This window comes from Curtobacterium sp. 9128, assembly GCF_900086645.1.
Classification (GTDB): Bacteria; Actinomycetota; Actinomycetes; order Actinomycetales; family Microbacteriaceae; genus Curtobacterium.
In genome coordinates, this window is the sequence record NZ_LT576451.1 from 3,533,408 (window position 1) to 3,647,030 (window position 113,623).

The 113,623-nt window shown below is 69.9% G+C and carries 116 protein-coding genes and 4 tRNA genes (2 of these 120 cut by a window edge); 75 read left to right on the top strand and 45 right to left on the bottom strand.

Annotated features, from left to right (window positions below):
• The 5 genes from QK288_RS16805 to QK288_RS16825 form a co-directional block, all read left to right on the top strand.
• Positions 1-634, top strand: the 3' portion of a protein-coding gene (locus QK288_RS16805; RefSeq protein WP_281265412.1) for a TetR/AcrR family transcriptional regulator. 5 nt of this gene lie to the left of the window's left edge; 634 of the gene's 639 nt are visible here — the last part of the coding sequence; its start codon lies off the left edge, out of view; the stop codon is at positions 632-634.
• Between the two features lie 74 nt (positions 635-708).
• A complete protein-coding gene (locus QK288_RS16810) occupies positions 709-3,345 on the top strand; it encodes an MMPL family transporter (protein WP_281265413.1) in 2,637 nt (878 codons plus the stop codon).
• A 515-nt stretch (positions 3,346-3,860) separates the two neighbouring features.
• Entirely contained in the window at positions 3,861-4,304 is a 444-nt protein-coding gene (locus QK288_RS16815; protein WP_281265414.1) for a MarR family transcriptional regulator, read from the top strand.
• A gap of 50 nt (positions 4,305-4,354) precedes the next feature.
• Positions 4,355-4,567 (top strand): hypothetical protein, encoded by a 213-nt coding sequence (locus QK288_RS16820; protein WP_281265415.1) that lies wholly within the window; start codon positions 4,355-4,357, stop codon positions 4,565-4,567.
• Between the two features lie 98 nt (positions 4,568-4,665).
• Positions 4,666-5,763 (top strand): alkene reductase, encoded by a 1,098-nt coding sequence (locus QK288_RS16825; RefSeq protein WP_281265416.1) that lies wholly within the window; start codon positions 4,666-4,668, stop codon positions 5,761-5,763.
• Positions 5,764-5,823: 60 nt separating this feature from the next.
• Here the strand turns inward: QK288_RS16825 and QK288_RS16830 are convergent, their stop codons facing one another.
• Positions 5,824-6,399: an NTP transferase domain-containing protein gene (locus QK288_RS16830; RefSeq protein ID WP_281265417.1), complete on the bottom strand. Its 576-nt coding sequence runs from the start codon at positions 6,397-6,399 to the stop codon at positions 5,824-5,826.
• A 250-nt stretch (positions 6,400-6,649) separates the two neighbouring features.
• On the opposite strand from QK288_RS16830, the gene QK288_RS16835 reads away from it, so the two are divergent.
• From QK288_RS16835 to QK288_RS16850, 4 genes are read left to right on the top strand one after another with little or no spacing between them, the layout of a single operon-like run.
• The gene (locus QK288_RS16835; RefSeq protein WP_281265418.1) at positions 6,650-7,465 is read left to right on the top strand and encodes an FAD binding domain-containing protein; all 816 of its coding nucleotides are present in this window, start codon (positions 6,650-6,652) and stop codon (positions 7,463-7,465) included.
• Positions 7,462-10,248, top strand: coding sequence for a molybdopterin cofactor-binding domain-containing protein (locus QK288_RS16840; RefSeq protein WP_281265419.1), 2,787 nt, complete (start codon positions 7,462-7,464; stop codon positions 10,246-10,248). Before QK288_RS16835 ends, QK288_RS16840 begins: the two co-directional genes overlap by 4 nt.
• Positions 10,248-11,258: an XdhC/CoxI family protein gene (locus QK288_RS16845; protein WP_281265420.1), complete on the top strand. Its 1,011-nt coding sequence runs from the start codon at positions 10,248-10,250 to the stop codon at positions 11,256-11,258. Before QK288_RS16840 ends, QK288_RS16845 begins: the two co-directional genes overlap by 1 nt.
• A gap of 23 nt (positions 11,259-11,281) precedes the next feature.
• Positions 11,282-12,679 (top strand): amidohydrolase family protein, encoded by a 1,398-nt coding sequence (locus QK288_RS16850; protein ID WP_281265421.1) that lies wholly within the window; start codon positions 11,282-11,284, stop codon positions 12,677-12,679.
• A gap of 80 nt (positions 12,680-12,759) precedes the next feature.
• On the opposite strand, the gene QK288_RS16855 is transcribed toward QK288_RS16850, so the two are convergent.
• Positions 12,760-12,825, bottom strand: a tRNA-Arg gene (locus QK288_RS16855).
• 297 nt (positions 12,826-13,122) lie between these two features.
• On the opposite strand from QK288_RS16855, the gene QK288_RS16860 reads away from it, so the two are divergent.
• On the top strand, positions 13,123-14,451 hold the full coding sequence (locus QK288_RS16860; RefSeq protein ID WP_281265422.1) for a site-specific integrase: 1,329 nt from the start codon (positions 13,123-13,125) through the stop codon (positions 14,449-14,451).
• 323 nt (positions 14,452-14,774) lie between these two features.
• Here the strand turns inward: QK288_RS16860 and QK288_RS16865 are convergent, their stop codons facing one another.
• Positions 14,775-15,167: a helix-turn-helix transcriptional regulator gene (locus tag QK288_RS16865; protein ID WP_281265423.1), complete on the bottom strand. Its 393-nt coding sequence runs from the start codon at positions 15,165-15,167 to the stop codon at positions 14,775-14,777.
• A 131-nt stretch (positions 15,168-15,298) separates the two neighbouring features.
• Between QK288_RS16865 and QK288_RS16870 the strand changes: the two genes are divergently transcribed.
• From QK288_RS16870 to QK288_RS16930, 13 genes are all read left to right on the top strand, one after another.
• Entirely contained in the window at positions 15,299-15,490 is a 192-nt protein-coding gene (locus tag QK288_RS16870) for a hypothetical protein (protein WP_281265424.1), read from the top strand.
• Positions 15,487-15,708, top strand: a complete 222-nt coding sequence (locus tag QK288_RS16875) for a hypothetical protein (protein ID WP_281265425.1) — start codon at positions 15,487-15,489, stop codon at positions 15,706-15,708. The genes QK288_RS16870 and QK288_RS16875 overlap by 4 nt, the downstream gene beginning before the upstream one ends.
• Positions 15,705-16,466, top strand: a complete 762-nt coding sequence (locus QK288_RS16880) for a phage regulatory protein/antirepressor Ant (RefSeq protein WP_281265426.1) — start codon at positions 15,705-15,707, stop codon at positions 16,464-16,466. Before QK288_RS16875 ends, QK288_RS16880 begins: the two co-directional genes overlap by 4 nt.
• Before the next feature lie 103 nt (positions 16,467-16,569).
• Positions 16,570-16,737: a hypothetical protein gene (locus QK288_RS16885; RefSeq protein WP_281265427.1), complete on the top strand. Its 168-nt coding sequence runs from the start codon at positions 16,570-16,572 to the stop codon at positions 16,735-16,737.
• Positions 16,737-17,165 carry a hypothetical protein gene (locus QK288_RS16890; protein ID WP_281265428.1) on the top strand — a complete coding sequence of 143 codons (429 nt, stop codon included), beginning with the start codon at positions 16,737-16,739 and terminating at the stop codon, positions 17,163-17,165. The genes QK288_RS16885 and QK288_RS16890 overlap by 1 nt, the downstream gene beginning before the upstream one ends.
• Entirely contained in the window at positions 17,162-17,284 is a 123-nt protein-coding gene (locus QK288_RS16895; protein WP_281265429.1) for a hypothetical protein, read from the top strand. Before QK288_RS16890 ends, QK288_RS16895 begins: the two co-directional genes overlap by 4 nt.
• A 67-nt stretch (positions 17,285-17,351) precedes the next feature.
• The gene (locus QK288_RS16900; protein ID WP_281265430.1) at positions 17,352-17,684 is read left to right on the top strand and encodes a hypothetical protein; all 333 of its coding nucleotides are present in this window, start codon (positions 17,352-17,354) and stop codon (positions 17,682-17,684) included.
• Positions 17,685-17,796: 112 nt separating this feature from the next.
• Complete coding sequence (locus tag QK288_RS16905; protein ID WP_281265431.1) at positions 17,797-18,654, top strand: YqaJ viral recombinase family protein; 858 nt, start codon at positions 17,797-17,799, stop codon at positions 18,652-18,654.
• Positions 18,651-19,304 carry a hypothetical protein gene (locus QK288_RS16910; protein ID WP_281265432.1) on the top strand — a complete coding sequence of 218 codons (654 nt, stop codon included), beginning with the start codon at positions 18,651-18,653 and terminating at the stop codon, positions 19,302-19,304. The genes QK288_RS16905 and QK288_RS16910 overlap by 4 nt, the downstream gene beginning before the upstream one ends.
• The gene (locus QK288_RS16915; protein ID WP_281265433.1) at positions 19,301-19,696 is read left to right on the top strand and encodes a hypothetical protein; all 396 of its coding nucleotides are present in this window, start codon (positions 19,301-19,303) and stop codon (positions 19,694-19,696) included. The genes QK288_RS16910 and QK288_RS16915 overlap by 4 nt, the downstream gene beginning before the upstream one ends.
• A gap of 51 nt (positions 19,697-19,747) precedes the next feature.
• Entirely contained in the window at positions 19,748-20,125 is a 378-nt protein-coding gene (locus QK288_RS16920) for a hypothetical protein (protein WP_281265434.1), read from the top strand.
• Between the two features lie 2 nt (positions 20,126-20,127).
• Entirely contained in the window at positions 20,128-20,994 is an 867-nt protein-coding gene (locus tag QK288_RS16925) for a DUF2303 family protein (protein WP_281265435.1), read from the top strand.
• Positions 20,995-21,067: 73 nt separating this feature from the next.
• The gene (locus QK288_RS16930) at positions 21,068-21,457 is read left to right on the top strand and encodes a hypothetical protein (RefSeq protein ID WP_281265436.1); all 390 of its coding nucleotides are present in this window, start codon (positions 21,068-21,070) and stop codon (positions 21,455-21,457) included.
• Between the two features lie 22 nt (positions 21,458-21,479).
• Here the strand turns inward: QK288_RS16930 and QK288_RS16935 are convergent, their stop codons facing one another.
• Positions 21,480-21,968, bottom strand: a complete 489-nt coding sequence (locus QK288_RS16935) for a hypothetical protein (RefSeq protein WP_281265437.1) — start codon at positions 21,966-21,968, stop codon at positions 21,480-21,482.
• A gap of 27 nt (positions 21,969-21,995) precedes the next feature.
• Here QK288_RS16935 and QK288_RS16940 point away from each other — a divergent pair, with 27 nt between their 5' ends.
• Positions 21,996-23,654 carry a DNA cytosine methyltransferase gene (locus QK288_RS16940; RefSeq protein ID WP_281265438.1) on the top strand — a complete coding sequence of 553 codons (1,659 nt, stop codon included), beginning with the start codon at positions 21,996-21,998 and terminating at the stop codon, positions 23,652-23,654.
• 4 nt (positions 23,655-23,658) lie between these two features.
• On the opposite strand, the gene QK288_RS16945 is transcribed toward QK288_RS16940, so the two are convergent.
• Positions 23,659-24,075, bottom strand: a complete 417-nt coding sequence (locus QK288_RS16945) for a hypothetical protein (protein ID WP_281265439.1) — start codon at positions 24,073-24,075, stop codon at positions 23,659-23,661.
• Between the two features lie 30 nt (positions 24,076-24,105).
• On the opposite strand from QK288_RS16945, the gene QK288_RS16950 reads away from it, so the two are divergent.
• Genes QK288_RS16950 through QK288_RS16990 form a run of 9 tightly spaced genes read left to right on the top strand, consistent with a single transcriptional unit; the run spans position 24,106 to position 27,896 of the window.
• Positions 24,106-24,519 (top strand): HNH endonuclease, encoded by a 414-nt coding sequence (locus tag QK288_RS16950; protein WP_281265440.1) that lies wholly within the window; start codon positions 24,106-24,108, stop codon positions 24,517-24,519.
• Positions 24,519-25,283 (top strand): hypothetical protein, encoded by a 765-nt coding sequence (locus QK288_RS16955; protein WP_281265441.1) that lies wholly within the window; start codon positions 24,519-24,521, stop codon positions 25,281-25,283. Before QK288_RS16950 ends, QK288_RS16955 begins: the two co-directional genes overlap by 1 nt.
• Positions 25,280-25,579, top strand: coding sequence for a hypothetical protein (locus QK288_RS16960; RefSeq protein WP_281265442.1), 300 nt, complete (start codon positions 25,280-25,282; stop codon positions 25,577-25,579). The genes QK288_RS16955 and QK288_RS16960 overlap by 4 nt, the downstream gene beginning before the upstream one ends.
• On the top strand, positions 25,576-25,950 hold the full coding sequence (locus QK288_RS16965; protein ID WP_281265443.1) for a hypothetical protein: 375 nt from the start codon (positions 25,576-25,578) through the stop codon (positions 25,948-25,950). Before QK288_RS16960 ends, QK288_RS16965 begins: the two co-directional genes overlap by 4 nt.
• The gene (locus QK288_RS16970) at positions 25,950-26,483 is read left to right on the top strand and encodes a single-stranded DNA-binding protein (protein WP_281265444.1); all 534 of its coding nucleotides are present in this window, start codon (positions 25,950-25,952) and stop codon (positions 26,481-26,483) included. Before QK288_RS16965 ends, QK288_RS16970 begins: the two co-directional genes overlap by 1 nt.
• Entirely contained in the window at positions 26,483-26,797 is a 315-nt protein-coding gene (locus QK288_RS16975; protein ID WP_281265445.1) for a hypothetical protein, read from the top strand. Before QK288_RS16970 ends, QK288_RS16975 begins: the two co-directional genes overlap by 1 nt.
• The gene (locus QK288_RS16980) at positions 26,791-26,940 is read left to right on the top strand and encodes a hypothetical protein (RefSeq protein ID WP_281265446.1); all 150 of its coding nucleotides are present in this window, start codon (positions 26,791-26,793) and stop codon (positions 26,938-26,940) included. The genes QK288_RS16975 and QK288_RS16980 overlap by 7 nt, the downstream gene beginning before the upstream one ends.
• Positions 26,937-27,725, top strand: a complete 789-nt coding sequence (locus QK288_RS16985) for a hypothetical protein (RefSeq protein WP_281265447.1) — start codon at positions 26,937-26,939, stop codon at positions 27,723-27,725. Before QK288_RS16980 ends, QK288_RS16985 begins: the two co-directional genes overlap by 4 nt.
• 9 nt (positions 27,726-27,734) lie before the next feature.
• Positions 27,735-27,896 carry a hypothetical protein gene (locus tag QK288_RS16990; protein WP_281265448.1) on the top strand — a complete coding sequence of 54 codons (162 nt, stop codon included), beginning with the start codon at positions 27,735-27,737 and terminating at the stop codon, positions 27,894-27,896.
• Between the two features lie 11 nt (positions 27,897-27,907).
• Here the strand turns inward: QK288_RS16990 and QK288_RS16995 are convergent, their stop codons facing one another.
• Together QK288_RS16995 and QK288_RS17000 are read right to left on the bottom strand one after the other, a co-directional pair.
• A complete protein-coding gene (locus QK288_RS16995) occupies positions 27,908-28,462 on the bottom strand; it encodes a hypothetical protein (RefSeq protein ID WP_281265449.1) in 555 nt (184 codons plus the stop codon).
• Positions 28,463-29,227: 765 nt separating this feature from the next.
• Entirely contained in the window at positions 29,228-29,431 is a 204-nt protein-coding gene (locus QK288_RS17000; protein ID WP_281265450.1) for a hypothetical protein, read from the bottom strand.
• Between the two features lie 29 nt (positions 29,432-29,460).
• On the opposite strand from QK288_RS17000, the gene QK288_RS17005 reads away from it, so the two are divergent.
• From QK288_RS17005 to QK288_RS17020, 4 genes are all read left to right on the top strand, one after another.
• Positions 29,461-29,706 carry a hypothetical protein gene (locus QK288_RS17005; protein ID WP_281265451.1) on the top strand — a complete coding sequence of 82 codons (246 nt, stop codon included), beginning with the start codon at positions 29,461-29,463 and terminating at the stop codon, positions 29,704-29,706.
• Positions 29,703-29,837 (top strand): hypothetical protein, encoded by a 135-nt coding sequence (locus QK288_RS17010; RefSeq protein ID WP_281265452.1) that lies wholly within the window; start codon positions 29,703-29,705, stop codon positions 29,835-29,837. The genes QK288_RS17005 and QK288_RS17010 overlap by 4 nt, the downstream gene beginning before the upstream one ends.
• Positions 29,834-30,211, top strand: a complete 378-nt coding sequence (locus QK288_RS17015) for a hypothetical protein (protein ID WP_281265453.1) — start codon at positions 29,834-29,836, stop codon at positions 30,209-30,211. The genes QK288_RS17010 and QK288_RS17015 overlap by 4 nt, the downstream gene beginning before the upstream one ends.
• A gap of 125 nt (positions 30,212-30,336) precedes the next feature.
• Positions 30,337-30,786 (top strand): hypothetical protein, encoded by a 450-nt coding sequence (locus QK288_RS17020; protein WP_281265454.1) that lies wholly within the window; start codon positions 30,337-30,339, stop codon positions 30,784-30,786.
• A gap of 48 nt (positions 30,787-30,834) precedes the next feature.
• On the opposite strand, the gene QK288_RS17025 is transcribed toward QK288_RS17020, so the two are convergent.
• Positions 30,835-31,437 carry a hypothetical protein gene (locus QK288_RS17025; RefSeq protein ID WP_281265455.1) on the bottom strand — a complete coding sequence of 201 codons (603 nt, stop codon included), beginning with the start codon at positions 31,435-31,437 and terminating at the stop codon, positions 30,835-30,837.
• A gap of 46 nt (positions 31,438-31,483) precedes the next feature.
• Between QK288_RS17025 and QK288_RS17030 the strand changes: the two genes are divergently transcribed.
• The 23 genes from QK288_RS17030 to QK288_RS17140 all read left to right on the top strand — a co-directional run bounded on the left by QK288_RS17030 (position 31,484) and on the right by QK288_RS17140 (position 51,378).
• The gene (locus tag QK288_RS17030; RefSeq protein WP_281265456.1) at positions 31,484-32,767 is read left to right on the top strand and encodes a PBSX family phage terminase large subunit; all 1,284 of its coding nucleotides are present in this window, start codon (positions 31,484-31,486) and stop codon (positions 32,765-32,767) included.
• Between the two features lie 11 nt (positions 32,768-32,778).
• On the top strand, positions 32,779-34,506 hold the full coding sequence (locus QK288_RS17035) for a phage portal protein (RefSeq protein WP_281265457.1): 1,728 nt from the start codon (positions 32,779-32,781) through the stop codon (positions 34,504-34,506).
• A complete protein-coding gene (locus QK288_RS17040) occupies positions 34,460-35,722 on the top strand; it encodes a phage minor capsid protein (RefSeq protein WP_281265458.1) in 1,263 nt (420 codons plus the stop codon). The genes QK288_RS17035 and QK288_RS17040 overlap by 47 nt, the downstream gene beginning before the upstream one ends.
• A 16-nt stretch (positions 35,723-35,738) precedes the next feature.
• Complete coding sequence (locus tag QK288_RS17045) at positions 35,739-36,071, top strand: hypothetical protein (RefSeq protein ID WP_281265459.1); 333 nt, start codon at positions 35,739-35,741, stop codon at positions 36,069-36,071.
• On the top strand, positions 36,068-36,322 hold the full coding sequence (locus QK288_RS17050; protein ID WP_281265460.1) for a hypothetical protein: 255 nt from the start codon (positions 36,068-36,070) through the stop codon (positions 36,320-36,322). Before QK288_RS17045 ends, QK288_RS17050 begins: the two co-directional genes overlap by 4 nt.
• 97 nt (positions 36,323-36,419) lie before the next feature.
• The gene (locus tag QK288_RS17055) at positions 36,420-37,247 is read left to right on the top strand and encodes a hypothetical protein (protein ID WP_281265461.1); all 828 of its coding nucleotides are present in this window, start codon (positions 36,420-36,422) and stop codon (positions 37,245-37,247) included.
• A gap of 30 nt (positions 37,248-37,277) precedes the next feature.
• On the top strand, positions 37,278-38,462 hold the full coding sequence (locus tag QK288_RS17060; RefSeq protein WP_281265462.1) for a DUF5309 family protein: 1,185 nt from the start codon (positions 37,278-37,280) through the stop codon (positions 38,460-38,462).
• Between the two features lie 26 nt (positions 38,463-38,488).
• Entirely contained in the window at positions 38,489-38,929 is a 441-nt protein-coding gene (locus QK288_RS17065) for a hypothetical protein (protein WP_281265463.1), read from the top strand.
• A complete protein-coding gene (locus QK288_RS17070) occupies positions 38,929-39,246 on the top strand; it encodes a hypothetical protein (RefSeq protein ID WP_281265464.1) in 318 nt (105 codons plus the stop codon). Before QK288_RS17065 ends, QK288_RS17070 begins: the two co-directional genes overlap by 1 nt.
• Positions 39,247-39,259: 13 nt before the next feature.
• On the top strand, positions 39,260-39,625 hold the full coding sequence (locus QK288_RS17075; protein WP_281265465.1) for a hypothetical protein: 366 nt from the start codon (positions 39,260-39,262) through the stop codon (positions 39,623-39,625).
• Positions 39,622-40,062, top strand: coding sequence for a hypothetical protein (locus QK288_RS17080; protein WP_281265466.1), 441 nt, complete (start codon positions 39,622-39,624; stop codon positions 40,060-40,062). Before QK288_RS17075 ends, QK288_RS17080 begins: the two co-directional genes overlap by 4 nt.
• A 76-nt stretch (positions 40,063-40,138) precedes the next feature.
• On the top strand, positions 40,139-40,852 hold the full coding sequence (locus QK288_RS17085; RefSeq protein ID WP_281265467.1) for an IPT/TIG domain-containing protein: 714 nt from the start codon (positions 40,139-40,141) through the stop codon (positions 40,850-40,852).
• An 86-nt stretch (positions 40,853-40,938) separates the two neighbouring features.
• A complete protein-coding gene (locus QK288_RS17090; protein ID WP_281265468.1) occupies positions 40,939-41,460 on the top strand; it encodes a hypothetical protein in 522 nt (173 codons plus the stop codon).
• 83 nt (positions 41,461-41,543) lie between these two features.
• Positions 41,544-41,669, top strand: coding sequence for a hypothetical protein (locus tag QK288_RS17095; protein ID WP_281265469.1), 126 nt, complete (start codon positions 41,544-41,546; stop codon positions 41,667-41,669).
• Positions 41,662-44,898, top strand: a complete 3,237-nt coding sequence (locus tag QK288_RS17100; protein WP_281265470.1) for a hypothetical protein — start codon at positions 41,662-41,664, stop codon at positions 44,896-44,898. The genes QK288_RS17095 and QK288_RS17100 overlap by 8 nt, the downstream gene beginning before the upstream one ends.
• 9 nt (positions 44,899-44,907) lie before the next feature.
• Positions 44,908-46,281 (top strand): hypothetical protein, encoded by a 1,374-nt coding sequence (locus QK288_RS17105; RefSeq protein ID WP_281265471.1) that lies wholly within the window; start codon positions 44,908-44,910, stop codon positions 46,279-46,281.
• A 19-nt stretch (positions 46,282-46,300) separates the two neighbouring features.
• Entirely contained in the window at positions 46,301-47,422 is a 1,122-nt protein-coding gene (locus QK288_RS17110; protein WP_281265472.1) for a hypothetical protein, read from the top strand.
• Positions 47,419-48,291 (top strand): hypothetical protein, encoded by an 873-nt coding sequence (locus QK288_RS17115; RefSeq protein WP_281265473.1) that lies wholly within the window; start codon positions 47,419-47,421, stop codon positions 48,289-48,291. Before QK288_RS17110 ends, QK288_RS17115 begins: the two co-directional genes overlap by 4 nt.
• Positions 48,292-48,303: 12 nt before the next feature.
• Positions 48,304-48,819, top strand: coding sequence for a hypothetical protein (locus QK288_RS17120; protein WP_281265474.1), 516 nt, complete (start codon positions 48,304-48,306; stop codon positions 48,817-48,819).
• Between the two features lie 65 nt (positions 48,820-48,884).
• Positions 48,885-49,667 carry a hypothetical protein gene (locus QK288_RS17125; protein ID WP_281265475.1) on the top strand — a complete coding sequence of 261 codons (783 nt, stop codon included), beginning with the start codon at positions 48,885-48,887 and terminating at the stop codon, positions 49,665-49,667.
• Positions 49,664-50,248 carry a hypothetical protein gene (locus QK288_RS17130; protein WP_281265476.1) on the top strand — a complete coding sequence of 195 codons (585 nt, stop codon included), beginning with the start codon at positions 49,664-49,666 and terminating at the stop codon, positions 50,246-50,248. Before QK288_RS17125 ends, QK288_RS17130 begins: the two co-directional genes overlap by 4 nt.
• Before the next feature lie 51 nt (positions 50,249-50,299).
• The gene (locus QK288_RS17135; protein WP_281265477.1) at positions 50,300-50,641 is read left to right on the top strand and encodes a hypothetical protein; all 342 of its coding nucleotides are present in this window, start codon (positions 50,300-50,302) and stop codon (positions 50,639-50,641) included.
• On the top strand, positions 50,641-51,378 hold the full coding sequence (locus tag QK288_RS17140) for a hypothetical protein (protein ID WP_281265478.1): 738 nt from the start codon (positions 50,641-50,643) through the stop codon (positions 51,376-51,378). Before QK288_RS17135 ends, QK288_RS17140 begins: the two co-directional genes overlap by 1 nt.
• A gap of 54 nt (positions 51,379-51,432) precedes the next feature.
• Here QK288_RS17140 and QK288_RS17145 read toward each other — a convergent pair whose 3' ends face one another.
• From QK288_RS17145 to QK288_RS17180, 8 genes are all read right to left on the bottom strand, one after another.
• Positions 51,433-51,600, bottom strand: coding sequence for a hypothetical protein (locus QK288_RS17145; RefSeq protein WP_281265479.1), 168 nt, complete (start codon positions 51,598-51,600; stop codon positions 51,433-51,435).
• The gene (locus QK288_RS17150; protein ID WP_281265480.1) at positions 51,600-52,193 is read right to left on the bottom strand and encodes a hypothetical protein; all 594 of its coding nucleotides are present in this window, start codon (positions 52,191-52,193) and stop codon (positions 51,600-51,602) included. Before QK288_RS17150 ends, QK288_RS17145 begins: the two co-directional genes overlap by 1 nt.
• Positions 52,194-52,744: 551 nt before the next feature.
• On the bottom strand, positions 52,745-53,149 hold the full coding sequence (locus tag QK288_RS17155; RefSeq protein ID WP_281265481.1) for a helix-turn-helix transcriptional regulator: 405 nt from the start codon (positions 53,147-53,149) through the stop codon (positions 52,745-52,747).
• A gap of 431 nt (positions 53,150-53,580) precedes the next feature.
• A complete protein-coding gene (locus tag QK288_RS17160) occupies positions 53,581-53,874 on the bottom strand; it encodes a hypothetical protein (protein ID WP_281265482.1) in 294 nt (97 codons plus the stop codon).
• 31 nt (positions 53,875-53,905) lie between these two features.
• Entirely contained in the window at positions 53,906-54,118 is a 213-nt protein-coding gene (locus QK288_RS17165; protein ID WP_281265483.1) for a hypothetical protein, read from the bottom strand.
• A 124-nt stretch (positions 54,119-54,242) separates the two neighbouring features.
• Positions 54,243-54,315: transfer RNA gene (locus QK288_RS17170), tRNA-Arg, on the bottom strand.
• A gap of 94 nt (positions 54,316-54,409) precedes the next feature.
• The gene (locus tag QK288_RS17175) at positions 54,410-55,195 is read right to left on the bottom strand and encodes a dienelactone hydrolase family protein (protein ID WP_281265484.1); all 786 of its coding nucleotides are present in this window, start codon (positions 55,193-55,195) and stop codon (positions 54,410-54,412) included.
• Positions 55,196-55,206: 11 nt separating this feature from the next.
• Positions 55,207-56,625, bottom strand: coding sequence for a glucose-6-phosphate dehydrogenase (locus tag QK288_RS17180; protein ID WP_281265485.1), 1,419 nt, complete (start codon positions 56,623-56,625; stop codon positions 55,207-55,209).
• A 79-nt stretch (positions 56,626-56,704) separates the two neighbouring features.
• On the opposite strand from QK288_RS17180, the gene QK288_RS17185 reads away from it, so the two are divergent.
• The 3 genes from QK288_RS17185 (at position 56,705) to QK288_RS17195 (ending at position 61,214) form a co-directional block, all read left to right on the top strand.
• Positions 56,705-57,862, top strand: coding sequence for a Gfo/Idh/MocA family oxidoreductase (locus QK288_RS17185; protein ID WP_281265486.1), 1,158 nt, complete (start codon positions 56,705-56,707; stop codon positions 57,860-57,862).
• Entirely contained in the window at positions 57,859-58,785 is a 927-nt protein-coding gene (locus QK288_RS17190) for a sugar phosphate isomerase/epimerase (RefSeq protein WP_281265487.1), read from the top strand. The genes QK288_RS17185 and QK288_RS17190 overlap by 4 nt, the downstream gene beginning before the upstream one ends.
• A 92-nt stretch (positions 58,786-58,877) precedes the next feature.
• The gene (locus QK288_RS17195) at positions 58,878-61,214 is read left to right on the top strand and encodes a bifunctional UDP-sugar hydrolase/5'-nucleotidase (RefSeq protein WP_281265488.1); all 2,337 of its coding nucleotides are present in this window, start codon (positions 58,878-58,880) and stop codon (positions 61,212-61,214) included.
• 250 nt (positions 61,215-61,464) lie between these two features.
• Here the strand turns inward: QK288_RS17195 and QK288_RS17200 are convergent, their stop codons facing one another.
• From QK288_RS17200 to efeU, 3 genes are read right to left on the bottom strand one after another with little or no spacing between them, the layout of a single operon-like run.
• Positions 61,465-62,772, bottom strand: a complete 1,308-nt coding sequence (locus QK288_RS17200; protein ID WP_281265489.1) for a Dyp-type peroxidase — start codon at positions 62,770-62,772, stop codon at positions 61,465-61,467.
• Positions 62,769-63,995 carry an iron uptake system protein EfeO gene (gene efeO, locus QK288_RS17205; protein WP_281265490.1) on the bottom strand — a complete coding sequence of 409 codons (1,227 nt, stop codon included), beginning with the start codon at positions 63,993-63,995 and terminating at the stop codon, positions 62,769-62,771. The genes QK288_RS17200 and efeO overlap by 4 nt, the downstream gene beginning before the upstream one ends.
• Positions 63,982-65,583 carry an iron uptake transporter permease EfeU gene (efeU, locus tag QK288_RS17210; RefSeq protein WP_281265491.1) on the bottom strand — a complete coding sequence of 534 codons (1,602 nt, stop codon included), beginning with the start codon at positions 65,581-65,583 and terminating at the stop codon, positions 63,982-63,984. Before efeU ends, efeO begins: the two co-directional genes overlap by 14 nt.
• Before the next feature lie 69 nt (positions 65,584-65,652).
• Here efeU and QK288_RS17215 point away from each other — a divergent pair, with 69 nt between their 5' ends.
• Both QK288_RS17215 and QK288_RS17220 read left to right on the top strand, forming a co-directional pair.
• Positions 65,653-66,420 (top strand): trimeric intracellular cation channel family protein, encoded by a 768-nt coding sequence (locus QK288_RS17215; protein WP_281265492.1) that lies wholly within the window; start codon positions 65,653-65,655, stop codon positions 66,418-66,420.
• A gap of 264 nt (positions 66,421-66,684) precedes the next feature.
• On the top strand, positions 66,685-67,302 hold the full coding sequence (locus tag QK288_RS17220) for a TetR/AcrR family transcriptional regulator (protein WP_281265493.1): 618 nt from the start codon (positions 66,685-66,687) through the stop codon (positions 67,300-67,302).
• A gap of 63 nt (positions 67,303-67,365) precedes the next feature.
• On the opposite strand, the gene QK288_RS17225 is transcribed toward QK288_RS17220, so the two are convergent.
• The 5 genes from QK288_RS17225 to QK288_RS17245 form a co-directional block, all read right to left on the bottom strand.
• The gene (locus tag QK288_RS17225; RefSeq protein WP_281265494.1) at positions 67,366-69,711 is read right to left on the bottom strand and encodes a DUF3488 and transglutaminase-like domain-containing protein; all 2,346 of its coding nucleotides are present in this window, start codon (positions 69,709-69,711) and stop codon (positions 67,366-67,368) included.
• Positions 69,708-71,030, bottom strand: coding sequence for a DUF58 domain-containing protein (locus QK288_RS17230; protein ID WP_281265495.1), 1,323 nt, complete (start codon positions 71,028-71,030; stop codon positions 69,708-69,710). Before QK288_RS17230 ends, QK288_RS17225 begins: the two co-directional genes overlap by 4 nt.
• Positions 71,030-71,959 carry a MoxR family ATPase gene (locus QK288_RS17235; RefSeq protein WP_281267621.1) on the bottom strand — a complete coding sequence of 310 codons (930 nt, stop codon included), beginning with the start codon at positions 71,957-71,959 and terminating at the stop codon, positions 71,030-71,032. Before QK288_RS17235 ends, QK288_RS17230 begins: the two co-directional genes overlap by 1 nt.
• A gap of 228 nt (positions 71,960-72,187) precedes the next feature.
• Positions 72,188-73,195, bottom strand: a complete 1,008-nt coding sequence (locus QK288_RS17240) for a sugar phosphate isomerase/epimerase (RefSeq protein ID WP_281265496.1) — start codon at positions 73,193-73,195, stop codon at positions 72,188-72,190.
• Positions 73,192-74,397 carry a Gfo/Idh/MocA family oxidoreductase gene (locus tag QK288_RS17245; RefSeq protein WP_281265497.1) on the bottom strand — a complete coding sequence of 402 codons (1,206 nt, stop codon included), beginning with the start codon at positions 74,395-74,397 and terminating at the stop codon, positions 73,192-73,194. Before QK288_RS17245 ends, QK288_RS17240 begins: the two co-directional genes overlap by 4 nt.
• A gap of 141 nt (positions 74,398-74,538) precedes the next feature.
• On the opposite strand from QK288_RS17245, the gene QK288_RS17250 reads away from it, so the two are divergent.
• Positions 74,539-75,540 (top strand): LacI family DNA-binding transcriptional regulator, encoded by a 1,002-nt coding sequence (locus QK288_RS17250; protein WP_281265498.1) that lies wholly within the window; start codon positions 74,539-74,541, stop codon positions 75,538-75,540.
• Positions 75,541-75,646: 106 nt separating this feature from the next.
• Here the strand turns inward: QK288_RS17250 and QK288_RS17255 are convergent, their stop codons facing one another.
• Together QK288_RS17255 and QK288_RS17260 are read right to left on the bottom strand one after the other, a co-directional pair.
• Positions 75,647-76,627 carry a glycosyl hydrolase family 18 protein gene (locus QK288_RS17255; RefSeq protein WP_281265499.1) on the bottom strand — a complete coding sequence of 327 codons (981 nt, stop codon included), beginning with the start codon at positions 76,625-76,627 and terminating at the stop codon, positions 75,647-75,649.
• A gap of 17 nt (positions 76,628-76,644) precedes the next feature.
• Positions 76,645-77,094: a MarR family transcriptional regulator gene (locus QK288_RS17260; RefSeq protein ID WP_281265500.1), complete on the bottom strand. Its 450-nt coding sequence runs from the start codon at positions 77,092-77,094 to the stop codon at positions 76,645-76,647.
• 133 nt (positions 77,095-77,227) lie between these two features.
• Between QK288_RS17260 and QK288_RS17265 the strand changes: the two genes are divergently transcribed.
• Positions 77,228-78,418: an MFS transporter gene (locus QK288_RS17265; RefSeq protein ID WP_281265501.1), complete on the top strand. Its 1,191-nt coding sequence runs from the start codon at positions 77,228-77,230 to the stop codon at positions 78,416-78,418.
• A gap of 237 nt (positions 78,419-78,655) precedes the next feature.
• Positions 78,656-78,871 carry a hypothetical protein gene (locus QK288_RS17270; RefSeq protein ID WP_281265502.1) on the top strand — a complete coding sequence of 72 codons (216 nt, stop codon included), beginning with the start codon at positions 78,656-78,658 and terminating at the stop codon, positions 78,869-78,871.
• 55 nt (positions 78,872-78,926) lie between these two features.
• Here QK288_RS17270 and QK288_RS17275 read toward each other — a convergent pair.
• The 5 genes from QK288_RS17275 to QK288_RS17295 all read right to left on the bottom strand — a co-directional run bounded on the left by QK288_RS17275 (position 78,927) and on the right by QK288_RS17295 (position 84,892).
• Positions 78,927-79,016, bottom strand: a tRNA-Ser gene (locus tag QK288_RS17275).
• A 443-nt stretch (positions 79,017-79,459) separates the two neighbouring features.
• Positions 79,460-80,779 (bottom strand): LCP family protein, encoded by a 1,320-nt coding sequence (locus QK288_RS17280; RefSeq protein WP_281265503.1) that lies wholly within the window; start codon positions 80,777-80,779, stop codon positions 79,460-79,462.
• A gap of 187 nt (positions 80,780-80,966) precedes the next feature.
• On the bottom strand, positions 80,967-82,313 hold the full coding sequence (locus QK288_RS17285; protein ID WP_281265504.1) for an LCP family protein: 1,347 nt from the start codon (positions 82,311-82,313) through the stop codon (positions 80,967-80,969).
• A gap of 216 nt (positions 82,314-82,529) precedes the next feature.
• On the bottom strand, positions 82,530-83,219 hold the full coding sequence (locus QK288_RS17290) for a GntR family transcriptional regulator (RefSeq protein WP_281265505.1): 690 nt from the start codon (positions 83,217-83,219) through the stop codon (positions 82,530-82,532).
• Positions 83,220-83,431: 212 nt separating this feature from the next.
• A complete protein-coding gene (locus QK288_RS17295; RefSeq protein WP_348639025.1) occupies positions 83,432-84,892 on the bottom strand; it encodes an MFS transporter in 1,461 nt (486 codons plus the stop codon).
• Between the two features lie 226 nt (positions 84,893-85,118).
• Here QK288_RS17295 and QK288_RS17300 point away from each other — a divergent pair, with 226 nt between their 5' ends.
• Together QK288_RS17300 and QK288_RS17305 are read left to right on the top strand one after the other, a co-directional pair.
• Positions 85,119-86,507, top strand: coding sequence for an ATP-binding protein (locus tag QK288_RS17300; RefSeq protein ID WP_281265506.1), 1,389 nt, complete (start codon positions 85,119-85,121; stop codon positions 86,505-86,507).
• A 5-nt stretch (positions 86,508-86,512) separates the two neighbouring features.
• A complete protein-coding gene (locus QK288_RS17305; protein WP_281265507.1) occupies positions 86,513-88,546 on the top strand; it encodes a VWA domain-containing protein in 2,034 nt (677 codons plus the stop codon).
• A gap of 70 nt (positions 88,547-88,616) precedes the next feature.
• On the opposite strand, the gene QK288_RS17310 is transcribed toward QK288_RS17305, so the two are convergent.
• Genes QK288_RS17310 through QK288_RS17320 form a run of 3 tightly spaced genes read right to left on the bottom strand, consistent with a single transcriptional unit; the run spans position 88,617 to position 90,659 of the window.
• Positions 88,617-89,384, bottom strand: a complete 768-nt coding sequence (locus QK288_RS17310) for an SCO1664 family protein (RefSeq protein ID WP_281265508.1) — start codon at positions 89,382-89,384, stop codon at positions 88,617-88,619.
• Positions 89,381-89,908: a DUF3090 domain-containing protein gene (locus tag QK288_RS17315; RefSeq protein WP_281265509.1), complete on the bottom strand. Its 528-nt coding sequence runs from the start codon at positions 89,906-89,908 to the stop codon at positions 89,381-89,383. Before QK288_RS17315 ends, QK288_RS17310 begins: the two co-directional genes overlap by 4 nt.
• A 43-nt stretch (positions 89,909-89,951) precedes the next feature.
• Positions 89,952-90,659 (bottom strand): histidine phosphatase family protein, encoded by a 708-nt coding sequence (locus QK288_RS17320; RefSeq protein ID WP_281265510.1) that lies wholly within the window; start codon positions 90,657-90,659, stop codon positions 89,952-89,954.
• 23 nt (positions 90,660-90,682) lie between these two features.
• On the opposite strand from QK288_RS17320, the gene QK288_RS17325 reads away from it, so the two are divergent.
• Both QK288_RS17325 and QK288_RS17330 read left to right on the top strand, forming a co-directional pair.
• Positions 90,683-91,114, top strand: a complete 432-nt coding sequence (locus tag QK288_RS17325; RefSeq protein ID WP_281265511.1) for a VOC family protein — start codon at positions 90,683-90,685, stop codon at positions 91,112-91,114.
• 17 nt (positions 91,115-91,131) lie between these two features.
• Positions 91,132-91,560, top strand: coding sequence for a BLUF domain-containing protein (locus QK288_RS17330; RefSeq protein ID WP_281265512.1), 429 nt, complete (start codon positions 91,132-91,134; stop codon positions 91,558-91,560).
• 4 nt (positions 91,561-91,564) lie between these two features.
• Here the strand turns inward: QK288_RS17330 and QK288_RS17335 are convergent, their stop codons facing one another.
• The 5 genes from QK288_RS17335 to QK288_RS17355 all read right to left on the bottom strand — a co-directional run bounded on the left by QK288_RS17335 (position 91,565) and on the right by QK288_RS17355 (position 100,608).
• Positions 91,565-92,185 (bottom strand): TetR/AcrR family transcriptional regulator, encoded by a 621-nt coding sequence (locus QK288_RS17335; RefSeq protein ID WP_281265513.1) that lies wholly within the window; start codon positions 92,183-92,185, stop codon positions 91,565-91,567.
• 38 nt (positions 92,186-92,223) lie between these two features.
• On the bottom strand, positions 92,224-92,874 hold the full coding sequence (locus QK288_RS17340) for an SDR family oxidoreductase (RefSeq protein ID WP_281265514.1): 651 nt from the start codon (positions 92,872-92,874) through the stop codon (positions 92,224-92,226).
• Between the two features lie 61 nt (positions 92,875-92,935).
• Positions 92,936-93,020 (bottom strand) — tRNA-Ser (locus QK288_RS17345).
• A 137-nt stretch (positions 93,021-93,157) separates the two neighbouring features.
• A complete protein-coding gene (locus QK288_RS17350; RefSeq protein ID WP_281265515.1) occupies positions 93,158-97,606 on the bottom strand; it encodes a hypothetical protein in 4,449 nt (1,482 codons plus the stop codon).
• A 308-nt stretch (positions 97,607-97,914) separates the two neighbouring features.
• Positions 97,915-100,608 (bottom strand): hypothetical protein, encoded by a 2,694-nt coding sequence (locus QK288_RS17355; protein ID WP_281265516.1) that lies wholly within the window; start codon positions 100,606-100,608, stop codon positions 97,915-97,917.
• Between the two features lie 103 nt (positions 100,609-100,711).
• Between QK288_RS17355 and QK288_RS17360 the strand changes: the two genes are divergently transcribed.
• On the top strand, positions 100,712-101,464 hold the full coding sequence (locus QK288_RS17360) for a hypothetical protein (protein WP_281265517.1): 753 nt from the start codon (positions 100,712-100,714) through the stop codon (positions 101,462-101,464).
• 1,130 nt (positions 101,465-102,594) lie between these two features.
• Here QK288_RS17360 and QK288_RS17365 read toward each other — a convergent pair.
• The gene (locus QK288_RS17365; RefSeq protein WP_281265518.1) at positions 102,595-105,462 is read right to left on the bottom strand and encodes a hypothetical protein; all 2,868 of its coding nucleotides are present in this window, start codon (positions 105,460-105,462) and stop codon (positions 102,595-102,597) included.
• A 118-nt stretch (positions 105,463-105,580) separates the two neighbouring features.
• Between QK288_RS17365 and QK288_RS17370 the strand changes: the two genes are divergently transcribed.
• Positions 105,581-106,315 carry a hypothetical protein gene (locus QK288_RS17370; RefSeq protein WP_281265519.1) on the top strand — a complete coding sequence of 245 codons (735 nt, stop codon included), beginning with the start codon at positions 105,581-105,583 and terminating at the stop codon, positions 106,313-106,315.
• A 706-nt stretch (positions 106,316-107,021) separates the two neighbouring features.
• Here the strand turns inward: QK288_RS17370 and QK288_RS17375 are convergent.
• From QK288_RS17375 to serS, 5 genes are all read right to left on the bottom strand, one after another.
• On the bottom strand, positions 107,022-108,428 hold the full coding sequence (locus QK288_RS17375; protein WP_281265520.1) for an NAD(P)/FAD-dependent oxidoreductase: 1,407 nt from the start codon (positions 108,426-108,428) through the stop codon (positions 107,022-107,024).
• A 2-nt stretch (positions 108,429-108,430) separates the two neighbouring features.
• The gene (locus QK288_RS17380) at positions 108,431-109,780 is read right to left on the bottom strand and encodes an HTTM domain-containing protein (RefSeq protein WP_281265521.1); all 1,350 of its coding nucleotides are present in this window, start codon (positions 109,778-109,780) and stop codon (positions 108,431-108,433) included.
• 2 nt (positions 109,781-109,782) lie between these two features.
• Positions 109,783-110,541 carry a DUF5819 family protein gene (locus tag QK288_RS17385; protein WP_281265522.1) on the bottom strand — a complete coding sequence of 253 codons (759 nt, stop codon included), beginning with the start codon at positions 110,539-110,541 and terminating at the stop codon, positions 109,783-109,785.
• A gap of 239 nt (positions 110,542-110,780) precedes the next feature.
• Positions 110,781-111,623 (bottom strand): HAD hydrolase family protein, encoded by an 843-nt coding sequence (locus tag QK288_RS17390; RefSeq protein WP_281265523.1) that lies wholly within the window; start codon positions 111,621-111,623, stop codon positions 110,781-110,783.
• Positions 111,620-112,888: a serine--tRNA ligase gene (gene serS / locus QK288_RS17395; RefSeq protein WP_281265524.1), complete on the bottom strand. Its 1,269-nt coding sequence runs from the start codon at positions 112,886-112,888 to the stop codon at positions 111,620-111,622. The genes QK288_RS17390 and serS overlap by 4 nt, the downstream gene beginning before the upstream one ends.
• A gap of 117 nt (positions 112,889-113,005) precedes the next feature.
• On the opposite strand from serS, the gene QK288_RS17400 reads away from it, so the two are divergent.
• On the top strand, positions 113,006-113,623 hold the 5' portion of the coding sequence (locus QK288_RS17400) for a diacylglycerol kinase family protein (protein ID WP_281265525.1). Its footprint extends 456 nt past the window's final position; the window shows 618 of its 1,074 coding nt (coding positions 1-618); the start codon lies at positions 113,006-113,008; its stop codon lies beyond the right edge, outside the window.

Consider the following 113,623-nt stretch of genomic DNA (forward strand, 5'->3'; position numbering starts at 1 on the left):
CCTCTCGATCGACCGTCGTGCCGCCCTCAAGGCGAAGCACCGCGCGGCGATCCTCCAGGCCGCTCGCGACCTCGTCGAGGAACGTGGCGATCGCGACTTCAGCGTCGACGACCTCGCCACCCGTGCGGACATCGCCCGCCGCACGGTCTTCAACCACTTCGGGTCCCTCGACGAGGTCCTGTTGGCGGTCTGCGAGCAGGAACTCTCGGTGATCATCGACCGGTTCCTGAGCGACGTCGCGAACACCCCGGTCGGCGACGGCAGCCGGGCGTCGATGTTCGACGAGCTCGAGTCAGCCGCACGCGGGGCGGACATCGCACCGGCGATCGCGAGCATGTACCGGATCCTCGGCGATCCCGAGAAGGAGAACCAGAAGGCCGCCGTGCTCATCCAGACGGCGTTCACCAGGGTCACCGAGCGCCTCCGGATCGAGGTCGCCCGCCGCTACCCCGGCGCCGACGAGCTCGACGCGTGGCTGCTCGTCGAGTCCCTGATGAGCGGGATCGTCGTCATCGCCGAACACTGGCTGCGAACGACCGGCCCGCGCCTCGACCAGGAAGCGCTCGACGACTGGGACGCCCTGCTCGGCAGGCTCGTGCACAGCGTCCGCAGCGGGTACATGCCCGCGCACTGAGACTGCACATCCAGGGGTCCACCGGCGTGCCCCGCCCAACCAGCACCACCACAACGAAAGGAACGGGGCACCGCATGGCCGGTCTGCTCTACCGCCTCGGACGATTCTCCGCTCGGCGGCATTGGCTCGTGATCGTCTCCTGGATCGTGATCATAGGGATAGCGGGCGGCACGTACGCACTGTTCGCCGGGTCCATCTCGTCGTCGATCACCATCCCCGGCACCAAGACGTCCCAGGTGCAGGACGAACTCGCGGACAAGTTCCCGAGCGCGAACGGCGGCAACGGCACGCTGGTCTTCGAGACGAAGAGCGGCGACGCGTTCACCGACGCGCAGAAGACCGACATCGCGGACTTCATGAAGGACCTCGAGGACCTGAAGGGCGTCAAGGGTGCGACCAGCGGCTTCGACACCCAGCAGCAGCTCGACGACCAGCGCCAGAAGCTCGTCGACGGGCAGCAGCAGATCGACGACGGTCGCACGAAGATCACCGACGGGCAGCAGCAGCTCGACGCGCAGAAGCAGCAGCTCGAGGACGGCAAGACGAAGATCGCCGCCGCCCAGGCGCAGCTCGACACGCAGAAGCAGCAGGCTGCGGCAGCCGGTGGCGCCGCAGCAGCCGCTGCCGAGGCCCAGCTCGCGCAGGCACAGGCGCAGATCGACGCCCAGCAGCAGCAGATCACCGCCGGTGAGCAGCAGATCGCCGACGCACAGAAGACGATCGACACGAACACGCAGAAGCTCGACGACAGCGAGCAGGAGCTGCAGCAGGGCACGAAGCTCCTCGACCTGTCGAAGGACATCCGCTTCGTCTCGAAGGACGGCAGCGCCGCGATCGGCACCGTCCAGTTCACGAAGTCCACGTACGAGGTCCCGCAGACCACGAAGACGGCCATCTCCGACAAGGCCGACTCCGCCGGCATCAGCGGTGTGAACGTCTACGTGTCGAACGACATCGCCCAGGGCGTGCCGTCCATCCTCGGCCCGGGTGAGATCGCCGGTGTCATCATCGCCGCGCTCGTGCTGTTCTTCATGCTCCGCACGGTCATCGGCGCCGCGGTCCCGCTCGTCAGCGCGCTGCTCGGCGTCGGCGTGGCGTCGCTCGCCGCACTGTCCTTCTCGAGTCTCGTCGAGTTCATCTCGGTGACGCCGGTGCTGGGGGTGATGCTGGGCCTGGCGGTCGGCATCGACTACTCGCTGTTCATCCTGAACCGACACCGGACCCAGCTGAAGCAGGGCATGCAGGTGCACGAGTCCATCGGGCTCGCCAACGGCACCTCCGGGAACGCCGTGGTGTTCGCGGGCGCGACCGTCATCGTCGCCCTGCTCGCGCTCAACATCACCGGCATCCCGTTCCTCGGCCTGATGGGCACGGTCGGCGCGGTCGCGGTCTTCTTCGCGATCTGCATCGCGACGTCGTTCACACCGGCACTGCTCTCGCTCATCGGCATGCGGATCCTCCGGAAGAAGGAACGCGCACGCATCGGCAACACGGGCTCGACGCGGGTCCCGAACAAGCCGATGTCGACCTGGCGCGCGATCGTCACCCTGGTGGCAGGGGTCGCCGTGCTCGGCACCATCGCCCTGCCGGCGGCGCAGATGCGTCTCGGCCTGCCGAGCGGATCGTCCGAGGCCGTCGACTCCAGCCAGTACAAGGCCTACAAGACCCTCGACAAGGAGTTCGGCGCCGGTCAGAACGGACCGCTCCTCGTCGTCGCGACCCTGCCGAAGGCCATCGACGAGGACGACGTCACTGCGACCGAGGTCACCATCGGCGAGGCGATCGCGAAGAACGACGACGTCGACGCCGTCCTGCCGATCGGCGCGTCGAAGGACCGCTCGATCATCGCCTTCCAGGTGAAGCCGAACGGCGGCCCGGACAGCGTGTCCACGGAGAACCTCGTCAAGGACCTCCGCGCGCAGAACGTGACCGTCGACGACGGCAAGGCATCGCTCGGCGTCGCCGGCAACGCGTCGGCCAACATCGACGTGTCCGAGAAGCTCGCGAACGTCCTGCCGCTCTACCTCGTGGTGGTCGTCGGCCTGTCGCTCATCATCCTGATCATCGTGTTCCGGTCCTTCCTGGTCCCGATCACGGCGACGGCGGGCTTCATCCTGTCGGTCCTGGCGTCCTTCGGTGGCCTGACCGCGATCTACCAGTTCGGCTGGCTCGGCAGCGTGTTCGGGGTGCACGACCCCGCACCGATCCTGAGCTTCCTGCCCATCATCGAGATCGGCATCCTGTTCGGGCTCGCGATGGACTACCAGCTGTTCCTGGTGTCCGGCATGCGGGAGGCGTACGCCCACGGCGCATCGGCGAAGGTCGCCGTCCAGCGTGGTCTGCACGCCGGCCGCGCGGTGGTCACGGCGGCGGCGATCATCATGATCTCGGTGTTCGCCGGGTTCATCTTCTCGGACTCCTCCACGATCAAGCCCATCGGCTTCGGCCTGGCGTTCGGCGTGCTGGTCGACGCGTTCGTCGTCCGCATGCTGCTCATCCCGGCGGCGATGCACCTGCTCGGCCAGAGCGCGTGGTGGTTCCCGAAGTGGCTCGACCGCATCGTGCCGGACGTCGACGTGGAGGGAGCGAAGCTCGAGCGCTCCCACCCGGTCGCCGGGCACGAGGACACCCACACCGGTTCGCACGCGCTCCCCGTCGAGCCCGACGCGAACGCGCACGAGTCCGGTCACCCGCCGGCGCACCGCGCGTAGCGACGCACCAGCCTGGAGGCCCGGTGCCGGTCCGTCGGACCGGCACCGGGCCTCCCGTCCGTGCGCCCACCTCTGCCGCCGCGCCCGCTCGCGCTGCCCAGCCCACGCTGCCCAGCCCACGCTGCCGACTCGGAACGACACCGTCGCTGTCGTACGACAGCGGTCCTGTCGCCCCTTGCGCGCGCAACTGTTGCGCCCGCGTGAGAACGACACCGTCGCTGTCGTACGACAGCGGTCCTGTCGCCCCTTGCGCGCGCAACTGTTGCGCCCGCGCTGCCGACTCGGAACGACGCCGTCGCTGTCGTACGACAGCGGTCTTGTCGCCCCTTGCGCGCGCAACTGTTGCGCCCGCGTGAGAACGACACCGTCGCTGTCGTACGACAGCGGTCTTGTCGCCCCTTGCGCGCGCAACCACCCGAGCAACCACCCGAGCGAGCACCCGTCCGCGCACCCAACCACCCGCCCGAGCCCCGACGCGCGCGCAATCGTTCGTGCGCGAACGGTACGCTGGGCGCATGGCGCAGACCGAGATCGACCCCCTCGCCCTCGACCGACAGCTCTGCTTCGCGCTCGCGGCCACGAGCCGCAGCGTCATCGGGCTGTACCGCGACCTGCTCGAACCGATGGGCCTCACGCACCCGCAGTACCTCGTGATGCTCGCCCTGTGGGAGCACGACCCCCGCTCGGTGCGCGAGATCGCCGGCGAACTCCGCCTCGAGTCCGCGACGCTCAGCCCGCTGCTCAAGCGGCTCGAGACCTCCGGCTACGTCAAGCGCACCAGGAGCAGCAGCGACGAACGACAGCTCGAGGTCTCCCTGACGACAGCAGGACGAGCACTCCGCGAGCGCGCCCGCTCGGTGCCGATCACCGTCGCGGACCGGCTCGGGTGGCCGCTCGACCGACTCGAACGACTCAAGGACGAGCTGACGGAACTCCTCGAACTCGTCGACACCGTGTGATCCGCATTCGTTCGTGCCATAATGATGAGTGCACGAACGAAAGGACCATCGTGGGACGCTTCGGCAGCTGGTACGAACGCTGGAACAGCACGCTCATCCGCAAGATGGGTCCGTCGCAGATCGGTGCAGGGCACCCGGAAGGCGTCGACGACCGCAGCGTCGACCGCCCGTGCCCGATGTGCGGCGCGGCGCTCTCGCGACACCAGGTGATCCGGCCGGAGGGGCAGGTCCGGTCCTCCACGCTGGTCTGCCCACGCGACTGAGCCCACCAAGACCGGGCCAGCCGGGACTGCGTCGCCCTGGAACTGGGAATCGACCCCGTGCCGGAATTGCACCGAGCAACACGACGTTCCACCTCGTCGTGAAGCTCTTCGAACCCGCCACCTTCGGCGCACTCCCCCTGTCGAACCGCATCGTCATGGCCCCGCTGACCCGCACGCGCGCCGGCCAGCACGGCGTCCCGAACGACTTGCTCGTCGAGCACTACGCGCAGCGTGCGAGCCTCGGTCTCATCGTCACCGAGGGCACCTGGCCCGTCCAGGAAGGCCGCTCGTACCCCGGCCAGCCCGGCATCGAGACCGACGAGCAGATCGCCGGGTGGCGTCGCGTTGCCGACGCCGTGCACGCGGCCGGCGGCACCATCGTCATGCAGCTCATGCACGGCGGGCGGGTCTCGCACCCGTCGATCGCCGGCACGCCCCACATCGTCGGGCCGTCCGCCGTCGCAGCACCGGGACAGACCCACCTGGCCGACGGCTCGAAGGCCGACATGCCGGTCCCGCACGAGCTGACCACCGCCGAGGTGCAGGACGCCGTGCAGGGCTTCGTGCAGGCCGCCCGCAACGCGATCGCCGCCGGGCTCGACGGCGTCGAGGTGCACGGAGCGAACGGGTACCTCGTGCACGAGTTCATGTCGAGCACGTCGAACACCCGCACCGACCAGTACGGCGGCTCCCCGGAGAACCGTGCCCGCTTCGCGATCGAGGTCACCACCGCGGTCGCCGAGGCGATCGGCGCGGACCGCACCGGCATCCGCCTGTCGCCGGAGCACGGCATCCAGGGCGTCATCGAGAACGACCCGGCGGACGTGCTGGCGACCTACACCGCCCTCGCCGAGGGTCTCGCACCGCTCGGCCTGGCGTTCGTCGATGTCCTGCACGCCGAGCCGACCGGCGGGCTCGTGCAGCACATCCGTCGCACGGTGGGCGCCCCGTTCATCGTGAACTCGGGCTTCAGCGCGCTGACCACCCGCGACGAGGCGATCGCCCTGGTCGACGGCGACCACGCAGACGCCGTCGCTGCCGGACGCGCCGCGATCGCGAACCCGGACCTCGCGCACCGCTGGGAGCACGACGCCGAGCTCAACGAGCCCCGCCCCGAACTGTTCTACGGCCAGGGCGCCGAGGGCTACACCGACTACCCGACGCTCGCCGAGTCGCGCGCGACGGCCACCGCGTAGCAACCGGGCAGCAGGACCGACGGGAGGCCCGTGGCGGGATCGCCACGGGCCTCCCGGCCGTCACGGCGCCGGTCGGTCCTGGTCAGCGCCGTCCCACAGGTCGGCGCACTCGACGCGATCGGCGCCGTTCCGGCGCAGGTACGCGCCGGCACCCCGGTCCCCGTCGAGTTCGGCGCGGACCGCGGGCCAGTGCGCGCGACCGAGGAGGACGGGGTGCCCCGGACGGCCGTCGTGGACGGCCTGGCGGAGCGTGTCCACGCGGGGTCTCGGGCCCAGTACCCGGCGGACCGCCTCGGCCGGGAGCCCGGGCAGGTCGACCAGGGTGACCAGGGCGGCATCGACCGCCTGGTCCTCGTCGAGCGCCGTGAGGCCGGCGTCGAGGGAGGCACCGAGCCCGTCCCGCCACCGCTCTGCGACGGTCACGCTGACCGCTGTTCGTGCGGGGACGAGCGCGCGGGCCTCGTCGGCGGCGGCACCGACGACGACCACGACGCCGTCACAGCCGCCGTCGAGCAGTGCCCCGACGGCCAGTTCCAGCCACGGTCGGCCGGCGTCGTCACGGACGAGCGCCTTCGGCCGGCCCATGCGCGTGCCGGTGCCGGCGGCGAGGACGAGTCCGACGGTCCGGGTCTGCATACCCCGAGCATGCCAGCCATCACGAGGCGACCCGTCGTCACGAGGCGAGCCCGTCGTCACGAGGCGAGCCCGTCGTCACGAGACGTTCCGCGCCGGAAACGGGGCCGAAACACTCGTTTCCTAGTGTGGCGCCCACGACACCACCGATCGAGGAGATCAGCGATGGCCTGGAACCGGGGCATGATCGCGCACGGCCGACAGCCGATCAGCGCAGACGCCCTGTTCCTCCACGCCCAGATCGGACCCGTCCATGGACCTCGTCACCGTCCGCACCGTGCGGACGCCGTCGCACCGCGACGAACTCGCACTCGAACCAGGTGAGCGGCCGCTCGCCGGCGGCACCTGGCTCTTCTCCGAGGAGCAACCGGGGCTGACCGGCCTCGTCGACCTCACGACGCTCGGCTGGCCCGACGTCGAGCGGTCCCCCTGCACGCTCACGATCGCGGCGACGTGCACGATCGCGGCGCTCCTGCGGCTCGCACCAGATGACGACTGGCGCGCCTGGCCGCTCGTCGAGCAGTGCGCGAACGCCCTCCTCGCCTCGTTCAAGGTCTGGAACGCCGCGACGGTCGGGGGGAACGTCGCCGTCGGGCTCCCCGCCGGGGCGATGACCGCGCTGCTCTGCACCCTCGACGCGGTCGCCGTGGTCTGGACGCCGTCCGGTGGCTCGCGGCGACTGCCGGTCGCGGAGCTCGTGCGAGGGGTCAGGACGCTCGACCTCGGACCCGGCGAGGTGATCCGGGCGTTCGAGGTACCGACCGCTGCGCTCCGTGCCACGACCGGGTACCGCCGGGTCGCCCTCAGCCCGCACGGCAGGTCCGGGGCGCTCGTGACCGCCCGGTGGGACGCGAGCGGGTTCGTGCTCGTCGTCACCGCCGCCACGCCCCGTCCGCTCGTGTTCCGTTCGACGACGGTCCCGTCCGCGGCCGAGCTCGACGCCGCGATGGCCGCGCACGACGACTGGTACGACGACCCGCACGGCTCCCCCGACTGGCGTCGAGCGGTCAGCACCCGGTTCGCACACGAGCTCCGGGACGACGCGGCGAGCGCGGGAGGTGCGTCGTGAGGTTCGAGGTCGACGGCACCCGGCTCGACGTCACGCCCGAACCGGGGCAGGTGCTGCGGACGCTCCTCCGCGAGCACGGGGTCACCTCGGTGAAGAAGGGCTGCGACTCCGGCGACTGCGGCGCGTGCTCGGTGCTCGTCGACGGGACCCCGGTGCACTCGTGCATCACCCCTGCGCACCGGCTCGAGGGCCGCACCGTCACCACGGCCGCCGGACTCGGCACCCCGGAGCGGCCGCACCCCGTGCAGCGCGCGTTCGCCGACGCCGCGGCGTTCCAGTGCGGGTTCTGCACCGCGGGCTACGTCGTGACCGCGTCGACGCTCGACGCCGACGACCTCGACGACCGCCACCGGAAGCTCAAGGGGAACCTCTGCCGGTGCACCGGGTACCGCGCGATCTCCGACGCCCTGGACGGCGTCCGCAACACGGTGTGCGCCGGCGCCGGAGCAGCGGTCGGGCAGTCCGTCGCCGCCCCTGCCGCGATGCGCATCGTCACCGGGAACGAGGAGTACACGCTCGACGTCAGGAAGACCGAGGCGCTGCTCCACCTGGCCGTCCTCGGCAGCCCGCACCCGCACGCCCGCATCGTGTCGATCGACACCACCGAGGCCGAGGCGCTCGACGGCGTCCACACGGTGCTCACCCACCACGACGACCCCGGCGTGCTGTTCTCCACCGGCCGGCACGAGTCCCGCCTCGACGACCCCGACGACACGCTGGTGTTCGACAGGGTGCTGCGCTTCCGTGGCCAGCGCGTCGCAGCCGTCGTCGCGGACAGCGTCCGGATCGCCGAGCAGGCGTGCGCGCTCGTCCGCGTCGAGTACGAGGTCCTGCCGAGCGTGCACGACCCCGACGCCGCGCGCGCTCCTGGTGCGCCGCTCCTGCACGCAGACAAGACGACGGTCGAGCACCGCATCGCAGAACCCGCTCGCAACGTCGTCGCCGCGCTGCACGGCGAGACCGGGGACGTCGAGCGCGCGCTGGCGGGCTCCGCCGCGACCGTCGACGGCACGTGGACGACGGGTCGCGTCTCGCACGCCGCGCTCGAGACGCACGCGACGCGCGGTTCCGTCGACACGGACGGGAGGCTCGTGCTGCGGACCGCCACGCAGGTCCCGTTCCTGGTCAGGGACGAAGTGGCGCGGGTCTTCGGTCTGGACCCGGACCGTGTCCGCGTGGTCGCGAAGCGCGTCGGCGGCGGGTTCGGCGGCAAGCAGGAGATGCTCACCGAGGACCTCGTCACCCTCGCGGTGCTCCGCACCGGTCGCAGCGTGCAGTACGAGTTCAGCCGACGTGACGAGTTCACGATCGCCCCGACCCGGCACCCGATGCGCGTCCGGGTCCGGCTCGGTGCGACCACGGACGGCACGCTGACGGCGATGCACGTCGACCAGACGATGGACACGGGCGCGTACGGCAACCACGGCGTCGGCGTGATGTTCCACTCCGTGAGCGAGTCCGTCGCGGTCTACCGATGCCCGGTGAAGCGCGTCGACGCCGAGTCGGTGTACACGAACAACCTGCCGTCCGGGGCGTTCCGCGGCTACGGGCTCGGGCAGGTCGTGTTCGCGATCGAGTCGGCGATGGACGACCTGGCGCACGAGCTCGGCATCGACCCGATCGAGCTCCGCCGGCGCAACGTGATCGTGCCGGGCGACCCGCTCGTCGTGACCGACCCGCACGAGGAGTCCGACCTGCGGTGGGAGGGCAGCTACGGGCTCGACCAGTGCCTGGACCTCGTCGAGGACGCGCTCGCCGCCGGCCCCGTGACCGAGGCACCCGCGATGGACGGGCCACCGCTCGACGACTCCCCGGACTGGGCGACCGGCACTGGCATCGCGCTCGCCGCCATCGCGACGATGCCGCCACGGGGCCACCACGCCCACACCTCCGTCGAACTCACCGCCGGTGGACGCTACCGGATCGGCGTCGGGACGGCCGAGTTCGGCAACGGGACGACGACGGTGCACACGCAGCTCGTCGCCACCGCGCTCGGGACCACCCCGGACCGGGTCGACGTGCACCAGTCCGACACCGATGCAGCGCGCTACGACACCGGGGCGTTCGGGTCGGCGGGCGTCGTCGTCGCCGGCCGAGCCCTGTACGCGGCCGCGCAGGCGCTCCGGGAGGACATGACCGCGCGGGCGCTCGAGCTCGTCGCCGCGCGGACGCCCAGGACCGCCAGCGGGGTGCTCGGTCCGGCCGTGGTGATCGAGCCCGACGGGGTCCGCGTGGGTGACGAGCTCGTCGGTGTCGACGAGCTGCTGGCGCACGGTCCGCTCCTCGCGCACGGCACGCACGACGGGACCCCGCGGTCGCTGGCGTTCACGGTGCACGGCGCCCGGGTCGCGGTGCACCGTCCCACCGGTGAGGTCCGGGTGTTGCAGAGCGTGCAGGCCGTCGACGCGGGCACCGTGCTGAACCCCGAGCAGCTCCGCGGCCAGGTCGAGGGCGGTTCGGCGCAGGCGATCGGGTCCACGCTCTACGAAGAGGTGGTCCTCGACGACACCGGGCGGGTGACGACCGACAGCTTCCGGGCGTACCGCGTCCCGAAGATCTCCGACGTGCCGCGGACCGAGGTGCGTTTCGCCGCGACCCACGACCCGCTCGGACCACTCGGGGCGAAGTCGATGAGCGAGGCGCCGTACAACCCCGTGGCGCCGGCGATCGCGAACGCCGTGCGGGACGCCATCGGCGTCCGCCCGTACCGGCTGCCCATGACCCGCGACCGGATCTGGGCGCTCGCCACGGGCGTCGGACGGCCCACCGACGGAGGTGCGTGATGTTCGAACTCGCACCGCGCCTCCTGGCCGTGCTCGACGGCGGCGACCCCGTCGTCGTCGCGACCGCCGTCGACGTCACGGGCAGTGCGCCCAGCGGGGCAGGCACCTCGATGGCGCTGCTCCCCGACGGACAGGTCGTCGGGACGATCTCCGGCGGGTGCATCGAGGGGTCGCTGTTCCTGACCGCCGAGGAGGTCCGGTCGACCGGGGAGCCGGTGCTCGAACGGTTCGGGTTCGAGGACCCCGCCGACGCGGTCTGGGCCCCGGGGCTGCGGTGCGGCGGACGGGTCGAGGTACTCGTGCACCGCATCGATCCGTCGGACCGGGTCGTCGTCCGAGCACTCCGCGCGGCTGCTGCCGGGGACCCCGTGTCCATGGGACTGTCGCTCGAACCCGGCACGCTCGCTGCCACCGACCGCTGCGACGGACGCGTCTTCACCGAGCACGCCGACGTGCGCGCACGGTGCATCGTCGTCGGTGCCGTCGAGTTCGCGGTCGCCGTCACCAACACGGCGGCGATGCTCGGCCACGCCGTCACCGTGGTCGACCCGCGCCCGGTGTTCCTGACCGACGAACGGTTCCCCGCCGCCCGGGAGCGCATCGTCGGCTGGCCGCCGCGGGTGCTGGCCGACCTGCCGATCGACGAGCGGACCGCCGTGGTGCTGCTGTCGCACGACGACCGGTTCGACGCCGCCGTGATCGACCTCGCACTCCGACGCGGAGCCGGGTACGTCGGCGCGATGGGCTCCCGCGCGACGCACGCCCGCCGGCTCACCGTGCTCCACGAGCTCGAGACCCCGGACCTCGACCGACTGCGCTCCCCCATCGGACTCGACATCGGTGCGACGACCCCTGCCGAGATGGCGATCTCGATCATGGCCGAGGTGATCGCGGTGCGCACCGGTGCATCCGGTCGGCCACTCGTCGACGGCGCCGGGCCGATCCACGCCCCGGCGTTCCGGGGACCTGCCCGCGCGGCTGTTGGTGACCGTGTGGAAACACCCTCGTGACACGCGCTCAATACCGTCGGAGCATGCCCCAGATCCTGATCCGCGGCGGATGGGTCCTCACCGCCGCCCCCGACCACAGCGACACCCCGGCCGCGATCCGCGACGGTGCGGTCCTGCTCGACGGCGACCGCATCGCCGCGGTCGGGACCTTCGCGGCCCTGTCCGCCGCGCACCCCTCGGCGACGGTCCGCGGCGGCTCGAACGACATCGTGACGCCCGGCTTCGTGAACACGCACGGGCACTTCAGCGAGGGGCTCATCACCGGGATCGGCTCGCAGTACACGCTGTGGGAGTGGCTGCAGGAGCTCATCTCGCACGTCAACCCCGTGATGACCCGCGACAAGGCGTACGCCGGCACGATGCTCCAGGGCATCCAGATGCTCCGCAGCGGCGTCACCACCGCGAACGACATGTTCTGCTCGGACCCGATCCCCGGCGAACCGGCCACCCTCGGTGTCGTCCGGGCGCTCGAGGAACTCGGGCTCCGCGGCGTCGTCTCGTTCGGGTCGGGCGACGTCGACCGCGGCTTCGGACCCGGCCCGATCCTGGAGGAGTTCGACGCGCTCCGCGAGACCGCCGACGCCAGTCGCTACAGCACCTTCCGGGTCGGCATGTCCTCCATCGGGCGCTACACCGACGCGGCGTGGGAGTCGCACATCGAGTACGCCGTCGCGGGCGGCCACGGCATCCACGTCCACGTCCACGAGGTCCGCGAGGAGGTCACCGCCGCCCGCCAGCGCACCGGCCGCACGGTCGTCGGGCACGCCGAGGCCACCGGGATGTTCCAGGTGCCCGTGATCGCCGCACACAGCGTGTGGATGGACCGCGACGATCGCGAGCGCTACGCCGCGAACGGGGTCGGCGTCGCGCACAACCCCGTCGCGAACGGCATCCTCGCCAGCGGCATCGCCCCCGTCGCAGAACTCCGCGCGCTCGGCGTGCCCGTCGGCATCGGGGTCGACGGCCCGGCCTCGAACGACTCGCAGGACTTCCTGCAGGCGATGAAGACCGCTGCACTCCTCGCCCGCATCCGTGACCTGCAGGCCACCGCGATGAGTGCGCGCGAGGCGTTCGAGATGGCCACCATCGGCGGTGCCGCTGCGCTCCGCATGGAGGACTCCATCGGGTCGCTCGAACCGGGGAAGCGTGCGGACGTCGTCGTGTTCGACGGGGAGAGCCCGACGCTCGCGAACGTCCACGACCCCTACCAGGCCGTGGTCTTCGTGGCGGGCAGTCGGGAGATCGAGGACGTGTGGGTGGACGGGTCGTTGAGCCTCGAGCACGGCGAGGTGACCCGCGTCGACGTGCGGGAGGCCGTCGCACGGGCCCGCCCGCTCGCTCGGCAGCTCGTCGCCGAAGCCGGACTCGAGCGCCTGTCGGTGCTGAACGGCGGGGCGTTGGACGACACGGAGCGGCCGTAGCCGCCGACGACGCAACAGGCCCCGGCGGGATCCGCCGGGGCCTGTTGCTGTTCGGTGTCGTACCCGCAATCGGGGCACTGTGCGCTCGAAGGGACTCGAACCCCCAACCTTCTGATCCGTAGTCAGAAGAATCGTGGCCGATCCGCCTTGCAAACTGTCAGATATGGCTACTATCGTGTCATACGTGCTCACAGCGGCCTGCACAAGCCGATGCCAATGTCTACACGAATCGGCTACACCTGCAGCACGAGAAAGGGGGCCGCGACCCTGCCAGGTCACGGCCCCGCACCCCACCAGTGAAGCAAGCACCGGAGGAACACGATGCACGGTAGCGCCAGCCACCGACGTAGAAGAACCACGCACACGGGCGTCCTGAGTGACGGTCGATGGAGCGCGCACGACAGAAGATGATCCGGCGCTGCGGCGCCCCGGGAGGAGCACCCGTGACAAACCGCACCCGCGGCAAGGGCGAGGGCGCCGTCTACCGAGTCCCGGCAGACAGGACGCTCCCCCTCGAGTACTGGACCGCGAGCATCGAGCTCCCCGGTCGAGACGGGAAGCGGCGCCGGAAGGTCGTCCGGTCGAAGGACAAGGCGACCGTCCTCAAACAGCTCCGCGCACTGCAGCGAGACCTCGAGCGGTCCGGAGATCTGCCGACAGCGTCGGTGACCCTCGGCGCATGGATGAAGCTCTGGTACGACGAGATCGCCGTGCACCGGCTCGCACCGAAGACGGCCGCCGGGTACAAGTCGGCGATCCGCCAGCACATCATCCCGGCGATCGGGAACGTGCGCCTCGACAAGCTCGAGCCGAAGCACGTCCGCGACCTCAACCGCGCGATCCGCGCGAAGGGCCGCGGCGCCTCTACCGCCTTGCAGGCACACCGGATCCTCGGCGTCGCCCTCCGCGACGCCGAGCGTGAGGGCCGAGTCACCCGCAACGTCACGACGCTCCTCGACGCTCCGCGCCGCGCTCACGTCACCCTCGTCACCCTCGACGCCGCCGCCGGCGTCCGTATCCTCGAACGGGCGGCCCGCGAAGACGTGCGGATGGGGTCTCGGTGGGCCGCGGCGCTCCTCACGGGCGCCCGGCAGGGCGAGCTGCTCGGCCTCGAGGTCGACCGGGTGACCGACCGCCTCGACCTATCCTGGCAACTGCAGCGGCTGACCTGGTCGCACGGCTGCAACCCGCGCGACCCTGAGCAGCCACGGTGCGGTCGGAAGCGCGGGACGGACTGCCCAGACCGTTTCCTCCGCGCACCCGAGGATCACGAGCACCGGCACCTCACCGGCGGCCTGTGGCTCTCACGGCCGAAGTCACGCGCGGGCTGGCGCGACATCCCCCTCGTCGAGCCGCTCCGCTCGATCATCGAGCGTCGACTCATCGCCTCCGCCAGCGAGCCGAACCCGCACGGGCTGCTCTGGACCGCCGAACGGAAGAGGACGCCATACGTGGTGACACTGCGGCCGCTCGACGGGTCCCCGATCGATCCGGCGAAGGACAACTACGCGTGGCATGCGCTGCTCACGTCCGTCGGCGTGCGGGACGCTCGGCTCCACGACGCCCGGCACACGACGGCGACCCTGCTCTACGAGGCGAACGTGCCCGAGCCGATCATCATGGAGATCCTCGGCCAGTCGACGCTGTCCGTGACGCGCGGCTATCGGTCGCGGGGAAACCACGCCCTGCTAGGCGACGCTCTCGCCAAGGTGTCGGCCCTGCTGACGTCGGACGTTCCACCAGACGCGCCACAGCTTGCCGCTCACGCCTAGCTCCGCGGCAATGCGGGCGGGGTCCTGCGTCCAGGCGCACACCTCGCGTGCGCGGTCCTCGTCGACGAGGTGCTCAGCGGCGTAGCGGTCGGCCTGCGTCTCGTGCTTCGGCCGGTCATCGCGATGGCCGAGCACGGCGTGGCCGAGTTCATGGGCGAGTGCCGCGCGATCGTGTACGGCGCGGAGCTTCGACCGGACGACGATGACGTTGTGGTCGGGGATCCACAGACCATTCGCGGTGCGGATCGGGCTGTGAAGCACTTCGATCCCGAGCTGCGCGGCGTGTTCGTACGGGTCGTACAGATCCCTCACCCTTCCCCAGGTCAGTCGGTTTCGTCCGTCTCCGACTCAGGATCGATCCCGGTGGCGGCGTGATCGATGGTGAGTCGATCGAGCTCCTCAGCCGACATCTGTCGCGGATGAAGCCTGGCGACATTGTCACCCTCAGCCTCTGACACTGCGGCGTCGTGGAGCATCAGAGTCGCGTCGTCGACCGCCTCCTGCAGGAGCTTCGCCGGTGGCGCGCCGATCGCTTCCGCGATCCGCACGAACTTGTCCTGCGGAAGCGCGAGCTTTGCCTGCATGTACCGGTCGATGGTGCTCTTGCTGATCCCCGTGCGGTCCGCGATGTCCTGCCTGCTGAGCCCCTTCTTCGCGTACGCGCCCTGCATGACAGCGGCGAGGGCGGGGGTGATGAAGTCAGCGAGATCTGGCACTCCACAACAGTACCCCCCGTTTCGTCACACTTTGTAGGCAAATCCGCCGAAAAAGTTGCTCTACCCGCTTGCACAAGTCGCATACGCCTACTAAGTTAGCGGATGTGAGTACAAGAAGAACGGCCACGGAGATGAGCGCGCGAATCCGTGCCGCCATCGTCGCCCGTGGCACCGACACGGAGAGCGTTGCAACCGCCGTCGGCATGCGCGCGTCTGAGCTCGATGAGCACCTCACCCGAGGTGACCTCTCGATGCCAGACGTCGTGCGTGTCGGCGGCGTTCTGCTTCTCTCCCCGACCGACCTCTACGGAGACGCAGCATGATGATGCACGCACCGAACCTCGAGAGGTTCGCCTACTCGATCCCCAACTTCGCGACCACCGTCGACGTGTCCGAGGACACCGTCCGGAAGGCGATCAACGACGGAGCCCTCAAGGCGAGATACCCGACCGAGGCAGGCCGTAAGCCGATCATCTTCCGCGAGGACGCGATCGAGTGGCTGCAGAACCTCCCTACGGAGAAGCCGGGGGCCGCGGCATGAGCGCCCTCGACCTCGTGACCGACCACGACGGCACGCTCGTGGTCTCGTCGGAGACCATCGCTGCCGGGTCCGGCGTCCAGCACAAGAACGTGCTCGAGCTGGTCCACGCGAACCGCGCCGACTTCGAGGAGTTCGGAAGGGTCGCGTTTGAAACGCGACCCCTCGCCACCGCTGGAGGCATCCAGTCCCGACAGGTCGCGCTCCTGAACGAGCAGCAGGCAACGCTCCTCATGACGTACCAGCGCAACACCGAGCAGGTCCGCCAGTTCAAGAAGACGCTCGTCCGGGCGTTCTTCGACATGGCGCGCCGGCTCGCAGCACCGCAGGTGCCGCTATCCCTTCCCGAAGCGCTCCGTGCGTACGCCGAGGAAGTGGAGCAGCGGCAGGCGCTCGAGGCGAAGGTCGCCGAGGACGCACCGAAGGTGCTGTTCGCGGACTCGGTCGCGGCGTCGGAGACAGCAATCCTCGTCGGGGATCTCGCGAAGATCCTCCGCGGCAACGGCGTCGAGATCGGCGCGACCAGGCTGTTCGACCGCCTCCGCAACGACGGCTACCTGATCCGGCGCAAGGGCACGGACTGGAACATGCCGACGCAGAAGGCGATGGAGCTCGGCCTGTTCCGCGTCAAGGAGACCGCGGTCACGCACTCGGACGGGCACGTCACGATCTCGAAGACGCCGAAGGTGACCGGCAAGGGTCAGGCGTACTTCGTGAACCGCTACGTCGGCCAGGCGAGCAGGCAGGCGGTGGCGTCGTGAACCGGCAGGAGCGTCTCGACGACGTCGCGCTCGTCGTCTCCACCTCGGTCATCGGCGCCGCGCTCGCGCTGACGGTGGTCCTGCTGTGCTGCGGGGTGCCGCTGTGAGGGCCGCGCTGATTCTCATGGGCCTCGCGATGGTGCTCGCCGTCGTGAAGGCGGCGGTCGGTGCTCCGACGATCGACGGGGTCACGTTCCTCGTGTTCGTGCTCGTCATCGCGTCCCTCGCCGCGTACTACCGCTGGTCCGTCGCACCGAGGAGGAACCGCTGATGCTGACTCAGACCTTCACCGACACGCTCGTCGTCATCTCGTGCGCGCACTGCGACACCGCGTTCGGCATGACCCAGACGATGCACGCCACGCTCCGCCGCGACCACGGCACGTTCTACTGCCCGCGCGGTCACGCGAATCACTACCCGGGTGAGTCCGACCTTGAGCGGGAGCAGCGACTCCGCAAGCTCGCGGAGCAGCAGACTCGGTTCACTCGCGCGTCCCGGGACGCCGCGCGCGACCAGGCCGACGCCGCCGAGCGTTCCGCCCGCGCGTACAAGGGCCACGTCACCCGGCTCCGCAACCGCATCGCCAACGGCGTCTGCCCGGTAGCCGACTGCCGGCGCTCGTTCTCGAACGTCCGACGGCACATCGCGGGCCAGCACCCCGAGTGGGCGCACGAGCACCCGGAGGCGATGACGTCGTGACCGGCCACGGCGTGATGTGCGCCTGCACCGTCCACGCCGCCGACGACCTCGACGACGAGCTCGCCGGCAAGGCGATCGCCCGGGCCGCTGAGCCCGACCTCCCCGACACCTGCGACTGACCACCGCACCACTTCTCCGCGCACCTGCCCCAGGGAGCGCGTAATCCACCGACCCCAGGAGACACCAGTGACCATCACGACCACCCGAACCAGAGCGGACCGCGTTCAGCAGGTCGCCGCCTTCCTCGCCGCTCACCCCGAGGTCGACGTCGACCTCTCCGACACCGCACCCACCGGACGCCCCGTCCTCAACTTCCACCCCCGAACAGCAGCCGACGTCCGGATCGTCCGCGCAGCCCTCACCGCACCCGGCGACGAGTGGAACACCAGCCACCTCTCCACCGGATTCGTCTCACTCGATACGGGCGCGCTCGGCTACTCCGCCGTGTTCATCCACCTGCCCCGCGAGGAGCAGCCAGTCCGCCTCGTCAGCCCCGAGATCACGGACCTGTTCGCGTGAGCGCCCTCATCGCGCTCGGCGCCACCGCCGCCGCGCTCATCCTCACCGCCACCGCGCAGTGGATCGCCGCCGAGACCACCGGACCCCGCATGCAGGAGTGGAGGGACCGCTGGTGAGCAACATCCTCGCGTCCTCCACGGACCGCCCCGCATGGCTCGCAGCCCGCCAGGGAGGCGTGACCGCCACCGACGTCGCGCGACTCGTCCGCGGCGGCGCCGGCACCTGGTCGGCGGTCCGCGCCGAGAAAGCCGGAACCGCCCGCGACTTCCACAACGCAGCGATGCAGCACGGCACCGACCGTGAACCCGTCGTCCTCGCGTTCGCCCAGTCCACGTTCGGCCTGCTGCCGTGCGGCGACCTCTACGCGGCCGACGACGAGCCCCGGTTCCTCGCCACTCCGGACGCGATCAGCGCGGACGAGATCGGTGAGGTGAAGACCACCGTGCACGACTGGGAGATCCTCTCCGACGTGCCCGGGAGGTACATCGACCAGATGCTCTGGCAGATGCGCGTCACCGGCCGCCGCCGGGGACGGCTGATCTTCGAGCCGCACGAGAACGGCGTCCCCACGTACCCATGGCCGAAGCACTTCGTCGTCGAGTACGACGAGGCTCGCGTCGCCATGCTCGAGCAGACCGCGCTGGAGTTTCTCGCTGGCGAGCAGGAGCCCGACGAGGACGCCGCCGCGCTGGACGCCCTCCTCACGGAGTACGTCGAGCTCGACGAGATCGCCGCGGCCGCTGCCCGTCGGCGGGACGAGGCGAAGGCGCGAATCGAACAGCAACTCCACGGGGAGCCGAAGCGGTTCGAGGGATCCGTCGCGAACCTGACCCGTTCCGCGGACTCGACGTCCCGCCGATTCGACTCGGCGGCGTTCAAGAAGGCCGCGCCCGACACGTTCGAGCAGTTCCAGATGACCGTCCCGGTGAAGGGGCGACTCACGATCACAACGAGGAGCGACGCAGCATGACCACCACGACCGACAGAGCGGTCACACTCGACCCGCTCGACGTCCTCCGGCAGCCGTTCCCCGCCGAGCAGATCGGGTATCTCCCGAAGCCCGTCAGCCGCGACGAGAAGGAACGGTTCGGATGCAAGCAGGGCACCAGGGCGTCCGCCGACGGGATCTACTGCGGCGGCTACCACGTCCGGTCGAACCACCTGGCCTATGTGGGCCACGCGGCCCTCACCGCACGCCTCCTCGACGCCGACGAAGCGTGGTCCTGGGAGCCCGTCGCGTTCGACGACCGCGGCCTCCCTGCCCTTGACCAGAACGGCGGCCTCTGGATCCGCCTCACCGTCGCCGGCGTCACCCGCCTCGGCTACGGCGACGCGCAGGGGAAGAACGGCCCGAACGCCGTCAAGGAGGCCATCGGCGACGCGCTCCGCAACGCTGGCATGCGCTTCGGCGCCGCGCTGGACCTGTGGTCGAAGGAAGACCTCCGGGCGACCCAGGAGCAGGAGTCCGCCCGCGAGTGGGTCGTCGAGGCCCAGGCGCAGGACACCGTCAATGGGGTCCGCGCGGTCTGGAAGGAGGCCCGCGAGGCCGGAGCCGACGTGAAGGTGCTCGACCAGATCAGCGCCGTCGGAACCGCGATGACGACCGGCCGCGCCTCGTGAGCACACAGGACATCGCCCGGATGGACACGGGCGAGGTCGTCGAGTACGAGCCAGTCACGCCGATCGAGCTCGAGTTCATGATCCGCGAACTCGGCGAACGGCTCGAGCGGGCGGTACCGGCGCTCAAGCAGATGTGGCACGACCGGTACGAGGCCGAGCGCGCGCTCATCAAGGCGAAGGCCGAAGCGATGCTGCGGTCGTCGGCGTCGTCCGTGACGGAGAAGCGCGCCGAGGCGGACCTCGCGACGATGCCGCACCGGCTCGACTTCGACCTCAAGAAGGAGACGCTGCACGCCGCGGAGGAACTGCAGAAGGCACTCGCCGCCCGACTCATGGGCCTACAGAACATCAACAAGGTGCTGGGCCAGGCGTACGGCGCCTCCCGGAACTGACCCCACAGACCACCGGCCGCCCGGCCGGTCAACCCAGGAAGGGAACACCCCATGTCCAAGGACGAGACGCAGAAGAAGCCCGGGAGCTTCGCCGCGTTCCTCGCGTCGACGAGGCCGAAGACGGACCTCGAACTGCACGAGGAGCTGACGAAGCTCGTCGCCGCGATCGAGGAGACGGGGAAGGGCGGCACGATCACCCTCACCCTCGAGCTCAAGCCGATCGACGACGCGGCGAGCGCCCTCAAGGTCAACGACAAGATCACCGTCAAGCGGCCCGAGAAGAACCGTCAGGGGTCGATCACGTACGTCGACCGCGACCACACCCTGTCCCGCCGCGACCCGTCGTCGATGCCCCTGTTCGACGACGACGACATCCGCAACGCACCCGCCCACGACCCCGCCACCGGGGAGATCAAGGAGCTCGACTGAGCATGACCGACTACACCGAATCCCCCGAGGCTGCCGTCGTCGCGGACCTCGCCCGCCAGGCAGCCGGCGCCGAGACGCTGGCCCCCGGAGTTGTCTACGGCGCGGCCGGTACGGACGGGGCGACCCGCGTGCTCGACACCGACGCCTACGCCGATTCGCCTCGGCACATCGCCGCGGCCCGCGTCGTCGGCGACGCCGAGTCGTTCGTCCGGTACGTCGAGAAGCACGTCATCGACGGGCACACCGAGGTCTACGCCGACACCCCGTCGTCGAACGTGATCGCGGTGCTCGACTCCCACGACGCCGGGCAGGGCGGGTGGCAGAAACACACTGCCCGCCTCGAGCTGCGGCACACGAAGTCGTGGGAGGCGTGGACGAAGGCCGACGGGAAGCTCCTCGAGCAGACCGAGTTCGCCGAGTTCATCGAGCAGCAGGCCCTCGACGTCCGGAAGCCGGACACCGCGGTCCTCATCGAGCTGGCGCAATCGTTCCAGGCGAAGACGTCCGTCGACTTCGAGGGCGGCGAGCGGCTCGACTCCGGGCAGGTGCGGCTCAACTACAAGGAGACCGTCACTGCCCGCGCCGGCCAGAAGGGGCACATCGAGATCCCGACGGAACTCGAGCTGCTCCTCCGCCCCTACATCGGTGGCCCGGTCTACCTCGTCGTCGCGCGGTTCCGGTACCGGCTTCGCGGGTCGCAGCTCGGCCTCGGCATCGTGCTGCAGCGCCCGCAGGAAATCCTCGACGCCGCGTTCGCCGACATCGTCACCGAGATCCGCGACGGGAAGACCGTCACGAAGGACGGCGAGACGACGCAGGTGCACGACGGCATCCCCGCGAGCGTCCCGATCTTCTCGGGGCGCCCGTAGCTCAGCCGGGGCGGTGCCCGACTGCAACGGCCACCGCCCCACCCACACCGACCCCTCTGCGAGAGACACCAGCATGAAACCCCAGGATCGCACGACCCCGCCGCGCCCGCGCCGCTCGAACAGCAGCGCACGGAAGGCCGGCCAGATGTTCGAGCGCAGCGTCGCGAACTACCTCCGCGACGAGCTCGACGACCGCATCGACATCCGCCCGAAGAACGGCCGCGACGACCGCGGCGACATCGGCGGCGTCCGCACCCCTCGCGGGGAGCGCGTCGTCCTCGAGTGCAAGAATCACCAGTCGATGAGCCTGGGGTCCTGGCTCGCCGAGGCCGAGCGTGAGCGCGGCAACGACGACGCCCGTATCGGGCTCGTCGTCCACAAGCGCCGCGGTATCGGCTCCCCCGGCGAGCAGTTCGTCACGATGACGCTCGCCGACCTCGTAACCCTCCTGCGAGGTGCGTGATGGGATACAACTCGAGCGGGACTCAGTCCGTCGAAGATGCAGCCGCGATCGAGGCGCGTGTATCCGCTCGCATTTGCTCCATGCCCTTGCGGACATCGTCCGTGAAGTCCGAGCCGCCTAGCCAAAGTGCCGCCCCAAGGGAGAACAGCGCACCCGCCCTCGTACGCAGGCCGTCATCGTTTCGATTGGCTGCTTGCAGCACAACGTCGTACAAATCCATCAAGCGCTTGTCGCGCCGCGGACTTAACGCCGCCAACTCGACTCGAGTGACGATCATCTTCGCTCGAATGTCGATCGCGGTCTCCCTGCCGTCGACATCGTCCGGCACCAGCGACAGACGCATCAAGTCGTCCGTGATCTCAGTCAGCAGCGCTTGCAGCCGCACATTTCGCGCGATGCGCTGGGAGCGATCCTCCGGATTGAGGCCGGGGACGAGCCCCGAAGCTGTAGTCCCCAAGGAAGCAGCAGCACCCACCAGGGCCCCGATGACCACCGCCCACGCGTCACTCATGCGCAGCAGCGTAGCGGGAGGTGCAGCGTGACTCTTACCATCACTGACCTGTTCGCGGGCGCCGGCGGCTCGTCGACCGGTGCGCTGCAGGTCCCTGGCATCAACGTCCGCATCGCGGCGAACCATTGGCAGCTCGTCTGCGACATCCACGCGCTGAACCACCCGACCACGGACCATGCCGTCGTCGACCTCCACCAGGAGCGGCCGTCGTTCTTCCCGAAGACCGACATCCTTTGGGCGTCGCCGGAGTGCACGAAGTGGTCACAGGCGAACGGGTCGAAGCTCCCCGCGATCGAGGAGGGCCTGTTCGAGGATCCGCTGTCGGACGACGCGAAGAACCGATCCCGGCTGCTGATGTTCGACGTGCTCCGGTTCATCGAGCACCACCGGTACCGGCTCGTGATCGTCGAGAACGTCGTCGACATCGCCACGCAGGCGAAGTACCGCACCGCGTGGGACATCTGGCGTTCCGAGCTCCGCGCGCTCGGGTACCGGTTCCGGGTGGTGTCACTGAACTCGATGCACGCCCAGGCGTTCGGTGCGCCGGCCCCGCAGTCTCGCGACCGGATCTACGTCGTAGCGTGGCCCGAGACGGCCGCCGCGCCGGACATCGACCGGGTCCTCCGACCGAAGGCGTTCTGTGACCGCTGCGACGACGTCGTGGAGTCCGTGCAGTCGTTCAAGGGCCGTCGCGAGGTGGGCCGGTACCGGCAGGCGTACGTGTACTGCTGCTCCCGCTGCGGGCAGATCGTCGAACCGGGGTGGCTGCCTGCAGCCGCGGCGATCGATTGGTCTATCCCGGGCGATCGCATCGGCGACCGGCTCAAGCCGAAGACCCGCGCCCGGATCGCCGCGGGCATCGCCCGGTACTGGGGTCCGCTGACGCTCGAGGCGGCCGGGAACACGTACGACGCAGCGAGCCCCGCTCACCGGCAGCACGGCCACCTCGACGGCTACCACCGCGTGTGGCCCGTCGGCGAGCCGTTGCGGGCGCTGCACACCACGAACTCGAAGGCCCTCGCCGTGCCGGTCGAGGGTCGCGACGGGAAGGACGCGCTGTCGATCGACGCTCCGATGCGGACGCAGACGACGCGCGCCGAGACGGCGCTCGCGCACCTGCCGTTCATCGCGGAGATGTACGGTACATCGACGGCACGGTCTGTGTCCGAGCCCGCGGGGACGTTCACGGCTGGCGGGAACCACCACGGCCTTGTGCAGGACCCGTTCAGCCTCGATCGCCGGGGTGAGTACCGCATCCGCGACGTCGACGACCCGCTGTCGACCATAACGGCGAACGACACCACGAAGGCGCTCATCCACCGGATGAACTCCGGCGGCGCGTCCATGACGACGTCGATGCTCGAGGAGCTCCGCACGCTGACGACGGCCGGACACCAGGCGGTACTACGGCAGCCGGAGCGTCGCACGCTCACACCCCGCGATCTTCGGGAGGCCGAGGCAATGGTCCCCGAGGTGCTCTTCCGGATGTTCCAGCCGCACGAGGTCGCCGCCGGCATGGCCTTCCCGAAGGACTACAAGTGGCAGCCGCCGAACCGCCTCCGGCCGGTGTCGAACCGCGACCTCGTGAAGGCCGCGGGGAACGCGGTCACCCCGCCAGCAGCCCGTGACCTCATCGCAGCAGCGGTCGCGTCTCTCGGCGCCGAGTACGAGGCGGTGGCCGCATGAACTACTACTCGCCCCTCCAGCGCTCGGCGTTCCGCCGAACGGCCGCTTCCAAGCGAGCACGCACAACCGGATCTCGCATCTGCCGGTCGATCATGGCGTCCGTGAAGCCCGATGTCCGCATGACTGCGACGAGGATCACCACCCCCACGGCGAAGGACAGCAGGTACCCCACGACGTACACGAACGCTGCCGCGACGCCACGAATGGCGGTCTCCGAGCTGACGGCGCTGATGCAGGCAGTCTCGACGACGAGCGAGGCGATCACAATTCCGATCAGCGCGTACCTGGCGCCGCCGACGACCTTCTCCATGAGAGGCGTCCCGCCAAGGAGGGCATCTTCCCGTCGAGCTTCGAAGGCGAGTACGAGCAAGCCGACGGGAACGACCTGGGCGAGCACTCCCGCTCCTTCAACGCTGATCACACCTCAGATTCTAGCGATCGACGAGGTCTCATGATTGCGCCGAAGTTCGCCCGGCCAAACGCCGCCGAGGAGGCGCGTGCTTACGCGATCGCGACCGAGCGGGACAACGACATGTGCCAGCGGTGCTTCCGCGGCGGGTCTGTGAACCGGGACCACCGGCTGAATCGTTCGCAGGGCGGTCGAACGGTCCCGTCGAACCTGCAGCTCCTGTGCGGGTCGGGGACGACGGGCTGTCACGGATGGCGGACGGAGAACCTCCGTGCGGCGCTCGAGGACGGCTGGCGGGTGCCGGCGGGGCAGGACCCGAAGGAGTGGCCGGCGAGGCGGTGGCTGCGGACGAAGGTCGGCACGCTCCACGCCGCGTGGGTGCTCTACGACGACGAGGGCGGCTGGCAAGAGATCAGCGCCAAGGAAGCACGAAGACGGATGGGAGGTGACGGCTGATGCCGTGGTTCAAGGTCGACGACGGGTTCTGGTCGCACCCGAAGACGCTGCAGCTCTCGGATGGGGCTCAGGCGTTGTGGATGCGGGCTGGGTCGTGGTCGATGCACCACCTCACCGATGGCCACATTCCGGCGTTTGCGCTGCCACTTCTGCGCGCAAAGCCGCGGTTCGTGAACGAACTCGTGGCCGTTTCGCTGTGGATTCCGGACGAAGCCGCGTACCGATTCCACGACTGGTCCCGGTACCAGCCGACGCGTCAGCAGATCGAGTCCGATCGTGATGCTGCTGCGGAACGGAAGCGTCGGTCACGGGAGAAGTCACGGCGTGACTCCGAGGGGACGGACGGTGCGGGTTCGCCCGACGCCGCGCCTTCCCCATCCCATCCCGTCCCGTCCCATCCCGTCCCACCCTCTGGACTGGACATGACTCAAGAACCTGAAGTCCGTCCAGAAGGTGACGTTGTCGAGCTCGGGACGGACATCGAGATCGACGCGGCGGTTCAGGAACGAGCGGCGCGCGCCGGCGTCCGGGACCTGCCCCGGCTGCATGGCCTCCTCGAGCGAGCGGTGCGTCCGGTCGGGGTGCTGTCGCCTCGGGCGGCGGTGCTCCTGGTCGAGGCGATCACGAACCGCGCCGACGGCGAGGTCCGGGACGTGGACGCGTACGTCGTGACCGCGGCCCGGAACGCGGGCGACGTACAGGGGCTCTACGCGGCGGAGGATCTGCGGTTCGTCTCCGAGGTCGACCTCGGGGTGAACGCATGATCGCTGCGGACTGGGACGTGTTCGTCGCGTCGATCGACGTCGTGGACCTGATCTCCGAGATGCCGGGCGGTCGCCGGGACCGGGCGATGCGGGCCGTGCACGAGGCCCGGAAGCGGGAGATCTACCACCCGCTCGGCGAAGACGACTGGGCGCAGGCGCTCGTCGAGGCCGGCGAGTGGAACCAGCGCGAAGCAGCCCGGAAGCGGGCGGAGCGCATCGAGAACCTGCGGCGCCGAGAGCGCGCCGCGATCAACAGGGCGGCACGAGCCGCATCACCGAGAGGACACGCAGCATGAGCAGCAAGACCATGACCGCCATCGAGGCTGTCGATCGACTGGGGGCGGCAGTCGCCGAGATCCACGACGCCGAGGACAGCACGGATGCGGTCCTCGAGGATGTGACCGCCGTTCGGGCGATCCTCGACCGCATGCACCGGCACGAGGCCATCCTCGACGTGCTCGACGAGCGAGAGCGGCACGATGCCTCGGGCTACACCGACGAGCACGACGACGACCACGGTCCCGACGAACTACTCGAGCTTGCAGACGAGCAGGCATGGCACTACCGGTGGTCCTCGCAGGCGTCCAGGCCGGATCGCGCGCGTCTGGTCAAGGCGCTCTCCCTTGGCCTTGCAGCGCTCGAGACTCTCGATCGGCAGACCCGCTGATGGCCGGCGAGACGATCATCACCGTCGTCGGCAATCTGACCGCCGACCCCGAGCTGCGGTACACGCAGAACGGGCTCGCGGTCGTGAACTTCACGATCGCGTCGACGCCGAAGACGTTTGACCGGCAGGCGAACGAGTGGAAGGACGGCGACGCCCTGTTCCTCCGCGCGAGCGTGTGGCGCGAGTTCGCCGAGCACGTCGCTGGCAGCCTCACGAAGGGCGCGCGGGTGATCGCGCAGGGCCGTCTCGTGCAGCGGTCGTATCAGGACCGTGAGGGCCAGCAGCGCACGTCCATCGAGCTGCAGGTCGACGAGATCGGCCCGTCGCTTCGCTACGCGACCGCGCAGGTCACCCGCGCCGCACGTGGCGGCGGTGGGGGCGGCCAGGCGGGCGCGCAGTACGGCCAGCAGGTCGACCACACCGCGGCCGGGACCGCGTACCAGGGCCAGCCGGCCGGGCAGCCGCAGGGCGGCGCCACCGCGCAGGACGTGTGGACGCAGCAGGTCACCTTCGACGATGAGACCCCGTTCTGATGGGCGAGCGCAAGCAGCCCGGTCGGATGCGCTGCCTCACCACCGGCTGCAACCCGGTCCTGCACGGCCAGGACCAGGCCGACGACCACGTGACGGCGAACCCCGGCCACCGAACCGCCGCGTGGCCCGTCCGTAGCGCCGAGGGCCGACGCCGAGCGAAGGCCCGCAACCAGTCCGGCAACTACGACCGGTACAACACCGGCGCGAAGTCCGCCGAGGCGCGCGGCCTCGTGCCTGGCGAGCGGGGCGGCATCCGCTGGGACCACCAGCAAGCCGCCGACGAGGGCTGGGACGACCACAAGGGGGCGTGGTGATGCCGCTAATGCAGGGCAACGACCTCGGCCCGTACGACTACGGCGACCCGAAGTCCCCCACCTACACGATCGCGGCCGAACAGCGCGCCGCACGTGCACGACAGCTCCGCGAGGAGCACGACCAGACCAAGAGAGACCAGTGACCATCACCGACTACGACGGCGACGTCCTCGCCCTCGCATCCGCCCGGGCACGCATCGCCCTCGGCTCCGCTGCGGACCTCGTCGAGTTCGTCCTCATGCACCGGGTGCCCGTCCGCGTCGTCTCCGACGGGCAGCCGGGCGTCCCGATGGAGTCCCGCACCGCGGCGATCCCCGTCAACGCGACCGCACTCGACGACGCCGACGAGCTCGTCGTCACGCTCCTCGACTGGGCGCACCGCTGGCGCGAGCGCCTCAGCATCGTCCAGCGGCCCCTGATCCGGTCGCTCCGGTACGCGTACCAGGTGCCGCTCGGGTTCCGGCCCGAGACGACGCCCGCCGGCGCGCGGGAGTCCGTCGGGCACCTGACGTACTGGCTGCTGCTCAACCACGACGCCATCGCCCGCCACTCCGGCTCGTACGCGTACTTCGACATGGTCGCGGAACTCGTCGAGCGGATCACGAACCGGTTCCCCGCCGAGTCCCGGCCGCCGCGCGCGCACTGGCAGCGGGCGTGCCCCATCTGCGGACGCCTCGCCGTCACCACGTCATGGGCGCCCGACGCCGACGTCCGCGACGTGCGCGTCTGGTGCGAGGGCTGCTCCACCGTCCTCGTGTCCACCTCCGTCGACGGCGACATCCGCACCGCCGACCGGCTCCCCCGCAGCCGCGACCACGTGAACCCGGGCGAGATCCTCCCCGCTCGGAAGCTCGTGTCCGTCGTCCGGCAGATCGCTGCTGGCACCACCGTCCCCCGCATCGAGGAACCCGAAGGAGCAAGAGTATGACCGATTGTCGTGGCGACGCTCCCGACCGGGCAGGTGTCGAACCACTACCGCGCCGAACACTGGGACCTGTTCGCTGTGGCCGCCGTCGAGACACCCCCGGAGTACGACGGACACGACCCGGCGGAGGCCGCCCGCCGGATGCGCGTTTTGCTCTCGCAGGCGACGGGATGAGGCGATCTCCTCTACCCGATGTGTCCGGAGTCGTCCCGGTAAGTGCCCTCCCGCACCCACGCCTGAATCCGGTTCTCGAAGGCACCGGCCAGAAGCGCAGCGGCCGCAACAGTGTTCGACAGGGTCGGAGCGCTGACGAGCTCCGCGGTCAGCCCGCGATCGATGTCGTCAAGGATCTCGCCAACCGGCTCTTGCACCCCGAGGTATTTCGCTTGGTCCAGAATGATTCCGCGCAATAAGCCAGGGGGCATCTCCGAAGGCTGGAACTGACGCCCAAGAGCCTCCTCGCGACGCTTCGCCACGTACTCGTACAACTTGCCCGCGACTGCCGACCGATCGAGCCGGGCCTCGCGAAGCGTCTCCCGCAAATTGCGCGCCTGCTCCTCTCGGGTCACGAGTTCCTGGAAAGAGCGTGTCCGATCAGCGATTGAGTTGCTCTTCGCTGCGACGGCGATCGTTGCAGCTCCGATAAACAGCGCCGCCAACACACCCAGCAGCCCCGTTCCGATGTCCCGCCACCACTCGTAAGAGTTGAAGGGGTGCCAATCGGACATCAGGAGGATCACCGGCTGAATTTACCGTGCTGCCGGCCCTCACAGGAAGGATCAATCATTGCTCGCATCCCCGACGGATGACGACCCGCGCAACGACTTCGTACCTCTCGCCGTCGCAGCTCACGCCGTTCGTCGTGACGAGCGGACCCTGCGCAGGTGGGCCAGCGCCGGGCTCCACGTCGTCGAGATCAACGGCACCCGGTACGTCCGACTCAGCACTGTCACCGCCTGGGCCGCCGAACACGGACGACGCCGGGGCCGCACGCGCTGACCCCCGAACAGGGGACAGCCTGAATGTCCGTCCCAGGTGATATGCTTCGCATGCATCACGACTCGGCCCAGACCTCACGGTCCGGGCCGTTCGTGTGTCCAGACCCAGTGGGGGTCGTCCAAGAACGCCGTAGCGGCGTAGGACACGCGGGACCCTGGCAGGCGGAAAGCGCGCCGCTCGTCCCCTGCGAGATGGCGGCAACGGAGTAGCTACCAGTACCGTCCCCCCTCCCGACTTCCCCGTGCCCGCCGACACGCACCGCTACCGCACACGCCGCGACCGGACACCCGCAGCACTGGCCAAGGCCGCTGCACTCGTGCTGCCCTGAGCAGCGACGTTCGGGCGCCGCACGCGAACCACCGCACGCGGCGCGAGCACGGGGAACACCTCTTCACGGGGCAGCACGTCAACGCGTGCAGGACACTCGCGCGAAGGACGATCCACGACGGCCGACGAATTCCCGGCCCAGACGTACCTGCCTGCTCGCCCCGTGGAGCCAGCCTGACTCAGAACACCTGCCCGCCAGCCTCGTGGCGCACAACCGCAACGCCCGGTCCAGGCATGAACGTGACCGAGCCGCCACCCTGCACTGGTAGGGACTTCGGTGTGGAGGCGCGGAGCAGGCTCCACAACTCCTCGTCGGTCCACTGATGACTGGGGTCCAGGTGAATCTCGGTGCCTCCGAGGATGAGCCTGTAGTTCGATGCCATGCCCGCACGCTACCGGTGAGGAGCCCCACATGGCCGGCATCAGCCTCGGCAACGACTTCAACGCCGAACTCGTCGCCCTCGCCGGATGGACCCCCGAGCAGGTCGACCCCTCGACGGTCAACGTCGCGTTCCTGAACCCCGGTGGCGACACCACCGTCCGCGTCACCGCGACCGCGAACGTCGACACGGACGCCCTCTCCGCCCTCATCCGGAAGTACACGCCATTCCCCCCGGCCGACACCGACGAGAGCACCACGGAGCCCGAGACGCCGTGACCACAGACGACCCCGACCTCACCGCCCACCGCACACGGTCGAACGTCCATCGTCCCACCCCACACCCGGACACCGTCGCCGAGATCGAACAGGTCATGGACGACGTCAAGCAGGACCGAGGGGAAGCATGAGCGCGTTCAGCCCGCGGCAGATGTTCCTCCTCGACGAGGCGTGCAAGCCGATCGCCGACGCGTTCGACGCCACGCCCTACCTCGTCGGCACCGCCCTCGTCCCGTCCGCAGGAGGCCGCGGCGACTACCGAGACGTCGACGTCCGCCTCATGCTCACCCCCGAGCGGTACGACGCCCTCCACGCCGTCACAGCTGACCTCATCCCGTTCCTCGGCATCGCGATCGGTCAGCACCTCGCCTCCATCACGGGACTCCCCATCGACTTCCAGATCCAGCACGCCGACGTCGCCAACACCCGACACCACGGCAACCGCAACCCCCTGGGCCTCCGCACCCTCGCGAACTACCGAGGAGACGCACACCCCGAGGCCTGACCCACCTTCGATGAGCGCCCAGGCGGCGCACGGAGACGAGAACCATGACCGACGAGGCCCAGGCCCCTGGCCCAGTCCAGGACCCCGCTGTACGCGCGCGAGTCGCCGAGCTGCACGCTCAGGGGATGGGGCGCAACGCGATCGCGTCGGAGCTCGGTCTCGGCACGTCGACGATCACCCGGATAGCGAAGGCACTGGGCCTCGACTTCTCTCGTGCGCAGACGGCCGTCGCGGTGCAGGCACGCGCGATCGATCTCGCGGCTGGTCGTCAGCGTCTCGCGGAGAAGATGCTCGGTCGGGCGGAGAAAATGCTCGACGACCTCGACGGCCCGTACCTGGTGTACGCGTTCGGCGGGAAGGAGAATATCTACTCGGAGCACGAGCTCGAGCGCCCGCCGGTCGAGGTGCAGCGAACCGCGGTCACGACGGCCGGCGTCGCGTTCGACAAGCTGACGAAGTACCTCGAGAAGGACACGTCCGGTGTCGAGACGGCTCACTCGCTGCTCGACACGCTCGCGGCCGGGTTCGCTGCTGCCGCGGCGACGTACGAGACACCGACCGAAACGGCTGAGTAGACGCCCCGGTCCGGGTGTGTTCGGGTCATGCCCGGACCGGGTGCAGGCTCAGCGCTTGTGTGCGGCCTTCGAGATGCTGTCGAGGGCCGAGGCGATGGCTCTGACGCGCCCGATCATCGAGTTCGATGATTCCGACCAGGTGGTCAGGGTTACGACCTTGATGTCGAGGACGAACGAATCTCGCAGCCGCCGCCAACCAAGACCGCTGTACTCCACCGTCACCGTGACCCGGTCGGGGGTGGGCTCACGGTTCTCAAGGCCGCTGCCGCTGCCGTGTTCTCCGGCCCAGTAGATGTTGGACAGCTCCTGGGCAGGCGCCAGGGTGGGGATCTCCGCGGCGTACCGCTGGACCAGGGAGGGTGTGACAAGCGGCTCATGCGCACGTTCCGGGGGCACCTCGATCACTGGGTCGAACGTCACCTTCACGTTGCGCGCGACCGTCGCCCCGGCGTTCCGAACGACGAGATCGATGACGCTGTCTGAGTCTTTCGCGGGCCTCAGCTCGGCGAGGACCATCGGCTGAGATCGCATCCGACTATCGGACCCCGCCCGGATCAACGTGACGATGGCGATCACGCCCGTCACGACGGCTGCAATCGCACTGACGCCACCACCGTGGTCGTCGAACCATCCCAAAACGTCCTGCCACATCGCTGTCCCCTCTCGGCGAGCCTGAGCCGATCGTAGAGGAGGCCCTGTGTCCGCTCCGGCGCTGTCCCCGAAGCAGGTCTGGTCGATCACCGCCTCCACCACGCGCAAGCTGGCCCTCTGGGTCGGCGCCGTGTCCGGCGGGAAGACCATCGCATCCCTGTTCGCGTTCCTGTTCGCGATCCGCGCCGCCCGCGGCGTCGGTCTCATCGTCATCATCGGCAAAACGCTGCAGACGATCGAGCGCAACATCATCGAGCCGCTGCAGGACCCGAACCTGTTCGGTGCCCTCGCCGCGCAGACCGTGCACACCCGGGGCTCGTCGACGGCGACGATCCTCGGCCGGGAAGTGCACCTCGTCGGCGCGAACGACGTCCGCGCTGAGGAGAAGATCCGCGGCGGCACGATCGAGATCGCGTACGTCGACGAGGCGACGCTGCTGCCGGTCGGATTCTGGGAGATGCTCCTCACACGCCTCCGCACCCCGTTCTCCCGACTCCTCGCAACGACGAACCCGGGCTCGTTCAACCACTGGCTCCGGCAGCAGTACATCCTCATGGCCGAGGCGAAGAACCTGATCGTCTTCCACTTCACGATGGACGACAACCCGTCACTCACCGACGAGTACGTCCGCGACATGAAGGCGTCGTTCACCGGCATCTTCTACGACCGGTTCATCCGCGGCCTCTGGACCAACGCCGAGGGCGCGATCTTCGACATGTGGGACCCGAAGAAGCACCTCGTCGCCTGGGACCAGCTCCCCACGATGTGGAAGACCCTCGCGGTCGGCATCGACTACGGCACCACGAACCCCACCTCCGCGATCCTCCTCGGCATCGCACTCCACACCGACGCGTACGGCCGGCACCACCCGAAGCTGTACGCGATCGACGAGTGGCGGTACGAGTCGAAGACGGAGCACCAGAAGCTCACCGACGCGCAGCTCTCGCAGGAGATCCGCGCGTGGCTCGGCCAGCCGCACCTGCCACCGGATCAGCCTCGGCTCTCGCCTGACTGGGTGATCCTCGACCCGTCAGCCGCATCGTTCCGCGTGCAACTCCAACAGGACGGGCTCATCTCGACGCAGGCCGACAACGACGTCCTCGACGGCATCCGCACCGTCGCGTCGCTGCTGTCGTCCGGGAACCTCCTCATCTCCGACCGGTGCACCGGCTGGGTGAAGGAGGTCACCGAGTACGTCTGGGACGCCAAGGCCGCGGAGAAGGGCGAGGACAAGCCCGTGAAGGCCAACGACCACTCGCAGGACGCCCTGCGATACGCGATCAAGACGACCGAGAACATCTGGCGCAGCCACGTGAAGCTCGCAGCCTGAGGAGGCCCCTGATGCCGCAGCCCGCAGACGTGTGGCCCCCACAGCCCTGGGACATCGCGTTCGCCCGGTTCGCTGAGCACGACGCCTGGTACGTCGGTGACACTGCCACCCTCGCGGACATCTACCAGGGGAAGTCCGGACCGACGACGCACGTCCGCAGCGGCGTCCCGTACCGCGGCGGCGTGATCGGTGCCCTGTCGAAGATGTGGTGGGGGCAGCGGCAGGACACCGCCGACAACCGCATGAAGATGCACCTCCCCGTGCCGGCGGACATCGCGCAACTCTCCGCGGACCTCCTGTTCGCCGAGGCCCCGAAGATCCGCTACCCGAAGCCCGACAACGTCGCGGCGGCAGAGCAAGCCGCAGGCGGGAAGCCCGCCGCGCAGTGGAAGCACCCCGGGCAGGACCGTCTCGACACGATCATGGGCTCCGATGAGGCGCACGCCGAGATGCTGAACGGGGGCGAGCTGTCCGCGTCGTCCGGTGGCACGTACTGGGCGGTCACGTGGGACGAGGCGCTCCGGGACCACGTCTGGTTCCGTGCGTTCTCGCACGACTGCGCGATCCCCGAGTTCCGATACGGCGTACTCACCGGCGTCACCCTCTGGACCGAGTACGACACCACCGACCGCGGCGGCGCCGTGTATCGGCTCCTCGAGCGGCACGGTCCCGGGCTCATCACGTACGAGCTGCACGAGGGCGGCCCCGCGAACCTGGGCCGTCCCGTGCCGATGTCGACGCTCCCGGAGACGGCGCACTACGAGTCACTGCGGTCCGCCGCCGAGCTCGAGCCGTTCGCGGACGCGCCGGACCTCGCGGCACTGGCGAACCCGGCGGTCACCGTCGCGACGGGCGTCCCGAAGCTCGCAGTGAAGTACATGCCGAACGTGCGCCCTTCCCGCGACTGGCGGAAGCTCGGCCCGCTCGCGAACCTGGGACGCTCCGACTACGCCGGCATCGAGGATCTGTTCGACAAGATCGACCAGGCGTGGTCGTCGCTCATGCGAGACCTCGAGAACGGGCAGGGGCGGCTCACCGTCCCCGAGCAGATGCTCGACACCGGCAAGCCGGGCGAGGGCGCCACGTTCGACGTCAACCGGTCCGTGTACGTCGGCGTGCAGACCCTCGCGTCCAGCGAGAAGCTCGCCGACCAGATCGTGAACACGCAGTTCGACATCCGCGTGCAGGAGCACCTCGAGACGATCGACGCGCTCAAGCGGGAGATCGCGACGACGTGCGGCTACTCACCCGTGCACCTCGGGCTGCGTGACGTGCAGCAGGCGCAGCGCACCGCGACAGAGGTCACCGCGGACCTGTCGGACTCGGAACGCACCCGCGACAAGAAGGCGCTCTACGCGAAGCCCGCACTCGCCGAGCTCGCGCAGGTCGCCCTCGCCATCGACGGGATCGTGTTCCCCGGCAAGGGCGGCCAGTGGTTCGACGAGCTCCCCGACGTCGAGTTCGCCGAGGTGTCCCAGGTCGACCCGCTCAAGAACGCGCAGACGATCTCGATGCTCGACGCCGCCCGTGCCGTGTCCACCCTCACCCGCGTGCGGATGGCCGGCCAGGTGCCCGACGAGGAGATCGAGTCCGAGGTGCAGCGCATCCGCGACGAGGACGCCCTCGGCGCGATGCGCGACCCGGCGTCCGCCCTGTTCGATGCGACAGAGCACGAGGACGAGGAGCCCGACGATGGCGACGAGCAGCAGCTCGCAGGAGCAGCAGCCGGAACGGCGTAGGCGCACAGCCGAAGCCGTCGCGGCGCTCGTCGCCCTCCACATCGGCGCGGAGTCCACGCTCCTCGACGGCATCAGCGCGATCCTCCGCCGTGCCGTGTCACTCGAGGCGGCACGCCCCGCGATCCGTCGCCTCGTGTACTCGGTTGTCCGGCAGCTCGACCGTCAGGTCCCGCCGCTGGTCGACGAGGTCATCGACGGGGAGCTGATCGACGGGTCCGCGCAAGCGGACCGGGACGTGTTCGCCGAGATCCACCAGCACGGCGACGAGGCCCTCGAGGCGCTGGCCCGTGCCGCTGGCCGGCGGGCGCTGCCACCGGGCGCGTCTAGGGAGACGCCCGGCGGCCACCCGCCGGCGCCGCCTGGGACGACGCTCGCCATGCCCGGCGGGGAGAGCGGCGGATTCGACTTTTCCGTCCCTCGGTCGGTCCGGTCGGAGGCCGCGATCCGCGAGGATCTCGTCTCCAGCCTGCAGGACGTCCGGCGCCGACTCACTCGCCTCGACAACGACATCTACAAGGTGCTCGCCCCGCAGGCGGCCCGCGTGCAGGTGCTCGACGTCGAGCTGACGCCGGCGCAGGCGCAGGCGATCGCGTGGCGCGACTTCACGTCGAACGGGATCACCGGGTTCACCGACAAGTCCGGCCGTGAGTGGTCACTGTCGGCGTACACAGAGATGGCGGTCCGCACCGCCGCGGCGCGCGCGTTCAACGCTGCGCACCTCGAGCGGATGAAAGCCATCGGCGGTCAGTACTTCACGGTGTCCGACGTCGGGTCCCCGTGCCCGCTGTGCCTGCCGTGGCAGAACGCGGTCCTCACCGACGGGCCGATCGCGACCCCCGAGATGCACGTCGACGCGACGATCGCGGAGGCGACCTCCCGGGGCCTGTTCCACCCGCAGTGCCGCCACCACCTCACGATCGTGTTCCCCGGCATCACCGTGCTCCCGCCCCGGCAGACGTGGACACCGGCACACGATGCCCGCTACAAGGCGGTGCAGAAGCAGCGCCGCCTCGAACTCGCGATTCGGAAGGCGAAGCGACAGGTCGAGAACGCCCTCGACGCGGAGCAGGCCGCCGACGCCGCGTCGAAGGTGCGGCGGGCGCAGAAGCGGCTCCGCGACCACGTCAACAGCCGCGACGACCTCGCCCGCAACAGCCGCCGCGAGCAGCCCCACCTCCGCGACGCGTACGCCCAGATCCCGCTCTTCACCAGCTGACCCCCAGGAGGCCGCCATGAGCACCAACGTCGACGACATCATCGAGCGCCTTCGCGGACGCTCCCTCACGCGCGAGGACGCAGAGTCCGTGATCGCCATGGTCCGGTCACGCACCACCGCCGACAAGGCGCCGACCGGTGACCCGTACCGTGACCGCGCGATCGAGCGGTTCTTCACGGCCAGCGAGCACGAGGACGTCGTCGCACTCCGCGACCGCATCATCGACCTCGGCACCGAGATCACACACCGCGTCCCGCAGGGCCGGAACCAGTCGCTTGCGCTCACCGCGCTCGAGGACGTGCAGATGCGAGGCAACCGCGGCATCTTCGCGCCGGAGCATCTGCGGTGAGCGCCGAGACCCTCGCCACCCTCGAAGCCGCCGTCGCCGCGCACCTCGCCGACGAGCACACCGGCTACCACTCACGGGGCTGGGTGCTTGGCTTCCAGGCGTCCCGGTTCCAGTCGGACCCCGCGCTCGACCCCGTCGACAACATCAGCGGGTACATCGCCGCCGAGGGCACGTCCGCGGAACTCGCGATCGGCCTCGCCCGGGTCACAACCGCGCGCATCGAGCGCGTCGTGCTCGAGGACGACCTGTGACCGAGAACCGGTGGCCGCTCGGACCCATCACCGACCTACCCCAACCCAAGCCCGGCCAGGCGCCGGACACCACCCCCGAGGAACCCAGGAGGCTCCCGTGACCTGCACCGTCCCCACCGCGCTCCCCGTCGTCGCCGACCGCGACGGCATGGCCGTCATCGGCCGCACCCGCCACGCCCTCATGGGCCTCCGCTACGAGAATGGCGAGGGCGGCGCTGGTGCCGGTGGCCCCGCAGGCGCAGCGGGCCAGGCCGACGCAGCCGCCGCGGCTGCTGCCGCTGCCGGTTCGGGTGGTGCCGACACCACCGCGACCGACGCCCCGTGGACGAAGGACAACTTCGACCCCGAGCGCGCGTGGGCGCTGCTGCAGAACGTTCGCTCCGACCTCGACAAGGCGAAGACCGGGAAGACCGCCGCCGAGCAGAAGGCCCAGGAGTCCGCGGACCGGTTCGAGCAGTTCACGAAGGGCCTCGGCGGACTCCTCGGCTTCGAGGCCCCGGAGACAGACCCCGCGAAGCTGCAGGAGAAGGTCACCGACCTCTCCGGCCAGGTGCAGGCGAAGGACGGCGACCTCAGCAAGGCGCAGGCCGACCTCAAGGCCCGCGACCTCACCATCGCCGTGCTCCAGTCGCCCGCCGCGCGCGACGCGAACACCGCGCTCCTGCTCAACAACGAGCAGTTCAAGACCACCATCGCGTCGGTAGAGCCGACCGATGGGGCCGCGATCACCGCGGCGATCACCAAGGCGCTGCAGGACAACGCCGCCCTCAAGGCAACCCCTTCCCGCTCAGGTGGCGGCGAACACCAGGGAGCCACCGTGCAGTCGCTCGAAGCTCAGCTCGCCACGGCGACCGAGAAGCGCGACTTCAAGGAGACCATCCGCCTCAAGCAGGCCATCGCCGCCGCCCGGCAGCGAGCCGCTTAGGGCTAGCCAACCAACCAGAGAGGCCAGCACATGCCTGGAATCGTTGGGCAGGGGACCACGTTCAACCTGCCGAACTACGTCGGTGAGCTCTTCGGAGTCTCGCCGGAAGACACCCCGCTCCTGTCGTCCATCGGTGGTCTCACCGGCGGCAAGGAGGCCACGTCCACCACGTTCGAGTGGCAGGGCTACGACCTCCGCGACCCGGACGAGAACCGCCAGCGCGTCGAGGGTGCACCCGCGCAGCCGTCGGAGAACCGCGTGCGGTTCAACGTCGACAACGTGGTGGAGATCCACCAGGAGACCGTCGAGGTCAGCTACACCAAGCAGGCCGCCGTCGGGAACCACAACGGCGCGAACATCGCCGGCACGAACCCCGTCACGGCCGAGCTGCCCTGGCAGGTCGAGCAGGCGCTCAAGCAGGTCGCCCGCGACGTCGAGGCGTCGTTCATCCGCGGCGTCTATGCGAAGCCCGGCGACAACACCGCCCCGCGCAAGACGCGTGGTCTGCTGCAGGCGATCCAGACGAACGTCATCAACCTCGGCGAGGCCCACACCGGGCTCTCCGCGGCGACGGACACGATCACCGAGGCGTCGACGACCCTGTCGAACGACGACAAGGTGATCTTCACCGACGTCGGCGGCTCCACCGCGATCCAGCCGAACCGGGTCTACTTCGTCGTCAGCAAGGCGTCCGGCACGTTCAAGGTCGCACCGGCCAAGGGCGGCACCGCCATCACCATCGGCTCGGCGACGGTCAGCCTCTACAAGCTGTCCGCCACCGCGCCGACGAAGGCGAACTACGACGACCTGTTCCAGACGGTGTTCGACAACGGCGGCATCGCCGAGGGCGAGACCGCGACGATCGTCGTCGGCTCCTCGCAGAAGCGGAACATCTCGAACGCGTACGCCGCGAACCAGAACAACCTGGTCGCGGACCGCAACGTCGGAGGCGTGAACTTCCAGACGATCGAGACCGACTTCGCCCGGTTCAACATCATGCTCGACCGGTGGATGCCGGCCGACGCTCTCGCCGTCGTCTCCCTCGAGCAGCTCAACCCGGTGTTCCTGAACATCCCGGGCAAGGGCCACTTCTTCGAGGAAGACCTCGCCAAGGTCGGCGCGTCCGACCGGAAGCAGCTCTACGGCGAGATCGGTCTCGAGTACGGCAACGAGAAGGCCCACGGTCTCCTCCGCGGCCTGCCGACCACTCGCTGACAACACACACCGCCGAGGAGGCCAGCATGACCAGCTACATCGTCCCGGACACGCTGGCCTCCCCGGAGGACTACGGCGCGATCGACGGCGCGCCGCCCGCACCCAGCGACATCGCGTTCACGCTCGAGGCGTGCAGCGACATCGTGCTCCGCGCCACGATCACCGCCGTCTACGACACCGACCCGCAGACCGGTCTCGCGACCGACCCGCTCATCCGGCAGGCACTCATCGACGCGACATGCATCCAGGCCGCCGCGTGGGTCACGCTCGGCATCAAGCCGTTCGCCGGCGGCGTCATCCAGGGCGGCGTGGCGACGTCGAAGGGCATCGGCTCGGGGAGCATCTCCTACGCCGGTGTCGCGACCGCTGCCGCCGCGCGCGCAGACGCCGCGGTGTCGCTCGTGCCAGCGGCGCTGAGGCGGCTGCAGAACCGCGGCCTCATCGGACAGCATGTCCGGGTGGTGTGATGGACGAGCTCGCAGAGTTCTGGGTTCACACGATCACCGTCCGCACGAACCTCGGCGAGGGCGGCAACGGCACGCTCTGGTCCGACCCCGTCGACGTGCCGTGCTTCATCGACGGGGGCGTGAAGGTCACGCGCACCGCGTCGGGCGAGCAGCTCGTCGTGAACGCGCCCGTGTACGCGCCGCTCGAGCACGCCGACAAGCTCACCGCCGGATCCCAGGTCACCATCCGCGGACGGAAGTCCCGGATCCTCGCCGCGACGGTCTACGACTCCAGCGCACTCGACCTCCCCGACCACGTGCAGCTCGCCCTCACCTGAGCGGAGGCTCGTCGTGTCGATCGAGTGGGAGGACACGTTCGACTGGGACGGACTGCAGGCGCGGAAGAACGCCGCCATCACGCCCGCCGCCGTCGCCGGCATGGAGGTCGTCCGTCAGGTCACCACCCCGAAGGTCCCCGTCGAGTCCGGCCACCTCGTCGGCTCCCCCAGCATCACCGCGTCCGGGAACACCGCCACGATCCGCTACGGCGGCCCCTACGCCCGGTACCAGGAGTTCGGCGTCTACTACCGGCACGGCCGCGTCGGTGCCCCGCTGACGCACACGCACGGGCAGTCGTTCTTCCTCACCACCGGCATCGTCGAAGCCGCCGACCCAGCCCTGCGCGCCTGCGCCCGAGTGTTCGAGGAGCGCCTGTGACTTCCCCCACCCGTGAACTCGTCGAAGGGTGCGCGCAGTACCTCGCCGCGGCCGGCGTGGGCGTCTGGTCCCCGGACGCCCCGTACGGTCCCGACGACGTCGCGATCGTCTACGGCACCGAACGGCCCATCGACAATCAGCAGATCATCCTCAACTGGGTCGACCTCGACCAGCACCCCGAGATCACGCAGGGCTCTGGGATGCTGCAGGTCACCGTGAAGGGGCTGCCGAACGATCGCGGTTCCACCGACGACCTCGCCTACTCGGCGTTCGCGGTGCTCCACGGCTCCACGAACCTCCCGCTCGGCGCCGCCCTCGTCGTCCAGTGCCTCCGCCGCAACAGCGTGCCGATGGGGCAGGACGACACGCTCCGCGTGGAGCGCGCGGACCACTACGACGTCGACGTCGAGTGGCCGCCCACCATCCACCGGCCCTAGCCGGTAGGTCCCCAGACCAGCCCTCCCCAGTGGGGGCACTTCCGCATGCCCGCACACGCCTAGGAGGCACCCCCGCATGACCACCCCGAGCAAGACCGCACTCGCGCGCCGCTACGCGTGCGAGGTCACCACGGACCTCACCCTCGCCGGTGGCTGGGTCCGCGTCCGCGGCGTGAACGGCTTCACGCCGAACACGACCCCGAACATCGAGGACGCATCCGACTACGACACCGACGGCTGGACCAGCAACGAGGTCACGATGCAGTCGTGGGCGTCGGACATCGACCTGTTCATCCGTGAGTCCGGCGGCGCGATCGACCCGGGCCAGCAGATCATCCTCGACACGATCGGCGAGTTCGGTGACGAGGCCCGCCTCGGCTTCCGCTACTTCGACCGCAACGGCCTCCCGGACGCCCACCAGGGGGTCGCGATCCCGACGTGGAAGCTGTCCAACACCGCGGTGAAGAACCTCGGCCAGGGCACCGCGTCCCTGACCGGCGACGGGCCGCTGTACAAGATCGACAACCCGTTCACGGTGACCGCCGCACCGGTCGCCACGGCCGCAGCCCCGGCGACGCAGGGCACCGGTGAGGCGGTCGCGATCAGCGGCGCGAACTTCAGCGGCGCGACGGGCGTGAAGTTCGGGGCGACGAACGCGACGTCGTTCGAGGTGATCAACGACCAGCTCATCGTCGCGGTCCTCCCCAGCGGTTCCGCCGGGTCCGCCGCGATCACGGTCACGACGCCGAACGGTTCCAACGCGGCGCTCGCGTACACCCGCGCCGCGTGAGACCCCGGGGCCGCCGTATCTGGGGACGCGGCGGCCCCGGCCTACCCCCACCAGTCCCCACCCCAGCAGCAAGGAGTCCCCAGCTCATGGCACCGTTCCTCGACTACTACGACCTCGCCGACCCGCTCATCCTCCCGATCCGCGGGACCGCGTACCAGATCCCGCCCGCAACCGCGGAGGCCGTGGTCCGGTGGCGTGTGTACAGCGCCCTGCTCGAGCGGCTCCGTGCCGGCGAGTCGGTCACCATCTCCGACGAGCAGATGATCGACGACGAAGAGTTCCAGCGGATGTTCCTCGGCGCCGCGCTCGACCAGATGCGCGCCGACGAAATCCACCCCGGCGTGATCGAACACGCGGCGACGACCGCGCTCGCGGACACGATGCACGGCCGCGACGCCGCCGAGGTGGTCTGGAACTCGATTGACCCAAAAGCATCGAAGCTGGTGCCACCGCCCGTCCCCGAGACGGACTCGACGCCGTCGACGAATACGGCCGAGGCGACTACGACGAACTCACCGGCACGTACGAGTGGTACGAAGCCCCGGCGGAAGTCACCGCAGCGCGCAGGGCAGCGGACTGGGGCGAAGTCCTCGAACACCTCGACCTGATCGCGTTCGACCTGCAGCGGCACCTCGGCCTCCGGCTGACGACGGTCCTGCACACGCACACGTGGCGTGAGTTCGCGGCTCTCGTGTCCGGTCTCCTCGGCCTCGACGAGTACCTCGTCACCGGCACCGGCATCACCTCGTTCCCCGCGACGCTCATCGGCGCGCACTTCCAGAGCATCAACGACAGCGAGGAGCCCACCGATGACTGACACAGAGGTCGGCGGGATCAAGGGGTTTCTGTCGCTGGATGACTCGGCGTGGGACCGGACGATCGCTAAGGCGAAGGCCGACGTCCGTCAGCTCAGCACGATGGACGCGAACGTCCACATCGACGCGAACACGGCTCGCGCGGAGGAGCGCATCGCGGTGCTCCACGCGGCCGTTCGGGCGCTCGGCGCGGAGTCCGTCACGGTCGACGTGAAGGTCATCGAACGCGCCGGAGGTGGGTCGTCGGCGGCCACCCGAGCGGCGGCGACGACGCAGGCGCAGCTCGCGGAAGCGCAGGAGAAGTCCGCGATCGCCACGATGAAGGCGGACCTCGCTCAGCAGCGTCTCACGGACGCTGAGGAGAAGGGCGGGGCGGCGGCCGCCGAGCTCATGGCGAAGCGCATCGCACTCGCGGAGGCGCAGAACCGCGAGTCGGCTGCGATGGACCGCGCCGTGACGCTCACCCGTGAGCTCAACGAGGCACGCGCACGTGAGGCGGCAGCGGCGACCGCGGCGGCAGCCGGAGAAACGGAGCTCGCTGCGGCCACCCGTGAGGCTGCCGTCGCGGCGGACAGCAGCGGCAAGTCGTACCAGGCGGGGTCTTCCCGCGTCGGCCTCATGGCGGCCGGAATCACGGCGCTCGTGGCGACCGTCGGCCCGCTGACCGGCACGCTCGTCGCTGCCGGTGGCGCAGCGCTCGGGATGGGTGCCGCCGGCGTGCTCGCGGTCTTCGGCATCAAGAAGGCCATGGACGACGGCACCTACGCCGGGCAGGCATACTCGGCCGGGCTGCAGGCGCTCCGTGGGGACCTCGACTCCCTCGGCGCAACGTCGGCGGGCGCGATGCTCGAGCACTTCCAGACGGCCGAGCAGACCATCACGAACGACATGCCCGCTCTGCGGTCACAGGTCGCCGGGTTCTCCGACTCCCTCGGCCAGGCGGGCAACTCGATCCTCACTGGCCTGGTGAAGGGCTTCCAGGTCGCGAACCCGCTCATGCAGCAGGGTCAGCAGCTCATCGTGCGCGTCGCGGACGGGTTCGAGCGGTGGGCATCCGGCAGCGGTCTCGCCACGTTCGCGGCGGAAGCGTCCCACGATCTCCCGATCGTGGTCCGCGGCGTCGGTGACCTCGCGTCCGGCGCGGTCGCGCTTCTCGGGTCGCTGCGGCCCGTCGGCCTCGTCGTTGTGCAGGTCGCTGGCGGGATCGGCGAGCTCGCGCAGTTCGCCGCGCAGGCGGGGCCGCTCCTCCCGATCCTCGGGTCCGGCGCCGCCGCAGTGTGGCTCGGGTTCAAGGCGTGGGACGGCATCCGAGCGCTGACGTCTGGCGCGCAGGCGGGGATCACCGCCCTGTCGGCGTCGATGGATGCCCTCATGGGTGCGACGACTCGCTCCGCTGCCTCCACGGCTGGGCAGGCTGCCGCGCAGGGTGCTGTCGCGGCGACCGCTCCGGCAGCGGCAGCCGGTGAGGCTGCGGTTGCTGAGGGTGCTGCGGCGATGAACGCGACGATGGCGGCGAACCCGATCGGGATCGTCGTGGGGCTCCTCGCGGGACTCGCCGCGATCACGCTCGTCGCGGCGAACGCCACTCAGACGAACACCGAGGCGACGACGGACTACACGGCCGCGCTCGAGCAGGACGGCGACGCCATCGGCGCGCACACGGCGAAGATGGCCGCGAAGGCGCTGCAGGACGCGAAGGTCGTCGGCACCGCGAAGCAGTACGGGCTCACCCTCTCCGACCTCACGAAGAGCGTCACCGGGAACGGCGACGCCCAGACGAAGGTCAACGGTGTCCTCGACACGCAGATCGAAAAGTACGAGGAGCAGGCTCGCGCCGCCCGCATGGGCAGCACCGGCCAGTCCGCGGCCGCGAAGATCGCCAGTGAGCACGTCGACGCGCTCAAGAAGCTGCAGTCGGAGCTCGACTCGCAGACGAACGCGGTCAAGCGGAACAAGAAGGAGCAGGACGACGCGAACTCGGCGTCACACGCTGCGACGGACGCCATCAAGTCGAACGCGTCGGCGTACGGCATGACGACGGGCGCGTACCAGACGGCGTCGGACGCCGCCAAGAAGCAGGCGGCGGCGACGCGGGAGTCCACCCGTGAGATGCAGCTTGCGTCGGACGCTGCGGGACTGCTGACAAACGCGCTCACTCTCCTCAACGGTGGCGCGCTGTCGGTCGCTCAGGCGCAGACCGGTGTTGCGTCCGCGGTGAACCAGGCCGAGCAGTCGTTCAAGGACAACGGCGCTGCGATCGAGGGGAACTCGGAAGCGGCGGTCGCGAACCAGCAGGCGATCCAGGGTCAGGTGCAGGCCGCTCAGCAGATGGCGGAAGCGCAGTCGAAGGCCACCGGGTCGACGACTGCCGGCGTCGAGGCGTACAAGCAGTCGAAGACCGCGCTCGAGGATGCTCTGCGTGCGCAGGGGAACCTCACTCCGGCGGTCCAGGACTACATCAACCGGCTGTACGACGTCGACAACCTCAAGGTGAAGCCAACGAAGCTCGACGTCGACAAGGCGGCGGCGGACGCGGCGCTCGACGCGTTGAAGGCGCACATCGCGTCCGTGCCGAACAAGCACGACACGAAGACGGACGCACTGATCGCTGATGCGCAGGCGAAGCTCGACTCCCTCAAGGGCAGCATCAGCTCGGTCCCCGCCAACAAGCAGACCGAGATGAAGGCAGCGATCGCTACTGCGCAGGCGAACCTCAACGCGATCAAGTCGTCGATCGCGCAGATCCCGACGTCGAAGACGATCACGATCACGACGAACCACGTCAACGTCGCCGACGGCACCGCCGGCAACGGACTCGGTGTGATGGCGAACAACGGTCGGGCGCACGGCGGAACGATCGGCCGCGCGCACGGCGGGACGATCGCGTCGGACGCGGCGCAGCGGTTCGCTGGCGGCGGCACATCGGGCGGCACCGTGTCCGGTGGGGCCGGTTCGTTCTTCTCCGACTCGCTGACCACACGGCTGTCGATCGGTGAGGAAGTCGTGCAGAAGCAGGCGGCCGCGTACCCGGGTGCTCGCGCGATCATCCAGGCGATCAACGCGAAGCCCGCGGAGACCGTCGGCGCGATCATGCAGCCCAAGTCGGCGCAGCAGGCACCCGTGAACGTGTACATCAGCGGTGCCGGGCTCCGTGACGTCATCCAAGTAGAGATCGAGCAGGCCGGGCGGCGTCGGAAGGCGTCGCTGCAGGCCGGGCGACGAAGCCAGTAAGGAGCATCCGTGACCGACACGATCGTGCACGCGTGGACCGGCGCCGCGAATGCGTCCACGTCCACGGAGACCGTCAACGGGACGCTCGCTCGCACCAACCTGGTTCCGTCGCCGAAGCCCGCGACCGGATGGGTGTTCTCAGGCGGCTCGTCGGCGTCGTTCGTGAACGACACCGCGTTCTCGTCGGGCGGCGCGATACGCGTCGTGAAGAACGCGGCCGGTGGGTACGTGTTCAGTTCGCTCGCGACGGTGGTCGGTGGAATGGCGTACCACGCGCTGTTGGAGGGACGCCATAGCGTCGCAGGCGCCACCGTCCGGCTCACCGTCCGCTTCCGGAATTCTTCGGGCGCAGAGACGTACGTGAACGGCGCGACGATTGCAGCGCCCACCGGATCGATCGGCCAGCTGAGTGGCACGTTCACGGCACCGGCCGATGCCGTCGACGCAGTGCTGTTCTGGGACGTCCAGAGCGGAGCCGCGACGGGCACGATGGACGTCGGGAGCGCCTACCTGGCGATCGCGCCCGGCAACTACTTCGACGGAGCCACGGCGAACCAGCAGGGCGACTTCGCGCCGAAGCTCACAGTGTTCGACGACGACGTGCTCGGTCCCCGCGTGCAGGTGCTGTTCCCGTTCCTCGCTGCCGGCACGCAGACGATCACCGTGCGGCGGACCGCCGGTGGCCGTACTCTGCCGGTCCGTGGGGGCCAGAACCTGTACGCGGTCGGCGGCGCGTCCGTCCTCGATCAGGAAGCACCCTTCGGGGTGCCGGCGAGCTACCAGGCGGAGCAGTTCAACGCCTCGGGGGCCTCGCTCGGCATGACCGGGGCGACGTCCGTGACGGTCGACTCGGCGGACGCGTGGGTGTCCCAGCCGCTGAACCCGACGCTCGCGCTGCAGGTGCGGGTCCGGCTGACGTCGACGGACACGCTCGGGTGGGAGTCCCCCGGCGACACCGTGTGGACGCAGGGCGGGTCCGTCGGGCGGCTCATCAACGGTCAGAAGTCCGGCCTCAAGGGCGTGAGCCTGCTGCTGCGGCTGCTGCACCCCGAGGACGCGGCCCGGTTCGACGAGATGTTCGGCACGTACGACACCACCTACCCGGCGGTGCTGTGCGTCCGGACGCCACCGAACGTGCCGCTCCCGCCGGTGCTGTTCTTCGGCTGCCGCACACCGAAGCGGCTGACGTCCGGCGCGAACAAGCTCGTGCAGTACCAGCTCGACGGCGACGAGGTCGCACCCCCCGCACCGGGCCTCATCATCCCGGCGCTGTCCCGGGACGACATCGACGCCGCGTACCCCACCCGGGCGGCCCGCGCCGCCGCGTACACGTCCCGCCTCGAGCGAGACACCGACTACACCCTCACCGGCCTCGCCGGCTGACCCTGGGAGGAGGTGCTCGGTGCGCACCTCCTCTCAGCAGATGCGGTCGGTCCTCACCGGCGCGTCGTTCACGTTCCGGTTCGTCGCCGACGTCATCGCGAACGGGCAGCGAGTCCTGCAGGATCTGCCGTGCACGGCGCCAGACTTCACGGACGACGACGGACAGCAGGTGCAGTCGACGGGGTCGCTCACGTTCGTCTACCAGGACGACTTCGCGAAGTCGATCGCGCCGACGGGCGTCGGCGACGTGCTGTCCCCGTTCGGGACGCAGGTGTGGGTGTACGTCCTCGTCGAGGACGGGCCGGCGTTCTCCGAGCGGGTCCGCATCGGCCAGTACCTGGTGACGAGCACGCCGACGATCAACACGACGCGGATGCTGTTCATGGGCGCCGCCGTGACCGTCGGCGACGAGATCACCGTGTCGCTGTCGGACCTGCTCTACGGCGTGCAGGTGAACCGGTTCGACGTGCCGGGCTCCCCGCCGTCGCTGACGTCGACGTGGAGCGAGGTGCAGCGCCTCACCGGCCTCCCGCTGACCCGGTCGATCCCGGACGCTGCGATCTCGACGCAGGTCGCGTACCAGGAGGACCGACTGCAGGCGGTCTACGACCTCGCGAACTACTCCCTCGACGCGGTTCCCTACATCACCCCGGACGGCACGGTGTCGATGCGGCCCAACGCATGGCCTGCCGTAGTCGACCGGCTCACCGCCCGCCACGGGAACCTCATCGACGTCAAGCGGAGCCTCGTCGACGACCAGGTGTACAACGCGATCGTCGTCCGCTCCTACGACACGTCGAAGGGCACCGCGATCCTCGCGTCCGGCGAGCTCACGTCCGGGCCGCTCCGCGCACGAGAGACCGACGGGTCCCTGTCGCCGTTCCGCCGCCGACCGAAGTTCTACTCGTCGCAGTACCTCACCACAGTCGGCCAGGCGCAGGCCTACGTGAACACGTGGCTCCCCCGCGTCAGCCAGCTCACCGGCGTCGAGGTCGTCCTCACGGAGACGTTCAACCCGCTCCGGGAGGTCGGCGACGTGCTGACCGTCGCGGAGATCGGCAACACCTTCAACGGACGCGTCACACGCATCCGCCGGACCGACGCAGCCCAGCAGGAGACCACCGTGGCGGTGACCCAGTGACCGACGAGAGCGACATCCTCCTCAAGCTCATCGGCGACAAGACGAAGGTGCGACCCCTGATCGGCACGTTCGTGTCGGCGACCGCGGCTGGCTGCGTCGTCGACGTCGGCGGCGGCCGGATCCCGGCGCAGCTCGGCCCGGGCCTCATGCCCGAGGTCAACGAGCCGGTGAACGTCTGGTACATCGACGACCGCGTCTTCATGATGGGGCCGACCGCGACGAAGCCCGCGAAGGGCACCGTCGTCTCCGTCGCAGGCGGGCTGGTGACGCTCAACACCGACTACGGCACCGTCGTGTCCCCATACCTCGGGTCGACGCCGGCGGCGGGCCAGGTGATGGGCCTCCGCTGGCACAACGGCCCGCTCGCGCTCGGCGTGCTCTCGACCTCCCCGGCGCCGCCCACCCCGCCGAACGCCCCCCAGACGAGCACCAGCGTTCACCGCGACGTGTTCGCTGCGGCCGATGCGGGCTCGTTCAACCGGTACGGCTGGCAGCAACAGCAGGTGTGGGCGTCCGACTCGTACTACGGGGCATGGTTCTACGGATCGAAGATCGCCGACACGGTGCCCGCGTCCGCGTCGATCCAGGCCGTGGAGATCTTCCTCTCCATCGAGTCGCTGTTCGGGTCCGCGCCGAACTTCGCTCTCCACAGCTACCAGGCGAAGCCCGCCGGCCAGCCCGGGTACGGCACCCAGCAGGCGCTCGCTCCGCGAGCCGGATGGTTCGCGCTCCCGACCGCGTGGGGCGACGCGCTGAAGGCCGGCGGCGGGTCCGCGGGCGTCGGCGTGAACCACGGCGGCAAGAACATCTTCCGGTCCCTCGCTCAGGACGGCATGTCCGGGGCGCTGCGGATCACCTCCACCTACTGACGAAGGAGCCACATGGCACGCGATTCCAGCGGCCCGAAGAACGAGCCGCAGTACGCCGGGACCGGCGTGCCCCAGGACGCCGCGGACCTCACCGAGGTCGCCCGCTACGCGGCGATGGTCGGTAACCGGAAGGTGGGCGCGAGCAGCGACCGGCAGGCCCTCACCGGCGCCGACGTGTGGCCTGGCCTCGAGTTCTACGAGACCGACACCGGGCTCGCGTTCGTGTACCAGAGCTCGACCGCCGGGTGGGTTCCCACCGTGAGGCCTTCCGTCAACGTCGGGTTCAACGACACCACGAACAGCAACGGCATCCTCGTGATCCGGCACGGCCTCGGCGTCATCCCGAACTGGATCCAGCTCACGATGCGCAACACGGGCACCGACTCCGTGTCGTCGATCTTCGAGGGCATCGTGTGGGACAGCCCGCCCACGAGCACCACGTCCGTGCAGATCCGGTTCCGGAACTCCACGAACGGCGCATGGCTCGGCAACAACAAGGTCGTCGGCTACCTCGCTGCAGGCGTCTGACCCGCAACCAACCCACAGTCACGCCGCCCCGACCGGGGCGGCGTTCGTCGTAGAAGGAGGAGCTCGTGACCGTCATCGACGTGTCCAACGCACCGTCCGTCCTCATGTCCATGTCGGGTGTCGGCGACAACGGCACCCGCTACGGTTCCGGCCGGAACCAGCCCGGGAAGTGCACCCGCTGGCAGTGGCTCGCTCTCGGTGGCGGAGGCGGGTTCGAGAACACCAGCCCGCTGCCGTCCGCCGTTGCCGCATGGGAGAACGCACCCGCCGAGCATCGGCACTCCCTCGACGAGATCCCGTTCCGCGGCGCGATCTTCGTCTACGGCGCGAGCTCCGGTCCCCGCTGGAAGGGCGACGAGAACTGGCCGTACGGCGATGTCGCGATGGTCACCGGCACCCGGCTCACGCCGACGTGGCGGGACTGGGACCTTGGCGCGACCGACGCTGCCGGGGTCGGGAACATCGCGGTCGTCAACGCCGGTACCCGGTACGCGCAGACCGGGTACCGGAAGCCCCTCGGATGGTTGTCGTCGTTCGGCGGCGCTGTCCTTTCGCCCGGTGGCGGCGCTGGCGCGCCGATCACCGACACCGTCACCGCTCCACCGACCGTCCCAGAGGAGGACGACATGGCATTCAAGCCGCTGGTCGCGAAGACCCTGATCGGTCAGGGTCCGGGTACTGACACCTGGATCTTCGACTTCAACCGCATGACCTACCGTCACGCCCGTTCGGCTACCGAGATCGCGCTCGCCGCGAAGCTCGGCGCCGTCGTGCTCGACGGCCCCCAGCCGAAGGACATGTTCCGCGGCTTCACCTACGCCGATGTCGACGGGAAGGGCATCCGATGAACACGATCCTCAGCCGCTACAGCACCACGCTCCTTCCGCTCGCCGTCGGCGTGCTCGGCATCCTGCAGGCCGCACAGGCCGCCGGCGAGACGACCCTCATCGACTGGCAGACGATCACCCAGATCGCGCTCCTGCTCGTCGGCACCGGCGTCGTGTACTGGCTCCCGCTCGTGAACGCGAAGTGGCAGGGCGCGGCGAAGACCGGCGCAGCGGTCGGGTTCGCCGTCCTCTCCGCCGTCGTCGCGCTCGTGCCGGACGGACACTTCACGAAGGCGAACGCGATCCTCGTCATCACGGCGATCGTGAAGGCCGTCGCGACGGAGCTCGGGGTACAGATCCGCACCGACGCCGCGAAGGTCATCGACGCCGGATCGACATCCGATCCCGGCGTGCCGAGCATCACCACGCTCAAGGCCCCCGCAGTGCCGCTTGCCGCTGCCGAGGACATCGACCTGACCCAGTACGTGACCCACACCGTCGCCGACGACGGTTCGCTGCAGCCCGTCGTCGGCGCGGCCGAGTCGGAGCAGTCGGGCACAGTCCCGGACGACGACGCTCCGAAGCACCTCGCAGCGTCCTGACCCCTCACCGTCCCACGAAGGGGGCAGCACATGGCCGCTGACGAACCTGAGATGCCGGTATGGTTCCGGCTCATCCGGGAGGACATAGCGTCCTTCCGGACTGAGACGAACCAGCGGCTCGACAAGCTCGTCACACAGGACGCGTTCGAGGCGGAGAAGCGGCGAACCGACGACCGGTTCGCCGCCCTCGGCAAGGACGTCGTCGACAACCGGGAAGAGGCGAACGGCGCGATCACGGCACTCGGCACGGACCTCAAGGCGAAGACCCTGAGAGACCAGGACCGTGAGGACGAGGCCCGCCGGTTCAAGGCCGGGCAAGTGATCGCGATCGTGCTCGGCGTCGCTGCGATCGTCGCGTCCTTCATCATGCCGTTCATCCACGGGGGTGCCTGATGGTGCGCCTGCGACGGTTCCTCCGGGTCGACCGCCTCGGGTGGGCGTTCGCGATCATCGTCACGATGGGCCTCGTCGGGCTCATCGTGTACGCGCTCGCGTCCCAGCAAGCCACGATCGACAACCTCCGGTCCCGGAACCGTGCGATCGCTGCGCAGGGCCTCGAGGGGCAGAAGCAGTATCGGGAGCTCGTCGAGCAGTACACGCAGCTCACCGACCAGGCGAAGGCTGCCGGGGTCGAACCCGACACGCTCGACCCCTCCGCCATCCCGAAGACCATCCCGGGCCCGTCAGGCACTGCCGGCGCTCGAGGTGCTGCCGGGAACGACGGCCGCGGCGTCGCGTTCGCGCTGTGCACGGCGACCGGGTGGGCGGTCACCTATACGGATGGTGAGACGGAGAACGGCGGCGACTGCATCGGGAAGAACGGACCGATCGGGAAGACCGGCACGGACGGCAACGACGGCTCACCCGGGCTCCCCGGCGCGACCGGGACCGCCGGGAAGGACGGCGTCGACGGGCAGCCTGGCGCGAACGGGGCCGACGGCGCCACTGGCGCGAAGGGGGACACCGGTGCGACCGGGCCCACCGGCACCGGATTCACCTCGGTGACGTGCGCGACGACGGATGACGGCTCCACCGTGTTCCGGTTCACACTCACCGACGGCACCACCCAGGACGTCGCCGGCACGTGCTCACCGACGACGCCCGATCCAACAGAGACACCAGCACCATGACAACGGCCCCGGCCGCGCTCCTGATCCGAGCGCGGGCGGGGCCGTTTCGTCGTTCTACCGACCCTTCGCGGCGAGCCGGGCGCGGTTCGGGCAGGTGTCTGCGGCGTGCTTCGTACGGTGGCGCATGTTGCAGCCGGGGTGCTTCCAGACCGTGCCGGACCCGCCGACGCGACCGCCGAGGGAGAACGGGCCGGGAAGGGGGATGTGCCAGCGGAGACCCATCAGAAGTCCGTCGAGAAGGTCACGTCGGCGTGGTTGTTCCAGTCGACGGTGTAGGTCACCGTCAGGTTGGTCGGGTCGGCAACGCTGAACGCGATCGGGTATGTCAGCGTCTGGCCCGCGAGGATCGCGGTGCCAGGAGCGTCGTTGACGTTCCCTTCGTCGAATACCGTCGACGCAGCCTGTCCGCCGGACGTCGCTTGCGCGATGAACGCGGGCTCCGAAATTGCGTCTGAGCTCGCGTTGTTGATCGTGACCGTGCTCGTCACGCTCTGCGGGAAGTCAACGCCGGCAACATCGGTGCCCTGCGGTGTGTACGGCGTGGGCGCCGAGATCGAGACGGTGACGCCATCCTCGAACGTGGCGGTTGCTCCGAAGAAGAACGACGAGGGGGCCGCGCTGCCGGAGCTGTCCGCTTCGTCAGCCTGCGGGATTGCTCCGTCTGGGTCGCAGATGACGCACTCCTCGTCGGATGCTGCGGCGGCGGATGCACTCGGCGTCTTCGTCGGGGCGGCGGACGTTGACGTGGACGCACACCCTCCGAGAGTGAGAGTCAGTGCCAGTCCGGCGACGATGAGCGCGGCGTGCTTCTTCATGGTGAGCATCACTCTACGGCCGAGATGAGACGCTCGTCTTGCCCCTGTTCACGGGCGGCGCTCGAGCTGCTGTGGGTGCGCGCCGGTCAAATCTCGTGGTCATTTGCAGGGCGGCTCTTTGCCGGGCGTGGGTCGAGAGTATGGGACCCTTCGACCCACGCCCTAACGGCATATCAGGGAAGATTCGCCGTTCTTTCGCGGCCCTCAGGTTGGACCACGCGGTAGCAGTATGCGACACCGAGGGATGCTTGGGAAGGGGGCAGGAACGCATCAACTTCCGGGATGACACGCCCCTGCCCTCCGAACGCTCGCACCCTGGATCAGGGACAGGCGGCGCTCTCGTCGGTAACCAGCCGACTGGTACCGAGCATGCCACGGATGCCCGTGCCCAGCTAGCGGGTCCTGCGTGTTGCCCGTGGTGGTGCCGCCTGATCGTCGGCACCACCACGGCGCACCGCACTCTGGAGCGGCGCTGACCCAGGAGCACGCTCGAACCGGGCTTGCAGTGAGGGTAAGTCAGGTGGAGCGCCAGGGGAAGGGGGTCCTGGAACTCATCTTCGCCCGTGCCGCCTCTGTGCATCCAGCCGCCATTGAAGCGTCTCAGACGGTGTCTCCCCGTACCGCTCGCGGTAACGGACCGAGAAACGGCCAGCGTGCGGCATCCCAGACGCAGCGGCAACCTCCCGGATGTGCACGACCCCGGCGGTCTGCTGCAGGAGGAACTGCCGCGCCCACTGCAGCCGGAGTCGCTGGATCACCTCGAAGGGCCGCACACCCAACTCGGTCCGGAACCTGTCCTGCAGAACACGATCACCGCAACCCGCCGCGGCTGCTACGTCGTCAACGGTGATCGGTTCGCGGTAGTGCTCGGCGATGTACACCAGAGCACGTGCGACGCGCGGTCGCTGCGAACTGAGGTTGATCCCGACGTCGGCGAGCTCCCTGTCGACCGTCATGGGCTGACGATAGCGCGGGGCACCGATTTCGCCCTAGTGTTGATCGTGGCGGGCAAAGGCCCCGATCAGCCGACGCCCGCCTCGGGTGTGCTTCTGCATATCCGGGGGTCGCCGCCCCTCCCGTGAACGGGATTTCCGGCCGAGGCGACAGCGGCGACCCCGACCCAATGGGTCTCCCTTAAGCTTCAGGTCGGACGGCGTCGCGCCACACCCAAGCACAATCGGCGCCCTGCCCGAAACCCCACTCGACGAGCGCTGCGCGCTCGGTGTGCGCGAGGACGCGTGCCTCGACCTCGAGGATCCGATCCGGGAACTGCACCCACGCAAGCACAGGGTCGGGTACCGGCAAGTCGATCTCCGGGCCGCCGCGCGCGGCTTCGGGGAGCGTGAACGCTGAGCCGAGCGTCCATCGATCGCCGCGTCGGCGCCCATCAGTCTCGCCGTGGCGCGAAATTGCGGACGCTGACGGCGTCGCGTGGCACCCAAGCACGCTGCAATCGCCCCTGCCACGCGATTTCGACGAACACTGCCAGCTCGGATCGGGCGACCGCAAACGCCTTCACCCGTTCGAGTTCCCCGATCTGCTCGAACAGGAGCCGGGAGACCCACACAGGCTGTGGCGGGGTGACCGCCTCCGCGGCCCCGATCGTGTCGACGGGCATCGACGCGGCGGCGTAGATCGGGACGTCCTGATGCTCGGGCGGCGCCCACCTGTGCTCGGTCACGGCTTCATCGTCGGCCGGACCACCGACAGGGCTACTCCGCGTCCCCGATCGCTTCGAATGCCTCATCCCGGCTCGACCAGGAACTCAGGTATCCCGCGTGCCGGTGGTAGGCGAGGAACCGTCCGTCGCTCTCTGTGACGTGCCCGAGTTCGACGCCGTGCTCGTCGTCGTTGAGGAAGTACTTCCGCGACGTCCCGTTGTCGAGCACACCAACGCGCGCCCGGTGCCACATGAAGTCCTTCATGCCCGCAGCGCAGTAGCGCTCCCAGCGATGCAGAACGCCCCGAGCCGTGAGGCTTCGGGGCGTCTGCTGTTCGGTGTTTCGACTGCCGGGCTACACCTGGGGCTACACCTGGCCGGTACTTTTGTGCGCTCGAAGGGACTCGAACCCCCAACCTTCTGATCCGTAGTCAGATGCTCTATCCATTGAGCTACGAGCGCGTGGCTGCCGAAGCGGCCGTGGAAGACTCTACAACAGGTGCAGGCCGGAGCGCCAATCGAGCAGACCACAATCCGGTGTTCGGCGTGTCGCCGGTCAGAGCCCGCCGAGCTCCTCGCCGAACACCTCGGCGAGGAAGACCTCGAGGGCCTGCCACGACCGTCGATCGGCCAGCGCTTGGTACTGCGCCCCGTGGTCGGGCGCGTCCGTCCCGGGCACCGCAAACGCGTGCATCGCACCCGCGTACGTGACGACCTGCCAGTCGACACCTGGTGCCGCACGCATCTCGTCCTGCCACGCAGAGACCTTGGCGTCGGGGACCACCGGGTCGGCCGCACCGGTCAGCACCAGGAGCGGGGCGCGGATCGCTCCGGCGTCGGAGGGCTCGTGCGTCAGCAGGTTGCCGTGGAAGGACACGGCGCCGGCGAGGTCGGCGCCGGTGCGGGCGAGCTCGAGTGCGGCAGACCCGCCGAAGCAGTAGCCCATCACGACGATGCGGGAGTGGTCGACGTCGGGGTCCTCGCGGAGCCGGTCGAGTCCGGCCTGCACGCGGGCACGCATGAGCGGCAGGTCCTGGTAGTACGACGACGCCACCTGCCCGGCGGTGTCGTCACCCGGTCGGACGTCCGCGCCGTAGACGTCGGCACCGAACGCGACGTAGCCGAGGCGCGCGAGCATCGTCACGCGCGCCTCGACGTGTTCGTTGACGCCGTGCCAGTCGTGGACGACGAGGACCGCCGGGCGCGGGCCGGACACCGCGGCGTCCTTCGCCAGGACCCCGGCGAGCGCCGTGCCCTCGTGTTCGTAGTGCACGGGTTCGACGGTGATGTCGGATCCGGCTGGTTCGGGAACGGTCTGCAGGACGTCGTCGATCGTGGTCACGTCTCCGGACGCTACCCCTGGATGTTGTCCCAGCCCTCGGGTCCCTCGGAGCCTGCGGGGTAGTCGTCGAGCGGGACCTTGCCGGCCTGCCACGCGGTGAGGAACGGCTCGACGACCTTCCAGCCCTGCACGGCGCTGTCGCCGCGGACGGACAGGGCGGCATCGCCTTCGAGGACACCGGCGAGGACTTCCCCGTAGGCGCTCAGGCGTCCGGGGTTGAAGCTGACCTCGAGTGCGGTGTGGTCGATCGTGTAGGGGTCGCCCGGTCCGTTGACGTTGAGCTCGAGCTGCATCTGGTCGGGGGCGATCCAGATGCGGAGCCGGTCGGGGCGCTGCACGCCGGTGAGCCCGTCGGGCACGTGCGGGGAGTCCTTGAACGTGATGACGATCTCCCGACGTTGCGCTCCGAGCGCCTTGCCCGAGCGGAGCGTGAACGGGACGCCCGCCCAGCGCCAGTTCGCGATCTCGAGGGTGATCTGCGCGAGGGTTTCGGTGCCGATCTGCGGGTCCACCCCGTCCTCGTCGACGTAGGAGGGCAGGGACCGGTCCCCGATCTTCCCCGCGGTGTACCGCGCGCGTTTCCCGGCGGTGAGCGGGTCACCGCCCCACGGCCGGACGGCACGGAGCACGAGTTCCTTCTGGGTGCGCAGGTCGTCGGCGTCGATGGACGCCGGTGCTTCCATGGCCACCACGGCCATCACCTGGAGCAGGTGGCTCTGGATCATGTCGACCAGCGCGCCTGCCTTGTCGTAGTACCGAGCGCGTCCCTCGAGCCCGAGGGTCTCGTCGTAGACGATGTCGACCCGGTCGACGTGGACGCTCGACAGCAGCGGTTCGATGATGCGGTTCGCGAACCGCAGGCCGAGGAGGTTGAGGACCGTGGACCTGCCCAGGAAGTGGTCGACGCGGTGGATGCGTTCCTCGGGCAGGAACGAGTGCAGGACGTCGTTGAGGTGCTCGGCGCTGGCGGCGTCGGTGCCGAACGGCTTCTCGAGCGCGAGCCGGGTCCCCTTCGGCAGGTCGAGCCCCTTGAGCACCTCGCAGCTCTTCTCGGTGACGGCGGGCGGCAGCGCGAAGTACACGGCCGGGTCGTGCTGGCACGCCGCGAGCAGTGCCTTCAGGTCGTCGGGGTCCGTGACGTCGGCCTTGCGGTAGCTCGACGCGTCGACGACGGCCTGCAGCCGCTCGGGGAGCTTCGCCGTGCCCTCGGCGCCCTCGTCCTCGTCCTTCGAGGCCTGCGCGTTCTCGAAGGACTCATGCACGAGCTGCTTCCAGTCGGCGTCCGAGATGTCCTCCACGCCGGCACCGATCAGCTGGACGTCCCAGTCCGTCTTGACCTCGAGCAGGGTCGCGAGACCCGGCAGCAGCAGTCGTTTGGACAGATCGCCGCTCGCTCCGAGGATGAGCAGTGTGGTCTGGAGGCTCGCCATGCCTCAGAACGTACCCACCGGTTCCGGCGCACGGTCGGCTCGCTCCAATACGGTGGAGGGAACGGCGCGAAGGAGCACCATGACGAACGAGGACACCGGACGACGACTGCGAGTGGTCGTCGTCGGCACCGGGATGATCGCGGCGGTGCACGTCCGTGCCGCCAGGGCGGCCGGAGCGGACGTGCTCGGAGTCCTCGGCAGGAACGCGGAGCGCTCCGCGCAGGTGGCCGCGCAGCTGGACCTGCCGAAGGGGTACGGCTCCCTCGACGAGGTCATCGCGGACCGGCCGGACGTCGTCCACGTGTGCACCCCGAACGACCAGCACCACCCCCAGGCGCTCGCGGTGATCCGGGCCGGCATCAACGTGGTGTGCGAGAAGCCGCTCGCGGTGTCGAGCGAGCAGGCGGCGGAACTCGAACGCGCAGCAGCCGAGGCCGGCGTCGTGGCGACGATCCCGTTCGTCTACCGCTTCCACCCGATGGTGCGCGAGATCAGGGCGAAGATCGCCGACGGGGACCTCGGCCGCGTGCTCGCCGTCCACGGCCACTACCTGCAGGACTGGATGCTCGACGAGGACTCCTCGTCGTGGCGGGTCGACGCGGGCGCCGGTGGACTGTCGCGGGCGTTCGCGGACATCGGCTCGCACTGGTGCGACCTGGTCGAGTTCGTCACCGGCGAGCGCTTCGGGTCGGTGAACGCCGTGACCGACATCGTCTACCCGACCCGACCGGCCGCGTCGGGTCCGTCCTTCTCGGGTTCCCCGGACCCGGATCCCCTCGCCGACGCGTCGACGCGCGCCGAGGTCACCACCGAGGACACCGCCGTCGCGACGTTCCGGACCGGCTCCGGTCGCATCGGCAACGTGGTGATCTCGCAGGTCGCAGCTGGACGCAAGAACCGGCTGTGGTTCGAGGTCGACGGGACCCGCGGCAGCGCGGCATTCGACCAGGAGCAGCCGGAGTCGGCGTGGTTCGGCAACGAGACAGGGGCGCAGATCCTGGTCAGGGACCCGGCCCAGGGATCGCCGGACCAGCGACGCCTGGCGATCGTCCCGTCCGGGCACCCGCAGGGCTACCTCGACGCTTTCTCGGCCTTCGTCGCGGACACGTACACCGCGGTGCGCACCGGCGAGGCCCCCGACGGCCTGCCCACGTTCGCCGACGGGGCACGGTCCGCCCGCATCATCGACGCGGTCGTCGCCAGCGCCGGCGACGACGCGTGGAAGGAGATCGCATGAAGCTCGGGATGCTCACCGCGTGCCTGCCCGGTTGGTCCCTCGACCGCATCGCGGAGTTCGCCGCGGAGCAGGGCTACGAGCGGCTGGAGGTCGGCGTCTGGCCGGGCACGGGCGGCCGGGACTTCGAGGCGGCGCACCTGCCGGTCGCGACCTTCACGGAGTCCGACGCAGCGCAGACCCGGGAGCTGCTCGACCGCACCGGGCTGGAGATCAGCGCGTTCGCCTACTACGAGAACAACCTCCACCAGGACCCCGCCCGTCGCGCCGAGGTCCACGAGCACCTCAGGCACGCGATCGACGCGGCACAGGTGCTCGGCGTGCCGTACGTCGGCACGTTCATCGGCCGCGACAACGGCAAGTCCGTGCGGGACAACATGGTCGAAGGCAACCGGGTGCTCCCGGAACTCGTCGACTACGCCGGAGAACGCGGGGTGCGGCTCATCATCGAGAACTGCGTCATGGAGGGCTGGCACCCCGACGGCTCCCCTGGGAACATCGCGTACTCCCCCGAGCTCTGGGGGTGGGTCACCGACCTCGGCTTCGGCCTGAACTGGGACCCGTCGCACCTGACCTGGATCGGCATCGACCCGGTCGAGACGATCCTGCCGTTCGCCGAACACATCGTGCACGCGCAGGCGAAGGACGTCGAGCTCTTCCCCGCGAAGCGGAACGAGTACGGCTTCTTCGGCAAGGTCGACAAGGGGGACGACCCCTGGGACATGGGCTGGTGGCGCTTCCGGGTACCGGGCCGTGGTGTCGTGGACTGGCCGCACGTCGTGGACCGGCTCTACGAGGCGGGGTTCGACGGCACCCTGAGCGTCGAGCACGAGGACCCGCTGTGGGGCGGCACCGACGACCGGGTGCTGGAGGGCCTCCGGATCGCGCACCGCACGCTCCGTCCCCTGATCGCCGAGGAGCACTGACCACACCACAGGTGTTGCCTGTGTGAACTTCATGTGACGAGTTGCGCCGAGGACTGGCGCGCCCGCTGTACGTCCTCATAGGTTCATCGCCGATGAACACTTCCCACCTTCCCGGAACCCCGAGCACTCGGCGGAGGCGGGGCGTCGTCACCGGCGCTGCCCTCGCGACCGCCGGTGTCCTCGTCGCCCTCTCCGTCCCGTCATCAGCGGTCGCCGCCGACGAGGTCGCGTCGTCGATCGACATCTACGACGTCAACGACTTCCACGGTCGCATCGAGTCCGGCAGCGGCACCGCCGGCGCCGCGGTCCTCGCCGGCGCCGTCGAGCAGCTGCGCACCGCGAACCCGGCGTCGGCCTTCGTCAGCGCCGGCGACAACGTCGGAGCCTCGACCTTCACCTCGTTCGTGCAGGACGACCAGCCCACCATCGACGCCCTCAACGCGATCGGCCTGAGCGTCAGCGCGATCGGCAACCACGAGCTGGACAAGGGGCAGGACGACCTGCGCGACCGCATCATCGGCCCCGACGACGCCCGGAACGCGAAGTACGACCACGTCTCGGCGAACCTGGTGAAGAAGTCGGACGGCACGCCCGCGTTCGACCCGTACGAGATCGAGGAGATCGGCGGCGTCCGCGTCGGGTTCATCGGGGCGACCACGGAGCTGATCCCCGAGCTCGTCTCCCCCGCCGGCATCGAGGGTCTCGAGATGGCCGACATCGTGGACTCGGTGAACAAGTACGCCGACCAGCTCACCGACGGCGACGAGTCGAACGACGAGGCCGATGCCCTCGTCCTGCTCGTGCACGAGGGCGCGGCCGACGCGAGCCTCGCGAGCGCGACGGGTGACAACGACTTCGGCCACATCGCGAAGGACGTCACCGCGAAGGTGTCCGTCATCTTCTCGGGTCACACGCACCAGCTCTACAACCACGCGATCGTCCCGACCGACGGCACCACCGCGCGTCCGGTGCTCCAGACCGGCTCCTACGGCGGGTACCTCGGGCACGCGAAGCTCACGATCGACCCCACGACCAAGAAGGTGACGGCAGCCACCGCGGAGAACATCTCCCTGACGACGGGCGCCTACCCCGCGGACCCGGAGATCACGAAGCTCGTCAGCGACGCGAAGGCCGTCGCCGACGTCAAGGGCAGGGTAGTCCTCGGCACGATCGACCAGGACATGCTCCGCGCCAAGCAGACCGACGGCTCGGAGAACCGCGGTGGCGAGTCCACGCTCGGCAACTTCATCGCCGAGGTCCAGCGCAAGCAGACCGAGCGCAACGGCTCCCAGATCGCGTTCATGAACCCGGGCGGCCTCCGCACCGACATGACGTACAAGGCCTCGGGGAACGGCGAGCAGGACGGTGAGGTCACCTACCAGGAGGCCGCCGGCGTCCAGCCGTTCGCGAACACCCTGGTCGTCCTCGACCTGACCGGCGACCAGATCCGTCGCGCGCTCGAACAGCAGTGGCAGCCCACCGGGTCCAGCCGTCCGTTCCTGAAGCTCGGCACGTCGAAGGGCTTCTCGTACACCTACGACCCGACGGCAGCGGTCGGTTCGAAGATCACCGACATGCAGCTCGACGGCACACCGATCGACGCCGGCACGACGTACAAGGTGACGGTGAACTCGTTCCTCGCATCGGGTGGCGACAACTTCGGCGCGTTCAACGAGGCATCGGCGAAGGCCGACAGCGGCACCGTCGACCTGCAGGCTCAGGTGGACTACTTCACGGCCACCCCCGACGTCGTCGTGAACGACGACCAGGGTGCCGTGGGCGTCACGGTCACCCCGACCCCCGACGGCGGCTTCCAGGCCGGCGACGAGGTCACGGTCGGTCTGACGTCCCTGACGTTCAGCAACGCGGCGGACCAGGGCGGCACCGTCTCGGTGAGCGCCGGCGATCAGGAGCTCGCGAGCGCCGACATCGACACGACGATCGTCGACACCACGGACGAACAGGGTCGCGCGACGCTGACCTTCCCCGTCCCCGGCGCCGCCGCAGCCACCCCGGCAGCGGCACGAGCTCCTGGTGCCGTCACGCTGGCAGCAGCGGTCACCCCCGCCGCGACGACCGAGGAGCCACTCGTCGTGACGCTGCCGAACGGCCAGCAGATCACCCTCGCCGCGACGGTCCCGGTCCCGGTCGCCACCGACCCGACCGACCCGACGGACCCGGGCACCCCTGGAGCCGGCGGCGGCACGGGTGACGGCGTCGGCAACGGCACGGGTGGCACGGGTACCGGCACGGACGTGGCCGGCAACCCGACCGCATCGGGCAGCGGAACAGGAGCCCTCGCCTACACGGGTGCCGAGCTGGCGGCCCCGGCCGTCATCGCGGGCCTGCTGCTCCTGGCGGGCCTCACGACGATGGTGATCGCCCGCCGGAAGCGCGCACAGGCGCGGGCGAGCGCGCAGGCGGACTGACACCGAGCCTCCAGGCAGTGCCGAACGGGTCGTCTCATCCAGGTGAGACGACCCGTTCGGCCTGTCCGTGAACGCGGATCACTGTGCATCCGCAGAACGGCGCGGTACTCTCTGCCTTGTCGCACAGCGACGCGCCGCGCTGGGTCGCCTCTCATCCCGGACGGTGGTTCCGCCCGGCGAGACCCCGTGGCGCGGGTGTCCTCCGTCTCCAGGGAAACGACGGAGGACACCCACTCACCACACGGTGTCGCTAGCGGAACAGCTGCTCGCCGATGTACGAGCCCTTCTTCGGGGCCGGTGGGATCGCGAACACGGCGGAACCGATGTGGGCGATGTACTCGTTGAGCCGGTCGACCGCGCCGAGTCGGCGCTGGATCCGGGTGAAGTGCTCCGGGTCGTTCACGTACGCCGCGAACAGCAGGCCGGCGTCGAGCTGGCCGTACTGGTTCAGCCCGTCCGTGTAGTTGTACGGGCGTCGGAGGATCTTCACGCCGTCGTTGTTCTCGTGCGCCGCGAGCGCCACGTGCGATGTCTCGTCGATCTTGTGGTCGCCCGATGCCGTGCGCGCGTGGAAGTCCGGCGTCGTGTGCTCCGTGCCGCCGGACAGGGGCGCGCCCTCGATCTTGGTGCGGCCGAACACCCGCTGCTGATCGCTGACGACGTCCGCGTCCCAGATCTCGATGTTCATCTGGATCTTCCGGACGACCTGGTAGGTGCCACCGGCCATCCACCCGTCGGCCTCGCCGCCGCCGTCTGGGTCGACCCAGACGAACCGGTCGTACTCCTCGTCGGTGGTGACGTTCCTGGTGCCGTCCTTGAACCCCATCAGGTTCCGCGGCGTGGTCTGCGACGGCCCAGCGGACGCCCGACCGAAGCCGAGGACGGTCCAGCGCACCGTCGCGGTGCCGCGGGCCATCCTGGCAAGGTCGCGGATCGCGTGGTACGCCACCTGGGGATCGTCCGCGCAGGCCTGCAGCGACAGGTCCCCGCCGCTCAGGCCATCCTGCAGCCGGTCGCTCGGCAGCGTCGGGATCTGCCGGAGCGCGTCCGGGCGTCGTGACGCGAGCCCGAAGCGCTCGTCGAAGATCCCCGGCCCGAGCCCGACGGTGACCGTCAGGGACGCCGGGCCGAGGTCGAGCGCCTCACCCGTGTCCGCACCGACGCCGTCGCCGTGGGCGGGTTCGACGGAGCCGACGGTCTTGCCCGCCTGCAGCTGCGCGATCGACGCGGACCACCGGGCGAGGAGCACCTGCAGGTCCGTCGCGACCGACGACGACATGTCGAACGTCATGAAGACGCAGTAGCGCTGGGGTGTGGTGCGGATCCCGCCCTGCGGCTGCCGGGCGGCCGTCGCGTAGAAGGGGTGGCTCAGGGACAGGTCGATGGACTCGTCGCCGTTGGTCGCGGCGGCGAACGGGTTGACGCCGGTGGCGATGGTGGCGCCGGCGATCCCGGCTGCCGCGCCGACGCCGGCTCCGGCAGCGGCCAGTCCGGCACCGGCGGCCACGCCGGCGCCGAACAGCCCGCGGCGGGAGAGCGGGGCAGGACCGTCCGTCACGCCGTGGCGACCTTCTCGGCCAGCCGCGACAGCGGGTCCTGCAGTGCCTGGACGCGCTGCGAGACCTCGTTGGCGTGCGCGGACTTGGCGGCGTCGTCCCAGCCGTCGAACCCGCCGAGGTCGTCGGCGTTGCGGAAGCCGTCCATCATGCTGTTCGTCTTGTCGAACTGCGCGGCGATCTGCTTCGTCAGCGTCGGGTCGAGCTTGGTCAGGCCCGGCTTCAGGTACGCGAAGGCCTGACGGGCACCCTCGACGTTCGCAGCGAGGTCGACGAGGTCGATGTGGCTGTACGCCTCTTCCTCGCCGGTGATCTTGTTCGACTGGACCTCCTCGAGGAGCCCGGCCGCACCGTTCGCCAGGTCCTCAGGCTTGTAGTCGAGCGTCGGGACGAGCTTCGCGAGCAGCGTCACGTTGGTGGTCAGGTCGGCCGCGTACTGCTTCGTCCCGTCGCTGATGGCACCCGTCTCGAAGAGGTCGCGCTCGACCGCGTGGAAGCCGCTCCAGCCGACGGCGGGGTCGAGGTTCGACGCCCGCATGTCGATCAGGTAGTCCAGGTTGCCGGCGTTGTCGGTCGCCTTGAAGCCCTTCTTCACGAAACCGTCGACGTCGCTCTCGACGTGCTCGTAGTACGGGCGGGCGTCGGCGTAGTCCTTCTTCGCGGCCTCGAGGTTCCCCGCGTCGATGTCCGTCTGCAGCTGCTCGACGGCGGTGACCATGTCGCTCACCTGGGCGTCGACGTACTTCGAGTACCCCGTCGCACCGGACTTCAGGAGCGTCGCGGCGCTGCTGTTCGCGGTCGAGGCGACCTTGCCGGTGACCGTGAAGTCGGTGAGTTCCTTGTCCGCTCCCGGGCAGTACACCTGGTACTTCCCGCCGCCGAGCGTCGCGGTGAACCGCACGGCGTCGAGCCCTGGTGCGAGGTTCTCCTTCTCGCCGAAGATCCGCTGGTCCTGCAGGAGCTCGACCTCGGTGATGGCGGTCGACGACTCGTTCTTCACGGTGAACGTCACGGGCCCGGCCGGGACCTTCGTGGTCGACACGGCGCACTTGTCCGAGCCGTCGTTCGTCAGCGTGATGGAGACGCGGGAGACCTTCCCGGAGTCCGTGGAGTCGTCCGTCGCGGACGACGACGTGGCCGCGCACCCGGTGAGGGCGAGCGCGGTGACGACACCGAGGGCGCCGAGGGTGGTGAGGGGTCGGACGGTGTGCTTACCGAACGGCATAGTCGGGACTCCTTGCAGGGTCCCCGGCGGGCGGGCCGCGTGCGGGGACGGTTTCGGGGGTGTGGTCTGCGAGCGCCGTCTGACGACGGCGGTCACGGAGTGCGAGGGCGAACTGCGCGGCAGCTGCGATGCCGAGGGCGATCGGCAGCCATGCCTTCCAGAGCGCCAGCTCAGCGGCCCGCGTCTCGGCGGCCGCCACGGTCGTGGCGGTCCGCTGGACGCGGGAGTCGGGGACCGCGAACACGCTGCGGTCGATCGTCGTGGTGCGAGCGGACGGGAGGCCCCCACCGCTCAGGGTGAGCACGGAACGTTCCGAGCTGGTCGCGTCCAGGACGCCGCCCGCGACGGTCCAGAGCGTGGTCGTCTCGGAGACGGCCCACTCCGCCCGGAACGGGCCGGGGTTCGTCGACGGCGAGATGCCGACGGGCACGCGGCCGAAGAGCCCGACGAGGTCGTCCAGCGTGAGGGTCGTCGGTTCGTCGTCGCTGGTCGGGGTCCCACCGCCCGTGGTGGTCGATCGCCAGCGGTCGGCGGTCAGACCCGCTCGGATGACCGTGCGGTGGGTCGACGCCGGGAAGTCCACGCGGGACTGGCTGCCGTTGCCCCTGGTCCGCAGCACCGCCGATGCACCGTGCACCTCTGCGGACACCGAGGTCTGGTCGCCGGTCGTCGCGACGGTCGACGGGACGTGCACGCCACCGGACGGCACGGCGATCGCGAGTGCGATCGCAGCGACGGTCAGGGTGCTGGCGATGCCGGTGCGGACCACGGGGACCCGTGCCGCCGCCGGCCGCCAGGCACGTGGCCAGAGCGAGATCGCGAGGACCGGGACCACGTAGAGGACCCATCCGAGGACCTCGATCACGCGGGGGTCCGGCGGGATCCCGAGGACGCCGGTGACGAGGGCGCCCTGCACGGAGCCGTTCGGCGCGAGCCAGCTGAGGTCGACGGTGCGCTGCTGCCCGATGACGATCCAGCCGGCCTCGTGCGCGCGTCGGAGCACCGTGAGGACGAGCCCGCCGGCGACGAACACCAGGAAGACGCCGGTGCCGGTGAAGAACTTCGACAGGTTCAGCCGGACGCCGCCGGTGTAGATGCCGTAGCCGACGAGGACCGCGGCCGCGATGCCGATCACGGCGCCGAGTGCGGCGAGCCCGGTGTCCGACGACGCCTGGAAGGTCGCGAGGAGGAACACCGCCGTCTCGAAGCCCTCCTTGAGGACGGCGAGGAAGGCCATGCCGGCGAGCGCCCACGCGGTCCCACGGCCCATCGCCTGCGTCGCGCTCGCCTCGAGCTCCGTCGTCAGGGTCCGCGCGTGGGTGCGCATCCAGACGATCATCCCGGTGACGAAGATGACCGCGACGATGCCGATGACCGCTTCCATGCCCTCCTGCTGGGCTTGCGGGAGCGCCTGCTCGACGATCTGCAGGCCGAACCCGACGGCCACGCTGAGCAGCACGGCGACCCCGACCCCGAGCCACATCGGCGCGAGCGGGACACGGTTGCGGCGCAGGAAGGCAGCGATGATGCCGACGATGAGCGTCGCTTCGAGGCCTTCACGGAGACCGATGACGAGGGTGGCGAGCATGGCGAAGGCAAGGTTAGCCTTACCTCACCCTTCCCGGCTACCTGTTCGGCGTGGGGTTTGATGGTTCTCATGAACCTGCTCTCCGCCGACGGCCTCGCCGCCGTGACGAACGTGCTCGACCTCGCCGGGGTCTTCGCGTCCGCGCTCCTCGGCGGAGCGGTCGCCCGGACGATGGGGCTCGACCTGTTCGGGTTCCTGGTCGTCGGGTTCGTCTCGGGGCTCGGTGGCGGCATGCTGCGCGACGTGCTGCTGCAGAACGGGCCACCGGTCGCGCTCACCGACCCGCTGTACGTGCCGATCGCCGTCGCCGGTGCGCTCGTCGCCTTCTTCGTGTCGTTCTCCGAGCGTGGGTGGGACCGACTGTTCACGTTCCTCGACGCGGCCGTGATCGGGTTCTGGGCGGTGGTCGGCGTGCAACGGACCTTCGACGCCGGACTCGAGTGGCCGGCGGCGATCATCATGGGCACGATCACGGCGGTCGGCGGCGGTGTCGGCCGGGACCTGCTGCTCCGGCGCGTGCCCGCGGTGTTCGGCGGGAACGCCCTCTACGCCTCCGTGGCGGTCGCCGCCTCGGCGGTGATGGTCGTCGCCTCGGCACTCGGCTCCCCGACCATCGGGATCGTCGCCGCCGTGGTGCTCTCCCTCGTGCTCCGGTGGGGCGCCGTGCGGTGGGGCTGGGGGCTGCCGAACGGCCGCGACTGGCAGCCGCAGTCGACGCTGGCGTCCCTGCTGCGTCGGGGCAAGGGGATCCGTCCGGATGCGATCCGTCTGCTCCGTCGGCCGGGACGCCGCCGGGGCCCTGGGAGCGTGCACACCGAGGACGACGACGCGGACTGAGCGGGTTCCGCGTCCGGCCCCACGGGCGTAGCATCGATCCCGCCGGGTATCGGACTCGGCACACGCACCCCGGTCGGACGGCCGGGCACGTGCAGCGCACGGATGGGGACCGACGCGACCCGAACGCGCCGGAACCACCCGTGGTCGCGCGTGATCGGATGCACGGCGCGGCAGGTCCCCCGGCCCCCGCGCGATCAGCAGAATGGACGGGTACGACCTCCACGTCTGCCCGGTGCCACCGGGCTCCGTCTGAACCAGGAACAGATGAGCGACGCTGCTTCTCCCGACGACCGCCAGACCTCGTCCAGGACCCCGAGAGCCGAGGTGCGCGAGCGCCTGCTCACCGCGGGTGCCGAGGTCTTCGCCGAACAGGGCGTGCACGAAGCGCGGCTCGACGACGTCGCCGCCCGCGCCGGGTTCAGCAAGGGTGCGGTCTACTCGAACTTCTCCTCGAAGGAGGACCTCGTCGCGCAGGTCATGCAGCGCGCGACGAACCTGGTGCTCGGCTCGCTCGACGAGCTCGTGCGCGAGGACATCGCCGCCGCCGACATCGGTGACATCGTCCGGGCAGCGTTCGGCCGCCACGACCAGAGCGCGCAGTTCGCCCTGCTGTCCGAGTTCCGCGGCTTCGCGATCCGCCGCCCGGAGCTCATGCCCGAGTTCGTACGCCAGCGCCGGGTGCTCCAGGACGGCGTGCACCGACTCGTGCTGCTGTGGTTCGGCGCGCACCCGGAGATCGACCCGGGGATGCCGCTCGACGTCTTCTCGACCGCGCTCATCGGCGCGAACGTCGGCATCGTGTTCGACTCCCCCGCGCTCGACGGCGTGAACCCCGGCGAGGTCGTCGCCACCCTCGTCGAGGCCGTCATCCGCCCCCGCTGACCCGAGTCTCGCTCAGCGCCGAGTCTCGACCCGCCGAAGACCCCACGGGCCGAGCGCACGGCGCTACGCGGGACGCCGGCGGCGCGGGCCGTCGTGCGACCAGGCGGACGACGGCGTCAGGCTCGGCGGCAGCAGGCGCGACCGGAGCCGCTGCGGGAGCCGGACGGACGCGTCCAGCGCGACCCGTGCCTCCCGGACGGTCGCGACGAGCGCTGCCCCGTCGACCGAACCCGCCGGCGCGTAGCGCTCCTGGTCGACCGCGTCGACCGCCGCCTCCAGGAACGGCAGCACCGACGTCGGCACCGACGACCGGAGTCGCCCGAGCACGGCGCGCGCGGTCCGTGCGACCGCTGCGGCGTCACCGGGCGGTGCGAGGCCGGGCGCGTACCCGTGGTCGGCGACGTCGTCGAGGAGCTCACGCCAAGCCGAGACCGCTGGCGACCGGCCGTCGGCCACCGCGGCGAGCCGGGATCGACGGCGGACCGCCCGCACGGTCGCCGGTGCGACCAGCACCGCCAACGCGATCAGGATGCCGACCGCGAGCCCCCACGGCCCGTCGCCCGAGCCGCCGGTCGACCCCGCGGCCCCGGGAGCGGCCGACGCGCTCGGCGTCGGGCTCGCGGACGTGGACGGCTCGTTCGACGCGTTCGGCTCCGGCAGCGGCGTGGCGGGGTCGGCCGCGCTCGGTGTCGTCGTCGGCTCCGTTGACGACGTCGCCGCCGAGTCGGAGTCCGGCGTCGGCTCGAACGCGACCCAGCCGGCGCCCTTGATGTACAGCTCCGGCCACGAGTGCAGCTGCCGGTTCGAGACCGTGTACTCGCCGTCCTCTTGCGTCCCGCCCGCCCGGTACCCGACCGCGATCCGCGACGGGATGCCGAGCGTGCGGGCCATCACGGCCATCGCGGAGGAGAAGTGCACGCAGTACCCCTCCCGCACCTGCAGGAACTTCGCGACGACGTCCATGCTGTCGCCGTCGTAGCCCTGCTCGACGGGTGCGGTCTCGGAGTAGGTGAAGAGGTCGCTGCGGAACCACTCCTCGAGGGTCCTGGCCTTCTCGTAGTCCGTCTCGGCACTGCCGGCGACACGGGCGGCCGTGGTCGAGATGCTCTTGGGCAGGTCCTTCGGCAGGGCGAGGTCGGTGCGCAGCTGCGCCGTGGACGGCGTCGGGTAGCCACGCCCGTCGAACCGGTCGAGCCGTCCGGCGGCGTCGATGGCGTCGAGGTAGGCGTTCGCGAAGGTCGAGGCGCCGTAGACCTCGTACGTCGCCCCGCGTCGGGTCGCCGGGCCCGTGGAGCGCACGGTGTTCGAGTCGCCCATCCACCGCCACTGGTCGAGTTCGAGGTTCGTGGACTGCGACTGGATGGAGACCGCCCCGGACGGCACGGGAAGGTAGTTGCTCGACAGGCCGGTGATGCGGACGGTGACGTCGCCGCGGCTCGCCAACCGCGGGTTGATCCCGACGGCCCACTGCTGCTGGTCGGCGGTCTGGGCGTCGCTGACGTCGGTGACGGTCGGGACCCAGTCCCCCGTCCCGAACTCGTCGAGGTCGGCGAGCTTGAGGTACTCCGGCTGCCCGTCGGACGAGCGGTACCGGAACACCTCGAGCTCGCTCGGCCGACGGAGGTCCTGCCCGAGGTTGAGCAGCGTGCCCGGTCGACCCGGTTGGATCGGCGCCTGGATCGCCCCGGTGACACCGGACAGCCAGCTGGCGTTGAGCGGGATGATCGTCGGCAGCCCCACCGCGACGACGAGCGCGACGGCGCCGATCAGCATCGCCGGGAACGCCCGCTGCACCGGCCGGACCGAGAGCCACAGCAGCGCGAGGAACGCGAGTCCGGTGACGACGACGAGCCCGGTGCTCGCGGGGGTCCCGGTGACCACGCCCGGCACGATGAGGATCACGAGTGCCGGAGCCGCGGCGAGCGCCGCTGCGGGTGCGACCGTCGCGAGGAACAGCGACGCCGCCGCGACCCAGGCGATCGCGACCGTGACGACGAGCCGGATCGGGTCGGTCTGCGGGAGCGGTGCCGGGTTGAGCCGGATCGCCGCGATCGTCTGCCCGAGGGCTCCGTTCCCGTCGATCCACCCGAGCGGTTGGATGTCGTTGACGAGTGCTGCGGCGCACGAACACGCGATGAGCGTCGCGACCAGGGCGACGAAGCGGACGCCGGGCGACCGACGGCGGACGGCCAGCACGACGCCGACGAGGACCACGACGATGGCGAGGGCGGACGTCCACCAGGCGATGCCCTGCACGAGCGGGCGGAAGGCCAGCGCGGCGAGCAGGACTGGGACGGGCGCGAGGGCGATCACCCACGGCGACGGTGCGGCGCGGTCGTCCTCGCGGTCGAGGATCTCGCGGACGTCGGCCCGGCCCCTGCTGGCGGGGCGGGTGTCCTGCGCGGTCACCGCAGTGCTCCTGCCCCGGCGACCGGCACGACGAGCGTCCGCCACCCGCCGCGGTCGAGGATCCCGCGCACGACCGGGTCTGGCGGCACGATCGTGGCCAGGATCCCGCGACTGGAACCGCTGGTCGACGACACGAGCTCGGCGGCCTGCTCGGCGGTGCAGTGTCCGGTGACGACGGCGGTCATGCCGTGCACGTCGCGACCACGGACGTCGGGCAGCACGTCCGTCACCCGACGGGCGTCGCCGCGGACACGGACGTCCGCCAACCCGACGAGCACGTCGGTCAGCCCGCCGGCGTCTCCGGTGTGCCGGGTGTCACCGCCGAGGTCGTCGGTGACGAGCACCACGCGCGAGGTCCGTGCGGCGAGGGCCCGCGCGACGCTCGCAGCGACGACGACCGCGTGCTCGAACGCGGCGTCGCCACCGAGGTCGGAGAGCTCCGCCAGGTCGTCCCGCCCGAGCTGCTGGTACGACTCGCGGCGGACGTCCAGGGCGATGACCGCTTCCGGCGGCTGCGCCTGGGTGGTCTGGCGGACGTGGAGTTCACCACGACGGGCACTCTGCGCCCAGTGCACGCGGCGGATCGGGTCGCCTGGACGGTACGGGCGGAGTTCGCTGTCGTCCGCTGAACCACCCTGACCGACACGTCCTTCGTCGGCGGACACCGCGCCCGCGAGCGCACCCGTGTCCATCGCGGAGAGGGCCGTCGAGGCCGGGACCACCACCACTTCCTCCGGGGCGACCACGGGACGGTCGATGCGCAGCAGGCCGAACGGGTCCTCGACACGGATGGTCACCGGCCCGACGACCGTCCGGCCTCGGTGCATCGCGAGCGCCTCGACGTCGAACACCGCGGGCGGCACCGACGGACCGATCTCGACGAGGGCCTCGGCGTCGGACACGCTCGCGAAGGCGTCCTCGATCTGTTCGCGCACGAGCAGGGTGGAGCGCGGCCCGATCGGCATCGTCGTCCCGCGCAGGGTGATCCGCTCGCGGTACACCTCGCCGACCTGCACCATCGCGCGTGGGGCCGCCCGGGATCCCCGCAGCGGCGCCGCGACGACGAAGGCCATCGCGATCCCGAGGACGACGAGCACCAGGAGCAGGAGCCCGGCGGACACGGCGACGCTCGTGGTCGCGACGAGTCCGCCGCCGATCAGGCCGATCCCGACCGCGATGACCGACCAGCCGCGGGCGGTCGGCCGGGGGAACGGCGTCCGACGAGCCATCGCCGCCGCACGCTTCGCCCACCGGTCCAGGACCGACCGCGCGGCCCCCGCACGGCGGAGCAGCGTCGAGGTGCCGGGCGGCTGGGTCATCAGGACCGGACTGGCGCTGCGGTGAACGGCACCGCGGTCTCCGAGACGACGCGCACGACGATCTCGCGCGCGGTGTCCTCGGCCGTGCCGCCGAGCCCGCGGGCGACCGGGACGAGCCGGTGCGCGAGGACGATCGGTGCGAGCTCCGCGACGTCGTCCGGGGTGACGAACGAGCGGCCCTGCAGTGCGGCGTGGGCGCGTGCGGCCTGCGCGAGGTGCAGGGTGGCGCGTGGGCTGGCGCCGAGCACCAGGTCGGGGTGGGTCCGGGTGGCACGGACGATGGCGATGACGTAGGCCTCGACGTCGGGAGCGACGTGCACCTGGCGCACCGACGCGACCATCGCGCGGAGCGTGCCGACGTCGACGATCGGACGGAGCGCCGTCAGCGGGTCGCGGCCGCCGCGGTTGGTGAGCATCCGACGCTCGGCCTCGACGCTGGGGTACCCCATCGCGATGCGCGCCATGAACCGGTCGCGCTGCGCCTCTGGAAGCGGGTACGTCCCCTCCATGTCCACGGGGTTCTGCGTCGCGACGATCATGAACGGCGACTCCAGCACGCGGGTGACGCCGTCGACCGTGACCTGGGACTCGGCCATCGCCTCGAGCAGGGCGGACTGGGTCTTCGGGCTGGTGCGGTTGATCTCGTCGCCGATGACGACGTTCGCGAACACGGGGCCGGGCGAGAACCGGAAGGTGCCGGAGGACTGGTCGAAGATGTTCACGCCGGTGACGTCCGACGGCAGCATGTCCGAGGTGAACTGGATGCGGTTCACCGACCCGCCCACCGATGCGCCGAGCGCCTTCGCGAGCACGGTCTTGCCGACCCCTGGGACGTCCTCCACCAGCAGGTGTCCCTCTGCGAGCATGACCGTCAGCGCCGTGCGGATCGCGTCGGTCTTGCCGTCGACCACCGTGGCGACGGCGGACATGATCGCCGCACCCGCGTCACGGACCTGGTCGACGGGGATGGCGAGGTCGGGGGCGTCCGGCACGCAGGTCTCCTCAGGGGGTGGGGACAGTGGTCCGCGCATGCTACATCGGCCCGGTGACAGCGACCGGGGGATGTGTCACCGACCGCATCCGGGGACACACTGGAGGCCCGACCAGCGTCCGCCGATCGGCGGACGTCGGTCGGGCCTTTCGGTCCGGTGCCCCGCTCAGCCGACGCGCGCCGCCAGCGTTTCGTCCGCCGCGCGCAGCACGCGCGCCGCCACGGCGACGCCCTCTTCGCGCCCGAGCTCGGTGTCCTCGTGCTCGATGTTCACCCACATCTCGGGGTCCACCTCGTGGAGCGCCTCGAGGAACGCGGACCAGTACGCCTCGTCGTGGCCCTTGCCGAGCGCGACGAAGTCCCAGGCGGAGGGCTTCGGCCACTCGTTCGCCCACTCGTCGCCACCGAGGTTCGTCCGGGGCTCGTCCGGGGACAGTCGGCGGAACGAGTTGTCGAGGACGCCGTTGATCGCCGCGTGCGGGTTGATCCTGACGTCCTTCGCCGCGGCGTGGAAGACGAGCGGGCCGAGGTCGCGGACGACCGCCACCGGGTCCATCTGCTGCCAGAACAGGTGCGACGCATCGAGCTCGACTCCGACGTTCGTCAGCCCGCCACGCTCGACGAGCTCGCGGATCGTCGCCGGGTTGAAGACGACGTTCTGCGGGTGCAACTCGAGCGCGACCTTGACGCCGTGCTCACGGGCGATGGCGTCGATCTCCTGCCAGAACGGGACGGCGACGCTCCACTGGTACTCGAGGACGTCGAGTGCGGCGGAGTTCCAGGCGTTCACGATCCAGTTCGGGCGGACGCCACCGGGCTCCCCCGCCGGCAGGCCCGACATCGTGACGACGCGGTCCTGGCCGAGCCGGGCGGCGAGCCGGATGCTGCGCCGGATGTCCTCGGCGTGGGCGTCCCCGATCGTGCGGTCGGGGTGCAACGGGTTCCCGTTGCAGTTGAGGCCGGCGATGGACACCCCGGTGCCGTCGAACCGGGCGAGGAAGTCGTCCCGTGCCTGGTCGTCGTCCAGGATGGCGTCGATGTCCGGCACGTGCACCGGGGGCAGGAACCCGCCGGTGTTCAGTTCGATGCCGGTGAGACCGTTCTCCGCGATGGCGCGCAGGGCGTCCGCGAGGGGGCGGTCGTGGAAGATCGCGTTGTACAGACCGAGCTTCATGCGTGCTGCTCCTGCTTCGTCGTCACTGCGGCCCCGTCCGCCTGCGCGGACCGGACCACCGCGTCGAGGACCTCCATGTTGTGCACGCCGTCGTCGAACGTGGCGTTGCGCGGGAGCGGATCGGCGACGCCGGCGACCTCGTCGAGGAACGCGCGCGCCTGGTACTCGAACATCTGGTTCTGGCCCCAGCCGACGCCGGGTGCGTCCATCGCCATACCGCCGGCCACGTACGGGTGGTCCGGCCCGAGGACGACCTGGCGGTACCCACCGAGCCGGGAGCCGTCGGACTGCAGGGCGAGGCCGATCTCCGACGGCCGCTCCTGGTCCCAGCGCGCGGCGCCGTTCTCGCAGAAGACCTCGATCATCAGACCGTTCGGGTGGGCCGTCGCGACGCGGGACACCTCGAGCGAGCCGACCGCGGCACCGTCGCCGAAGCGAGCACTGAAGGTGGCGTAGTCGTCGTTCTCGACGGCCTGCGTCTCGCCGGTCAGTTCGGCTGCCGCACCCCGGAGGGCGTGTCCGGCGGCGACGGGTCGCTCGGTGATCGTCGTGGTGAAGAGCCCGCCGGTGACGCTCCGGACTTCTCCGGCGAGGAACTCCGCGATGTACGTCAGGTGCGAGCCGACGTCGGCGAGCGCGCCCGATCCGGGAGCGCCGGCGTAGCGCCACGAGAACGGGACGTCCGGCGAGGACCCGTAGTCGGTCCAGTAGCGGCCGGAGAGGTGCAGCACCTTCCCGAGGGTGCCGTCCTCGATCAGCTCGCGGATCGCCGCGACACCCGGTGCGCGTCGGTAGGTGAAGCCGACGCGGGCGATCGTGCCCTCTGCCTCGGCGGCGCGGGCGGCGTCGGCCATCGCGCGGGCGTCCTCGAGCGAGCCGGCCAACGGCTTCTCGCACAGCACGTGCTTGCCGGCGGCGAGGAGTCCCTCGACGATCTCGCGGTGCAGGCGGTTCGCGACGACGACGCTCACCACGTCGATGTCGTCGGCGGCCGCGATCGCCCGCCAGTCGGTGTCGTGCCGCTCGAACCCGAAGCGCTGCGCGGCCTCGGCGGCGAGGGGCTCGTACACGTCCCCGATCGAGACGAGCCGCACGGGCGGCAGGGTCGGGGCGAACAGGGACGGGGCATTCCGCCACGCGGCCATGTGGGCCTTGCCCGCCATGCCCGCGCCGATGACGGCGACGCCGATGCTCTCGCGCATGTGCTCTCCTTCGAGCTGGTTCTTCCGGTCCTGGCCCGTCGGGGACCGGACCGTCGGTTCTGGAACGTTCGGTTCTGGAACGTTCCAGAAGGGGTCGGTAGACTGTAGCCCCACCTCCCCATGTCCTGTCAAGGAGCGACCGTGTCGAACCGCCGTCCGCCGACGATCATCGACGTCGCAGCGCTCGCGGGGGTCTCGAAGTCGCTGGTCTCGATGGTGATGCGCGACGACCCCGGCGTCTCCGACAGCCGTCGCGCGGCCGTCCTCGCCGCCGCGGCGTCGCTCGGGTACCGGCCGAACCGTGCCGCCGCGATCCTCGCCGGCACCAGGACCCGCACGATCGGCGTCGTCGTCGACGACTTCCGGAACCCCTGGTACGTGCCGATGCTCGACGGCATCCGGTCGACGCTCGCACCGCACGGGTTGCGTCTGACGCTCGCCGACGCGGTGGCGAACGCGCACCTCGACAGCTCCCCGTTCGACGACCTCGTGTCGCTCCGGGTCGACGGCGTCATCCTCGGCGCCGAGAGCTCGGTCGACCTCCTCGTCCCCGACGACACCCCCGTGGTCATCGCCGGCGAGCGCGCGTCCGCCCCACCCGGGCTCGACGTGGTGGCGTCGGACGAGGCCGCCGGCGCACGCATCGCCGTCGACCACCTCGTCGGGCTCGGGCACCGGCACATCGCGCACCTGACCGGCGCCGGTGGTTCGGCAGCAGCGCGGCGCGTGTCGACCGTCGCCCGGATGACGTCCTCCGGCGTCGAGCCCCTGGTCCTCGGGGACGGGCCGACGTCCGAGCAGACCGGGTTCGACGCCGCGCGGGCAGCACTGGCCCAGAACCCGCGCCTGACCGCGCTGTTCGCGGCGAACGACGTGATGGCGATGGGAGCGATCGCCGCTGCTCGACAGGCTGGGCTGCGCGTGCCGGAGGACCTGTCGGTCATCGGTCACGACGAGACCCCGCTCGCAGCGTCGCCCCTGCTGCAGCTCACGACGGTCGACCCGCACAACGACGAGGTCGGACGGCTCGCGGCCGCCCGGCTGATCACACTCATCGGGGACTCGTCGCGCCCCGCACCGACTCGTGACCTCGTGACACCCACCCTGGTCGTCCGCAGCACCACCGCTCCCCCGCGGATCTAGCGCCCCGGCGATCGAGTGCGCAGAAACGGGGATCCTCGCCCGCCGGACATCCCCGTTTCCGCGCACTCGATCACGCCGACACCCACCGGCGCCGGCCCCCGCCCGGTCAGCGCGGCAAGGACATCGAGTTCAGGGACCACATCGCGACACCGTGCAGCCCGAGCTCCCGCGCGAGCGCCGTCCGCACGCGGTACGACCGGGCGTCCGACCAGTGCAGCTCGCGCCCGTCGTCGAGCTCCGCCGACCACTCCCCGTCACGGTCCGACCAAACTGCAGCGTGCCCCGCGAGACGCCGTGCAGCTCCCGGTCCCAGCGGCGCGTCACCCGCACCGGGACCCCACGCGTACCCGTACGACGCGATCCCGAGGTCGATCCGGTCCGCGCGGAGCCCCTGCGCCTCGGCAGCGTGCACCACCCGGGTCGCCCAGGGCAGCGCCCCCACCGCGCCGGGCCCGCTCCACGGACCGTGCTGGTCGTAGGTCATGAGCACGAACCGGTCCACGTGCTCCGAGAGTCCGCGCAAGTCGTAGCCGGTCGCCCGGAACCCGGCCGCCGACGTCGATGCCATCACCGCCATCGAGACCCGTGCGTCGTCGCCGAGCTCATCGCGCACGGCGTCCCGGACCGCGGCGGCGAACGCGACGAGCCCCGCTCGGTCCCGGGCCCGCAGCGACTCGAGGTCGATCTGCACGCCCCGCATCCCGGCGTCGTCGGCGGCGCGGGCGACCTGGCGGGCGACACGACCGCGGTTCTCCGCGGAGGACAGCAGCGCCGTGCCGGACTGCGGCGAGAAGTCACCGATCGTCGACGAGTAGTTGCTCACGAGGAGCTCGGCCGAACCACCCGCGGCCGACGCCAGTCCGGCCAGTCCTGCTGGTGCCTCGTTCAGGCGGGAGCCGTCGTCCGCGACCGTGACACCGTCGATCCCGATCGTCGTCGCGAGCGGGACGGCATCGGTGACACGGTCCACCGCGGTCCCGCCGGGTTCGACGTACGCCTCGACCTCGAGCCCCGAACCGGACGCGCACCCGGCGAGCACCAGCCCCGACACGAGGACGGCCACCACGACACCCGCACGACGAACCACCTGGTCACGGTAGCGGGTCAGACGCGCTCGTACTCCAGGCGCTCGACCGCGGTCGCGAGCTCGTCGAGTTCCGGCACGCCGTGCGCCTCGGCCAGCGCTGCCTCGAGCGCGGCGGCGTGGATCGGTGCCGCACGATCGAAGAGCGCGGAGCCGGCATGGGTCAGCTCCGTGTAGAGCCCTCGACGGTCGTCCGCACAGAGCACCCGGGTCAGCAGCGCACGTTCCTCGAGCCGGTTCACGAGCCGCGTCGTCGCACTCGGGCTGAGCGCCGCGGCACGCGCGAGCTGCTGCATCCGCATGTGGAAGCCGTCCTGTCGCCGGAGTGCATCGAGCACCGTGAACTCCACGACGGACAGGTCGACCTCGCGCAGTGCCTGCTCGAGGTGCGACTCGATCAGGCTGTGCAGCGCGCCGAGGGTGCGCCAACCGTGTGCGCGGACCGCGATCGCCGTGTCGTCGATGCTCATGAGGACCTCCCAAGTCATTGCACGCGCAGATAGTTGCTTGCGCACACACCTAGCGTGTGCAACTATTTATCCCGCGCTTGCAACTACCAGCGTACGCGGCATGCCCGCGGCGGACAACAGGAGAGGACCACGCATGCCTGCTGGACTCATCGCACTCGCGCTCGGCGGCTTCGGTATCGGACTGACCGAGTTCGTCATCACCGGACTGCTGCCGGAGGTCGCGGCGGACTTCGGCGTCTCCGAGACCACGGCCGGCTGGCTCGTCACGGGCTACGCGCTCGCGGTCATCGTCGGCGCGCTCGGCCTGACCGCAGCCACCACCAGGCTCCCCAGGAAGCCCGTGCTCATCGGACTCCTCGTGCTGTTCGTCATCGGCAACACCCTGTCGGCGCTCGCACCGACGTACGGCGTGATGATGACCGGCCGTGTCGTCGCCGCGCTCTGCCACGGTGCGTTCTTCGGCATCGGCTCCGTCGTCGCGTCGAACATGGTCGCACGCGAGAAGCGGGCCTCCGCCGTCGCACTCATGTTCACCGGGCTCACCGCGTCGAACGTGCTCGGCGTCCCGTTCGGCACGTTCCTCGGTCAGGCGATGGGCTGGCGCGCCACCTTCTGGGCGATCGCCGCGATCGGCGTCGTCGCCCTCGTCGGAGTCGCCCTGCTCGTGCCCGCCACGAAGCAGGACGCGGCGCCGTCGCTCGTCCGGGAACTCGGCGCGTTCCGATCCGGCCAGGTGTGGCTGTCGCTCGGCATCACCGTGCTCGGGTACGGCGGCATGTTCGGCGCCTTCACCTACATCGCGTACACGCTCACCGCCGTCTCGGGCTTCGCCTCGGCCGCGGTCCCGTGGCTGCTCGTCGTCTTCGGTCTGGGTCTGTTCGTCGGCAACTGGGCCGGCGGCCGCCTCGCCGCGAAGTCGATCGACCGGACACTCCTCGTCGTGCTCGCGAGCCTGACGGTCGTCCTCGCGCTCTTCGCCGTCGTCGCGACGAACCCCGTGCTCACAGTCGTGGCCCTCGTGCTCATGGGTGCGTTCGGCTTCGCCACCGTGCCGGCACTGCAGACCCGCGTGATGCACTACGCGGACCACGCCCCGACCCTGGCGAGCGGCGCGAACATCGCCGCGTTCAACCTCGGCAACGCGTTCGGCGCCTGGATCGGTGGACTGACGATCGCCGCCGGCCTCGGCTACACCTCGCCCATCTGGGCTGGCACGGCCATCACCCTGGCCGGGCTCGCGCTCGTGGCCGTCGCCGCCGGCGCAGCGCGCCGCGGCGGCGCCGCACGCCCGGTGCGGACCGGGAGCATCCGCACCGTCGGCTGAACCGCGACCAGGTGACGGACTGGAGGCTCGGTGCACGCCCGCACCGAGCCTCCAGTCCGTCTGTCGGTCACGGGAACGACGCCCAGCCGACGCGACTACCGTCAGCGACAGGTGACCCAGGACCCCGGCCGCCGGATCGATCCACAGCCGACCGGAAGCCGTCATGCATCCACCGCTCACCAGAACCGCCCTCCTCGACAGCGCGTCCCCGACGACGCGCGGGAACGGGCAGTGTCGATGACTGCGCGAGAAGGCATCCTCTGGACCGAGACGTACGCGGGCCACTGGGAGGGATGCTCCGGGCCGACGCTCATGGGTGTCGTCTCCTGGCACGACGGGTACGCGGTCCGGTCCTCCGGCGGCGAGGTCCACGGGCAGCACAGCACACTCGACAGCGCGAAGGCGCAGCTCGAGGGCTGGATGCGATGGCTCGACTCCACCGACGCGGCCTGAACACCCCCCGGACAGCGAAGAAGCCCCGCCGATCGGCGGGGCTTCTGTCCGTGTGCGGAGACGGAGGGATTTGAACCCTCGGTCCCCTCAAAGGGGACTCCACCTTAGCAGGGTGGTGCACTCGGCCGGACTATGCGACGTCTCCATGCGCCCTTGCGGACGCACGCACCACCATACAGGAGGACGAGGACGGTCTCGACCCGGTGTTTCCCGGCGGGCGCGTCGGGGCGTCCTCCCATGGTCCCCCGAAGTGGGGACGCTCGGGGGTTGTCTCCGTGTACCCCGGTCACTAGTCTCATCGGGACGCGGCGATCACGTTCCGGGGCTCGTCCCCGTTGTCGCGACACAGCACCCAGCGTCGCTCCCTGGCCTGGGCCCGGCTCGCCCGATGATCGGCGTCCGCCGAGGAGCGACTCCGCGGGGGCGTGACCACGGTCACGTCCCCGCTTTTTCGTGCCGCCTGGTCCAGCGAAAGCGACAGTCCCGCGGGCCAGCGCGGCCACACCCCCGCGAGAGCGACAGATTCGCACGGGCTTTCGGCGGGCGACTGTCGCTTTCACGGAGCGGGCCGGCCCGCAGACCGGCCGGCTACGACCCGAAGGCCTTCGAGCAGGTCTGCTGATCGGCGGACTGGCCCTGCAACCCGTCGATCGTGTCGGACGTCGCGGGAGCGGACGGGGTCGCGGGCGAAGCGGAATCCGAACCGGCGTCGGTCGCGGGCGTCGTGGGAGCGGCAGTGGGAGCCGACGGGCCCGCCGCAGGGGTCGAGGGGGTCGCGGCGGCGCTCGGGTCCGCCTCGGAACCGATGCCCGTGCTGCCGGCACCGAGCGAGAACGACTGATCGGCCTTGATCTTCTCGAACAGCTGGTCGGCGAGGTACTTCGTCGGCTGCACCTTCCCCGCGTAGACGCCCGTGCCACCGGTCGTCCCCGGGTACTGCACGAAGTTCACTTGGTCGAGGGGCAGGTCCTGCAGCGCCCGCCCCATCTGCACCATCGTCCCGGCATCGTTGAGACTCTGCGAGAGCTGCATGTTGGACGCCGCCGCCCGCGCGAGCTTGTACAGCGTCGCGGGCGAGGTCAGGGTCTGGTTCGACTTCACCGTGCGCAGCAGCGACGACAGGAACACCTGCTGCGAGCTGATGCGACCGAGGTCGGAGCCGTCGCCGACGCCGTGCCGTGTGCGGAGGAACTCGAGCGCCTGGGAGCCCTGCAGGGTGGTGGTCCCGGCCGGCAGGTCGAGACCGGTGTACCGGTCGTGGATCGGCGACGCCACACACACCGGCACGCCGCCGATGGCGTTGGACATCTCGATGACGCCGTTGAACGACACCGCTGCGGAGTACTGCACGTCGAGCCCGGTCAGGCCCTGCACTGTCTGCACGACGCAGTTCAGGCCACCTTCACCCCACGCGCTGTTGATCGGCTGCGCGGACATCGCCGGCGTCGAACCGGAGCCGTCGGGCTTCTGGCACGCCGGGATCGGCGTGATGAGGTCACGCGGGATGCTCACGGCCGTCGCGTTCGTGTGGTCCGCGGAGACGTGCAGCAGGATGTTGACGTCGTTGAGGGTCGCGTCCCGCTCACCGTACTGGGTTCCCTGCTCCGGGTCGTTGTCGGTGCCGACCACCAGCATGTTGAAGCCGCCCTTGTAGGCGCTGAGCACGTCGCCGCCACTCTTCGCCTCGGCAACGGGCTGACCCTGGATCTGCACGCCCTCGCCGAAGTCGTCGGTGACCTGCTTCGCCGCGATGGCCGCGACCGACGCGGAACTGATGAGGGCGACCGCGACCACCCCGGAGAGGACCTTGGCGACCGTGCCGAACGGCGAACGGCGACGCAGACGTCCGTGACGGGCGATCCCGCTGGCTCGGTTGAGTCGGTGGGATCGATCACGAACGTCGTTCACGGGCACTCCTGTCGTCGGCGGACACGATGGCGGCGCCGTCCTGATCGACGCCACGGTGGCCCCGCACGGCGCCGGACCGAGTCCGGTCGGGGCCGCGGGGACGGCAACCGGTCAAGGCTGCCACAGGACCGCCTGACGTTTCAGTGTGCAACCAGCGCGAATCCCCGGTGAAGCCCGTCTTCGTGGGTCAGCCGCCGGCCGCGACCGCGCAGGTCTTCTGCTTGGCCGTCTGCCCGGTGACACCCGGCATGTCCTGGGGCGCCGACGATCCCTTCGGCGACGACTCCTTCTCCGACGATTCTCTCGCCGACGACTCCTTCGGCGACGACTGGTCGGCGGCGGGAGCAGCAGCACTCGCGGATGCGTCGCGATCCGTCGCACCGCGCCCCGTGGAACCGGCGTCCAGCCGGAACGGCCGGTCAGCGCGGACGGCTCGCATCAGGCGGTCGGCCGTGGCCTGCTCGGGCACGACCTTGCCGGGGAACGACGGGTCGTCGACGCTGCCGGGGTACTGCACGAAGGTGATCCGGTCGAGGCCGATCCCCTCGAACGCCCCGGCCATGTCGACCATCGTCGAGGGCTTCGCGAGCGAGGTGGACAGGGTGATGTTCTTCGACGCGGTCTTCGCGAGGCCGTAGAGCTTCGACGGGTCCCCGAGCGTGCCCTCGCTCTTCACCTTGCGCATCAGGGACGACAGGAACTGCTGCAGGCTCGAGATCCGTGCGAGGTCGCTCCCGTCACCGACGCCGTGCCGGTCGCGCAGGAACGCGAGTGCCGTCTTGCCCGACACCGTGTGTTCCCCCGCCGAGAGCTGCAACCCCGTGTAGGGATCGTCGACCGCGTCCGTCACGCACACCGGGACCCCGCCGACGGCGTCGGACATCCGGATCACGCCGGCGAAGCTCACCTGGGCCGCGTACGGGATCTCCATTCCGGTGACCTGCTCGACCGTCTGCACGACGCACTGCATCCCGCCACGGCCGTACGCCTGGTTGATCGGGGTGTCCTCGACGGCCGGTGATCCGCCGCACGCTGGCTGGTCGACGACGAGGTCACGGGGGAAGCTCACGGCGACCGCCTGGGTGTGGTCGGCCGAGACGTGGAGCAGGACGTTCGAGTCGTTGAGCGTTGCACCGCGTTCGCCGTACGCCGTCCCCTGCGCCGGGTCGTTGTCGGCGCCGATCGCCAGCACGTTGAAGGCCCCGTCGGTCGACCCACCGTCACCGCCGACGTCGACCGCGCGCTGCAGGAACCCGTGGCCGACGTCGTACGCGGCGTACGCCGAGAGCGAGGTCGCGCTCACCAGTGCGACGGCGACCGCGATGCCGACACCGGAGAGCAGCCGTGCGACGCCGAGGTCACGTGGACGGCGCCCGTGTCGGGCACCGCTCACGCGGTACCCGGGGCCGGACAGCACCCTGGGGCGCCGACGCGCATCGAGCACCTCGTCGAACCGCGTACGACCGCCATCGGGCTGCGTGCGGGCAGCGTCGAACCGCACGCGAGCGGCGTCGGGACCATCGGGATCGGTCACGGGCGGACTCCCTCCGAGCGGCCTCGGGTTCAGGCCGCTCGCCGGGGGACGATACCCGAGCCGGGTCACCCCGCCGCGGAGGCGGAGCGGCTCGGCGTGCCTCGTTCGGGGGTCACGGCGCGCCGCACCCCCGGGGTCCGATCACACCGAGCACGACCACACCGAGCATGACCACACCGAGCACGACCGCACCGAGCCCGAGAGCAGCGAGCCCGATCACGCGGGAACCGCTGCGCGGAACCGATCGGGCAGCGTGATGAGACACCCCCCGAGCTCGCAGACGAGACGAGTGCACTCGTCGAGGTCTTCCCGCCCGGCAGCGGCCCGAGCGGCATCGACGAGCCCCTGCCGATGTCGTCGGTCCACCGCGGCGTCGATGCCGTTCGCCAGGGCGACGTCGTCCGTGTAGAACATGTCGAGCACCGGGCGCTGCGCGGCCACCCAGTCCGCACTGACCGACGACCCGGCACGGCGGAGCAACCACGCGGCGAGCTCGACGAACGATCCCGCTTCGGTCATGCAGTCGCGGATCCAGAAGGGGTCGAACCGCTCGGTGGTGGCATCGGCCCCCGACGGCGGCTCGGCGAGCATCGTGCACGTGACGCGGATTCGTTCCTTCATCTGGTCGAGCGACCACTGCGCGATGATGACACCCACGTACCGCTGGACGGACACCAGCCGCAGCGCTTCGAGCGGGACGAGCGCCTCGCGCACCGGCGTCCGGGAGACGTGCATGTCGTCGGCCAGGTTGTCGAGCCGCAGACGCTGCCCACGCCGGTACTCACCACGCAGGATCCGGTCCATCAGCCGCAGGAACACGGCGTCGCGGAGCAGACTGCGCGGGACGCCGAGCGGATCGAGCGAACCGCTCTGCACACGCGCAACCGGATGTTCGTCGTACCCCATGCGACGACCTTCACGCACGGACGACACCACCAGCGATCAGCGGTCCCGATCGGTGGAGCGACCCACCGGCCACCGGGCTGTGGAGGGCACGGCGCCCGATCACCTCGTCTTGCATCACAGCACTCCCATGTCTCCGAGACCCCCGGCTGGGGTCGCTGGGATGACAGTGGCAGGGCTGCGGATCAGGCGCTAAACATTCTGGATTTCGTGTATCACTTGCGGGACTGCTCCTCCTCCGCAGCGATCACCGACAGCGGCTGGGTCACGTCCTCGAGCCCCTTCCGCGCGGCGTCCACACCGAAGATGAGCGCGACCACCCCACCGGCGATCATCACCCCGGCGCCGAGCAGGTACCCCCAGAACAGCGGCTCACGCGACGACCCGTCCCCGATGAACGCGCCGTAGATCGCCGGCGCGATCGCACCGAAGATCTGCGCGAGCGCGAAGAAGTACGAGATCGCCTGCGACCGCAGTTCGAGCGGGAAGATCTCGCTCACGGTGAGGTACGCACTCGACGCCCCGGCCGAGGCGAAGAAGAACGAGATGCACCAGAAGACCACCTGCACGGTCGCCGAGATCGCGTCGGCCCGGAAGAGGAACGCCGACACCGCGAGCACGAGTCCGGAGACCAGGTAGGTGCTGAAGATCATCTGCCGACGACCCCACGTGTCGAACAGCCGCCCGAGGATCAGCGGCCCGAGCAGGTTGCCGATCGCGAAGGGGAAGAAGTAGACAGCCGTCTGCGACGTCTTCAGGCCGAAGAAGTTCGTGAGCACCAGCGCGTAGGTGAAGAAGATCGCGTTGTAGAGGAATGCCTGCGTGATCATCATCGTCGCACCGACCAGCGTGCGCGTCGGGTACTGCCGGAAGAGCACCTTCACGATCGTCGTGAACCGGACGCGGTCCATCGGCGTGACCGACATCGCCTTGGATCGGTCGACCTCCGGCAGCTTCTGCCCCGTGCTGCGCTCGACCGACTCCTCGATCCGCGTCAGCGTGGCGTCCGCCTCCTCTTCCCGCCCGTGGGTCATCAACCACCGGGGACTCTCCGGGATGTGCCGCCGCAGGAAGATGATCGCGATGCCGAGCACCGGGCCGAGGAAGAACCCGATGCGCCAGCCGATGTTCTCGGCGAAGAGCGACGGGTCGAGCAGGTAGATGTTCGCGAAGGCGCCGAGGGCCGCACCGCCCCAGTAGGTGCCGTTGATGGCGATGTCGACGTGGCCGCGGTACTTCGACGGGATGAGCTCGTCGATCGCGGAGTTGATCGCGGCGTACTCGCCGCCGATCCCGAGCCCCGCCACGAACCGGAAGGCCGCGAGGAACCAGAAGTCCTGCGCGAAGCCGGCGATACCGGAGCCGATGAGGTAGATCGCGAGCGTCAGGATGAAGAGCTTCCGCCGGCCGAGTCGGTCGGACATCCGCCCGAACACCAGCGCTCCGACTACCTGGCCGACCAGGTAGATCGTGCCGAGCGAGGTCACCTGCTGCGTGGAGAGGTTCAGGTCCGCTTGGAACCCGGCGTTCGAGACGATCTGGATCTCGAGGCCGTCGAGGACCCAGGAGACCCCGAGGCCCACCACGACACTCCAGTGGAACCGTGTCCACGGGAGTCTGTCCATCCTGGCCGGTACCAGGCTCGTGATCGTTCCGGAGGGGTTCGCGCTGCTCACGAAGGGGAACCGTACGCCGAGAACGCGGCGGTTGTTCGGACCTGGAACGAACGGCGATCCAGGCGCGGAGCCGAATCCCCCTATTCGAATCCGGCTCCGACGCCGGAATGACAATCATTGCAATCGCTATGAATACTCACAAGCGGACCGCCGGACGGGAGGCTCGTGGCCAGCTGGCACCGAGCCTCCAGTCCGATGCCCCTGGAGCAGGCGTACGCTCGTCGAGGTGACCCGACCCGACATCCGAACGGTCGGCGAGCTCCGCACCTCTGGTCACGTCCAGAAGACGGTCCGCGCCGAGATCCGCGACAACCTGCTCAGTGCCCTCCGCGAGGGCCGCGATCCGTGGCCTGGCCTCCACGGCTTCGAGACCACCGTCATCCCCCAGCTCGAACGAGCCCTCATCGCCGGCCACGACATCGTCCTGCTCGGCGAGCGCGGCCAGGGCAAGACGCGCCTCCTCCGAACCCTGCAGGGCCTCCTCGACGAGTGGACGCCGGTCATCGCCGGCTCCGAGCTCGGCGAGCACCCCTTCGAACCGATAACCGCCGCCAGCAGACGGCGCGCAGAAGACCTCGGCGACGCGATGCCCATCGACTGGTGGCACCGCGACGGCCGCTACGTCGAGAAGCTCGCGACGCCCGACACCTCCGTGGCCGACCTGATCGGCGACGTCGACCCGATGAAGGTCGCCGAGGGCCGCAGCCTCGGGGATCCCGAGACGATCCACTTCGGCCTCATCCCCCGGGCGCACCGCGGCATCGTCGCGATCAACGAGCTGCCCGACCTGGCCGAGCGCATCCAGGTCGCGATGCTCAACGTGATGGAGGAGCGCGACGTGCAGATCCGCGGCTACGTGCTGCGCCTGCCGCTCGATGTCCTCGTGATGGCGAGCGCGAACCCCGAGGACTACACGAACCGCGGGCGGATCATCACCCCGCTGAAGGACCGCTTCGGCGCCGAGATCCGCACGCACTACCCGATCGAGCTCGACGACGAGATCGCCGTCATCCGGCAGGAAGCCGAGCTGACCGCGGACGTCCCCGACGCCCTCATCGAGATCCTCGCCCGCTTCACCCGGGCGCTCCGCGAATCGAGCGCGGTTGACCAGCGGAGCGGGGTCAGTGCCCGGTTCTCGATCGCCGGCGCCGAGACGGTCTCCGCAGCAGCGGTGCACCGCGCGGCGCGTCAGGGCGAGACCGACCCCGTCGCCCGGCCGATCGACCTCGAGACCGCCGTGGACGTCCTCGGCGGCAAGATCGAGTTCGAATCCGGCGAGGAAGACCGGGCCGACGAGGTACTCGAGCACCTGCTCCGGACCGCCACCGCCGAGACGGTGCGCTCCCGGCTCCGCGGCCTCGACCTCGGTCAGCTCGTCGAGGCGCTCGACGGCGGCACGATGGTGACCACCGGCGAGCAGGTCTCCGCGCGGGCCTTCCTCGAGGGGCTGCCGTCCCTCGGCGAGTCCGACCTGTACGACCAGATCTGCGAGCGACTCGGTGCCACGAACGACGGCGAACGCGCCGGCGCGATCGAGCTCGCGCTCGAGGGACTGTTCCTCGCGCGGAAGATCAGCAAGGAGTCGGGCGGGGGCGAAGCAGCGTATGGGATGTGAACAGCATGGCTAGTCGCCAGAACCGCCGGCTCACGCGGGACGCCAAGTACGGCCGGTACGAGGGCGGCCCGGACCCGCTCGCCCCGCCCGCCGACCTGTCCGAGGCGCTCGACGCGATCGGCCAGGACGTCATGGCGGGGTACTCCCCCGAGCGTGCGATGCGGGAGTTCCTGCGTCGCGGCGGGCGGGACCAGCGCGGCCTCGACGACCTCGCTCGCCGGGTCGCCGAGAAGCGCCGCGAACTCACCGCGAAGAACAACCTCGACGGCACGCTGCAGCAGGTCAAGCAGCTGCTCGACGAGGCCCTGCTCGCCGAGCGTGGCCAGCTGGCGCGCGACACCGAGATGGACGACGGCGACCGCGCCCTCGCCGAGATGCAACTCGACAGCCTGCCACCGTCGCCCGCAGCCGCGGTGCGTGAACTCGGCACCTACGACTGGAAGAGCCCCACGGCACGCCAGAAGTACGAGGAGATCAAGGACCTGCTCGGCCGCGAGATGCTCGACCAGCGCTTCGCGGGCATGAAGCAGGCGCTCGAGAACGCCAGCGACGAGGACCGCGCCGACGTCCAGGCGATGATGCAGGACCTCAACCAGCTGCTCGAGGACCACCGCGCCGGCACCGACTCGCAGGAGCAGTTCGACGAGTTCATGGCGAAGCACGGCGAGTACTTCCCGTCGAACCCGCAGAACGTCGACGAGCTGCTCGACGACCTCGCCGCCCGCTCCGCCGCAGCCCAGCGGATGCGGAACTCGATGACGCAGGAGCAGCGCGACGAGCTCGACGCCCTGGCACAGCAGGCGTTCGGTTCCCCCGACCTGATGGGCGCACTGTCCCAGCTCGACGGCAACCTGCGCGCGCTGCGCCCCGGCGAGGACTGGGGCGGATCCGAGCAGATGGAGGGCGAGCAGGGTCTCGGCCTCGGCGACGGCACCGGCGTGTTCCAGGACATCGCCGACCTGGACTCCCTCGCCGAGCAACTCGCGCAGTCGAGCCCCGGGTCCGACCTCGACGACCTCGACCTGGAGTCGCTGGCACGCCAGCTCGGCTCCGAGGCCGCCGTCGACGCGCGCACGCTCCAGCAGCTCGAGAAGGCCCTGCGGAACTCCGGCACCATGCGCCGCGGTGCGGACGGCCAGTACAAACTCACCCCGAAGGCCATGCGCCAGCTCGGCAAGAGCCTGCTCAAGGACGTCGCGCAGAAGATGTCCGGCCGGCAGGGGGCACGCGACCTGCGGCGCTCGGGAGCCTCTGGTGAACCGTCCGGAGCGAGCCGTCAGTGGGCGTTCGGGGACACCGAGCCATGGGACATCCCGCGGACGATCACGAACGCCGTCACCCGCACGGCCGCGACGGGACGCACCGGGGCCGGCGTCCGCCTCACCATCGACGACGTCGAGGTGCAAGAGACGGAGGCCCGCACCCAGGCCTGCGTGGCGCTCCTCGTCGACACGTCGTTCTCGATGGCGATGGAGGACCGCTGGGTCCCGATGAAGCGCACCGCCCTCGCCCTGCACACGCTGATCTCCACACGGTTCCGCGGGGACGACCTGCAGCTGATCGCCTTCGGTCGCGAGGCCGAGGTGATGGACGTCGAACAGCTCGTCGGCCTCGACGCGATGTGGGACAAGGGCACGAACCTGCACCACGCCCTCCTGCTGGCGAACCGGCACTTCCGGAAGCACCCGACCGCGCAGCCCGTGCTGCTCATCGTCACCGACGGCGAGCCGACGTCGCACCTGGAGCCGAACGGGCAGGTGTACTTCAGCTACCCGCCCGACCCGATGACGATCGCGCTGAGCGTGCGCGAACTCGAGAACGCACACCGGCTCGGTGCGCAGACGACGTTCTTCCGCCTCGGCGACGACCCGGGGCTCGCCCGGTTCATCGACGGCATGGCCCGGCGGGTCGACGGGACGGTCACGGCGCCGGAGAACGACGACTTGGGTGTCGCGGTGGTCGGCTCGTACCTCGGCTCGCGGCGCGGCAGCGCGCTCTTCCGTGATGACGACTGGGGCGGGTTCGGCCGGTTCGGCTGACCGGACCACGGCACGGACGGGAGGGACGGTGCCAACTGGCACCGAGCCTCCCGTCCGTCTCGTGGTGCGTCTAGAACAACGGCCAGGGGACCGCCGGACCGTACCCGGCCGGTGGCGGGAAGCGGCCGACGGCCGCCAGGGCGGCGCACCGCGCCTCGAGGTTGTCGATCTCGTCGACCGTCAGGTGCTCCTCGAGCTGCGCGCCCAGGTCGCCGTGCAGCGCCGACACCACGCGGTCGATCCCCGCGAGCTCGTCGTCGGTGAGCGGCTCGTCGATCCAGCCCCACAGCACCGTCCGGAGCTTGTGCTCGACGTGGAAGGTCAGGCCGTGGTCGACGCCGTGCCGGTGCCCGTCCGGCATCGCGAGCACGTGGCCACCCTTGCGGTCCGCGTTGTTCACCACGACGTCGAAGACGGCCATCCGGCGGAGCGCCGCGGAGTCCTCGTGCACGAGCGTGACCGGATTGTCGTGCTCGTCGATCGCCTCGAGCACGGTCAGCATCGGCTGATCGGGCTGCTCGGCCTCGTCCGTGGGGATGACGTCCACCGCGTCCTGCTCCGGGTCGATCTCCTGCCAGCGCTGGATCATTCCGCGGCCGAGCGGACCCTCACCGAGCCACGTCGGCGGGACGACGCGCCAGCCGAACGCCTCGGACACCAGGAACGCCGAGTACTCGCGGCCGGCGAGTGTGCCGTCGGGGAAGTCCCACAGCGGCTTCTCGCCCGCGATCGGCTTGTACACGACCTGCTCGCCGTCGAGGTCTGCCAGGAAGGTGGCGTTCGATGCCTCGCGGATGCGTGCGGTGAGCTGCAATCCGCTCGGTTCGGCTTCGCTCATGCGGCGCCGGGCGGCCGTCCGGCGGCCACGACCTCACGCGTGCGCTCCACGAACGCGCGCGCGGTGCCGACGGGGATCTTCACCTGGAGCAGCTCGCTCGGCTCGGGCATCTCCACGACCGCCTCGATCTCACCGTCCTCGTCGGACTCCTCGGACAGGATCTCCAGCTCGTCCTCGATCGGGTACGCCTCGATGACCACCTGGGCCGTCGCCGGGTCGAACCCCAGGCTGAGGGCACCCGCACGGAACTCGGGCTCCACCGGCTGGTCCAGCGGGTCGACGTCGTACAGCTCACGCGGGACCGACGGCGGGACGCTGAAACGGTTCTCCTCCACCGTGGCGACCTCGTCGAGGAGTTCGTCGAGCTTCTCCGCGAGGACCGCGGACTGCTCCTTCTCGAGCGCGACGCTCACCACCCGGCGGCCGTCGCGCGCCTGCAGGTAGAAGGTCCGCTCACCGGGGCGCCCGATGGTGCCGACGACGAGACGATCCGGCCAGTCGAAGCCGTGGACGATGGGGGGCATACCCGCATTGTAGGAGCGACCGGCTGCGTCCGTTCAGGGTCTGTCAGTACCCCGTCTGGTCTGTTGCGTTGCCCGCACCGCCGCCGACTGCGGCGTCGCCGGTTGGCGCCTGCGCTTTCGCGAGCCACGACAGGTCACCCGACTCGGTGTTCGTCGCCGCGACCTCCGGTCGGTGCTCGCCGTACCGCACCACCGACACCGACGCTGGGCCGACCGTGATCCGCTGGAACAGGTCGAGGTGCATGCCCAACGCATCCGCCAGGATCGACTTGATGATGTCGCCGTGGCTCACCGCGACCCAGACCGCGTTCGGGCCGTGCGCCGCCTCGATCTCCCCGTCGAGCCGGCGGATCGCGGACACCGCCCGGGACTGCATGGCCTGCATCGACTCGCCGCCCGGGAACACCACGGCGCTCGGGTTGGACTGCACCACGCGCCAGAGCGGTTCCTTCGCCAGGTCGCTGAGCTTCCGGTTCTGCCACTCCCCGTAGTCCGCTTCGGTGATCGCTCGCTCCACGAACTGCTGCGGCTCCCCCTGCTGGAAGGCCGTGATCGCCCGGGCCGTCTGTCGGCAGCGTTCGAGGGGGCTGGACACGACGGCCGCGAGCGGGACCGCCGCGATGCGTTCCGCAGTCGTCGCCGCCTGCCGTTTGCCGACGGAGTCGAGCGCGACGCCGGCCGTGCGGCCTGCGAGGAGTCCGGTCGCGTTCGCGGTGGTGCGTCCGTGCCGGACGAGGAGGACGGTCGCCATGCGCTCGATCCTAGGCTGGGCCCGTGTCCGTCCCCGACCTCGCGCCCGCACTGGTTCCCGAACTGCTCGTCTCCGACCTCGATGCGAGCCTTGCGTTCTGGGTCGACCGCTGCGGCTTCACCGTGTCGTACGACCGGCCGGACGAACGCTTCGCGTACATCGTGCTCGGTTCGGCGCACCTGATGCTCGAGCAGGCCGGGGTGGGGCGGAACTGGGTGACCGGGCCACTGGAACAGCCATTCGGCCGCGGGATCAACTTCCAGATCACCGTCCCTGACAGCGACGTGATCGCCTCGGAGTTGCGGGCGGGCGGCGTCGCCCTCTTCATGAAGCCGGAGACCAAGTGGTACCGGGTCGACGGGGCCGAGGAAGCCGGCGTCCGGCAGTTCCTGGTCACCGATCCGGACGGGTACCTCATCCGGTTTCAGTCGTCCGTGGGCCGACGCCCCGTCTGACCCGGGATGATGGTCGGGTGCTCGTCTCGATCGTCTACATGAGTCGCGCCGTCGAGGAGTTCGACGACGCGGCGATGACTGCGCTGCTCCGGGAGGCTCGGCTCCACAACGAGGCGCTCGGCGTCTCCGGGCTGCTCGTCGCGAAGGGCGGCCGCTTCATGCAGTTGCTCGAAGGCCCGGCGTGGAGCGTCGACGACCGGTTCTCGGTCATCGCGAAGGACCCGCGGCACCACGAGGTGACCTCGCTGATCCGGGAGGACATCGAGAGTCGTCGGTTCGACGGGTGGTCGATGGCCTACCGCGGACTCGATGACGACGACCTGGCTGCGGAAGCGGGGTTCAGCCCGTTCCTGAGCGGGACGACGGACTTCCCGCGGTCGTTCGACCGGACGAGCGCGGCGTGGCTCCTGAAGTGGTTCCGAGATCGCGAGCTGCACGACGTCTGAGCGGTCAGGCGAACGACTCGTCGACGAGGGCCAGCAGCCGCTCCCGGTGCGCCCGCTCCACTGACGCGAGGACGAGCACCTGCCACATCGTCGCCACCGCAGGGAGCAGGTCCTGCCGACCGGAGCGGACGTTCGCGACGAGCTGCACGCCGGTGAAGTACGGCACCACGGTCGCGCCGAGCTGTTCCGGCGAGAGCTCCTGCCCGACCTCACCGCTCGCGACCCCGAGGCGGAATACATCGACGACCCCGGCGATCCACTGCTCGTAGAAGCTCGAGGTCGCACCGGCCAGTACACCGTGCTCCAACGACAGCCGGATCCCCGCGCGGACGACCAGGTCGTGCATGAGCAGGTCGGCGATGGCTCGGGAGGCCCGGATGAGTGAGCCGACCGGCGACGCATCGGTGAAGTCCATCGCCGCGAAGGTCCGGGCGTTCTGCTCGTCGATGACCGCGTGCGCGATCGACAGCTTCGTCGGGAAGTGGTGGTGGAGCGCACCCTGGCCGACGCCGCCCGCTCGGGCGATCCCCGCGATGCTGGCAGTCGCGTACCCGTGTCGGTCGAACTCGCCGGCGGCGGCCTCGACGATCAGCGCACGTCGCCCCTGGCCTGCCGCGTCTCCCACCGGTCCACCGTACCGACCGGCGGGAGCGCTCCCGGCCGTCAGGCCTGGTCGGCGTGCAGGAACTCGGCGATGGCGGTCGCGCCGCTGTTGAAGCGGTAGGTGCTGCCCGCGGTCCCACCGTTGTCGAGGACGTCCGCGACGACCTGCGCGACGTCGCCACGCGACACCTTCGACGAGTCGCCGTCCCAGTCGATGCGACCGGTCGGTTCGTCGTCGGTGAGCGTGCTCGGCGCGACGATCGTCCACTCGAGGCCGGAGTCACGGACCACCGCGTCGGCGATCATCTTGGACTGCGCGTACGCGAAGAAGTCGTTGTCCTGCGGCACCCCGTGGTCGAGCACGGAACCTGCCCACGAGACCATCACGTAGCGTTCGACACCCGCGCGCTTGGCAGCCTGCACGGACAGCACTGCCGCATCGCGGTCGATCGCCCAGGTCCGGTCGACCGATCCCCCGCCGGCACCGGCGGACCACACCACGGCGTCCTGCCCGCGGACCAGGTCCTCGAAGCCCGACAACGTCAGCTCCTGGATGTCGGCCACCTTCGGGTCGCCGCCGTGGGAACGGATCTCGTCGGCCTGGTCGGGGTTCCGGATGACGGACGTGACGTGGTGGCCGCGCTCGCTGAGGATGCGCGTCGCGAGGAGTGCGACCTTGCCGTGGCCGCCGAAGATGATGATGTCGCTCATTGCAACGACGCTACGCGGACCGCCTCAGCGCGGGGTGACCGCGACACGGACGTGGATCGAGCGGAGGGTGTGGGATTCGAACCCACGAGACATCGCTGCCCACCTGTTTTCAAGACAGGCTCCATCGGCCACTCGGACAACCCTCCACGACGCGGCCACGTGGCGAGACGTGACCGCGTCCCGAGGAGTCTAGCCGAGCCTCCAGGCCGGGACCTGGAACACGACGACCCCCGATCGGTGCGATCGGGGGTCGTCGTGTCGACGTCAGGCCGGGCCTGTCAGGTCAGGCCTGCGGACGGTCGTCCTGGCGCCGGCGGGCGCGCTGCGCGGCGAGGAGCAGGACGAGGCCGAGCAGCAGCACCACGATCGCTGCGGGGACACCGATCATGACGATGTTCGTGCCGGTGAACGCGAGCTCCTGCGGAGCGGCTTCGACGGTGAACTTCTTCGTGATCTCCTTCGAGAACACCCACACCGTCTTCTGCGGCGCCGCCGAACGAGCACCGGGGGTGGTGTCCGTGTCGTCGGTGACCGTGTACTGGCCCTTCGCCTTCGCGGTGAAGGTCAGCGAACCGGCCGCGACGTCGGCCTCCGAGACGGTGTAGCTGGTCTCGCAGGACTCAACCTGACCAGGCTGGAGTGCCTCGATCTCGCAGGAGATCGACGATCCGACCTGCTGCTCCACCGCGGCGCGGTCGAGGGTCCGGTTACCGGTGTTCGCGAACCGGAACGACCCCGTCACGACGTCACCCGGACGGAGCGCGTCCGTGGTCGCGGACGTCGTGTACTCGCCGCTGATGTCGATGCTGGCAGAGGACTCCAGCGACACGTCACGGTGGTCACCCGAGGACACCGAGTCACCCGTCGGCGTCGTGCCCGCGGTGGTCAGGTCGAACCCGACCGTCCCGCGGTCGATGTCCTGCTGGGTCAGGGCGTAGGGCGCCAGCTCGGTGACGACGTCGGTCCCCGGCGCCAGCGTGCCCTCGCCGACCTGCTCGGGGTCGCCGTCCGACACGACGGACTCCAGGCCCTCGACCGTCACGTTGCCCGCGTTCGAGACCGTCGCGGACAGCAGCACCTCGTCGCCGACGCGCGGAGCCGAACCATGCTCGGTCTCGGCGAGGTGCGCCGAGAGCACGGACTGCAGCTGCGGTTCCTGCAGCAGCGTCACGTCAGCGGACTCGTCCGCCGAGATCGTCTGCCCCTTCGGACCCGTCGCGGCAGCAGCCAACGAGAAGCGCACCGTGCCGGCGTCGATGTCCGCCTGGGACAGCGTGTACCCGGCGATCGTGAGCTTCGCCGTCGAACCCGGAGCGATCGTCTCCGGCGCCTTGACCGTCAGGTCCTCATGGCCGGGCAGGGCAACCTGCACGTCGGAGACGGTCACGGTGCCCGTGTTGGCCAGCGTTCCCGTGAGCGTGACGGTGTCGCCCGCGTTCGGAGCACCCTTCGCGTCGAGCTCGGCGCCGAAGCGCGCACTCATGGTCGCCTGCTGCTCGAACTCGACCACGGTCTCCACGTCGTCACGGACCTGCTGGTCCTTCGGACCAACCGCCGCGACCTGCATCGGAACGCTCAGCGTGCCCGCGTCGATGTCCGCCTGGGTCAGCGTGTAGTCCGACACCGACACGGCGGTGGACGCACCGGGCGCGAGACGCTCCTCGGCGACGGAGACCCGCAGCCCGTCGAAGCCGGGGACGGCAGCGGTCACACCGTGCAGGGTGACGTTGCCGCTGTTCCGGATCGATCCGGTGAAGGACACGGTGTCGCCGGCCTTGGGGGCCTTCTTGCCGTCCAGCTCGCTGCTGAACTTCGTCGACACGGCCGGAGCCTGCGCGACGGTCGCCTGCGTCGCCGTGGCAGATGCCTCAACCTCGACACCCTTCGGCGCGGTGCTCGTCGCGGTCGCGTCGAACGTGACCGACCCACGATCAACGTCGGCCTGGGTCACCTTGTAGGAGCCCTCGACCGCGCACTCGACGGACTTGCCGGGAGCGATCGCTGCGGGGCAGGTAACGGTCATCCCGCGCTCACCGTCGATGACGATCGTCGTGTCACGGATCGTGACGTTGCCAGTGTTGGAAGCGGTCACACCGAGCGAGACCTTGTCGCCGACACCCGGGTCCGACGTGGTCTTCACCACCGGTGCCAGGGCGAGCCCTGCACCGGCGGCCTGCTCGAGGTCCAGGCTCGCGCCGGCCTCACTGTTCGCGACCTGACCCTTCGGCCCCTGCGATTCACCACGCATCGTGAACGAGACAGAACCCTCGTCGATGTCATCCTGCGTCAACGAGTACGCGGCGATCGTCACCGGGACGTCGGCCCCGGGTGCGAGCGCACCGGACGGCACCTCGACGGAGAGATCGTCGCGGTTGAGGATCGACGCGGTGATCTCGGACAGGGTCACGGTGCCGCTGTTGGTCAGCGTGCCCGTGAGGGAGACGGTGTCGCCGGCCTTCGGCGTGCCCTTCGCGTCGAGGGACGCACCGAACCGGGCGGTCAGCGCGGTCCGCTGCTCGATCTCGACGACGGTGCGCGCGTCGTCCTGGACCTGCTGGTCCTTCGGACCGATCGCAGCGACCTGCATCGGGACGGTCAGCGTCCCCGCATCGATGTCCGCCTGGGTCAGGACGTAGTCGGACACGGTGACCTCGGTCGACGCGCCGGGGGCGAGCTGCTCGTCGGACACGCCGACGGCCAGTCCGTCGAAGCCCGGGACAGCGGCGGTCACGCCGTGCAGCGTGACGTTGCCGCTGTTGCGGATCGCGCCGGTGAAGGAAACCCGGTCACCAGCCTTGGGGGCCTTCCCGGAGAGCTCGCCGGCGATCGTCGCCGACACCGCCGGCGCCTGAGCCTGCGTGGCCTGCGTGGTCGTCGCCGTGGCTTCGACCTCGACACCCTTCGGCGCGGTGCTCGTCGCGGTGGCCGCGAACGCAACCGAACCGTGATCCACATCAGCCTGGGTCACCTTGTAGGAACCCTCGACCTCGCAGTCCACCGACTTCCCCGGAGCGATGGTCGCCGGGCACGTGACGGTCATGCCACGCTGCCCGGCGATGACGATGCTCGTGTCGCGGAGCGTGACGTTGCCGGTGTTCGAGGCGCGGACACTCAGCGTGACCGTGTCGCCGACGCCCGGGTCACCGGTGGTCTTCACGACCGGTGCAAGAGCAAGCCCCGCGCCGGCGTTCTGCTCACTGGTGCTCACCGTCGCCGTGCCAGCGCCCGCAACGGGGGCGTCCAGCCGGGAGAGCGCGGAGATCGACACCGAGTCGTCGATGCTGCCGGCATCGATGTCGTCCTGCGTGACGTCACGAGCGGGCGTGGTGCACGACACCGTCGCCCCGACCGCGATGTCGGTCGCAGCGCAGGCGTCAGCCACCTCACCGATCGTCAGGTCGTGGACCGCGACGTTGCCGTCGTTCTTCACGTCGTACCGGAACGCGATCTTCTCGCCCAGATCCGCGACCGCGTCGCCGTTGCCACCGGTGATCACCGGGGTGCCGGTCACGGTGAGTGCGTTGCGCTCCGGTGCGAACTCCACCGAGTCCGTCCCCGCGAGGTCGAGCCCCTTGTGCGCCGTCACCAGGTCGGTGTCGACCGAGTACGTCCCGGGCGTCGTGGTCGTGACATCCACCGAGATCGTGCAGTCCACAGCGCCCTCGGCGAGGTCACCGTCCACGGTCACGGACGTCGCACCCGCAGCCGCGGTCACTTCGGGGTTCGCACAGGTCGTCGACGTGTTCGGCGTCGGCGCCACCGTGAGCCCATCCGGCAGGTCAGCGGCGAAGGACCAGCCGCGCTTCTGCCCGTGCTCGGTCGTGTTGATCACGCGGTAGGTCAGTCGGGCGGTGTCGCCCACGATCGGCGTCCCGGACAGCGACTGCGTCATGGTCGGCGTCGAGTCGACGATGGACACACGGTCCACCGCGCCGTCGTTCCCGCCGCCGGAGGCCTGCTGGTTGCGCATGATCCAGCGCACGGTGTCGCCGCTGAAGAGCAGCCCGCCCTTCGAGACGAACTCGCCGCCCTTGATCGACATACCCGAGACGATGTACTCCTGCGCGCCACGGTCCGTGCAGGGGTCGATCGGGGTGTCCGCGATCTTGTGTTCCTGGTCGCCGTCGACGAGCGAGAAGTCCAGGAGCGGGTGATTGGAGTAACAGTTGATCGCAGCAGCGCTGACGCCGAACGACACGAAGCGTCCAGTCTGCGGCAGTTCGAACGGCTTCACCGATTCGAGCTGGATCTTGCCCGCGCCGGGATCTCCACCCTGGGTGTAGGCGCTGACGATGTGGTTGGTAGCCGGGTCCGTGCCGGTGATCTGCCCGAGGGCGTTCGCGATCCTCTTCAGGTTGTTGTTCGCTGCGCCGTCGCAGGCGGCGAGCGAGGTGCTCGACTGACTCGTCACGATGCCGTTGCATCGTGCACCGTTGATCCACACCGGGTCACCCGTGTAGGTCTCGTCAGCGGCACCGACGTACTCGTTGACCAGCTTGGCGTCGGTCCAGCCGCCGTTCTCGAAGTCCTCGACGAGCAGCAGCTCAGGGTCGCGTGCCGTGACGTCGGCCGACGCTGCGGAGGCGGGTCGAGCCTCCGGCCCGGATCCGGCAGTCGGCTGCGGCGCAGCCGACACCGCGACTGTGCCGAGCAGCGCGGTCGTCAGACCGAGCGCGCCGCTCGCGAGGAGGATTCCCTTGCGCCGCGCGCCAGGGGGTGCCTTGTGTTTCATGTCGTCACTTTCGGAGTGTGATGCAGAGGTGGGGAGGGTGGGTCGGCAGATCGGGAAGGTGCCGACCGGCCGTCAGCAGATGGGCGCCGCATCCGTCAGCTCGCACGCGAGCGGGTGCTTCGGAGCATCGAGGTGCCGTCACAGATTATCGTTGATATTTATATATTTCAAGTGTCGCATGTGATGCGACTCTTGAGCAACAGGCCGGGAGGCTGGGGATGCGCTGGTGGGGACCGCTGCGGTGATCAGTGGTCCCCACCAGGACACGCGGCAGTGGGGAGCCCGCAGTGCGAGCTCCCCACCTGAGGTCAGGCCTTGTCGGTGGCCTTGCGGCGCTTGGCGATGAAGAGCACCGCCCCGCCGAGCAGGACCAGCAGACCCGCCAGCGGCGCCACGACCGGGAGGACGTCCGAGCCCGTGAACGCGAGCTCGCCCTTCTGCCCGGCCGCGTTCCCCGCAGCCGCGCCCGACGCGTTCGAGGACGCATCCGTCGTCGCAGCCGACGACGCAGCAGCGCTCGCGTTGCCGTTCTTCGCAGCCGACGCCTGCGCGCGCGTCGAGGACGAGTTGTCCGCGTTCGCCGCAGCCTTCGCCGCGACACTCGCCGCCGCGTTCTTGTCCGCCGCGACGTTCTGCGTCGCGTTCGCCGAAGCAGTCGTGACCATGTTGCCCGCGGTCTTCGCCGCAGCCTTCGCCGTCACGTCCGTCGCAGCCGACGCCTGCGAGGTGGCGTCGTTGTTCGCCGCCGCCACCGCAGCCGCCTTCGCAGCCGGGTTGTTGTTCCCGTCCGCATCCACCGACGCACCCGCCGACGCCGAGGCGTTCGTGTTCGGGTTCGGGTTCGCGTTCGCGCCCGAGTTCGGGTTCCCGTTCGCCCCCGGGTTCGACGACGCCGACGAGTTCGGCGTCCCGTTCACGTTGACGTTCGCGGCAGCATCCTGCGACGCGTTCTTCGACGCGTCCGCGATCGCTGCGGACTTCGACGATGCCTGCGTCTTGGACGACGCCTCAACCGAGGCCCCACCATTGGTGTTGGAGGAGTTGTCCGCCTCAGCAGCAGCCTTCGCCGCGACCTTCGACGACGCATTCGTCTTCGTCTTGGCATCCTTGGACGCATCCGCCGACGCCGTCGTCTTCTGGTTACCCGCAACCTCCGACGCCGCCTTCGCGGAGATGTCCGCAGCAGCAGACGCCGCCGACGTGCCGTCGTTGTTCGCAGCCGCCTCCGACGCCGCCTTCGCAGCCGGGTTGTTGTCACCATCAGCAGCCGCCGACGCCGACACCGACGCACCCGCGTTCACATTCGCACCCGGATCACCGGTCACGTCACCAGCGGCGTCCTGGGACGCGTTCTTCGACGCGTCCGCGATCGCTGCGGACTTCGACGACGCCTGCGTCTTGGACGACGCCTCAACGGAAGCCCCACCATTGGTGTTGGAGGAGTTGTCCGCCTCAGCAGCAGCCTTCGCCGCAACCTTCGACGACGCATTCGGCGTGGAGTCCGCGTTCTTGGACGCATCCGCCGACGCAGTCGTCTTCTGGTTACCAGCGATCTGCGCAGCAGCCTTCGCGGAGATGTCCGCAGCAGCCGACGCCGCCGACGTGCCATCGTTGTTCGCAGCCGCCTCCGACGCCGCCTTCGCAGCCGGGTTGTTGTCACCATCAGCAGCCGCCGACGCCGACACCGACGCACCCGCGTTCACATTCGCACCCGGATCACCATTCACGTCACCCTCAGGCGTCCCGTCAACATTGCCTGCGGGGATGCCCTGCGGGTCACCCACCGGCGTGCCCTGCGGCGTCCCGACCGGGTCACCAACCGGGTCACCAACCGGCGTGCCGACCGGGTCACCAACAGGGTCACCAACAGGGGTGCCCTGCGGGGTGCCAACCGGCGTGCCGACCGGGTCACCAACCGGGTCACCAACCGGGTCACCAACCGGGTCACCAACCGGCGTCCCGACCGGGTCACCAACCGGCGTCCCGACCGGGTCACCAACAGGGTCACCAACCGGGGTGCCCTGCGGAGTGCCAACCGGCGTCCCAACCGGGTCACCAACCGGCGTCCCAACCGGGTCACCAACCGGCGTCCCGACCGGGTCACCAACCGGCGTCCCGACCGGGTCACCAACCGGCGTCCCGACCGGGTCACCAACCGGGTCACCAACCGGGTCACCAACCGGGTCACCAACCGGGGTGCCCTGCGGGGTGCCAACCGGTGTCCCAACCGGGTCACCAACCGGCGTCCCGACCGGGTCACCGACCGGGTCACCGACCGGGGTGCCCTGCGGGTCACCCACCGGCGTCCCCACCGGGTCACCAACCGGCGTGCCCTGCGGGTCACCAACCGGCGTCCCCACCGGGTCACCAACCGGGTCGCCCACCGGCGTCCCGACCGGGTCACCAACAGGGTCACCAACCGGCGTGCCCTGCGGGGTGCCAACCGGCGTCCCCACCGGGTCACCAACAGGGTCACCAACCGGCGTGCCCTGCGGAGTGCCAACCGGCGTCCCCACCGGGTCACCCACGGGGTCACCAACCGGCGTCCCAACCGGGTCACCTACCGGGTCACCAACCGGGGTGCCCTGCGGAGTGCCAACCGGCGTCCCCACCGGGTCACCCACGGGGTCACCAACCGGCGTCCCAACCGGGTCACCTACCGGGTCACCAACCGGGGTGCCCTGCGGGGTGCCCACCGGCGTCCCAACCGGGTCACCCACAGGGTCACCAACCGGCGTGCCCTGCGGGTCACCAACCGGGTCGCCAACAGGGGTGCCCTGCGGGTCACCAACCGGGTCACCAACCGGCGACCCCACCGGGTCACCAACCGGGTCACCAACCGGCGTCCCCTGCGGGTCACCAACCGGCGTCCCAACCGGGTCACCCACCGGGTCACCAACCGGGGTGCCCTGCGGGTCACCAACCGGGTCACCAACCGGCGTGCCCTGCGGGGTGCCAACCGGAGTGTTGCCCTCGGGCGTACCGTCCTCGTTCCCGTCCACATCCGCAGCCGCTTCCTGCGAAGCATTCGACGAGGACGACGCGATCGCGGCGCCCTGCGACGCCGTCGACGGATTCGCCGTACCGACAACCGAACCCACAGCATTGGCCTTCGTAGAGTTGTCCGCCTTCGCCGCAGCCTGCGCCGCAGCCTTCGACGAGCTCCCCGGGTCCGTGTCCGCGTTCTGCGTCACATTCGACGACGCCGCCGTCAGCTGGTTCCCCGCGATCTGCGCAGCAGCCTTCGCCGAGATGTCCGCAGCCGCCGACGCAGCCGACGTCCCATCATCATTCGCAGCCGCCTGCGCCGCAGCAACCGCCGCAGGGTTGTTGTTCCCATCCGCATCCGCCGACGCCGACGCCGACGCCGACGCATTCCGGTTCCCGTTCGCCTCCGCCGACGCATTCGTCGACGACGTCCCGATCGCAGCACCCTTCGACGCCGAGTTCGGCGACGCATTCGCCGCAACCGAACCAGCCGCATTCGTCCGCGACGAATTATCGTTGTTCGCCGCACCCTGCGCAGCAACCGAACCAGCAGCGTTCGGATTCGCACCAACGTTCTGCGCAGCATCCGCCGCCGCCGCAACAGTCTGGTTACCCGCGATCCGAGCAGCACCCTTCGCGGTGATGTCCGACGCCGCATCAGCAACAGACGTCGCATCATCATTCGCCGCCGCCTGCGCCGCCGCAACCGCAGCCGGATTGTTGTTCCCATCCGCACGCGCCGACGCAGCAGCCGACGCCGACGCATTCGCATTACTCACCGGAGCAGGGGGAACGAAACCGCCGCCTCCTGAGCTATTGACGAGATACACCCCGTATTCAGTCTGGCCCTTCGCCCCGAGGTCCATGTAGACGGGCGTTCTGGCCGGCGTTGAACCAACCGCTCCAGTAACGCCGACACCGAGGATCTTCCCGTCAGCTTGGTGCGTAAATGTCTGAGTGGTGTTGGGCTGCGGCAGTGCCGCACCACACGGGTAATGTTGGTTGTAGCGAAGCGCGGCCGATCCGCTGAACAGGATCGCCGGTGTGTAGCACTGCTTCGTGACATTGTCCATGATCACACCAGTTTCACCCGGGCCGGGGAACGTGAACGTGTGCAGGTCGGCAGCGCGAGCAGCTTCGAGGGTTGGGAAGTACAGGCCCTTCACCATGTTGTTGGCGCCACCCTCAGAGAGAACAAAGTTCTTCATCCGGTAGTACCCCGGCAGTTGCTCCGCTTTCCAGATCAGCGGCCCCGACATGGTGCTTGCTTGCACCGATGAACCCGGCTGGGCTTTCGCGGCAGACATCCGATCGGCATTGTCACCCTCGGCACTTGCGGACGAGATGACGCCGAACGCGGCACCGGATGCCGCGAGCGCACCGATCGTCGACGCTGCGACGATCTTGCGTGTGGCAGAGCGCTTGTGCTTGCTCATGTGATTGATTTCTTTCTGTAGCGGAGCACCATCGCTGGTCGGCTCCTGGTTGATCCCTGCACACGCTCATCACGCGCAGGGGTCCCCGGCCGGCGCACATGGGGGATGCTCCGGTCGAGCCCGGCCCGGGCGATGGCACCCGGGCCGGAAGCTGTTCGTCCGAAGGAGAGGACCTCGGAAGGAAAATGCGAGTGTCAGCGACCCCCCAGCTGGTGTGGTCCGGAGTCGCTGGGGTGGTGGCTGATCAGGCCTGGGTGCGGTCCGTCTCGCGGCCATGGCGGCGTGCTGCGAGGAGCAGCACGCCGCCCAGCAGCAGGACCACGATCGCGACGGGGACACCGATCATCGACCGAGCGCGCCGCACGTCAGGAGGATTCCCTTGCGCCGCGCGCAAGGGGGTGCCGTGTGTTTCATGTCGTCACTTTCGGAGTGTGATGCAGCAGTGAGGAACGAGCGCGAGCCGGGAGGCTCGGGTTGCGGTGGTGGGGGCCGCTTTGGTGCGCAGCGGCCCCCACCAGGACACGCGGCAGTGGGGAGCCCGCAGTGCGAGCTCCCCACCTGAGGTCAGGCCTTGTCGGTGGCCTTGCGGCGCTTGGCGATGAAGAGCACCGCCCCGCCGAGCAGGACCAGCAGACCCGCCAGCGGCGCCACGACCGGGAGGACGTCCGAGCCCGTGAACGCGAGCTCGCCCTTCTGCCCGGCCGCGTTCCCCGCAGCCGCGCCCGACGCGTTCGAGGACGCATCCGTCGTCGCAGCCGACGACGCAGCAGCGCTCGCGTTGCCGTTCTTCGCAGCCGACGCCTGCGCGCGCGTCGAGGACGAGTTGTCCGCGTTCGCCGCAGCCTTCGCCGCGACACTCGCCGCCGCGTTCTTGTCCGCAGCGACGTCCTTGGTCGCGTTCGCCGACGCGGTCGTGACCATGTTGCCCGCGGTCTTCGCCGCAGCCTTCGCCGTCACGTCCGTCGCAGCCGACGCCTGCGAGGTGGCGTCGTTGTTCGCCGCCGCCACCGCAGCCGCCTTCGCAGCCGGGTTGTTGTTCCCGTCCGCATCCACCGACGCACCCGCCGACGCCGAGGCGTTCGTGTTCGGGTTCGGGTTCGCGTTCGCGCCCGAGTTCGGGTTCCCGTTCGCCCCCGGGTTCGACGACGCCGACGAGTTCGGCGTCCCGTTCACGTTGACGTTCGCGGCAGCATCCTGCGACGCGTTCTTCGACGCGTCCGCGATCGCTGCGGACTTCGACGATGCCTGCGTCTTGGACGACGCCTCAACCGAGGCCCCACCATTGGTGTTGGAGGAGTTGTCCGCCTCAGCAGCAGCCTTCGCCGCGACCTTCGACGACGCATTCGTCTTCGTCTTGGCATCCTTGGACGCATCCGCCGACGCCGTCGTCTTCTGGTTACCCGCAACCTCCGACGCCGCCTTCGCGGAGATGTCCGCAGCAGCAGACGCCGCCGACGTGCCGTCGTTGTTCGCAGCCGCCTCCGACGCCGCCTTCGCAGCCGGGTTGTTGTCACCATCAGCAGCCGCCGACGCCGACACCGACGCACCCGCGTTCACATTCGCACCCGGATCACCGGTCACGTCACCAGCGGCGTCCTGGGACGCGTTCTTCGACGCGTCCGCGATCGCTGCGGACTTCGACGACGCCTGCGTCTTGGACGACGCCTCAACGGAAGCCCCACCATTGGTGTTGGAGGAGTTGTCCGCCTCAGCAGCAGCCTTCGCCGCAACCTTCGACGACGCATTCGGCGTGGAGTCCGCGTTCTTGGACGCATCCGCCGACGCAGTCGTCTTCTGGTTACCAGCGATCTGCGCAGCAGCCTTCGCGGAGATGTCCGCAGCAGCCGACGCCGCCGACGTGCCATCGTTGTTCGCAGCCGCCTCCGACGCCGCCTTCGCAGCCGGGTTGTTGTCACCATCAGCAGCCGCCGACGCCGACACCGACGCACCCGCATTCACGTTCGCACCCGGATCACCATTCACGTCAGCAGCAGCATCCTGCGACGCGTTCTTCGACGCGTCCGCGATCGCTGCGGACTTCGACGACGCCTGCGTCTTGGACGACGCCTCAACGGAAGCCCCACCATTGGTGTTGGAGGAGTTGTCCGCCTCAGCAGCAGCCTTCGCCGCAACCTTCGACGACGCATTCGGCGTGGAGTCCGCGTTCTTGGACGCATCCGCCGACGCAGTCGTCTTCTGGTTACCAGCGATCTGCGCAGCAGCCTTCGCGGAGATGTCCGCAGCAGCCGACGCCGCCGACGTGCCATCGTTGTTCGCAGCCGCCTCCGACGCCGCCTTCGCAGCCGGGTTGTTGTCACCATCAGCAGCCGCCGACGCCGACACCGACGCACCCGCGTTCACATTCGCACCCGGATCACCATTCACGTCACCCTCAGGCGTCCCGTCAACATTGCCTGCGGGGATGCCCTGCGGGTCACCCACCGGCGTGCCCTGCGGCGTCCCGACCGGGTCACCAACAGGGTCACCAACCGGCGTGCCGACCGGGTCACCAACAGGGTCACCAACAGGGGTGCCCTGCGGGGTGCCAACCGGCGTGCCGACCGGGTCACCAACCGGGTCACCAACCGGGTCACCAACCGGGTCACCAACCGGCGTCCCGACCGGGTCACCAACCGGCGTCCCGACCGGGTCACCAACAGGGTCACCAACCGGGGTGCCCTGCGGAGTGCCAACCGGCGTCCCGACCGGGTCACCAACCGGCGTGCCCTGCGGGTCACCAACCGGGGTGCCCTGCGGGTCACCAACCGGCGACCCGACCGGGTCACCAACAGGGTCACCCACCGGCGTGCCCTGCGGGTCACCAACCGGGGTGCCCTGCGGGTCACCAACCGGCGACCCGACCGGGTCACCAACAGGGTCACCCACCGGCGTGCCCTGCGGGTCACCAACCGGGGTGCCCTGCGGGGTGCCCACCGGCGTCCCGACCGGGTCACCCACGGGGTCACCAACCGGCGTGCCGACCGGGTCACCAACCGGGTCACCAACCGGCGTCCCCTGCGGGGTGCCAACCGGCGTCCCGACCGGGTCACCCACCGGGTCACCAACCGGCGTCCCCTGCGGGGTGCCAACCGGCGTCCCGACCGGGTCACCCACCGGATCACCAACCGGCGTCCCCTGCGGGGTGCCAACCGGCGTCCCGACCGGGTCACCCACCGGGTCACCAACCGGCGTGCCCTGCGGGTCACCAACCGGCGTCCCGACCGGGTCACCAACCGGGTCACCAACCGGCGTCCCCTGCGGGGTGCCAACCGGCGACCCCACCGGGTCACCAACCGGGTCACCAACCGGCGTCCCCTGCGGGTCACCAACCGGCGTCCCGACCGGGTCACCAACCGGGTCACCAACCGGCGTGCCCTGCGGGGTGCCAACCGGAGTGTTGCCCTCGGGCGTACCGTCCTCGTTCCCGTCCACATCCGCAGCCGCTTCCTGCGAAGCATTCGACGAGGACGACGCGATCGCGGCGCCCTGCGACGCCGTCGACGGATTCGCCGTACCGACAACCGAACCCACAGCATTGGCCTTCGTAGAGTTGTCCGCCTTCGCCGCAGCCTGCGCCGCAGCCTTCGACGAGCTCCCCGGGTCCGTGTCCGCGTTCTGCGTCACATTCGACGACGCCGCCGTCAGCTGGTTCCCCGCGATCTGCGCAGCAGCCTTCGCCGAGATGTCCGCAGCCGCCGACGCAGCCGACGTCCCATCATCATTCGCAGCCGCCTGCGCCGCAGCAACCGCCGCAGGGTTGTTGTTCCCATCCGCATCCGCCGACGCCGACGCCGACGCATTCCGGTTCCCGTTCGCCTCCGCCGACGCATTCGTCGACGACGTCCCGATCGCAGCACCCTTCGACGCCGAGTTCGGCGACGCATTCGCCGCAACCGAACCAGCCGCATTCGTCCGCGACGAATTATCGTTGTTCGCCGCACCCTGCGCAGCAACCGAACCAGCAGCGTTCGGATTCGCACCAACGTTCTGCGCAGCATCCGCCGCCGCCGCAACAGTCTGGTTACCCGCGATCCGAGCAGCACCCTTCGCGGTGATGTCCGACGCCGCATCAGCAACAGACGTCGCATCATCATTCGCCGCCGCCTGCGCCGCCGCAACCGCAGCCGGATTGTTGTTCCCATCCGCACGCGCCGACGCAGCAGCCGACGCCGACGCATTCGCATTCGACGGCGCGGGCGGCGGAACGACGGGCGTCGGCGCATTCGTCTCCAAGCCCGAGACGCTGAAGGCGTTCTGGCGATTGAAAAGTCCGAAGATCAGATGACCCAGCCACTCCCGGCCGTTGATCGTCTTGAAGATGACACCGGTTGTCTCGATGCCGTCGGTAGGATTGTTCACGAACGTCATCGTGGCTCGCGCGCCTGGCGCACCGCCACAGGCCCGGAAGTCAGATGATGTCTGGTTGACCCATGCACCACCGGAGGACTGGTTGTAGTCGTTCTTGACCCACAGGCACTGGCCCGCCGCATTGGTGATCGGCCCAGACTCGCCCGAACTCGGGTAGGTGAACTGCGCGAGGTTCGCGGCGAATGCCTGGGCCGCGGTGTCGAAGACTTGACCAGCAGCGGCATTGTTTCCGACGCCCGCTTGCGATCCGGTCCATCGCACGAACTTGCCGCCGGACGTCGGGAAGACGAGCGGACCGGTGATCGAGTTGACAGATGCACGCGATTCAGACTGTGTGGACTTTACCTTCAAGGCGTCATCTGCTTGCGCCGATGAAAGAACGCCGAACGCGGCACCGGATGCCGCGAGCGCACCGATCGTCGACGCTGCGACGATCTTGCGTGTGGCAGAGCGCTTGTGCTTGCTCATGTGATTGATTTCTTCCTGTCGTGGAGCGCCGTCATCGGCCATCTCCTGATTGATCCCCGCACACGCTCATCACGTACAGGGGTCCCCGGCCGGCGCACATGGGGGATGCTCCGGTCGAGCCCGGCCCGGGCGATGGCACCCGGGCCGGAAGTCGTTCATGCGGCGTTGAGTGCCCGGTTCGCCGCGTTGACACCGCTCATGCCGTGCACGCCCGGCCCTGGCGGTGTGGCAGCGGAGCAGAGGTACACGCCGGGCACGCCCGTCCGGTACGGATTCGGCCCGAAGGTCGGCCGGGCGATCAGCTGCCGGAAGGTGTTCGCCCCGGTGTTGATGTCACCCCCGACGAAGTTCGAGTTCGCCGCCGCCAACCCCATCGCACTGGTGACGCGGGTGGACACGATGCGCTCCCGGAACCCGGGTGCGAAGCGCTCGATCTGGCTGGTGATCCGGTTCTCGGCGGCGACGGTCGACCCGTACGGCACGTGGGCGTACGCCCAGACGGGGTTGAGTCCGCCCGCGGACCGCGTCGGATCGGCCTTCCACTGCTGGCCGACCAGGGTGAACGGCGCCCGCGAGGACTTGCCACCGACCACCTGGGCCTCCGCAGCAGCGACCTCGTCCGCGGTGCCGCCGAGGTGCACGACGCCGGCTTCCTGGCACTCGGCTGCGATCCACGGGATGTCGCCGTCGATCGCGAAGTCCACCTTGTAGGCGGCGGGACCGTGCGCGTACTCGGTGAACGCCCGGCGGGAGCGCTCGGAGATCCGGTGGTGCAGGATCTCGACGGCAGCGCTCGGTGCGACGTCGAGGAGCACGACGTCGGCGTCTCCGAGCTCGCGGACGTCGGTGACGGTGCGGCCGGTCTCGACGTGCCCGCCGAGCGACTCGAGTTCCGTGACCAGGGCGTCGGCGAGCACCTGCGCACCACCCCGGACGACCGGCCAGCCGACCGCGTGCCCGGCGGATGCGAGCATCACACCGATGGCGGAGGAGAACGTCGTGTCGAGCCGTCCGAACGCGTGCGCGGCGATGCCGGCGAACAGCGCGCGGTGCCGTTCCTCACGGAAAGAACCGGCGAGCCGCAGCGCAGGCTGCGAGGCCAGAGCCCCGAACCGCGCCATCAGCGCCGCGTGTCGGGGCATGCGAGCCAGGGGCTGCAGGGCATCGGCGGTCAGGTCGTCGAACCGCTCGGCGAAGGGTCCGAACAGGTTGCGCCAGGTGGACCCGTCGACGCCCATGCCCTCGGCCGTCGCCGCGATGTCGCGGTACAGCAGGCCGACGCTGCCGTCGTCGAGCGGGTGGGCGAGCGCGGCAGGCGCCTCGTCCCAGTGCACGCCGTGCCGCTCGAGCTCGAGGGAACGGAGGAACGGCGAGGCAGAGGCGAGCGGCATGAACGACGCTCCCAGGTCGTGGACCAGGCCGGGGGCGGTCAGCTCCGCGGAACCGACCGCTCCCCCGACCCGCCAGTGCGACTCGAGCACGGTGACGCTCGCGCCTGCCTGCGCCAGCCGGATCGCGCCGGCGAGCCCGTTGGGCCCGCTGCCGACGACGACGGCCCGCACGCTCAGACCACCACGGAGTCGTCGCGACGGTCGGTCGCGTCCGCGTCCGCGTCGTCCGGACTGGAGGCACGGCTCGCGCTCTCGGCAGGGCGTCGCGTCCACAGCGTGGCCGGCTCGGGAGTCGTGGTGACCACGTCGACGTCCGTCGCGGTCGCGACGGGGGCGACCCCGGCCTCCAGGTCGTCAGTGGCGACCACCGGCGAGACGGGAGCCGCACCGGACCACGCGTCGTCCACCGGGGTGGCTGCGACGGCGTCCGCCGTCGTCCGCCGCTCCGCCAAGGTGACCCCGGGCGAGCGTCGCGCCGCGTTGCCCCAGGCGCGCTTGAGGCCGCGGCCCATGGCGCGCCAGGTGTGGTCGCGGACGAAGATCGCGTCGACGGCGATCATCGCCATGGAGAAGAACGGCAGGCCCATCAGGACGCCGATGCCGACGTGGAACGACATGATGCCGATCAGGACGATGATGCGGGTGATGCGGTTCAGCAGCATCGGCAGGAACATCATCTGCAGGATGATCGTGCCCCACGAGAACGCGGCGACCATGGGGCCCCAGGTGGTGATGATCTTCGCGATCTCGGGCCAGGTGGAGAACCGGTCGACCATGAGCGGGCCGTAGACCGCGGTGCCTGCACCCCAGGTTCCGCCCTGTGCCTTGTAGAGCGCGCCGGACATGTAGACGAAGCCGACGTGCATGGTGGTGACGACGATGGCGAGGTTGTGGAACATCGCGGTGTACGGGCGGACCATGCGGCTGCGGCGGTCGAAACGGCGCAGAGCGTCGTGCGACTTCGCGTGGCGGCGAGCATCGAGCGAGAGCCGGGCCGAGGTGTCCGCGAAGAGCATGTAGATCATGACCATGCGCAGGAGGTTGTCGCTCTGGTCACTGAGCAGGTCGTTCATCTCGATGAACGACACGTAGAAGACCAGGTACACCGGCAGGACGAACTTCGTGCGCCACCCGATCGCCACCAGGAAGGCGATGACGAACAGGCCGATGTAGCTCAGCGTGAAGCCGACGTTGTCCGGGCCGACGAAGTTGAACCACTTGAACAGCCAGATCTTCTCGAAGTCGCTGCCCGGGTAGAGGTGCTGCCCGGTCCACGCGGAGCCGGCGCCGTACGCGTAGAGGCGGGTCGACCAGTTGGCGGCGAGGATCCCCATCCCCATCACGCCGATCAGGATGCGGAAGACCGCGAGGCCGTACAGGGCTCGCTTCTTGCCGAGGAGCCAGTCCTCGGAGAAGGTGGCACCGCGGCTGGCGAGCGTGACGACTCCGGCGCGACCCGCGCACGCGAGGTCCTTGAGCATGCGGCCGAGGCGAGCGGCCTCGGCGGTGATGATGTTGCCCATGGTCACTTCTCCTCTGCGAGCTTCTTGAAGGTGTCGGCGAAGTCCTTGTGGGACTGGCCGGGCATGATGAAGGTGCCGCGCCAGCCCGTCGGGGACCACTGCTCGGGTTCTGGCTTCGCGTCGGGGTTGTTGCGCTGGTCGAAGGGCACCGCGTTCTGGCGGGAGATGGCGAAGCGGATCGTCGTGACGTCCTCACCCCACATCGTCTTGGCGACCTGGGTGGCGTAGGCGCTCGTGTAGGCGTGCTGGGTGATGAACGAGCCGGCGTTCGCCCTGGCCGTCGCGTCGTCGCCCGACGCCTTGTAGAGGGCGCTCTCGAACCGGGACTTCCAGTCGGCGCCGGTGTAGTAGTTCGCCTGGACGACTTCCTGCTGCTTCTCGTTGAGCTTGCTGTACGCGTCGCGGTACTTGCTGGCCTGCTCGTTGGCGAGGCCGGCGGCACGCGGCGGGAGGAGGTTGTGGCGGGAGAGCTTGAGCTCGTCCTCGGCGGCGTCGATCCACTCGCTGTTCTGCTGCTTGCCGTCGACGTTCTCGACCGCGCGGACGTAGAAGTGGTAGTTGCCGTTGATGGGGTCAGGGGCGAAGACGGACCAGCTCTGCCCGAAGAACGGGATCTGCCAGCTGGTCAGGAAGTTGCCCGGGACGATCGAGCGCATGGCCGCCGAGTACGGGGCGATCCAGAGCAGCTGGGCGAAGATGTGCCACGCCGCGATGAGCGACACGAGCACGAGGACGACGCGAACGACGGGGCGGCGTCGCATGAGATGGGATTTGGGCGACGTGGACGACATGGGACCTCTCTGATCGATTCGGGGTTCGAGAGGTGGCACCGTGACACGGCCCGAAGACTCTCGTAGTGAAATATATCAATACGAGAGTGAACATGCAACATTCACATATCATCCGAGATGCGGCGTGGTGACGCAGCAACGCCGAAGGGCACCGCAGATGCGGTGCCCTTCGGCGTTGTTCGCTGTCGCTCAGGCGACGGGTGGGGATGTCAGCGGGGCAGTGTGTCCAGGGCCGCGGCGAGCCCGTCGTCCGTCACGCCGCCGGTGATCTCGCTCGCAGCGTCGACCACGTCCTCCGGGGCCTGCCCCATGGCGACGCCGCGGCCGGAGGTGGAGGCCCACCGCAGCATGTCGATGTCGTTGCGGCCGTCCCCCGCGGCGAAGACCCGTGAGCGCGGGATGTCGAACCACTCCCGCACGCGCTCCATCGCGGTCGCCTTCGTCACGCCCTCTGGTGCGATGTCGAGCCAGGCGGTCCACCCGACGTTGTACGAGACCTTGTGCAGCCCCATCCGGTCGACGATCGCGAGGAACTCCTCGAGCCCGTGCTCGGGGGAGATCACGACGACCCGCGTCGCACGGACGCCCAGCAGCTGCGAGAAGTCGACGTGGGATCCGTGCTTCGTCATGGCGTCGTCCGGGAACTCCCCCGCGAGCAGGTAGCGCCCGTCGGGCGACTCGACGCCGTACGCCGCGTTCGACAGCGCACCGCGGATCGTCTGCAGCACGTCGGTCGGGTCGAAGGTCTCGACGTGCACCCGCACGTAGCCGTTGATCGCGTGCGGGGCGTCCGAGCGACGAAGGGTCACCGCGCCGTTCGCGCACACGAGGTACTCCGGTTCGATGCCGAGCGTCTGCAGCACGGGAACGGTCATGCCCTCGCTACGACCGGTGGAGAGCATGACCTCGTGCCCGGCAGCGGCAGCGGACTTGATCGCCTCGACGGTGGTGGACGTCACGACACCGTCCTCGCGCATCACGGTGCCGTCGATGTCGAGGGCGACGAGCCAGCGCTTCACGCGGGTCGCGGCCGTGCCGTGGGCGTCGTTCATCGGGGTTCGATCACCTCGACGCCGCCCAGGTAGGGGCGCAGGACCTCGGGGATGACGACCGTGCCGTCCGCCTGCTGGTGGGTCTCGAGGATCGCGACGAGCCAGCGCGTGGTGGCCAGCGTGCCGTTGAGCGTGGCGACCGGGGCCGTCTTGCCGCTCTCGGTGCGGTAGCGGATGTCGAGGCGGCGGGCCTGGAACGTGGTGCAGTTCGACGTCGAGGTGAGCTCGCGGAAGGTGCCCTGCGTCGGGACCCACGCTTCGAGGTCGTACTTCCGCGCGGCCGACGTGCCGAGGTCACCGGCTGCGGTCTCGATCACGCGGTAGTGCAGCCCGAGGTCCTGCAGCATCGACTCCTGGTACGCCATCAACTTCGCGTGCTCGGCGTCCGCCTCGTCCGGGTGGACGTAGGAGAACATCTCGAGCTTGTTGAACTGGTGGACCCGGAGGATGCCGCGGTTGTCCTTGCCCGCCGAGCCGGCCTCGCGCCGGTAGCAGGTCGACCACCCGGCGTAGCGGAGGGCCGGGTCCTCGGCGCCGAACGCGAGGATCTCGTCCGCGTGGTACCCGGCGAGGGCGACCTCGCTGGTGCCGGTCAGGTACAGGTCGTCGGCCTCGAGCCGGTACACCTCGGCCGCGTGCTCGCCGAGGAACCCGGTGCCGGCCATGGTCTCGGGACGCACGAGCGTCGGCGTGATGAGGGGCGTGAAGCCGTGCTGGATCGCCCGGTCGAGCCCGAGAGACATCAGCGCGATCTCGAGCCGGGCGCCGAGGCCCTTGAGGAAGTAGAAGCGCGAGCCGGACACCTTGACGCCGCGGGGGATGTCGATGATGTCGAGGAGCTCGCCGAGATCGGCGTGGTCCTTCGGCTCGAAGTCGAACTCCGGCTTGGTACCGACGGTCTTGATCGTGACGAAGTCGTCCTCGCCACCGGCGGGCACGCCGGGCAGCACGACGTTCGGGATCGACCGGACGACGCGGTTGAAGGTCTCCTCGGCGGCCGTGACGGCGGCCTGTGCCTCCTTCACGCCGGCGGCGAGCGCTTGGGCCTGCTGCACGAGCGCGGCCTTCTCGTCCTTCGGCGCCTTGGCGACGGTCTTGCCGAAGGCGTTCTGCTCGGCACGCAGGGCCTCGAACGACGAGATCGCGCTCCGCCTGGCGGCGTCCGCGGCGACCGCCTCGTCGACGACGTCGACGGAGGCGCCGCGCGCAGCCTGTGAGGCCTTGATGACATCGGGATCGTCGCGCAGCAGCTGGGGGTCAATCACCGGTTCATCCTAGCCAGACCGAGATGGACGGGAGGCTCGTGGCGGCGGCGGCACGAGCCTCCCGTCGGGTTCTGGTCCCGGAGCGCGACACGCAGGCCCCGCCGGTACCGTTGAGCCATGTCATCGCCCTCGGAGACCGCGCCCGCGCAGTCGGACGCCCTCGCCACCGAGCACCGCACTGCGGCCGTGGTCTACAACCCGGTCAAGGTGCACCTCCCCACACTGAAGCAGACGGTGGCCAAGTACGAGCAGGAAGCCGGCTGGAACGCGACGCTGTGGTTCGAGACCACGGAGGAGGACCCGGGCGGAGGGATGGCCCGCGAGGCCCTCGAAGCCGGCGCCGACGTGATCGCCGCTGCCGGCGGGGACGGGACCGTGCGTGCGGTGGGCGAGGTCGTGCACGGCTCGGATGCTTCCCTCGCGCTGCTGCCGAGCGGTACGGGCAACCTGCTCGCCCGCAACATGAAGCTGCCCCTCGACGACCTGGACGCCAGCACCCACGCGATCTTCCACGGGACCGACCGGCCGATCGACTTCGGGATCCTCGGACTCGAGCGCCCGGACGGCACCCGCGAGCAGTACGGCTTCCTGGTGATGGCGGGGCTCGGGCTCGATGCCCGGATGCTCGCGAACACCCGCCCCGGGCTCAAGAAGCGCGTCGGGTGGCTCGCCTACGTCGACTCGCTGTTCCGGTCCGTGCGCGACATCGACGGGTTCGACTTCCGGTACCGGCTC

Bases quoted from the DNA above. Each gene is read 5' to 3' on its own strand.
- QK288_RS16810 (WP_281265413.1), top strand. From the start codon at position 709: ATGGCCGGTCTGCTCTACCGCCTCGGACGATTCTCCGCTCGGCGGCAT.
- QK288_RS16815 (WP_281265414.1), top strand. From the start codon at position 3,861: ATGGCGCAGACCGAGATCGACCCCCTCGCCCTCGACCGACAGCTCTGC.
- QK288_RS16830 (WP_281265417.1), bottom strand. From the start codon at position 6,399: ATGCAGACCCGGACCGTCGGACTCGTCCTCGCCGCCGGCACCGGCACG.
- QK288_RS16835 (WP_281265418.1), top strand. From the start codon at position 6,650: ATGGACCTCGTCACCGTCCGCACCGTGCGGACGCCGTCGCACCGCGAC.
- QK288_RS16845 (WP_281265420.1), top strand. From the start codon at position 10,248: ATGTTCGAACTCGCACCGCGCCTCCTGGCCGTGCTCGACGGCGGCGAC.
- QK288_RS16850 (WP_281265421.1), top strand. From the start codon at position 11,282: ATGCCCCAGATCCTGATCCGCGGCGGATGGGTCCTCACCGCCGCCCCC.
- QK288_RS16870 (WP_281265424.1), top strand. From the start codon at position 15,299: ATGAGCGCGCGAATCCGTGCCGCCATCGTCGCCCGTGGCACCGACACG.
- QK288_RS16875 (WP_281265425.1), top strand. From the start codon at position 15,487: ATGATGATGCACGCACCGAACCTCGAGAGGTTCGCCTACTCGATCCCC.
- QK288_RS16880 (WP_281265426.1), top strand. From the start codon at position 15,705: ATGAGCGCCCTCGACCTCGTGACCGACCACGACGGCACGCTCGTGGTC.
- QK288_RS16890 (WP_281265428.1), top strand. From the start codon at position 16,737: ATGCTGACTCAGACCTTCACCGACACGCTCGTCGTCATCTCGTGCGCG.
- QK288_RS16910 (WP_281265432.1), top strand. From the start codon at position 18,651: ATGACCACCACGACCGACAGAGCGGTCACACTCGACCCGCTCGACGTC.
- QK288_RS16920 (WP_281265434.1), top strand. From the start codon at position 19,748: ATGTCCAAGGACGAGACGCAGAAGAAGCCCGGGAGCTTCGCCGCGTTC.
- QK288_RS16925 (WP_281265435.1), top strand. From the start codon at position 20,128: ATGACCGACTACACCGAATCCCCCGAGGCTGCCGTCGTCGCGGACCTC.
- QK288_RS16930 (WP_281265436.1), top strand. From the start codon at position 21,068: ATGAAACCCCAGGATCGCACGACCCCGCCGCGCCCGCGCCGCTCGAAC.
- QK288_RS16935 (WP_281265437.1), bottom strand. From the start codon at position 21,968: ATGAGTGACGCGTGGGCGGTGGTCATCGGGGCCCTGGTGGGTGCTGCT.
- QK288_RS16950 (WP_281265440.1), top strand. From the start codon at position 24,106: ATGATTGCGCCGAAGTTCGCCCGGCCAAACGCCGCCGAGGAGGCGCGT.
- QK288_RS16955 (WP_281265441.1), top strand. From the start codon at position 24,519: ATGCCGTGGTTCAAGGTCGACGACGGGTTCTGGTCGCACCCGAAGACG.
- QK288_RS16960 (WP_281265442.1), top strand. From the start codon at position 25,280: ATGATCGCTGCGGACTGGGACGTGTTCGTCGCGTCGATCGACGTCGTG.
- QK288_RS16965 (WP_281265443.1), top strand. From the start codon at position 25,576: ATGAGCAGCAAGACCATGACCGCCATCGAGGCTGTCGATCGACTGGGG.
- QK288_RS16970 (WP_281265444.1), top strand. From the start codon at position 25,950: ATGGCCGGCGAGACGATCATCACCGTCGTCGGCAATCTGACCGCCGAC.
- QK288_RS16975 (WP_281265445.1), top strand. From the start codon at position 26,483: ATGGGCGAGCGCAAGCAGCCCGGTCGGATGCGCTGCCTCACCACCGGC.
- QK288_RS17000 (WP_281265450.1), bottom strand. From the start codon at position 29,431: ATGGCATCGAACTACAGGCTCATCCTCGGAGGCACCGAGATTCACCTG.
- QK288_RS17005 (WP_281265451.1), top strand. From the start codon at position 29,461: ATGGCCGGCATCAGCCTCGGCAACGACTTCAACGCCGAACTCGTCGCC.
- QK288_RS17015 (WP_281265453.1), top strand. From the start codon at position 29,834: ATGAGCGCGTTCAGCCCGCGGCAGATGTTCCTCCTCGACGAGGCGTGC.
- QK288_RS17020 (WP_281265454.1), top strand. From the start codon at position 30,337: ATGGGGCGCAACGCGATCGCGTCGGAGCTCGGTCTCGGCACGTCGACG.
- QK288_RS17025 (WP_281265455.1), bottom strand. From the start codon at position 31,437: ATGTGGCAGGACGTTTTGGGATGGTTCGACGACCACGGTGGTGGCGTC.
- QK288_RS17035 (WP_281265457.1), top strand. From the start codon at position 32,779: ATGCCGCAGCCCGCAGACGTGTGGCCCCCACAGCCCTGGGACATCGCG.
- QK288_RS17040 (WP_281265458.1), top strand. From the start codon at position 34,460: ATGGCGACGAGCAGCAGCTCGCAGGAGCAGCAGCCGGAACGGCGTAGG.
- QK288_RS17045 (WP_281265459.1), top strand. From the start codon at position 35,739: ATGAGCACCAACGTCGACGACATCATCGAGCGCCTTCGCGGACGCTCC.
- QK288_RS17060 (WP_281265462.1), top strand. From the start codon at position 37,278: ATGCCTGGAATCGTTGGGCAGGGGACCACGTTCAACCTGCCGAACTAC.
- QK288_RS17065 (WP_281265463.1), top strand. From the start codon at position 38,489: ATGACCAGCTACATCGTCCCGGACACGCTGGCCTCCCCGGAGGACTAC.
- QK288_RS17070 (WP_281265464.1), top strand. From the start codon at position 38,929: ATGGACGAGCTCGCAGAGTTCTGGGTTCACACGATCACCGTCCGCACG.
- QK288_RS17085 (WP_281265467.1), top strand. From the start codon at position 40,139: ATGACCACCCCGAGCAAGACCGCACTCGCGCGCCGCTACGCGTGCGAG.
- QK288_RS17090 (WP_281265468.1), top strand. From the start codon at position 40,939: ATGGCACCGTTCCTCGACTACTACGACCTCGCCGACCCGCTCATCCTC.
- QK288_RS17100 (WP_281265470.1), top strand. From the start codon at position 41,662: ATGACTGACACAGAGGTCGGCGGGATCAAGGGGTTTCTGTCGCTGGAT.
- QK288_RS17120 (WP_281265474.1), top strand. From the start codon at position 48,304: ATGGCACGCGATTCCAGCGGCCCGAAGAACGAGCCGCAGTACGCCGGG.
- QK288_RS17130 (WP_281265476.1), top strand. From the start codon at position 49,664: ATGAACACGATCCTCAGCCGCTACAGCACCACGCTCCTTCCGCTCGCC.
- QK288_RS17135 (WP_281265477.1), top strand. From the start codon at position 50,300: ATGCCGGTATGGTTCCGGCTCATCCGGGAGGACATAGCGTCCTTCCGG.
- QK288_RS17140 (WP_281265478.1), top strand. From the start codon at position 50,641: ATGGTGCGCCTGCGACGGTTCCTCCGGGTCGACCGCCTCGGGTGGGCG.
- QK288_RS17145 (WP_281265479.1), bottom strand. From the start codon at position 51,600: ATGGGTCTCCGCTGGCACATCCCCCTTCCCGGCCCGTTCTCCCTCGGC.
- QK288_RS17150 (WP_281265480.1), bottom strand. From the start codon at position 52,193: ATGAAGAAGCACGCCGCGCTCATCGTCGCCGGACTGGCACTGACTCTC.
- QK288_RS17155 (WP_281265481.1), bottom strand. From the start codon at position 53,149: ATGACGGTCGACAGGGAGCTCGCCGACGTCGGGATCAACCTCAGTTCG.
- QK288_RS17165 (WP_281265483.1), bottom strand. From the start codon at position 54,118: ATGAAGGACTTCATGTGGCACCGGGCGCGCGTTGGTGTGCTCGACAAC.
- QK288_RS17180 (WP_281265485.1), bottom strand. From the start codon at position 56,625: ATGGCGAGCCTCCAGACCACACTGCTCATCCTCGGAGCGAGCGGCGAT.
- QK288_RS17185 (WP_281265486.1), top strand. From the start codon at position 56,705: ATGACGAACGAGGACACCGGACGACGACTGCGAGTGGTCGTCGTCGGC.
- QK288_RS17190 (WP_281265487.1), top strand. From the start codon at position 57,859: ATGAAGCTCGGGATGCTCACCGCGTGCCTGCCCGGTTGGTCCCTCGAC.
- QK288_RS17195 (WP_281265488.1), top strand. From the start codon at position 58,878: ATGAACACTTCCCACCTTCCCGGAACCCCGAGCACTCGGCGGAGGCGG.
- efeO (WP_281265490.1), bottom strand. From the start codon at position 63,995: ATGCCGTTCGGTAAGCACACCGTCCGACCCCTCACCACCCTCGGCGCC.
- efeU (WP_281265491.1), bottom strand. From the start codon at position 65,583: ATGCTCGCCACCCTCGTCATCGGTCTCCGTGAAGGCCTCGAAGCGACG.
- QK288_RS17215 (WP_281265492.1), top strand. From the start codon at position 65,653: ATGAACCTGCTCTCCGCCGACGGCCTCGCCGCCGTGACGAACGTGCTC.
- QK288_RS17220 (WP_281265493.1), top strand. From the start codon at position 66,685: ATGAGCGACGCTGCTTCTCCCGACGACCGCCAGACCTCGTCCAGGACC.
- QK288_RS17230 (WP_281265495.1), bottom strand. From the start codon at position 71,030: ATGACCCAGCCGCCCGGCACCTCGACGCTGCTCCGCCGTGCGGGGGCC.
- QK288_RS17235 (WP_281267621.1), bottom strand. From the start codon at position 71,959: ATGTCCGCCGTCGCCACGGTGGTCGACGGCAAGACCGACGCGATCCGC.
- QK288_RS17240 (WP_281265496.1), bottom strand. From the start codon at position 73,195: ATGAAGCTCGGTCTGTACAACGCGATCTTCCACGACCGCCCCCTCGCG.
- QK288_RS17245 (WP_281265497.1), bottom strand. From the start codon at position 74,397: ATGCGCGAGAGCATCGGCGTCGCCGTCATCGGCGCGGGCATGGCGGGC.
- QK288_RS17260 (WP_281265500.1), bottom strand. From the start codon at position 77,094: ATGAGCATCGACGACACGGCGATCGCGGTCCGCGCACACGGTTGGCGC.
- QK288_RS17265 (WP_281265501.1), top strand. From the start codon at position 77,228: ATGCCTGCTGGACTCATCGCACTCGCGCTCGGCGGCTTCGGTATCGGA.
- QK288_RS17270 (WP_281265502.1), top strand. From the start codon at position 78,656: ATGACTGCGCGAGAAGGCATCCTCTGGACCGAGACGTACGCGGGCCAC.
- QK288_RS17290 (WP_281265505.1), bottom strand. From the start codon at position 83,219: ATGGGGTACGACGAACATCCGGTTGCGCGTGTGCAGAGCGGTTCGCTC.
- QK288_RS17305 (WP_281265507.1), top strand. From the start codon at position 86,513: ATGGCTAGTCGCCAGAACCGCCGGCTCACGCGGGACGCCAAGTACGGC.
- QK288_RS17310 (WP_281265508.1), bottom strand. From the start codon at position 89,384: ATGAGCGAAGCCGAACCGAGCGGATTGCAGCTCACCGCACGCATCCGC.
- QK288_RS17315 (WP_281265509.1), bottom strand. From the start codon at position 89,908: ATGCCCCCCATCGTCCACGGCTTCGACTGGCCGGATCGTCTCGTCGTC.
- QK288_RS17320 (WP_281265510.1), bottom strand. From the start codon at position 90,659: ATGGCGACCGTCCTCCTCGTCCGGCACGGACGCACCACCGCGAACGCG.
- QK288_RS17340 (WP_281265514.1), bottom strand. From the start codon at position 92,874: ATGAGCGACATCATCATCTTCGGCGGCCACGGCAAGGTCGCACTCCTC.
- QK288_RS17350 (WP_281265515.1), bottom strand. From the start codon at position 97,606: ATGAAACACAAGGCACCCCCTGGCGCGCGGCGCAAGGGAATCCTCCTC.
- QK288_RS17380 (WP_281265521.1), bottom strand. From the start codon at position 109,780: ATGGGCAACATCATCACCGCCGAGGCCGCTCGCCTCGGCCGCATGCTC.
- QK288_RS17385 (WP_281265522.1), bottom strand. From the start codon at position 110,541: ATGCGACGCCGCCCCGTCGTTCGCGTCGTCCTCGTGCTCGTGTCGCTC.
- QK288_RS17390 (WP_281265523.1), bottom strand. From the start codon at position 111,623: ATGAACGACGCCCACGGCACGGCCGCGACCCGCGTGAAGCGCTGGCTC.